The sequence below is a fragment of the Candidatus Kinetoplastibacterium oncopeltii TCC290E genome, from assembly GCF_000340865.1.
Taxonomy (GTDB): Bacteria; Pseudomonadota; Gammaproteobacteria; order Burkholderiales; family Burkholderiaceae_B; genus Kinetoplastidibacterium; species Kinetoplastidibacterium stringomonadis.
This window is the reverse complement of sequence record NC_020299.1, coordinates 115,344-230,686: the sequence shown is the minus strand read 5'-3', so window position 1 is coordinate 230,686 and position 115,343 is coordinate 115,344. Positions and strand designations below refer to the sequence as shown.

Below are 115,343 nucleotides of genomic sequence, written 5' to 3'. Positions count from 1 at the left end.
AAAAGGGGGAAGCTTTGGACTAAGATAATTAGAGAAATAACAGTTGCGGCAAGAAGTGGTGATACTGACATTAACTCTAACTTTCAACTACGAGCAGCTCTTGGCAAAGCATCAGCAGCAAATATACCTAAAGATAATATAAACAAAGCTCTACAAAGATCATCTAAAGAATCAGATGAATATGAAGAAATAAATTATGGAGGTTACGGAATTGAAGGATCAGCTTTTGTTGTGAAGTCCTTAACAGATAATAAAATAAAAACAGCCTCAGAAATCAGACACGCTTTTACAAAGAATAGTGGTAACCTTGAACAGTATGGATCAGTCTCTTTTCTATTTCGTAGCTGTGGAAAATTTATATTTTCAACCGTCTCTTCTAAAGAAGAAGAAAATATATTTAAGATAGCTTTAGAATATGGAGCAGAAGATTTTGCTAGCTTAGATAATAAAACAATAGAAGTCACATGTCTGCCTGAACAATATATTAAATTATGCAATGCCTTTGATCAGGCTAAAGTAATAATAAAAAGTAGCGATATTATTATTGAACCATTAATCAAAGTAAAACTCAATCATGAAAAATATATAAAAATAGAAAAACTAATATTAGATTTAGAAAATTTAGATGATGTACAATCTGTGTATACAAATGCTGTATTGACAGATAGTAATTAGCTTAGAATACTAAGCTCTTCATCAGTCAAGCAATAATGAAATTCTAAATCTTACAACATGTTCGAGTACAAAAAATGAAAATATTGATAGTTGGATCTGGAGGTCGTGAACATGCATTAGCATGGAAAATTGCTCAATCTCCACGTGTAAAACAAGTATATGTTGCTCCAGGCAATGGAGGAACTTCATCTAAAAAAATAAAAAATGTATCGATAAATGATATAAACCATCTTGTAGAATTTGCTGAAAATTTAAATATAAACATGACAATTGTTGGGCCAGAAGTACCACTATCTAATGGTATAGTTGATATATTTAGGTCTAAAAACTTAAAAATTTTTGGACCTACAAAAAATGCTGCAAAATTAGAAAGCTCAAAGGACTTTGCCAAAGAATTTATGATTCGTCATAATATACCTACAGCGAAGTATTCTACTTTTACAGATGTTTATGCTGCAAAGTTATATGTACAGAAAGAAAAATTACCTATAGTTATAAAAGCTGATGGTTTAGCTGCTGGCAAGGGTGTCGTTATAGCTAAAACAATAGAAGAAGCCTATAACGCTATAGAAGATATGATAGGAGATAATAACCATAATTTGAAAAAAGTAGTTATAGAAGAATATCTAGAAGGAGAAGAAGCATCTTTTATTGTAATGTCTGATGGAAAAAATATATTTCCTCTAGCCACAAGTCAGGATCATAAACGTCTCAAAGACGGAGACAATGGACCCAATACAGGAGGTATGGGAGCTTATTCCCCTGCTAATATTGTAACTCCTAAAATTTATTGCAAAATAATGGATGAGGTTATTATTCCGACAGTGAAAGGTATGTTCGAAGAAGGAAATACTTTTACTGGTTTTCTATATGCTGGGATAATGATAGGAAATGATGGCTCAGATGAATGGGTAAAAACCCTAGAATTTAATTGCAGAATGGGTGATCCGGAAACACAACCTATAATGATGCGAATAAAGAGTGATTTCATTGAAGTTTTAGAGCATGCAATAAATGGTACTTTGAATAAAGCAGAGATATTATGGGATGATAGAGTTGCCCTTGGCGTTGTTTTAGCAACTTATAACTATCCAGAAAAACCAAGGATAGGTGATGAAATCAAACAATTACCAGTAGAAACTGAAGATATGACGATTTTTCACGCTGGAACAACAATTTCTTCCAGTGGCACACTCAAAACAAGCAGCGGTAGAGTAATGTGTGTCACTGCTTTAGGAGATTCTGTAAAAAAATCAAGAGAAATAGCTTATGAAGCGGTATCAAAAATAAACTTTAATGGAATGCAATATCGAACAGATATAGGCTGGAGAGCTATTAAATAATATATTTTGATATATAAAATATATTATAATAAATTTTATATATTATTAATTAATAAGAAATATGAGGTTGTAGAAATCGCTTTCTACAACCTTTTTATTCAATGGATGAATTTATAATTTTGTATGAAAGTATATTTATAGTAGGAAATTGGTTATGAAGAAAAAAATAGGGGTTTTTGGAGGTAGTTTTGACCCTATACATATTTCACATATTAACTTAGCGATGATAGCTCTTGATTCTTTAAAACTAGATGAAGTACATCTAATACCAGTGTTTAGTCAATGTCATAAATATAAACTACAGGCAACACCTATAGACAGACTAAATATGTTAAAACTAGCAACAATCAATTATCCTCTTTTAAAAATAAATGATATTGAAATAAAAAATTGTAAGGTTAGTTATACTATTGATACTATCAAAATTCTTCAAAAAAAATATGAATGTACTCTTATACTAGGTTCTGATCAAATCAATAATTTCTGCACTTGGAAAAATTGGATAGAAATTATAGAAAATGCAAATATAGCTGTTGCACAAAGATCAAACATACCTATTGATTTGTCAAATGAGTTAATATCATCTATGTATAGTTTACATAAATGTATTAGTATAATACCTCTAAATCAAACAGATATATCTTCTTCTACTATAAGAAGATATATTTTAAATCAAAATAATGACTCTGTTGACGATATGTTAGATCCATTCGTAAGAGAATATATAAAAATAAATAATTTATACAAATAAAATGAGAAAAAATTAATGAGTCTTGATAAATTAAAGCAAAATATTATTGAAATTCTGGAAGATTTAAAATCAAAAGATATAGTTATATTGAATACTAAATTAAATACCTTTTTATTTGATGAAATGATAATAGTCACATCTAGTTCTGATCGTCATGGTAGAGCAATAGCTAGTAATCTATATAAAATAAAAGGTAAATTAGATAAGCATATAAAAATAGAAGGAATCGAAAATGGTGACTGGATTATTGTAGATCTTGAAGACATAGTAATACATATTATGCAGAGAGAATACCGTGATTTATATGATCTAGAATCATTATGGACTAAATAACTTTTAGAATGAGTATAAATTTGTCACAATGAAAGTTATTATTAGCGCTATTGGAACAAACATGCCTAACTGGGTTAATTCTGCATGGCAAGAATATTCTAAAAGAATATCAAACGAATATCATTTAGAACTAAGAGAACTTAAACCAGAGTCAAGAAAAAATGATAAAAATAATTCAAAAATAATATCAAGAGAAACTAAAAAACTCATATCATCTATCCCAGTAAATGGATACATATCATTGGTTCTTGATGAGAAAGGTAAAGATATAAATACAAAGGATTTGGCTGTATTTTTTAATAATTGTCATTTATCAGGTAGTAATGTAGCATTTATAATAGGTGGTCCTGATGGACTAGACCATAGTATGATAGAAAATTGTAACAATGCAATAAAGATATCATCTTTTACTATGCCTCATTATATGGTTCGTATTATTCTAATAGAGCAAATATATAGAGCGTTAAGCATTTTAAAAAAATCATCCTTATCATAGAGATTAATAAGAACTCATGATATTTGGAGTGAACTACATAGATTAGCAATAGAATTTGCTAAATTGAAATATTGAACATTGATACTCCTCTACATAATGTATTATGTAGAGGAATTCAACTTTCTAGAAGCCTGACAATAACCTACTTTCGCAGACGAGATGTCTACTATCATCGGCGCAAAGGCGTTTAACTATCCTGTTCGGGATGGGAAGGAGTGGAGCCACCTTGCTATAGTCGTCAGGCAAAACCTTAACATAGTGATGTTATCACAAAATAATCTAAGAAGAAGCTATTCCAACAAATAGATGATGGTTGTACTTTTTTTGCAAAATATTTATCATAATCATCCATAAATAAGTTCAATTTCAAACTTAATAACCTGTAGAGTTATAGGATCAAGCCTCACGGGCAATTAGTATCGGTTAGCTGAATACATTACTGTACTTACACACCCGACCTATCAACGTCCTGGTCTTGAACGACCCTTTAGGGGGATCTGAGTCCCCGGGATACCTAATCTTCAGACGAGTTTCCCGCTTAGATGCCTTCAGCGGTTATCTCTTCCGTACTTAGCTACCCGGCAATGCCATTGGCATGACAACCGGTACACCAGAGGTACGTCCACTCCGGTCCTCTCGTACTAGGAGCAGGTTCCGTCAAGTATCCAACGCCCACGGCAGATAGGGACCAAACTGTCTCACGACGTTTTAAACCCAGCTCACGTACCTCTTTAAATGGCGAACAGCCATACCCTTGGGACCTACTACAGCCCCAGGATGAGATGAGCCGACATCGAGGTGCCAAACACCGCCGTCGATATGAACTCTTGGGCGGTATCAGCCTGTTATCCCCAGAGTACCTTTTATCCGTTGAGCGATGGCCCTTCCATTCAGAACCACCGGATCACTATGTCCTGCTTTCGCATCTGTTCGACGTGTCAGTCTCACAGTTAAGCACGCTTATGCCATTGCACTAACAGCACGATTTCCGACCGTGCCTAGCGTACCTTAGAACTCCTCCGTTACTCTTTAGGAGGAGACCGCCCCAGTCAAACTGCCCACCATGCACTGTTCCAAATCCGGATAACGGATCAAGGTTAGAATCGCAAACAATCCAGGGTGGTATTTCAAGGATGGCTCCACATAACCTAACGGTCATGCTTCAAAGCCTCCCACCTATCCTACACAAGATTATTCACAATTCAATGCAAAGCTACAGTAAAGGTTCATGGGGTCTTTCCGTCTAGCCGCGGGTAGATTGCATCATCACAAACATTTCAACTTCGCTGAGTCTCAGGAGGAGACAGTGTGGCCATCGTTACGCCATTCGTGCAGGTCGGAACTTACCCGACAAGGAATTTCGCTACCTTAGGACCGTTATAGTTACGGCCGCCGTTTACCGGGGCTTCGATCAAGAGCTTGCACCCCATCAATTAACCTTCCGGCACCGGGCAGGCGTCACACCCTATACGTCGACTTTCGTCTTTGCAGAGTGCTATGTTTTTAATAAACAGTCGCAGCCACCGATTATCTGCGACCTCTTCATGCTTTGAACGCAAAGTTCATCACAATACTGAGGCATACCTTCTCCCGAAGTTACGGTATCAATTTGCCGAGTTCCTTCTCCTGAGTTCTCTCAAGCGCCTAAGAATATTCATCCCGTCCACCTGTGTCGGTTTGCGGTACGGTCTTGCACAGCTGAAGCTTAGAGGCTTTTCTTGGAACCACTTCCAATCACTTCACAAAACATGTTTGCTCGTGCCACACCCTTGAATTATGTAACCGGATTTTCCTAATTACCATCTACAATGTAGCAACAGGGATATCCAACACCCTGATGATTTTTCGCAATCCGTCCCCCCATCGCACTGTACAATGGTACTGGAATATTAACCAGTTTCCCATCAGTTACGCATCTCTGCCTCACCTTAGGGGCCGACTCACCCTGCGCCGATGAACGTTGCGCAGGAAACCTTGGACTTACGGCGAGGAGGCTTTTCACCTCCTTTATCGCTACTCATGTCAGCATTCGCACTTCTGATACCTCCAGCATCCTTTACAAGACACCTTCGCAGGCTTACAGAACGCTCTCCTACCGCGTATATTAAAATATACACCCGCAGCTTCGGTTTATCGCTTAGCCCCGTTACATCTTCCGCGCAGGACGACTCGATCAGTGAGCTATTACGCTTTCTTTAAAGGATGGCTGCTTCTAAGCCAACCTCCTGACTGTCTATGCCTTCCCACTTCGTTTCCCACTTAGCGATAATTCGGGACCTTAGCTGGCGGTCTGGGTTGTTTCCCTTTCGAGTCCGGACGTTAGCACCCGGTGCTCTGTCTCCCACGCTGTACTTGTACGTATTCGGAGTTTGCCATAGTTTGGTAAGTCTTCATGACCCCCTAGCTATAACAGTGCTCTACCCCATACAGTAATACGTGAGGCACTACCTAAATAGTTTTCGGAGAGAACCAGCTATTTCCAGATTTGTTTAGCCTTTCACTCCTATCCACAGCTCATCCCCTAATTTTTCAACATTAGTGGGTTCGGTCCTCCAGCACGTGTTACCGTGCCTTCAACCTGGCCATGGATAGATCATCTGGTTTCGGGTCTACACCCAGCGACTATATCGCCCTATTCGGACTCGCTTTCGCTACGCCTCCCTTATTTAGTTAAGCTTGCCACTGAATGTAAGTCGCTGACCCATTATACAAAAGGTACGCAGTCACGGAACAAGTCCGCTCCTACTGTTTGTATGCATACGGTTTCAGGATCTATTTCACTCCCCTTCCGGGGTTCTTTTCGCCTTTCCCTCACGGTACTGGTTCACTATCGGTCGATCACGAGTATTTAGCCTTGGAGGATGGTCCCCCCATGTTCAAACAGGATTTCACGTGTCCCGCCCTACTTTTCTTACGCTTAGTTCCACATCAAAGATTTCGTCTACAGGGCTATCACCTACTATGGCAGAGATTTCCATCTCTTTTGACTATCAATAATGCTATAACGTAAAGGCTGATCCGATTTCGCTCGCCACTACTTTCGGAATCTCGGTTGATTTCTTTTCCTCGAGTTACTGAGATGTTTCAGTTCACCCGGTTCGCTTCTACTGACCTATGTATTCAGTCAGTGATACTCTTTTTACAGAGTGGGTTTCCCCATTCGGACATCTGCGGATTACAGCTTGTTTTCTAGCTCCCCGCAGCTTTTCGCAAGATACTACGTCCTTCATCGCCTGTGATCGCCAAGGCATCCACCATATGCACTTAATAACTTGATCCTATAACACTAAAGGCTATATAAGATAAATTGATTATATTTGAATGTTTATGAATATTCCAATTAAACTTGGAACTTTTTTGCAATCACAACCCTATGTCTATTACTAATAATAGACATCTTTTCGTTGTTGCTTCTTCTAGATTTTTAAAGAACAAATAGCTTATTTGATAAAGCTTAAATTTTATGCATAAGCTTTTATGTATAAAATTTAAACTCTATATATGGTGGAGGTGAACGGGATCGAACCGATGACCTCCTGCTTGCAAAGCAGGCGCTCTCCCAACTGAGCTACACCCCCAAAATATCGAAAGGTTTTACTCAAACATTATGGTGGGTCTAGTTGGACTTGAACCAACGACCCCCGCCTTATCAAGACGGTGCTCTAACCAGCTGAGCTACAGACCCATATTTATATTAATTGCATTATACAATGCAATTAATAGGGAATCTGTCATAACCAGCGCTTACTGACAATTATAGCTATTTTAACAATCGATAATTGTGGATACTTAATACGCAGTTTTAATGCTCTTAAAGGAGGTGATCCAGCCGCACCTTCCGATACGGCTACCTTGTTACGACTTCACCCCAGTCATGAATCCTACCGTGGTAATCGCCCTCCTTTCGGTTAGGCTAACTACTTCTGGTAAAACCCACTCCCATGGTGTGACGGGCGGTGTGTACAAGACCCGAGAACGTATTCACCGCAGCATTCTGATCCGCGATTACTAGCGATTCCGACTTCACGTAGTCGAGTTGCAGACTACGATCCGGACTACGATCGGGTTTCTGGGATTGGCTCCCCCTCGCGGGTTGGCGACCCTCTGTCCCGACCATTGTATGACGTGTGAAGCCCTACCCATAAGGGCCATGAGGACTTGACATCATCCCCACCTTCCTCCGGTTTGTCACCGGCAGTCTCATTAGAGTGCCCTTTCGTAGCAACTAATGACAAGGGTTGCGCTCGTTGCGGGACTTAACCCAACATCTCACGACACGAGCTGACGACAGCCATGCAGCACCTGTGTTCCAGTTCTTTTTCAAGCACTCCTGAATCTCTTCAGGATTCTAGACATGTCAAGGGTAGGTAAGGTTTTTCGCGTTGCATCGAATTAATCCACATCATCCACCGCTTGTGCGGGTCCCCGTCAATTCCTTTGAGTTTTAATCTTGCGACCGTACTCCCCAGGCGGTCAACTTCACGCGTTAGCTGCGCCACTAAGACCCGAAGGTCCCAACAGCTAGTTGACATCGTTTAGGGCGTGGACTACCAGGGTATCTAATCCTGTTTGCTCCCCACGCTTTCGTGCATGAGCGTCAGTGTTATCCCAGGAGGCTGCCTTCGCCATCGGTGTTCCTCCGCATATCTACGCATTTCACTGCTACATGCGGAATTCCACCTCCCTCTGACACACTCTAGTTCGGTAGTTAAAAATGCAGTTCCAAGGTTAAGCCCTGGGATTTCACATCCTTCTTTCCGAACCGCCTGCGCACTCTTTACGCCCAGTAATTCCGATTAACGCTCGCACCCTACGTATTACCGCGGCTGCTGGCACGTAGTTAGCCGGTGCTTATTCTGCAGGTACCGTCATTCATGCTGTGTATTATCCAGCACTGTTTCTTCCCTGCCAAAAGTGCTTTACAACCCTAAGGCCTTCATCGCACACGCGGAATGGCTGGATCAGGGTTTCCCCCATTGTCCAAAATTCCCCACTGCTGCCTCCCGTAGGAGTCTGGGCCGTGTCTCAGTCCCAGTGTGGCTGGTCGTCCTCTCAGACCAGCTACGGATCGTTGCCTTGGTGAGCCATTACCTCACCAACTAGCTAATCCGATATCGGCCGATCCAATAGCGTGAGGTCCGAAGATCCCCCACTTTCCCCCTTAGGGAATATGCGGTATTAGCTACGCTTTCGCGTAGTTATCCCCCACTACTGGGCACGTTCCGATATATTACTCACCCGTCCGCCACTCGCCACCAGACCGAAGTCCGTGTTGCCGTTCGACTTGCATGTGTAAAGCATTCCGCTAGCGTTCAATCTGAGCCAGGATCAAACTCTTCAGTTTAATCTCTGTATTTTTTATACGTAATTTAAGTCTGATTTAGACTTAGAATACGTCGCTACCCAAAAAATGAACGGGGTCTTAGAGTATTCCTCTAAAACCATGTACATTATTGGATACTTTTATCTAATTAGCTAAATGTAAAATATTACATACTAAAACTAGTATCAAGTACCCACAATTATCGATTGTTTATTGTTAAAGAGCTTAGTTCTGACAATTGATTCTTCATCAGTTGCAGAAGAAGAATTCTCGCTCTTAACGAGAAAAATGTCAACATATTTTTTAATTAACTAAAATGCAAAAACAACATAATCCTTTAATTAATACATCCAATATGTCATCTTACAAAGATTAGTATAATAACACAATTAGGCACATGATTCATTTATCTACTATGAACGATGATATTTTTATTAACGTCACTTCTTTCGAAACTCGCATTGCAATAATAGAAACTGGAGTGATTCAAGAATTACATATAGAGCGAAACTCGCAAAAAGGAAAGGTTGGCAACATATATATAGGGAAAGTTATTAGAGTATTACCTGGATTACAAAGTGCTTTTGTAGACATTGGTCTAGAAAAATCTGCATTCATACATGTAATGGATTTGCAAGAAAATCGCAAAGAACGGTTAAATGCTATAAACACAACTCTAATAGAAAAATTAATTTTTCCTGGGCAGATGATAATAACACAAATTATAAAAGATCAAATTGGATCAAAGGGAGCACGTTTAACAACAAAAATTAGTCTGGCTGGGAGGATATTAGTATATACCCCTTATGAAGATAAACTAGGAGTTTCCCAGAAAATAAATTCAGAAGAAGACAGAATAAACTTGAGAGATAGGCTGAAATCACTAATAAGCACAGAAACTGGAGGTTACATAATAAGAACTAATGCAGAAGATGCATCTGATGAAGAAATTTTATTAGATATAAAATATCTAAATAAGCTATGGGGAAGTATTCTTTCGTATTCTAAAAATAAAACAGAACCATGTATTTTGCATGAAGATTTAGATATATCGCAAAGAGCTATAAGAGATATCGCAACACCTCTAACTAAAACAATACGAGTCGATTCCTTAGAATTAACAAATAAACTAATAGAATGGTCAAAAATATATGCTCCTTTTGTAATAAATAAAATTCAATATTATAAAGAAGAGCTACCACTGTTTGATCTTGTAAATATAGACCAAGAAATTACAAAAGCCTTATCTAGAAAAATAGATCTAAAATCAGGAGGATATATAATAATTGATCAAACAGAAGCAATGACAACGATTGATGTGAATACTGGTAAGTTTGTAGGAGGCAAAAATCTTAAAGAAACAATTTTTCGAACTAATTTAGAAGCAGTACAAGCGATATCTCGACAATTACGCTTACGCAATCTAGGAGGGATAATAATTTTAGATTTTATCGACATGGAGGAGACAGATCAACAAAATATAATTTTACAAGAAATACAAAAATGCCTATCTAGAGATAAAACAAAAACCACTATCAGTAGTTTCACTAAATTGGGTCTTGTAGAGATTACGAGAAAAAGAACTAAAGATTCATTAAAGAATCAACTATGTGAAAGTTGCCAAGTATGTAATTCTCAAGGTTATATAAAAACAGCAAAAACTATGTGTTATGAAATATTAAGGGAGATATTACAAGAATCCAGACAATTCAATCCAAAAGAATTTCGCATTCTGGCATCAAAAAAAATAATAGATCTACTTTTAGAGGAAGAAAATCAGCACTTAACAAAACTAGGAGATTTTATACAAAAACCTATATCATTATCAGTTGAAAATAGTTACTCGCAAGAAGAATATGATATCATATTATTGTAACACTACTTCTCGCAAAGTTACATATTATATAATGATTAGCATTACTATTAGCTAAAATTCTCTTTGAATACTAATTCAAAAATTTCAAAATTTATTAACAAAATATAAATTGTATTATTTATGGTTGATAAACTATAAAGGTATTACAACCATTGTTCAGGAATTTTTCTATATCATTCTGAATTTTTTGTCTCTAAGTTTCATGATCTAACGATTAAGTCACTTTACACTTTGTTTAGTAAAATAATATTTTAAAATAGCTCTGGTTATTGATAACCTCTGAAGCTAATATCTTACAAATATAACTGCTAAATCCACAATCTTGGTATATATGCTATATGGTAATTTTTTAACAAAAGCTAACAAATCAAAGACGTTTAGATCATTATAAATTTAATCAATATTGATATCAAATGAAGAAATATATCCTATGTAAATAATATTATTATTAAATAAAAAATATATAGAGATACAAAATAAATCATTTTGAAATATATTCATAACTATCATGGTACTTGACGCTATTCTACAAACAATTTTGCTTTTATCACTTAGAAAAAGCTTACCATTATTTATTTTTATATGTTTATGAAATAGAATACATTTTCTGAAAAAATAACAATCTTTGGTAATTTGACAATAACATGTATTAATCTACGCATAGTAATCATTTATATGCGATAAAGCCCTTCAATCAGTCGTTAATATGTCATATTGTGCTATTACAGATAAAATGTATTAGTGTTTAATTAAAATATCTTCTGAAACTGCAGTTCTTAGCAAAATTTTTTTATTTTGTCTTTGTCTGTTATTACTCTAAAATTCTGTATTTACATATCTTATATATAACAATTTTAACCTTGATAGAACTGACTATTAAGTAATATATATCAATATATAATTCATTTTTGCTTGTTCCTATTATCTTTCTTATAAAGATTTTTGCAATTGATGTTACACATGCAACATGAAGACTACACTAATTGTTAAAACCAGTGAAATTAATAGTAATACTGCTACAAACGCCATAATTTTATCCTTATTAGAATACTTTTTTATATTAGACCAATTTAGAAAATAGTACAAATTACCATTATAAATATAATAGTAACAGTATATAGATCTTTCAGACGATAGATATCGTCTGAAAGTATTTGCATTATAAAAAATAGAAGCATTTGTGTAACAAAAAAGCAAGCTATTAAAACAAAAACTTTTAGAAAAAAAGAATATTGACCTTAAGTGAATTCATTAATATTCTAGGTCAAAGAAAAGTTTGTCATTATCTAAGGCATATAATGTTAAAAATATCTTAATTTTATATCATTGATAGCATTATCAAATAAATAGTAAAATCCAAAAAAGACACGAATTCAAATAGATAATGAATTACAATGAACAAAGATAAATATAAGTAATATTATTAAAGATTCAATAATAAGTATTAAATATAATTAATGAATAAACATCTATTCTAATGTAATTTGTAAAAACAAAAAAACACTATAATGATTTGATTAACTTATTTAATAATAAAAATGTATTATTTTATATATAAATCACTATATTTGAAAATTAAATAACATCATTATTTTCAATAAAAATAATGTTTGATCTAGAATAAATTGATAAATAATTTATAATATAAGAATGATTGAGATATTAGTTTAATAAATCTTTGTGAATTAAAGTGAGAATTGTGTAAATTTATATTAGTAAAGGATCTCAACAGAACCTTTATCATCCAAAAAAGACGTTAATTTTAATAAAAATTCATTATTAACGACAACTTTCCATATATCACCTAGTTTGATAGTACATGAAAATTTGCTTTCTAAATTTGTATATAGCACGTAAATTGGCACACAATATTTATCTTGATCTTTTATCAAACAATATTCCTTTAATAAATCTCTTAATATCTCTAAATTAATATCGCTATCTATAGATATTTTTACAGCTTTGGACATATAAGTCCTAATATCATTGATGCTATATATTTGCTCTACTATAGCTCGCAAATTGTTTGAGTATGAATCATCACTCACAACCACTTTTGCTGCTATTAAATTGTCTTCTCGCAAGTCATTTTTATATTTATCATAAAAATCTGGGTATATTACTATTTCAGCCTGAGCCGTCTCATCATCAATTAAAGCTATAAACATCTTCCCACGACGTGTTGTTATATTCTTTATAGATAAAATTATGCCACATATCCATTGTGATTGTTTGTTCGGTCTTATTTTTGATAAAGTATTAGGTATTATTTGCCTTATCTCATCACGCCAATATTCAAATAAATGCCCACTGAAATGGTATCCTATAGCATTTTTTTCTTCCGTTAGCTTTTTTAGCAAGTCCCATTCTGGTACATTACATGTATTTAATCGAAATTTAGGCATTTCTTGTTCATAATCATCTCCAAATAAAGATGATTGATTAATATTTGTGTTTCTATGATCTGCTATTTCCAATGCCATATTCAACGAAGCTAAAACTTTAGCTCTGTTAGAATCAGTTGAATCAAAAGCTCCAGACTTAATTAAAGATTCTATCGCACGACGATTTAAAATCTTGAACATTCTATAACAAAAATCAAAAATATCAATAAATGGCCCTTTATAATTTCTAGATTTCACAATTTCATCAATAGCAGATTTACCTGTTCCCTTAATTGCGCCCAGGCCATAGCGAATAGCTATTTTTTGATCTTCATCGACAGGCTTAAATCTAAATTCAGAAAGATTTATATCCGGCGGAAAAATTTTTATATGATTTTTTTTAGCATCATTGAATATTGTTTGCATTTTATCTGTATCATCCATATCAGATGACATTGTTGCTGCAAAAAATTCAGCTGGATGATTAGTTTTTAACCAAGCTGTTTGATAAGCAATCAAAGCATAAGCAGCTGAATGAGATTTATTAAACCCATATCCAGCAAATTTTTCCATTAAATCAAAGAGTTTTACTGCTAGATCTGAACTATAACCATTATTAACAGCACCTTTTTCAAAAATAATTCGATGTTTAGCCATTTCCTCTGGGTCTTTTTTGCCCATTGCTCTACGCAGTAGATCAGCACTTCCAAGAGAATATCCACCTATTATTTGTGAAATAAGCATAACTTGTTCTTGATAAACTATAACCCCATAAGTACTTTTAAGAACGTTTTCCAAATCTTCATGGAAATAATTTATACTAGAAAGACCATGCTTGCGACTTACAAAATCATTTACCATGCCTGATTCTAATGGTCCTGGTCTATATAAAGCAAGAATAGCAATAATATCTTCGAAGTTACTAGGTTTCAATCTTTTCAATAACTCTCGCATTCCTTTTGACTCTAATTGAAAAACAGCAACTGTATTTCCCTTAGATAAAAGATCATAAGTTTTATGATCATCTAATGGTAGTGAAATAATAGAAAAGTTATCCATCCCTTTATTACATTGCCTAACATATTTAACTGACCAATCAAGTACTGTTAAATTCCTAAGGCCTAAAAAATCAAATTTAACTAAACCAGAAGACTCAACATCATCCTTATCAAACTGTGAAACGACACTATTTTCTTGGCCTGGTTGGCAATAAAGCGGGCAAAAATCAGTTAGCTTTCCAGGTGCAATTAAAACACCTCCTGCATGCATACCAACATTGCGTGATAAACCTTCTAAAGGCCTAGCAATATCTATCAATGTCCTGACCTCTTCCTCTTTTTCATATCTATCTCTAAATATAGCATCAGAATCTAAAACTCTAGATAATGTCCATTGCTCAGAAACACTAAAAGGAATTAATTTTGACAAGCCATCACACAATGAGTAAGGCATTCCTAAAACTCTTCCAACATCTCTAATAACAGCCTTAGCTCCAAAAGTTCCGAAAGTTGCTATTTGACTGACAGCATCATAACCATATTTTGATTTTACGTATTCTATAACACGATCACGATTGTCTTGACAAAAATCAATATCAAAATCAGGCATTGAAACACGTTCAGGGTTCAAGAAGCGTTCAAAAAGCAAGTCATAATCCATAGGATTTATATCAGTAATACCTAAAGAATATGCAACTAAAGAACCGGCGCCAGATCCACGACCAGGACCTACAGGAACGCCATTATTTTTACCCCAATTAATAAAATCTTGTACTATTAAGAAATATCCAGCAAAACCCATTTGATTTATAGTAATACACTCTTCATATAAACGATCGTAATATATCTTTTTATTAACTTCATTTATTTTATCAGTGCCTAAAAAATCAAGTCTTTTTTTTAATCCTATTTCAGCCATAGAAATTAAGTAATCACTTAAGGAATATTTAGGATCTATTTCAAATCTTGGCAAATTAGGAATTCCTAAACGCATAGTTAAACTGCAACGTTTAGCTATTTCAATAGTATTAAATATTGCTGAAGGTATATCAGAAAATAGATCAAACATCTTCTCTGAGTGAAAAAAATATTGTTCTTTTCTAAAACTACTAACTCTTTTTGCATCAGAAAGATGAGAGCCTTCAGCTATACAAACTCTAACTTCATGAGACTGAAACTCATTAGGCCTTAGAAATTGAATAGGATGAGTAGCAACCACAGGTAAATTCAATTTTGAAGCTATTACCAATGCCATATGGTTATAATTATCCTCTCCAGGAAAACCTGCTCTCTGTAATTCTATATAAAAAGAATTAGGGAACATTAGCTTCCACTGATTTGCCAAATCTAATGCTAAGTCATGGTTATTTATTTCTAAAGCATATGCAATATCCCCTAGAAGTCCACCTGAAAGAACTATCAAACCATTCTGACCGGATAACCATTCCTTACGTAATTCAGCTCTACCATTATATTGATTACATAAGAAAGATTTTGTAAGTAAGGAACATAGATTTAGATATCCTTCATGATTACAAACAAGCAATAAAATACGAAAAGGCCTATCTCTGTTTTTATCATTAGTTAGCCAAACATCACAACCAATTATAGGTTTTATACCTGAAGCGCGAGCAGCTTTGTAAAATTTTATAATACCGAAAACATTGGATAAGTCCGTTAAGGCTACAGCAGGCTGATTAGAATCTTTTACTAAATTAATCAGCTGTTCTATCCGAACTATACCATCTACAATGGAGAATTCTGAATGTACACGCAAGTGTACAAAAGATTTAAAATCGTAAGACATAAAAATACTAATTCCTTTTCAGATCGATACTTCTCATATATTCAATAAACTTTATAAAAGATTATTTTATTCATATTTAAATCAAAATTACATATAAGTGTAAATGTAAAAAATAAATTGTTTACACAACATAAAAATAACTATTATTATCGTATTTTATATTAATAATTTGTTATCACATGATATTAATTAGGTATTATATATATGGAAGTAGATAGATATAACACATCTGAGAATTCTCAAACACAGTTTGTTAGATGGTTTAGAGAAGTAGCACCGTACGTACATGCATTTAGAGGGAAAACTTTTGTTATCGCTTTCGATGGGGATTTGATTCAACATGGAGCTCTTAACGCACTTGTACAAGATTTATCTTTATTATAGGCTTTGGGAATTAAACTTGTACTCGTACATGGATCAAGGCCTCAGGTCAACGATCAATTGAAACTGAAGGGAATTTATAAAATATTTGACAGAGGCCTAATGGCTCCAACTGATGCAGCAGCTTTAGAATGTGCAAAAGAAGCAGCTGGTGAAATAAGATTAGATATTGAGGCATCTTTTAGTCAAGGATTACCGAATACTCCAATGTCTCACTCAAAGATTAAGGTCATATCCGGAAATTTCGTTACAGCAAGACCTGTCGGAGTATTAAATGGAGTTGACTTTCAACATACTGGTAAAGTAAGAAAGATAGATGTAGAAGCAATAAATTTTGCTATTGAGAAGGGATCTTCTGTTGTTTTGTTATCCCCATTAGGATTCTCACCTACAGGTGATGCGTTTCATTTAGCACTTGAGGAATTAGCAACAAGTACCGCTGTAGCTCTAATGGCTGAAAAACTTATATTTTTGTCAAACTCAAATGGAGTTCCTAATGATGATGGCTCTATAGATACAGAATTAGCAAGGGCGGATGCTGACATTCTTATAGATTCTAATAACTTAGATGAAGAAACATGTGAATTTTTAAAATATGCTTCGTTAGCTGTAAAAAAAGGAGTAGCAAGAGCTCACATACTTTCTTTCTCTTTAGACGGTAGTGTGTTGTTAGAAATATTCACACATGATGGCGTAGGAACAATGGTTGTGGAAGATAATCTAGATGATTTAAGACCTGCAACCATAGACGATGTTGGAGCAATAATTAGCCTCATAGAGCCACTAGAAACAGATGGAACACTGGTTCCTAGACCAAAAAGTTTAATAGAACGTGATTTAGAAAAATTTACCGTGATTGAGCATGATGGGGTAATATATGGATGCGCTGCTTTATATATGTTTCCTAATGAACATATGGCAGAATTAGCATGTTTAATAGTTCATCCAGAATGGCAAAGCACAGGAGAAGGAGAACTGTTACTAAGACATATTGAGTCTAGGGCAAAAAGTCTTGGAGCTAGGCGTATATTTGCACTAACTACCAAGACTTCCCATTGGTTTTTAAAGAGAGGTTTTGTCCAATGTGGGATACAAGATTTGCCTAAAGAAAAACAAACTAGCTATAACAGGTCACGCAATAGCTTGATATTTATAAAGAATATTAAACAAGACTGAAAAACTTTAATCTAAAACAAATTTTTATAACCTATAATAGGATATTAATATATGAGTAGAATTGTCAATTGTATCAAACTAAAAAAAGAGTCATTAGGACTGGATAACATTCCTTATCCAGGAAGTATCGGAGAGCGTATATTCAATAATATTTCAAAAGAAGCTTGGCAAGAATGGATAAATATTCAAACACGTCTTATAAACGAAAATCGATTAAATTTAGCTGATCAAAAATCTAGAGAATTCCTTAAGAACAAAATGGAAACATTTTTATTCGAAAATAAAGACATTGAGGTTGATGGATACACTCCATTATCATCCATTGGTTAACATGTATAAGGGATCAACTTCTACGGATGATTTTTACTCCACTATCTGTTGATAAAATCAATACATCTGCTCTATTTATTGCAAATAGACCATTTGTGACAACACCTGGAAAATTGTTGATCTCTTTTTCTAGACTTAATTGATCTTGTATGTATAAATGATGTACGTCAATTATTACATTTCCGTTATCAGTTATAAAACTATCTCTAAGTATAGCTTTTCCACCTAATGAAGCTATTTTTCTAGAAATAGAATTAACAGCCATAGGTATAACTTCTATAGGTAAAGGAAAACTACCTAAACAGCCAACCATTTTACTTTCATCAGCTATACAAATAAATTTATCTGAAACAGAAGAAACTATTTTCTCTCTAGTTAGAGCTCCACCACCACCTTTTATCATGCAAAATGATCTATCTATCTCATCTGCACCATCCACATAAAAAGGTAAATTATCAACCTTATTAAGATCCAAAACTCTTATTCCGTAAGATAATAATCTAGAGCTAGTCCTATCAGAACTAGCAACTGCACCATTAATACTTTTACTAAAAAATGCTAGTTCATCTATAAATAGATCAACAGTAGATCCGGTTCCAACACCAATAAAGAAATTATCATCTAAAATATAAGGTTTTATAAAATTCATGGCAGCTTTAGCTGCTTTTTTCTTTAAATCAAATTGTCTTTTATCATTATTCATTGTGATATTATTATCAAAAATTTATGTTAAAGGATTAATCTTTATTTATATCTTCAAACAATTGGACTGTTTCGTTATTATCAGGAAGAATTTCTAAAGATTTTAAGTTATTAAGCATTGCACGAGATCTTACTTCTGTTTGGCCTAACTTATTACTTGCTGTATCCAAAGTTTTTTTGACGCTAGCTAATGATTCACCGAATTTACTAAATTCAGTCTTAACTGCTCTTAGTATATTCCATACTTCTGAAGACCTTTTTTCAATAGCAAGAGTCTTAAAACCTATTTGTAAACTGTTTAGTAATGCTGCTAAATTGCTTGGACCAACTATACTTATTCTAAGATTAAACAATTTATCAAACAACCCAGGATAGCGCAAAACTTCCGCATAAAGGCCTTCTGTTGGAAGAAACATTATTGCAAAGTCTGTTGTATAAGGAGGTTCTATATATTTTGATGCAATGCTGCGTGCCTGTAATTCTAATGCCTTTGCCAAAGCATTAGATGCTAACTTAGCAATTTCCAGATTCGAATTATCATTAGCCTCTATTAATCTTTCATATTCTTCTTTTGGAAATTTGGAATCTATAGGAAGCCATACAGGAGATGATTCTTTGCTGGAGCCAGGTAATCTTATAGCAAATTCAACAAATGAATCTTTGTGTGGAATAATTTTAACATTACGACTATATTGATCTGTAGTCATAATATCTTCAATTAATCTTGAAAGCTGTATTTCACCCCATGTGCCACGAGTTTTTACATTATTTAAAACTCTCTTTAAGTCACCAACTCCTACGGCTAAATTTTGCATCTCGCCTAATCCCTGATGAACTGCTTCTAATCTATCAGAAACTTGTTTAAAAGACTCTCCTAATCTCCTCTCCAGAGTTGAATGAAGTTTTTCATCAACCGTATACCTTATTTCATCAAGTTTTTCTGAATTGCTATTTTGTAAAATTTGTAATCTATATTCTAAAGTATTTCTAATTTCTTTAGTGCGTCTATCATTTATTTCTATTAATCCCTGCAATTTATCTGTAAAATTATCAGAAAATTTCATAAAAGACGAAGTTATTTCAGAACGATTTGACCTTGCATCACTGTTCAACGTATCTCTCATCGAGTCCTGGAAAGACTTAAAATCCACTTGAAAAATTCTTGATAATTCGAATATATCTTTACTATATATTCTGTGAGACTCTATTACATCTTCGTGCAAACGACGCTCAAAATTTGACATCTCATTAGTAATATCTGTAATTTTCTCAAAACTTAAATGCTTTATTTTCATCAAAATAATTATAACCAAAAAACAGTTAAGCAATACGAAGAGAAATAACAAGTATAATGTGGCACTATTAATTATCATATGTTTTCAGTATAAATGTTATTAGGGATCACTATATATAACTATTTAATAATTAAAAAGAAAACGGTACTGATTATTATTTTCTTTATCCTATAAAACTACAAAAATATGATATTAGTTTAATGTAAAAATAAAAATATATTTACATCACTTCAACTCAATAATAAAAAGTCTTTCTTCTTGAAATATTTTCAAATGAATTTACATATAAGAATAAACTATGTTGGGTTTAATATTGAATTAAACTTAAATCTTAAGGCAATACGCTAACACAAATCATGCTTAGTTATTGTATAATCACTATGAATTCTAGTTTTTTCAATAACAAAGAAGCAAATAAATATACCTTAGATGACAAATAATTTATAATCAAGATTATTTTAATAGCGTATTTTTATATATTAAATGGTATAGTAATTGCTTTTGTTTAAATTGAAAACAACATAACAATTTAGATGAATATAGAATATTCTTTTAAGAATTAATATAAATGAAGGTTTTAAAAAAACAAGTGAAGTATGCTTATGGCTTTTATCCATATCTTATAGAGTGCTTTGGAACAATATGAGGACGTTCATTTTTTTAGAATATCTCTATTTGATTTTTTAAAAACTTCTTTTGATTTTTCAGGAGTAGATGAATGCGAAATATTTGGCTTAATTGGGTTGCATTAGCCGTACTAGCGGTGATAGCTGTTATGCCTGCATCTGCGGATGATACTAAGCTAAAACTAGCTCATGCTTTATCTAGCACTTCTCATTACGGTGCAGGAGCGAGTGCTTTTGCTAATTCTCTAGAAACTATAAGTAAAGGTAAATTTATAGTAGAAAAATTTCCGGATAATATATTAGGTTCTGAGCATGAAGTAATAGAAGGACTACAGTCCGGTAATATTGACTTAGCTGTAATATCAACCAGTGCTGTTATGGATTTAATACCAGAAATAGGCATGTTTGATATACCATTTCTCATGCATGATTTACAACATGCTAGAAATGTACTGGATGGACCTATAGGAAAAAATATTCTTTCTAAATTTCCAGAAAAAGGTATTGTTGCATTGGCATGGGGAGAACAAGGATTTAGACATCTAACAAACAATGTTAGACCAGTTTTGGTACCAGAGGATGCTAGAGGATTGAAAATACGTACTCCTCAAAATTCCATACATGTATCTGGGTTCAGTTATATAGGAATATTACCAGTACCAATGACTTTAACAGATGCTATTAAAGCTCTTAAAGATGGTAGTATTGATGGACAAGAAAATCCACTATCTGTGATAATCGCAACGCAAATGGATAATATGCAAAAATATTTATCTCTCACAGGACATGTTTATGCTCCAGCACTGATACTAGTGTCATCGAAATTATACAAACAATTATCATCTGCTGATAAGAAATTTTTCCAAAAATCGGGACGTGCTGCTTGTTTAAAAATGCGTGATTTTGTAGATGATATAGAAAAGAGAAGCCTCGATAGGTTGAGGAAGGAAGGGATGCAAGTAACAGAAGTTGAGAGAGCAAGTTTTGCAATGGCAATGGAACCAGTATATGCTGAATTTTACAAAAAATTTGATAAAAGAATAATAGATGCAATACCCTTTCAAAGGAAATTTCAATAATCAATTTTAAATAATCTGTCACTCTACTAACACCATAAAAAAACAAATATTTCTTGGTGTTAGTAGAGAACTTTATCAGTATATTGACTTTATGATATCAAAAGAATCCTCTAATCTATTAGAGGTTAATATCTCTAGTCCTTCTATTTTTTCTAGAGGTTTATTTGATGAAGGTATTAAGGCAATTTTGAATCCAAGCTTAACTGCCTCCTTTAACCGGTCTTGTCCCTTTGATGCTGGTCTAAGCTCACCTGCTAAACCAACTTCTCCGAATGAAACCATCTTAAAAGGTAAGGGTTTATTAACCAATGATGAATATATAGCTAGCAATAATGGCAAATCAGCAGCTGGTTCTACAATTCTTACGCCTCCTACAATATTTACAAAAATATCTTTATCACTAGTTGATATTTTTGCATGTCTATTCATCACAGCCAACAACATTGATAATCTATTAGAATCAAAACCAACAGCAAGCAATCTTTTGTTAGATATATTTGAAATATTTAATAATGCCTGTATCTCTATCAATAATGGCCTAGACCCCTCTTGTGTTGCCATAACACAGGAACCAGAGACTTTATCTCTATGCTTAGACAAAAATAAAGCTGATGGATTTGCAACACCTAACAGGCCTAGATCAGTCATCCTGAAAACGCCAATCTCATTAATTGAACCAAATCTATTCTTAAAAGACCTGATAATACGGAAATATGATTGATTATCTCCTTCAAAATATAATACTGTATCTACTATATGTTCCAATATTCTTGGTCCTGCTAATGATCCATCCTTAGTAACATGGCCTACTATTAATACTGTGATACCAAATTGTTTAGCCATCCTTGTTATCTGTATAGCACATTCCCTAACTTGAGAAACAGAGCCTGGAGCAGAATTAGATAAACTGGTAGAAACAGTCTGTATTGAATCAATTACAATGATTGTATATCCTATCTCGATAATATAAGAAATAATCTTATCTAGATTATTTTCCGATAGAATATTGACCTTTTTTTTTAGTAAACCTAATCTGTAAGCACGTAAAGCAACTTGCTCTATAGATTCTTCACCTGTCACATATAAAACATTATTATTTTCCGATAATAATGCTAGAGACTGTAATATTAAAGTTGACTTTCCTATACCAGGATCTCCTCCTATTAGGACTGTAGACCCTGCTACTAAACCACCACCTAAAACTCTATCAAATTCATTAATCCCTACAACTATACGATTTGATTTGCATAATTCTATCTCTGAAAGTATTTTTATTTCAGATATGTTAGTACCTGAATTCTTATATTTATTAAAAACATCATCAGAACGTGAAATAGAAAATGAGTTCCATGAATCACAATTTGGGCACTTGCCAAGCCATTTATAAGCGATATAGTCACACTTTAAACATATATAATTCGATTTGGTCATATTATGAATATATTAACTGATGTTAAACAACTAAAGTTTTTTGTAAATCAATCAATCTTTAATATAAAGATTTGTTTATAAATCATAATCGATTTAGAATAATTTATTCTTCTTAAAAACTACTTAATGATTAAAATGACACCAAATGAATATTGCGAAAAAGAATTTGCTCCTGCTGGATCAAATATATACTATGCAACTATTTTATTACCCAATAATAAAAAAAGAGCTCTGATTTCAATGTATGCTATACATAAAAAAATAGAAAATATATTGTCAGATTGCCACACAAAAACTGTTGCTTACTCAAAAATTTCATGGTGGAAAAATCAAATATATAGAATGCAAAAAGAAGTGTCAGATCATCCAATTACTAAAGAATTATCTCTATATACAAAAGAATATCCTTTTATTTATGATGAATTAATTAGTTTTATAAATAATATAGAAAATATTTTAGAGAAAGATTTTTTTCACAACTGGTCAGATTTATATAATAATTACTGGACAGTTAATAGAGTAATATGCAAACTATTCAACAAAGTATTTTATAATAATGACGATAAAGTTTCTATTTATAATGAAAAGATAGGACTAGCTATGCAACTTACAAGTTCTATACAAGATATATATATAAATGCGAAAAATGGAATTATATTTTTACCATATGAAGATTTAAATCATTTTAGCTTAAGAATAGAAAACATAACTGATGAAAAAAAATCAGAAAATTTTAAAAAATTTATACAGTTTCAAATAAATAGAGCAAAAAAACTATATAAAGAATCTATAACCAATATTCATTCTTGTCACTATAAAAATTACAAAGAAAGTTTTGCTATTGCCGCCATAAATTATGCTACTCTAGAAAAGATAGATTCATATAACAAGAGAGACTCAAACAAAATTATATCGATATCACCTATAAAAAAATTATGGGTATCTTGGCGCACATTAAATAGTAATGGCAATAACTTTATAAAAAAATTATTGCCATTAATCATATAAATTTACATATACTAAATATTAATTTTAAATGTAAATTCATTGTTAGAATAATCTACATTTATTATGTCATTTTCGCCAACTTTACCTTCTAATATTAATCGAGAAAGTGGATTTTCAATATAGTTTTGAATTGTACGTCTAAGAGGTCTAGCTCCGAATACAATATCAAATCCATTTTTTGCTAACATTGAAACAGCATCGTTTGATATTTCTATATGCATGTTTTTTTGTTTTAAACGATCTTTTAATTGATCTATTTGTATCTTTACTATAGAAGCCATTTGCTCTGACTTCAAACTATGGAAGAAAACAATCTCATCTATGCGATTCAGAAACTCCGGTCTTAATGTTAACTTTAGTTCTTCCATTAAAACCTTTCGGATCTCATCATAAGTACTATCAATCATACTTTGAATATGATTAGATCCTAGATTAGATGTCATTATAATTACGGTATTTCTAAAATCAACAGTCCTTCCATGACTATCAGTCAAGCGACCATCATCTAAAACTTGTAGCAAAACATTAAAAACATCTAGATGTGCCTTTTCCACTTCATCTAATAACACAACACTATAAGGTTTTCTCCTAACAGCTTCTGTTAAATAACCACCCTCTTCATAACCAACATAACCAGGAGGAGCTCCTATTAATCTTGCAACTGAGTGTTTTTCCATAAATTCACTCATATCTATTCTTATCATGTGATCCCTAGAATCAAACATAAAATCAGCAAGAGCTTTTGCTAACTCAGTTTTACCAACCCCTGTAGGACCCAAGAAAAGAAAAGAACCAGAAGGTCTTGATTGATCTGACAATCCAGCTCTAGCACGAAGAATGGCATCAGAAACAGCACGAACAGCCTCAGATTGCCCTATAATTCTAGAGTTCAAGAAATCATTCATGTGTAGTAATTTTTCTCTTTCTCCCTGCATCATTTTTGATACTGGAATACCGGTAGCTACAGAAACCACTTCTGCTATTTCTTCAGCACCAACCTGAGTACGAAGTAGTTTAAACTTCTTATCGCTAGATTGATTTATAGAATAATTTTCTGCTGATTTTAATTTTTCTTCTAATTCTGGTAACTTTGAATACTGCAATTCCGCTAATAGATCATACTGGCCATTTCTTTGCAATTCAGCCATCTTTGCTTTCAAGCCATCTATTTCTTCTTTTATATTCTTAGTCCCTTCGACAATATTTTTCTCTGATTTCCATATTTTTTCATAACTATTGTATTCTTCCTGTATCTTCTTTAACTCATCTTCTATGACATATAATCTTTTCTTAGATACTTCATCAGACTCTTTTTTTACAGCCTCTCGCTCTATTTTTAACTGAATCATTCTACGCTCTAACTTGTCCATAGCTTCTGGCTTAGAATCAATCTCCATTCTGATGCGTGCACCGGCTTCATCTATTAAGTCAATGGCCTTATCTGGCAAGAAACGGTCGGTAATATAACGATTAGATAGCTCAGCTGCTGCAACTATAGCTGGATCAGTAATTTCTACACCGTGGTGAATTTCATAACGTTCTTGCAAGCCACGAAGAATAGCTATAGTAGACTCAACATCTGGTTCATCTACAATAACTTTCTGAAACCTCCGTTCCAAAGCTGCATCCTTTTCTATATATTTACGATATTCATCTAGAGTAGTAGCACCTATACAATGTAATTCACCTCTTGCTAATGAGGGTTTAAGCATATTTCCGGCATCGATAGAGCCTTCTGCTTTTCCTGCACCCATTATTGTATGTAGCTCATCTATAAATAATATACTGTTGCTATCTACTGAAATATCTTTCAGTACTGTTTTTAAACGCTCCTCAAACTCACCCCTAAATTTTGCTCCCGCTATTAAAGATGCTAAATCTAGTGATAATACTCTTTTATCACGCAAACTATCAGGAACTTCTCTATTTATTATTCTCTGTGCTAGTCCTTCTACTATAGCTGTTTTACCAACACCTGGCTCACCAATCAATACTGGATTGTTTTTTGTTCGACGTTGCAAAATTTGAATGGTACGTCTTATTTCATCATCACGACCTATAACTGGGTCAAGTTTGCACTGACGAGCTAAAGAAGTTATATCAGTAGTATACTTAGACAATGCATTACGGTTAGATTCATCATTCATATCAGATATTTTATTAGATCCACGAATATTATTAATAGACTCTTTTATTAGATTATTTTTTAAACCAGACTGCCTTAACAATATAGAAACATCGCTTTTATCATCAGATAAAACTAATAATAATATTTCACTAGAAATATAATCATCTCCTCTTTTACTAGCTTCTTTCTCTGCTCTAATAAGCAATCCTTGTAGCTCTTTACCTATTTGAACATCATCTATATCATGCACTTGAGGTAATTTCTTTAAGGAAGAATCTAGCAATGTATTCAATTTATTAATAATAACTCCAGAACCTGCCAGTATGTTAGAAATAAATTTATCTTCATCATCCAGCATAGCCTTCAAAACATGTATAGATGTAATATACTGATTATCATTGATCACAGCTAAACTCTGGGCATCTAATAAATTTTTTTGAAGCTTTACAGTCAGTTTATCAGTTCTCATATCATTCACCAAAAGTAATCAAATAAAAAATCCTGCATATATATACAGGGGAAAAGTAGCTTTATTATTTATTTATATCATCCAAAGGCCAAGAAACACGTAAATAATCATCATGATTTTTAAAAAAATTAAATAATAAAGAAACCGCTAATGCATACTTTCTAGACTTATTATAACTCAGTATAGATTTAAAATTATCACTAACTAAAAATATAGGACCTGTAGATCCTGTTGGAGCAAATAAAACTGCTTCTATATTACCGATATCTTTATTACATATATCTTTGTTATATGTACTAACTACACCAGACTTAGACCATTCATACAAAGAACGTTTATCATTTTCACCTAAAAACTCTAATCCAACAGGTATATCTACCAAAAGATCTTTTGGTAGATATACTTCAATTGCAGCAGGTATGTTATACATCCAATGAAAATTCCTTTTCTTTAAATGATTAGCCGTAGATGCTAATGAATCAACTATAGATCCATATAAATCTATGATACCATCGCCATCACCATCAACAGCTAGCTCGTAAAAAGATGTTGGAATAAATTGAGTCATGCCGAAAGCACCACTCCAAGATCCAGTAAATTTTTCTTTATCTACTAATCCATCTCGCAACATCATAATAGCGGCATAAAAGTTTTTCTTCCATAATGGATTTGATTCAGTACAAGCTCTAGTAAACCATGCATCTAAAACATTAATGTTACCCAAATTTTTGCCATAATTAGTCTCTATTCCAAATACTGCTACTAATAACTCATAATCAATATTGTAAATATTGCATAACTTTTCAAGTTGATTTTTGAATTTTTTTATAACTAAGAGACCATCTTCTTTGCGCTTTACAGTTATCAAATTAGAGATATAAGTGCCCCAACTATATGTAATTTCTGGTTGTATTTTTTTTAATTTTATAGTTTGGTATAGTAGTTTCACATCTTTAGTAAAAAAATCAAAATCTACATAAGATATGTTATTGTCAGGAGCATTCTTCCTCAATTTATCTAAACAATTATCTCTATAGTCTAAATTAAAGGGAATTGGGCACTCAATGCTATAAGATGAAAAAGAAAAACTAGATAAGACCAATACAAACAAATGAAATAAACATCTAATAATCATGTCATAACACCCAATTATGCAACTCAAATAATTTATTAAAATTATTAACCAAACAAACACTGTGGCAATTTTTGCAAAAATATAGCTTTAGCTTATATCATATAACATAATTCCATTATAGTAATTAAGCATAAAAATATTCACAACCTATATATGATAGAAGATTCTAATTTTAGAAAAAATTTTTTAAAATATTATGCAAGAATTTTTTTATTAATCAAAAAAGATTCTAAGAAATATCCAATACATTATATTTTTTTACCTATTTTCTCAAATGCTCAATAAATATAGATCTTATAATTTGTAAATTTAGAGATAAAAGATTTAAAAATGCTTAACTTCTAGTAATTTAAGCTATTGATAATTATAAAGAGCATAGTTTCTAATTTTTGTTAACAAAGAAAAGAAAAACATACAACAAAATTATAAAATTAGTATATATTGGTGATTTTTTTAAATTCTAATTATCAATAAATAATCATGAAATAGTAATTTAAATATGAAATTGCAATTCAAATAAGAGTTATGATATTTTATTAATATTGAACTATTTGATCTTATCTTAATATTAAACTAAATTATAAAAAATATGAGCAATATAAATCCTTTAGGACATAGTATTAAATATTCATTTAATTATGATCCAAGCTATCTCTTTGCAATACCAAGACAAAATATTGCTGAAATACCAATTTATGGCTTAGACATATGGAACATATATGAATTATCCTGGTTAAATAATAATGGAAAACCGCAGATTGCTATCATAAGAATTGAAATACCAGCAAATAGCAGTAAGATAATAGAATCTAAATCACTGAAATTGTACTTAAATTCTTTCAATAATACTTTTTTTAAAAATGTTAAAGAAGTTGAAGATCTTATTAATAAAGATATATCAAATGCAATACAATCTTCTATACTTATAAAAATAATAACTCCTGAAAATTTTCACAAACTATACATAGAAAACTATAGTAATATTGGAATATGTATAGATGATATAGACACAGTAATAGATATATATAAAGAACCATCACCAGATTTATTAAATCTTTCTAGTACTAATGGGAATATAGTATCAGAGATACTTATATCTAGACTTTTTAGATCGAGATGCCCTGTTACAGGACAACCAGATTGGGCAACAATCAAAATAAAATATAAAGGAATAAAAATAGATCATTCTTCTATATTAAAATACATAGTGTCCTATAGAAATCATCTTGGATTTCATGAAAATTGTATAGATAAGATGTTTGTAGATATATCAAATACTTGCCAGCCAATTTATTTAAATATCTATGGAAATTTCACTAGACGGGGTGGTATAGACATAAATCCTTGGAGGGTAAGCAGTAGTAAAGAACTGCCACCACCAGATAATTGCAGAACAGAAAGGCAATAAAGGATACCTAATTATTTCTTTGACCTCTTATTTAACCATTCTGCTATGTATACAGAAACTAATAACATCAATCCTGCAATCATCCATGGTAATCTGTAAAATCCTGCATCCATCATAAATCCAAATATTATTGGGCCACAAGCAGAGCCAATATCCATTCCAGAATAAACGACACCATATATTAAACTAGTAGAATGTTTAGATGCTATTTTTCTAACTAGCATATCTCTAGAAGGAATAGCTATACCAAAACAAAAACCAGCTACAATAAAAGCTAAAGTTATATAGTTTTCAGATACCAAACCAATAGATATGATGAATAATGTAATTCCCGAAACAACGAGTGAGATTAAAATGTTACCTTCTTTAAATCTCATAGCAGATATCAATAATCCACCTACAAATATTCCTATTGCTGAAGATACCATATATGTCGATAACATAGATCCTGCAAATATCTCACTTAAACCATACAATCTAACTAAGATAGGTATCGTATATTGCTGTATTGAAGATGTAGCAAATGATGTAGCAATGAAAAATATAAAAGCTCCCCACATAGCAAAATGGGAGAACATCTTTACTATCGATCCTATATAGTCTTTATTTATTAAATCTTTATTTTCATCGTTATTTTTGCAAGACTTGGTATCAATATATAAATAATCCTTAGATCTGATAAGAAATAATAATGATATTAAAAATAACAATGCAACGCTGAACGCAGCTACACGCCAATTAGTTATAAATATAACCGTAGTAATAAAAATAGGGGCACATGCCCATCCAATACTACCTGACAAACCATGAAAACTAAATGCATAACCAAGCCTATCATTGCTTATCAATTTATTAATTATTAAATAACCGGCTGGATGAAATACGGAATTACCAATTCCTCCCAATACAGCAGAACACAATAATGAGAAATATCCAAAAGAATATGATATCGTCAGACTAGAAATAAAAAAAGCTATCATACCAAATAATAAAACTCTAAATGGTCCATATTTGTCTACTGCTACCCCAGATACAACCTGACCAACACCAGATATTACGTAAAAAACTGATGCCAAAAAACCAAGTTTAGCAAAATCCAAAGAGAACTCTAACCCAAGCGCTATATACAACGATGGCAAAACTAACTGGAAGAAATGAGACAAAGCATGTATAGAAGATATTAGAAGAATAATTTTCCAATCACGAGAACGGATATCTTTATTGTATAACTGGCTATTTTGTGGAGAAGAATTCATATATAAAAACCGAATTAATAAAAATTATAGCGTACTTCTGTCATATTCTATAACAAAAATACAGGTTGTGTTAGAACATCACAAAAATTAATTAGCAATGTCGTTAGGTCAAAATTTACTTTTTAGTGCAGGCCATGAGCATTTTATATAATAAAACATAGACAATAAAGTCAATATAGATGCTGCTGAAATTAATAAAGAGCCGATTTTTAAAAAAGAAATACATAAAATTGACTTTTCATAAAATAAACAAGGTATTGCTATCATTTGAAACACTGTTTTTAACTTTCCTATTTTATTGACAGAAACAACATCTTCTGCACCAATTCTTGCCATCCATTCACGCAAAGCTGATATAAATATCTCTCGAGTTATTATTATTAAAGTTACAAATGTACTAACCCTGCCAAGAGCCAATAAAACTATTAAAGAAGAGCATACTATAAGTTTATCAGCTACAGGATCTAGGAAAGAACCGAATAATGTGCTCTGATTCAAGCTACGTGCTAACCAACCATCAAGCCAATCTGTAAGAGCAGCTGTAATAAAAAGAAAAGCAGCAAGATTATTAATAGATGTAATACAAATATATTTATCAGGAATGTAAAATACTAATAATATTAAAGGAGCTATTGCAACACGGATAAAAGTTAAAATGATTGGAATATTTATAGACATAACCACGACCAGTATTCGACTTAGAATTTAATGTAGAGATTCATATATAGTACATGCTAAAGAACTAGAAATACCATTTATAGAGCTAATATCTTCTATTGTAGCTGAAGCAATACCAGACAGGCTACCAAAATGTTTTAATAAAATAGCACAACGTTTTTTACCAACTCCTTTTATATCCATAACTTTAGAATAAGCTCTAGATTTGGCTGAAACATTTCTCATTCCATTTATAGCAAATCTATGAGCCTCATCTCTTACGTGTGCGAGTAACATCAAAGCCTCAGACTCTAATCCAAGTATTAAATCATCTCTACCATCTGCAAAAACAAGGGTCTCCAAACCGGTTTTACGATTTTCCCCCTTGGAAATTCCAATCAATACACTAATATCTAATTTTAAGTGATTAAATACCTTTTTTGAGGCCTCTATTTGTCCTCTTCCTCCATCAATTAGAACTATTTGAGGTATTTTTATATTTTTTTGTGAAAACCTTTTGTACAAAACCTGTTCTATAGCAGCACAATCATCTCCAGGTTTTATTTTATCTATAATGAAACGACGATACAAAGCAGAATTCATTCCGCAATTCTCAAACACGACACAAGATGCTCTGGTGGCTTCACCTTGAAGGTGACTTATATCAAAACACTCTATTCTTAAAGAAGATACACTATCCAGTTTAATTTTTAATATATCAGTTAATTTATTTATACGATTAATATATAAATTAATATTATCGAATTTTTTTTGTAATGCCAACATAGCATTGTCAGTAGCTTGTTTTAACCATGAATATCTTATTCCTTTAATAGGACTTACTATTATTTTTATTTTTTTTCTTTCTTTGCAAGATTTTTTAATAATTTTAATAGTGTTTCGATCTGCAAAATTATGAGAACAAATCAAAACATTGGGCAATTGATTATTTAAATAAAACTGTGAAGCAAAAGCATCTAGAACAGTCTCAGCATTAATCAAATATTCATTTTCAGAAAAAAAAGATCTATCACCTAAATGTTTTCCATATCTAACCATAGATATATTGACACAATATTTATTTCCCTCAGAAACTATAGATATAATATCCGTATCCTCAGTATCAACACTTTCCATTGTTTGCTTATTTAATATCTTTGATAAAGCTACTACTTGATCACGAAATACAGAAGCCTGCTCAAAATTTAAATCTAATGAAGCCTGATTCATTTTTTCTTTTATTTTTTTTATTAAAGAATTAGATTTACCTTTCAAAAATAAAATCGCATCATCTACATCTTTAAGGTAATTATTTTTACTTATCAATCCAACACAAGGAGCGGAACATCTTCCTATCTGACCTAACAAACAAGGTCGAGAACGATTAGAAAACATAAAATCATTACAATTTCTTATATGAAAAATATTTTGTAAGATTCTAATAGTTTCACGTGCTGCCCATGAATCTGGAAAAGGACCGAAATACTGACCATCAATTTTTTCTTTATACACTCGGCAAAAAATTAACCTGGGCCACTCATGAGATGAGATCTTCAGATAAGGGTAAGATTTATCATCACGAAACAGTATATTATATCGAGGTTGTATAGATTTTATTAGATTATTTTCTAAAATTAGAGCATCAACCTCAGAATTTGTGATTGTAAACTCAACACTAGCTATCTTAGAAACCATAACGCTAATTCTAGGGCTATTGGAATTCTTTATAAAGTATGAAGATACCCTTTTTTTTAAATTTTTTGCCTTCCCAATATATATAACATTACCAGAACTGTCTATATATTTATATATTCCAGGCAAATCAGGAAGATTAGACAAAAAAACTCTTAAATTAGAATTATTTAGCATAATTTGTAGAATATTTCTAACATTTTCTCTTTATTATAACAATAGCTAAAGCTAAGTTAATATCATCACTAATTGAAATATAGGCATCTTTGTAAATAGATCTATACCAATCATTCAGTTGATAAGATAACAAAATTCTAGGACTGCCCTCGCTAGAATTAATGATTTGGATATTTTTCCAAGTAACAGGAAATCTTATACCAGTATAAATAGCTTTAGAAAAAGCTTCTTTAGAAGCTATCCTTGTAGCCAAAAATCTAATGCCACGATCGTAGTTAGCATCTAGCCTTTTTTGAAAAATTTGCAATTCTTCTTTACCAAGCATTTTTGCTAGAAAATGTTTTTCATATTTTTGATATAATTTTCTTACTCGATCAACAGACAATAAGTCTATACCAACTCCAGCAATACCAAATACATCTCTGATATTTTTGGAAATTTCAAGATAATTATTGAACATTTTTAATAGAAAATCCTATTTATTTCTAGCATTTAATATAATATTTTTCATTGTAACAACAGCATTATAAATACCGTCAAACAAAGCTCTACTAATTATAGAATGTCCAATATTTAATTCTTCGATCCCATCAATAGCAGCTATGTTAGCAACATTATCATAACTCAAACCATGACCTGCATTAACTTTTAATCCTTGCTTTTTTGCAAAGCTCACCGCTTCAGTAATTCTGAATAGCTCATCCTTAGTTTGTTTTTGTGTAGCATCAGAATATTTTCCTGTATGTATCTCTACAATATTGACTCCAATTTTTGCTGCAGCGTCTATCTGTTTTATATCTGGATCTATAAATATAGAAACATTTATTCCATTGCTATTTAATAAATCAACTATACCTTTAATATTAGACTTGTATTTAATAACATCTAACCCGCCTTCTGTAGTTAACTCAGAACGATTTTCCGGTACAAGACATACATCATTTGGTTTTACACTACAGGCTATATCAATAATTTCTCTTGATAAAGAACACTCCAGGTTCATTTTAGTTTTTAGAATCTTGCGTATAGCGAAGACATCACTATCTTGTATATGCCTTCTATCTTCTCTAAGATGCAATGTGATTAGGTCTGCACCAGCATCTTCAGCCTTCATTGCTGCTACTAGAGGATCAGGATAATTCGTATATCTTTGTTGCCTTATTGTAGCAACATGATCAATGTTAACACCTAATTTAATCATTACCTATCTCCATAACTAAAAGCATTTACGAGTTACTTAAAACTAAATTACAATATAAAATATATAATTTCAATAAAACGAATCAGTATATTATAATTGATGTAGATAGTTATAGATACATAAGAAACTTATGACATGCGAATTATAAATTAGCTGATACCAATGCATAATGTAACATATGAGTGTATATTTTACTGTTTAATAATATGTTAAATAGTCGATAATAAGAAACATGTGATTATGTTACAATTAACGCTGTAAATCGTTTATATTGCTTATGTATCTGTACAATATTCATATAAATAAGTATAATCAATGGTTCTAATATTTTTTATATAGTAATATAGTTACTACTATAGGAAAGACTTAAATATCTGCGCTAATAAATAGCTGCAGAATTTTTATTATTTATTATTAAGGTTACCTAAATAAGGTGTTTTTTATGGCCCGCATATGTCAAATAACAGGTAAAGCCCCTATGGTAGGCAACAATGTCTCTCATGCAAACAATAAAACAAAAAGACGTTTCCTACCTAACTTGCAATCAAGAAGATTTTGGATAGAGGAAGAAAACAGATGGATACGACTAAAAGTATCTGCTAAAGCAATTAGAACAATAGACAAAAATGGAATTAAATCAGTTTTAATTAACTCCTAATAAAAACCAAAATATTAATGAAAACAGGGAAACAAAAATGGCAAAAGGATCTAGGGAAAAAATTAAATTAGAATCAACAGCTGGTACTGGTCATTTTTATACAACTACCAAAAATAAAAAGAATAACCCAGAGAAAATTTTACTGAAAAAATTTGATCCAGTTGTAAGAAAGCATGTTGGATATAAAGAAATAAAACTTAAATAAATCTGACTATATAGATTATTAATACATAGTCCTATCTTAATTCAAACCATGATCGCTTATATTTTTTAGAACTAGCTATCACGGTTGTCGTTAAGAGTGAATACTATAAAATAGGATCTTAATTTTTTCCTCTTTAAATCAACAAAACTATCAATAATATCCAGCGCTATTATAAAGTAAAGCATTATTGCATATTATATATAATTCACAATGAAAGAATACTACGATCATAATTTAATAGAAAAAACAGCTCAAACACATTGGGAATCTACTAAAATATATAAAGTAGAAGAATATGCAAAAAATGCTGATGGAAGCTTGAAGACTAAGTTTTTTGCTTGTTCAATGCTTCCTTATCCAAGCGGTAAATTGCATATGGGTCATGTTCGTAATTACACAATCAACGACATGATGACTAGACATTTGCGAATGCAAGGTTTTAATGTATTAATGCCAATGGGATGGGATGCTTTCGGTATGCCAGCAGAAAATGCAGCGATAAAGTCCAAAATATCGCCATCTGAATGGACATATAAAAATATTTCTTATATGAAAAAACAGATGTTAGCTATGGGTCTAGCAATCGACTGGTCTAGGGAAATATGTGCTTGCGATCCAAGTTATTATATGTGGAATCAATGGTTATTTTTGAAGATGTTAGAATATGGAATTGTATATAGAGATACCCAAATAGTTAATTGGGATCCCGTAGACAAAACAGTATTAGCCAATGAACAAGTAATTAATGGATGTGGTTGGAGATCTGGCGCGATAGTAGAGAAAAGAGAAATTCCAGGTTACTATTTAAGAATAACTAATTATTCTGAAGAATTACTAGAAGACCTTAATAACAAACTCGAAGAGTGGCCTGAACAAGTTAGATTGATGCAAAAAAAATGGATGGGAAAATCAGAAGGATTAGATTTCGCATTTGAGCATCAAATATTAGATATAGATGGTAATATTTTTCAAAATGGCAAATTACAAGTATTTACAACAAGACCAGATACTTTAATGGGTGTAACGTTTTGCGCTATATCTTATGAGCATCCACTAGCAAAACTTGTTTCCGAGAGAAATATTGAGATAAAAGAATTCATAGATCAATGTAAAACTGGCGGAACAAAAGAATCAGAATTGGCAACAAAAGAAAAGTTGGGCATGGATACAGGATTGGTAGTCAGGCATCCAATAACAAAAGAAGATATATCTGTTTGGATCTGTAACTATGTATTAATGAATTATGGCAATGGTTCTATAATGGGAGTACCTGCTCATGATGAAAGAGACTTTTATTTTGCAAAAAAATATGACATTGCTATTAAGCAAGTAATAGCACAGAATGGAAAAATATTTGATAAAACACAATGGAATGATTGGTATAAAGATACAGATAATTCATACCTGATTAATTCTGGAATATACAATGGTTTAGATTGTATATCAGCTACCAATGAAATATTTTCTTATATTATAGAAAATAAACATGGTCAGAAAAAAACAATGTGGAGATTACGTGACTGGAGTGTATCTCGTCAAAGATACTGGGGAACTCCTATACCTATGGTAAATTGCAGCAAATGTGGAGCTGTACCATTATCAGAAAAAGATCTACCAGTATTGCTACCTGAAAATCTCATTCCAGATGGTAGTGGAAATCCATTAAAAAAAGATGAAGTTTTTATAAAATGTAAGTGTCCAAAATGTTTCGGAGATGCTCAACGTGAGACAGATACAATGGATACATTTGTGGATTCTTCATGGTACTTCATGAGATATACTTCTCCAAATAATAAATATTCTGCTATAGATCAAAGATTAAATTATTGGATGCCTATAGATCAATACATAGGTGGTATAGAACATGCTGTTTTACATCTTCTTTATGCAAGATTTTGGTGCAAGGTAATGCGCGATATGGGGTTATTACAACTCGATGAGCCAATAAAAAAACTAATTTGCCAAGGTATGGTGCTCAACAATACCTATTCAAGAAGAAATAATTTAGGAGGTTTAGAATATTTCAATTCTGATGAAATAGAAATAAGCCAAAATAAAAATTCAGATATTAAAGAATATAAATTAATAAAAGACGGTTCTCCTGTAGAGTATAATGGCATCAGCACAATGTCAAAATCTAAAAACAATGGTGTTGACCCACAAGTCATAATTGATAAATTCGGTGCCGACACAGCACGTTTATTCATAATATTCGCTAGCCCGCCAGAACAAAACTTAGAATGGTCAGAATCTGGAATTGAAGGAGCTAGTCGTTATCTAAAAAAACTATGGAAAATATGTTATTCAAATAGAGAAATATTATTAAATCAAAATAAAAAAAATAATAAAGAAGATATTTCTTTTCAACTTAATGATAATCAAAAACTTCTTAGATTTAAATTATATTCAAATCTTATAAAAGCTAATCATGATTATAAAAGAGTGCAATATAATACAGTTGTTTCAACATCGATGAAAATTTTGAATGATATTGAAAGTTTTATATTAAAAGAAAATTTCAATAATAATCAAAATTACGCTAATGTCTTAAAAGAATCTATAGGAATACTGTTGAGGATACTCTATCCAATAGTCCCTCACATAACATGGAATTTATGGCGAGAACTGGGATACCATTTGATAATGGGAGACATCATAGAAACAGAATGGCCGAAAATTGATCAAAATGCTATTTTAAGAGAAACAATCAAGATTGTGATACAAATAAATGGTAAATTAAAAGGATCATTCATTATTTCTTCTGATGCTAGTGAAGAATATATAAAAGAAGTAGCAATGAAACACGAAAGTGTTATAAAGTTTCTAGATAAGGGTATAAAAAGAATAATTGTAGTCCCTGGCAGATTAATTAATATAGTAATATAAATCAGCTTAATTTCCCTAATTGTACATATATTATCAAATACAATATTGATACTAATATGTACTTTTATTTATAAACAATGATAAGAATTTTAGATTATAAAAATATAAACAATTATATTGAAAATATAAATAATGATTTTCCTCCTGTTTATATAATAACTGGCACAGAGCAATTACTTATAAATGAAACTATAGATAAAATCTATGCTCATCTGCAAAAATATAATTTCCATAACTACGCAAGTTTAGTAATGGATTCAAAAAGCGATTGGTTGTCATTACTTAACTCAATAGCTACTTTAAATTTATTTAATCAAAATAGAATTTTTAACATAAATATTAGTTATGGCAATATCGGAAAATTAGGATCTGATACTATGACTAAAATAGCTATGTATATAAAAAAAATAAATCCTGTTAAGGATATATTAATTATTCAAACTCAGAAAAATAATAAAATTATATATAGCAGTTGGATGAAAACTTTAATGAATATAGGTACAACTATAAACATATCAAGCATAAAACAAAATAATCTTCCTATATGGATTAAAAATAGACTGAAAGAACAAGGACAATTTACTGATATAAAAACAATAGAATGGATGGCTAATAATCTAGAAAATAATTTATTAGGAGCATCTCAAGAAATAGAAAAACTCAGTCTTTTATTTCCTAAAGGAGAGCTTAGTTACATCGAAGTAAAAGATAGTATGCTGGAAGACATATCTATCTATAATCTATCTGATTTTCGCATATCAATACTGAGAGGTGATTTTTTAAGATTAACAAATATATTGCATTATTTTAAAACAAATAATATTTTTCCAATTCCTCTACTTATATGGGGAATGTATGAAGATATAAAAATAATAGGTAAGATGATCGAAAATAATCATTCAGCACAATTCATAGAGAAATTAAATATTTTTGGAAATCATAAAGAAGCTATTATAAAATATAGTATAAAAATAAAAGAAACGAAATTATTAGAAAATATTTTGACAAAAATTCACGATCTAGATCTGATTTCAAAAGGATTAATAAGAACTCATGATATTTGGAGTGAACTACATAGATTAGCAATAGAATTTGCTAAATTGAAATATTGAACATTGATACTCCTCTACATAATGTATTATGTAGAGGAATTCAACTTTCTAGAAGCCTGACAATAACCTACTTTCGCAGACGAGATGTCTACTATCATCGGCGCAAAGGCGTTTAACTATCCTGTTCGGGATGGGAAGGAGTGGAGCCACCTTGCTATAGTCGTCAGGCAAAACCTTAACATAGTGATGTTATCACAAAATAATCTAAGAAGAAGCTATTCCAACAAATAGATGATGGTTGTACTTTTTTTGCAAAATATTTATCATAATCATCCATAAATAAGTTCAATTTCAAACTTAATAACCTGTAGAGTTATAGGATCAAGCCTCACGGGCAATTAGTATCGGTTAGCTGAATACATTACTGTACTTACACACCCGACCTATCAACGTCCTGGTCTTGAACGACCCTTTAGGGGGATCTGAGTCCCCGGGATACCTAATCTTCAGACGAGTTTCCCGCTTAGATGCCTTCAGCGGTTATCTCTTCCGTACTTAGCTACCCGGCAATGCCATTGGCATGACAACCGGTACACCAGAGGTACGTCCACTCCGGTCCTCTCGTACTAGGAGCAGGTTCCGTCAAGTATCCAACGCCCACGGCAGATAGGGACCAAACTGTCTCACGACGTTTTAAACCCAGCTCACGTACCTCTTTAAATGGCGAACAGCCATACCCTTGGGACCTACTACAGCCCCAGGATGAGATGAGCCGACATCGAGGTGCCAAACACCGCCGTCGATATGAACTCTTGGGCGGTATCAGCCTGTTATCCCCAGAGTACCTTTTATCCGTTGAGCGATGGCCCTTCCATTCAGAACCACCGGATCACTATGTCCTGCTTTCGCATCTGTTCGACGTGTCAGTCTCACAGTTAAGCACGCTTATGCCATTGCACTAACAGCACGATTTCCGACCGTGCCTAGCGTACCTTAGAACTCCTCCGTTACTCTTTAGGAGGAGACCGCCCCAGTCAAACTGCCCACCATGCACTGTTCCAAATCCGGATAACGGATCAAGGTTAGAATCGCAAACAATCCAGGGTGGTATTTCAAGGATGGCTCCACATAACCTAACGGTCATGCTTCAAAGCCTCCCACCTATCCTACACAAGATTATTCACAATTCAATGCAAAGCTACAGTAAAGGTTCATGGGGTCTTTCCGTCTAGCCGCGGGTAGATTGCATCATCACAAACATTTCAACTTCGCTGAGTCTCAGGAGGAGACAGTGTGGCCATCGTTACGCCATTCGTGCAGGTCGGAACTTACCCGACAAGGAATTTCGCTACCTTAGGACCGTTATAGTTACGGCCGCCGTTTACCGGGGCTTCGATCAAGAGCTTGCACCCCATCAATTAACCTTCCGGCACCGGGCAGGCGTCACACCCTATACGTCGACTTTCGTCTTTGCAGAGTGCTATGTTTTTAATAAACAGTCGCAGCCACCGATTATCTGCGACCTCTTCATGCTTTGAACGCAAAGTTCATCACAATACTGAGGCATACCTTCTCCCGAAGTTACGGTATCAATTTGCCGAGTTCCTTCTCCTGAGTTCTCTCAAGCGCCTAAGAATATTCATCCCGTCCACCTGTGTCGGTTTGCGGTACGGTCTTGCACAGCTGAAGCTTAGAGGCTTTTCTTGGAACCACTTCCAATCACTTCACAAAACATGTTTGCTCGTGCCACACCCTTGAATTATGTAACCGGATTTTCCTAATTACCATCTACAATGTAGCAACAGGGATATCCAACACCCTGATGATTTTTCGCAATCCGTCCCCCCATCGCACTGTACAATGGTACTGGAATATTAACCAGTTTCCCATCAGTTACGCATCTCTGCCTCACCTTAGGGGCCGACTCACCCTGCGCCGATGAACGTTGCGCAGGAAACCTTGGACTTACGGCGAGGAGGCTTTTCACCTCCTTTATCGCTACTCATGTCAGCATTCGCACTTCTGATACCTCCAGCATCCTTTACAAGACACCTTCGCAGGCTTACAGAACGCTCTCCTACCGCGTATATTAAAATATACACCCGCAGCTTCGGTTTATCGCTTAGCCCCGTTACATCTTCCGCGCAGGACGACTCGATCAGTGAGCTATTACGCTTTCTTTAAAGGATGGCTGCTTCTAAGCCAACCTCCTGACTGTCTATGCCTTCCCACTTCGTTTCCCACTTAGCGATAATTCGGGACCTTAGCTGGCGGTCTGGGTTGTTTCCCTTTCGAGTCCGGACGTTAGCACCCGGTGCTCTGTCTCCCACGCTGTACTTGTACGTATTCGGAGTTTGCCATAGTTTGGTAAGTCTTCATGACCCCCTAGCTATAACAGTGCTCTACCCCATACAGTAATACGTGAGGCACTACCTAAATAGTTTTCGGAGAGAACCAGCTATTTCCAGATTTGTTTAGCCTTTCACTCCTATCCACAGCTCATCCCCTAATTTTTCAACATTAGTGGGTTCGGTCCTCCAGCACGTGTTACCGTGCCTTCAACCTGGCCATGGATAGATCATCTGGTTTCGGGTCTACACCCAGCGACTATATCGCCCTATTCGGACTCGCTTTCGCTACGCCTCCCTTATTTAGTTAAGCTTGCCACTGAATGTAAGTCGCTGACCCATTATACAAAAGGTACGCAGTCACGGAACAAGTCCGCTCCTACTGTTTGTATGCATACGGTTTCAGGATCTATTTCACTCCCCTTCCGGGGTTCTTTTCGCCTTTCCCTCACGGTACTGGTTCACTATCGGTCGATCACGAGTATTTAGCCTTGGAGGATGGTCCCCCCATGTTCAAACAGGATTTCACGTGTCCCGCCCTACTTTTCTTACGCTTAGTTCCACATCAAAGATTTCGTCTACAGGGCTATCACCTACTATGGCAGAGATTTCCATCTCTTTTGACTATCAATAATGCTATAACGTAAAGGCTGATCCGATTTCGCTCGCCACTACTTTCGGAATCTCGGTTGATTTCTTTTCCTCGAGTTACTGAGATGTTTCAGTTCACCCGGTTCGCTTCTACTGACCTATGTATTCAGTCAGTGATACTCTTTTTACAGAGTGGGTTTCCCCATTCGGACATCTGCGGATTACAGCTTGTTTTCTAGCTCCCCGCAGCTTTTCGCAAGATACTACGTCCTTCATCGCCTGTGATCGCCAAGGCATCCACCATATGCACTTAATAACTTGATCCTATAACACTAAAGGCTATATAAGATAAATTGATTATATTTGAATGTTTATGAATATTCCAATTAAACTTGGAACTTTTTTGCAATCACAACCCTATGTCTATTACTAATAATAGACATCTTTTCGTTGTTGCTTCTTCTAGATTTTTAAAGAACAAATAGCTTATTTGATAAAGCTTAAATTTTATGCATAAGCTTTTATGTATAAAATTTAAACTCTATATATGGTGGAGGTGAACGGGATCGAACCGATGACCTCCTGCTTGCAAAGCAGGCGCTCTCCCAACTGAGCTACACCCCCAAAATATCGAAAGGTTTTACTCAAACATTATGGTGGGTCTAGTTGGACTTGAACCAACGACCCCCGCCTTATCAAGACGGTGCTCTAACCAGCTGAGCTACAGACCCATATTTATATTAATTGCATTATACAATGCAATTAATAGGGAATCTGTCATAACCAGCGCTTACTGACAATTATAGCTATTTTAACAATCGATAATTGTGGATACTTAATACGCAGTTTTAATGCTCTTAAAGGAGGTGATCCAGCCGCACCTTCCGATACGGCTACCTTGTTACGACTTCACCCCAGTCATGAATCCTACCGTGGTAATCGCCCTCCTTTCGGTTAGGCTAACTACTTCTGGTAAAACCCACTCCCATGGTGTGACGGGCGGTGTGTACAAGACCCGAGAACGTATTCACCGCAGCATTCTGATCCGCGATTACTAGCGATTCCGACTTCACGTAGTCGAGTTGCAGACTACGATCCGGACTACGATCGGGTTTCTGGGATTGGCTCCCCCTCGCGGGTTGGCGACCCTCTGTCCCGACCATTGTATGACGTGTGAAGCCCTACCCATAAGGGCCATGAGGACTTGACATCATCCCCACCTTCCTCCGGTTTGTCACCGGCAGTCTCATTAGAGTGCCCTTTCGTAGCAACTAATGACAAGGGTTGCGCTCGTTGCGGGACTTAACCCAACATCTCACGACACGAGCTGACGACAGCCATGCAGCACCTGTGTTCCAGTTCTTTTTCAAGCACTCCTGAATCTCTTCAGGATTCTAGACATGTCAAGGGTAGGTAAGGTTTTTCGCGTTGCATCGAATTAATCCACATCATCCACCGCTTGTGCGGGTCCCCGTCAATTCCTTTGAGTTTTAATCTTGCGACCGTACTCCCCAGGCGGTCAACTTCACGCGTTAGCTGCGCCACTAAGACCCGAAGGTCCCAACAGCTAGTTGACATCGTTTAGGGCGTGGACTACCAGGGTATCTAATCCTGTTTGCTCCCCACGCTTTCGTGCATGAGCGTCAGTGTTATCCCAGGAGGCTGCCTTCGCCATCGGTGTTCCTCCGCATATCTACGCATTTCACTGCTACATGCGGAATTCCACCTCCCTCTGACACACTCTAGTTCGGTAGTTAAAAATGCAGTTCCAAGGTTAAGCCCTGGGATTTCACATCCTTCTTTCCGAACCGCCTGCGCACTCTTTACGCCCAGTAATTCCGATTAACGCTCGCACCCTACGTATTACCGCGGCTGCTGGCACGTAGTTAGCCGGTGCTTATTCTGCAGGTACCGTCATTCATGCTGTGTATTATCCAGCACTGTTTCTTCCCTGCCAAAAGTGCTTTACAACCCTAAGGCCTTCATCGCACACGCGGAATGGCTGGATCAGGGTTTCCCCCATTGTCCAAAATTCCCCACTGCTGCCTCCCGTAGGAGTCTGGGCCGTGTCTCAGTCCCAGTGTGGCTGGTCGTCCTCTCAGACCAGCTACGGATCGTTGCCTTGGTGAGCCATTACCTCACCAACTAGCTAATCCGATATCGGCCGATCCAATAGCGTGAGGTCCGAAGATCCCCCACTTTCCCCCTTAGGGAATATGCGGTATTAGCTACGCTTTCGCGTAGTTATCCCCCACTACTGGGCACGTTCCGATATATTACTCACCCGTCCGCCACTCGCCACCAGACCGAAGTCCGTGTTGCCGTTCGACTTGCATGTGTAAAGCATTCCGCTAGCGTTCAATCTGAGCCAGGATCAAACTCTTCAGTTTAATCTCTGTATTTTTTATACGTAATTTAAGTCTGATTTAGACTTAGAATACGTCGCTACCCAAAAAATGAACGGGGTCTTAGAGTATTCCTCTAAAACCATGTACATTATTGGATACTTTTATCTAATTAGCTAAATGTAAAATATTACATACTAAAACTAGTATCAAGTACCCACAATTATCGATTGTTTATTGTTAAAGAGCTTAGTTCTGACAATTGATTCTTCATCAGTTGCAGAAGAAGAATTCTCGCTCTTAACGAGAAAAATGTCAACATATTTTTTAATTAACTAAAATGCAAAAACAACATAATCCTTTAATTAATACATCCAATATGTCATCTTACAAAGATTAGTATACTAGTTTGGATTATATTAACATGAAAGCTGATATTTTTTGCAAAATTATAGATAATTATGGAGATATAGGTTTCTGCTGGAGATTAGCGAAAAATTTATCTTATGACTACAAATGGAGCATTAGATTAATAGTAGATAATCTTAATGTTTTTTCTTTTATACAAGAAAAAATAGATGTTAATGCAGATAGCCAAGTACTTTCTGGTATTCATATAATAAAATGGGACGTTATTTCAAAGCAGTTGATCCTTCCTAGAGGGATTATCATAGAAACATTCTCTTGTGATATCCCAGAAATCTTTAAAAAAATTATGATAAGAGATACAAAAAAATTTATTTGGCTAAATATAGACTACCTTAGTGCTGAACAATGGGTAGAAGATTGTCATCTACTTTCATCAAATTTGTCTAATGGCCTAAATAAAACTTTCTTTTTCCCGGGATTTACGAATAAAACAGGTGGATTGATTATTGAAAATAGTTTTTTAAAAAATAGATATCTTTTAAAAAATTCTACTTCTATGCAAGAAAATTTCTTACAAAAATTTGGCATAAATTATAAAAGATCAGAGTTTCTTTTTTGCTTGTTATTTTGTTACCCTAAAGCTCCTGTCAAAGAACTTATAGAAAGTATGAAACATCTTAATAAAAAAATAGTATTGATAACAAATGATGCTTCTATGTTTATGAATATCGACAATACTAATAACTTAAAGTTGGTTTCAATTCCATTTATAAATCAGGATAACTTTGATAAACTGATTTGCTGTATGGATATAAATTTTGTAAGAGGAGAAGACTCTTTTGTAAGAGCTGTTTTATCAGGAAATCCATTAGTATGGAATATATATGAACAAAAAAATAACGCTCATATATACAAACTTAAATCATGGTTAAACTTGAATAACTTTCCTGATACAATAAAACAATTAATGTATTCTTGGAATAATTTTGGAGAAGAGAGTTTAATAAATACTTTTGAAATAGCAATGTCTTATAAAAATTGGAATTTATGGAAATATTATTCTAAAATAATAGCCGAAAAACAAATATCCAATAAATCACTTGGTGGAAATATAGTAGAATTCTGTGTAAATAGGCGGTACATGGAATTATCTCCAAGTGTTAACTAGATATTTATTATTACACTTATTCTTTTATATAGTTCTCTAGAAAAATATATAAAAGTTATTTAAAAGATATGGAAAATTTTGGAGGTTCAATATAAATGAAAACAGCTCAAGAGTTAAGAGTCGGTAATGTTGTTATGGTTGCAGGTGAACCATTAGTAGTACAAAAAACAGAATATAACAAATCAGGAAGGAATTCTGCTGTTGTTAGAATGAAATTCAAAAATCTATTGATAGGATCAGTAAGTGAGTCTGTATATAAAGCTGATGAAAAATTTGCTCTGATACAACTTGATCGCAAAGAATGTACTTACTCATATTTTAATGATCCAATGTATGTTTTTATGGATGAAGATTTTAATCAGCATGATATAGAAAAAGAAAGTATGGGAGATTCTCTTAAATACTTGCAAGATGGCATGCAAGCAGAAGTTGTGTTTTACGATGGAAAAGCTATATCTATAGAACTACCTAACACAATAATAAGAAAAATTACTTATACTGAGCCTGCTGTTAGAGGAGATACTTCAGGGAAAGTGACAAAACCAGCTCAGATAAGTACAGGTCATGAAATCAACGTACCGTTGTTTTGTAAAATAGATGATAATATAGAAATTGATACAAGAACTAATGAGTATAAACGTTTAGTGAACTAAATATATAAAAATGAATGAATATGACAGTTAAAGTTTTTGATTTAAAATGCAATTACGGACATTTCTTCGAAGGATGGTTTTCATCACATGATGAATTTGAGCTTCAAAATTCTAAAAAAATTATAGAATGCCCATTCTGTTCTTCCAATGAGATTACCAAGCTGATTTCAGCGCCTTATGTTACTAAAAGCTCAAGGTTAGAAATATCAAATAAAGCAAAAATAGATAATTCGTCAGATAAGGTTAATATCGTCGATATACAATCAAATTTAATAAAAGAAATGATTAAAATTCTGAAGAAAGCAGAGAATGTAGGATCTAATTTCGCAGAAATAGCTAGAAAAATTCATTATGGCGAAGAAAAAAAACGATCTATAAAAGGAATTGTTACAAGTGAAGAACAAAAATCTTTACAAGAAGATGGAATAGAGATTTTAAGCATTCCAAAATCCTTAAAAGATCCGTCATCGATGCATTAAATGATTGAAAATTACTAATAATAAGTATAAGTGCAGTTTATAATTTTTAATTACTAGTAGCTATATTTTATTTATAAAAAAATGGTGCGCCCGGCAGGATTTGAACCCACGACCCCTTGGTTCGTAGCCAAGTACTCTATCCAACTGAGCTACGGGCGCAATTAACAATTTGAAATCCAACACATGCTAATTCTATATTGTTTTTAAGAAATCTGCAATAATACTATATTTTTTATAATAAAAAATGGCGGAGGCAGTGAGATTCGAACTCACGGTGCAGTTTTAGCCACACACTCCCTTAGCAGGGGAGCCCCTTCAGCCACTCGGGCATGCCTCCACTTACTTATAATCGATTATCTATTTATCAAGATCGAATGCTTTATGTAGTGCTCTTACAGCTAATTCCATATATTTATCATCTATAATTACAGATGTCTTTATCTCGCTAGTGCTGATCATTTTGATATTTATACCATCCTGAGCTAAGGTCTTAAACATCAAACTAGCCACACCAACATGAGATCGCATACCCACTCCAACTATTGATACCTTGGCTACTTTTTCGTCAACAGCTAAATCTTGTGCTTTAACCGCAGGTATTACTTGATTCCTCAAAACATCAATAGTATGCTTAAAATCGTTACGATTCACAGTAAATGAAAAATCAGTAGTACCGGAAACGGATTGATTTTGAAGAATCATATCAACTTCTATGTTAGCAGCTGCAACAGGACCAAGGATTGAATGAGCAATACCAGGTGTGTCAGGAACAGATAACACTGTAATCTTAGCCTCATCACGACTAAAAGCAATACCAGAAACTACAGCAGACTCCATTTTACCATCTTCCTCAAAATTAATTAATGTACCTGAACTCATTTCTATTTCAAGAGAAATAAGAGGATCAGTCAATGAAGACAACACCCTGGTAGGAACACTATACTTGCCAGCAAACTCTACAGATCTTATCTGTAACACTTTAGAACCAAGAGACGCCATTTCCAACATTTCCTCAAAAGAAATCTGAGAAAGTCTACGCGCTTCTGGAACTACTCTAGGATCTGTTGTGTAAACACCATCTACATCAGTATATATCAAACACTCTTGTGCTTTCAAGACTGCAGCTATAGCTACTGCAGAAGTGTCAGAACCTCCTCTACCTAAAGTTGTTATATTTCTTTCTGAATCAATCCCTTGAAATCCAGTAATAACAACAACTTTACCTTGAGCCAGGTCATTCTGAACCTTAGAACCATCTATCGATACAATTCTAGCCTTAGTATGAGAAGAATCAGTATTGACTGGAACTTGCCATCCAGCATAACTTCTTGAAGAAACCCCTTCTTTTTGTAGAGCTATAGCTAATAGTGCACTACTAACTTGCTCTCCTGTAGAAGCCAACATATCCATCTCTCTTACATCAGGGAAAGGAGAAATTTCTCTAGCAAGTCCAAGCAAACGATTTGTTTCGCCAGACATGGCTGAAGGTAAAACTACAACCTTGTGCCCAGCCATATGCCACTTTGCTATACGACGAGCTACATTCCTGATGCGCTCGACAGAACCCATTGATGTTCCACCGTATTTATGAACGAATAAAGCCATGTAACACTCTATATGAAAAAATATTATGAACTTGCATATTGTAAGATAATAAATCGATTTTGTCTCTAAATATTAGAAAATATATCTTTAATTGTTTAATTTGGGAAATTCTATCCATACGAGTCCTTTACGACATAATATATCACATTTACCATATTTCACCTTCATAAATCTGTCGTGTCCTAGCGAATGTAGATTTGCTAATTGTCTATATAAATTGTTAACAAAAGCCTCTGTAGGCATAATTAAATTATTTATTAAAAACCAATATCTTATAACTTGTATTTTTCTATAAGTTGAATCGATAGAACGCCATTTAGAGAGGGAAAAACAACTATCCTTATTAATTCTTAACTTATCAAAATCTAATTTAGCTAAATCTTCCAATATGTCTGAGGCAACAGACATTTGATGAGCATTTCTATATAAAGAATTTCTCCATTGGGGCCAATATTTATCTAGCTGAGGAGCTAAATGGTTTCTAATTAATGATCTAGCAGTAGTATCGTCTATATTAGTCGGATCATTAACTGGATACCAAGATGTAAAATTCGAAAATATCTTCATCTCTGAATCAATCATATTTTTAGATATATTTAACCAAGGTCTAATATAAGATTTGCCATTTTTTATTGAAATACTTCTCATAGCACCCATACCTTTTATACCTGATCCACGTAATAGCCTTAAAAGCACAGTCTCTGCTTGATCATCTTTATGATGGGCTAATAAAAGATGTTCGATTTCATAAAAATTCATCAAATCATCAAATGCTTTATATCTAGAGTTTCTAGCAGAAGCCTCTAAGCCATATTTACTTCCAAGATCTACATAAATTTTTTTTTCATAAAAAGGAATTTTCAGCATATTAGCCAAATCATGAGCTCGTTCAGACCAAGAATCAGAATTATCTTGTAAACAATGATTGATATGGAATAGACATAGAGAAATATTCAAATCACTGGTCACTTTAGTCGCTGTTACGGATAACATAGCAGAATCCATGCCACCACTAAGACCAACAGCAATTCTTTTCGGTATAGTATTCAGATTCATCAAAAAAGATCTAAGAGCATCATAAAGGTGTTTGGAAACAATATACATGTTTATAGTGCCAGTAATTATTAAAACTCTTGAAATGAACCAACTGATAAAATTTTACTTAATCTTTGCTTAACAAAATAATCAGGACTTGGATTCTGTAACTGTTTAATAGCATCTATCAAAGCATCACGTAACAATTGATACATAAGTGCATAATCTCTATGTGCCCCACCCATTGGTTCTTTTACAATCATATCTATCAATCCCAATTTTTTTAACCGTGAAGATATTATTGCTAAAGCATCAGCTGCTTCTGCAGCTTTCTCAGAATTGCGCCATAAAATAGAAGCACAACCCTCAGGTGAAATAACAGAATAAGTTGCATACTGCAACATTAAAACTATGTTTCCAATAGCAATAGCCAAAGCACCTCCAGATCCTCCCTCTCCTATAATAGTGGTAATTATAGGCACCTTTATCTCAGACATTGTGTACAAATTTCTACCAATTGCTTCAGATTGACCACGCTCTTCCGCACCTACTCCTGGATATGCACCAGGAGTATCAATAAAAGTAAATATAGGAATATTAAATTTCTCTGCAAGTTTCATCAGACGCAATGCTTTTCTGTAACCTTCGGGCTTAGGCATTCCAAAATTACGCATTGCCCTCTCTTTTGTCCCTCTGCCTTTCTGATGGCCAATCACCATACAAGATCTATCATTAAATCTTGCTAGTCCACCTATTATAGATTTATCGTCAGAGTACATTCTGTCACCATGTAACTCGTTAAAATCAGTAAATAATCCATTTATATAATCTAATGTATGAGGGCGCTGTGGATGCCTTGCAACCATAGATACTTGCCATGGAGTAAGATTAGCATAAATTTCTTTAGTAAGTTGCTGGCTTTTGTTTTTTAATTTTCTTACTTCATCCGATATATCAGTTGCAGAATCAGCACGAATATAACGTAGCTGCTCTATTTTTTCTTCCAATTCAGCTATAGGCTGCTCAAAATTCAGGAATGTGTTTCGCATATTAAAATTTCAGATAATAATTTTATTAAATATTACTACTCTATGCTACACCATAAATACCAAGAAGCAACGGTACGCCAAGGTCTCCATGCTACTGAAACTTCTCTAGCCTCAAAACGAGAAACTGGCTCACCACTAAAATAATGTAATGATATAGCTCTAATTAATCCTGTATCATCTAAAGGCATTACATCAGGACGTCGTAAATTAAAAATCAAAAACATCTCTGAGGTCCAGCGTCCTATACCTTTTATGGAAGATAGCTCAGAAATAACCGACTCATCATCCATATCGATCCATTTATCAGGATTAATTTTTTTTTCGTGGAAATGAATAGCAAGATCATATAAATAATCTACTTTTCTTTTTGGAAGACCAATACTCATTAATTCTTCTCTTTTATTATGTATAATATCCTTAGGAGATGGAGATTGGCCAAATATCTTGACAAATTTACCCCAAATAATACTAGCTGTTTTAGTAGATATTTGTTGGCTTATTATAGAGTTTGCAAGTGTAATAAAAGGAGATTCTGAAGACAAAAGTTTTTTTTCCGAATGCAATGGGATAATTCTCTTTAGGATTCTATCCTTTTTTTTTAGATCTGAAACTGCTTGTTCCCAATAATCAGGTTGAGTGGAATTCATGTATAGCATTTTTTATGTAATAATCCTTTACATTAATTGCATTAAACACGACGCCAATTAGTATTGCCATTAGACGTATCTTCTAGCTCAATACCGGAGTCGTTTAGCATCGATCTAATTTTATCAGCTTCTAGATAATCATTATTTCGTTTAAAATAACTCCTTTTGCATATTAAATTCTCTATATCTTCCTTAGAAAGGATATCTGCTGAATCATTGCGATTTACAGAAATCTTATATCTTGTAGGCTCAGAGAAATAAACCATAGGATCTTGAGACAATATACCTAGGATTCCTGCTAAAGATTTCAGTTGTGTTGCGCTATGAATACATTTATTTTTATTTGCTTTCGATGCCAAATCAAAAAGTATTGCTATAGCGTTGGGAGTGTTGAAATCATCATTCATAGCTAGTTTAAAAGCATCAGAAAATTTATCGCTCCAATCAACTCTGCAATCTTCTGATTTTACATTGATATTGAAAAGCACAAGATACAATTTATCTAGAGAATTTTGAGCATCTACAAGATTTTCAAATGTATAATTCTGCTTGCTGCGGTAATGACTTCTTATTATAAAAAATCTTAGCATTTCTGCTTCCCTAAGATTAACTTCATAACGAAAATCGACAGGTAAAATTTCTTTACCTATTGCTTGACGAATAGTGTAGTAATTACCTAACGATTTTGACATCTTGGCATCATCAACCATCAAAGGCCCACAGTGCATCCAAAAATTAGCAAGATTGGTACCAAAAGCACCTTCAGTCTGAGCTATCTCATTCTCATGATGCGGAAATATAAGATCAGGACCTCCTCCGTGTATATCTATAGGATTGCCTAATATAGAATGACTCATTGCAGAACACTCTATATGCCATCCAGGACGACCCACACCATAACAAGAATCCCACCTGCTGTCATATGGATCATTCTTTTTATAAGACTTCCATAAAACAAAATCCAGAGGATCAGCTTTAAAAGAAGATACAGATACACGATTTCCAGATCTTAACTCATTTAGATTTATCCCTGATAATTTGCCATAATCATTGAAATTCTTAATTGAGAAATTAACATCTCCATCTAATGCTTTATAAGCAAGACCCTTGCCTTCAAGCAGTTTTATAATGTCAACCATTTCATTTACATAGTCAGTCGCTTTGGGTTCTTTAAAAGGAGTTTCTATATTTAAAGCTTTTTCGTCCATATGCATAGCTGATATGTAGAATTCAGTAATTTCCTTTATGCTTTTATGTTCGCTCAAAGATTTATTGATAATTTTGTCATCTATATCTGTAATGTTTCTAACATACCTTACATCAAATCCAATATTCTTTAACCAGCGCTGTATAACATCAAAAACTACCATTATTCGAGCATGTCCTAAATGACAATAATCATAAACTGTCATGCCGCAGACATACATATTAACCACATTATCATTAATGGGCTTAAAATCACTCTTCGATCTAGTCAATGTATTATATATTTGCAACATATTAATTATTATATTAAAAACAATCCTGATGTTAGAATCACAAGATAAGTAGCTTTGCTTTGTAAATTACTTACCTTGTTATATATGCTTATGTGGTTAAAATCTATATGATAGAAACATTAGTAGTTATGGTAAATATTTTACACAATGTATAACCACAATTAATACCAAGTTAAAGGACAATTATTTGTGAAGCATAAAGTGAATAGCATCAACTTATCTATTAGAATTCTTATGGCTTGTTAACAACTCATATCAACTAAAACTACATTCGCTTAAGGCTACTATACAACACAACAAACGACTAAATCAAATATAAATAATAGAAAAGAGTCAAATCAGTCAATAATTAAGAATTATTGTTTGCTTACTCACAAAAACTCAATAAAGATAAATTCTAATCCTGAAAATTGGATCAAAAAATAAAACTGTGTATAAGTAAACAAGTTGATTCTTTAAAAAAATGAACAATTCGAATCTGAACTACAAATTTTAAAAAAATAAGTAACAATTAGATATATGTAAACTTAAATTTAGCTATTAGAGAAGTTATAATATTAAATTGCCTGGGCTATTTGTAAATGAAACTTTTGTTCATTGAGATTTTTATCAATTATTTGCAAAAAAACTTAAAGATAAAGTAATTTATAATATATATATCAACAAATATATACAATCGTGAATGATGATATAAACATAATAGTTAAATTATTGCTATGGTAATTAATTAATCATATTATGATAGAATAATAACTCTACATTTACTGTAGAAGAACTTATAAATAATAACTAATATTTTACAAATCATGTGTAAAGCTCAAATACAGACAAATCATGGCAGAATCATTATTCTTCTTGATAAAGAAAAATCTCCGAATACAGTTGAAAATTTTTTAAAATACATAGATAAAAATTTTTACAATGGAACAATATTTCATCGTGTAATAAAAGGATTCATGATACAGGGTGGCGGATTATTACCTAGCCTAACTAATAAAGAAAATTTGGAAAGTCCTATAGAAAATGAGGCAAATAATGGTCTCAAAAATAATATTTATACTATAGCTATGGCTAGGACAAATGATCCTCATTCTGCCACTTCACAATTTTTCATAAATACTTCTGATAATGGATTTCTTGATTATAAATCTCCTACTTTAAATGGTTGGGGATATACGGTATTTGGTAAGGTTATAGAAGGAACTGAAGTAGTTGATAAAATAAATAATGTAAAAACCTCAAACAAAGGATTTTATAGTGATGTTCCAATTGATGATGTCAAAATAGAAAATGTTGAAATCATTGAATGAAATAAAATTTTTTTGAAAATATATGACTAGCTTTTGATTTTTATATATCAAAGCATATGTCAGGAAATTCAAAAATCTTTATAAAATCTTAGAAAAATCTACCAATTCAAATACTTTATATGACTATAAGATTTTTTGATACTTAAATATAAGATGATTTAATTATAGTGGCTTATTACTATAATTAAATCAATAAAGTAGCATCTAGATATATAAACATATATAGCTTAACTGTAAATACAAATTTCTTACCAGTGAAAAACATTTTTCTGTTGTTTATGGCGTTTTTAAAACTTTACTATAAAGTTATTTTAGGAAATAACTATCAAGATATAATTATTCATGGCTATGAATTATGTACAAATGATAAAAAATATCAAACATTTAGAATGACAGTTAGCAATACTATCTGAAAAATATAATTCTTACAAAAAAGTTCATCAGAAAGAAGAGATATTGCAAAAAGTTTACGAGAATACAGCAAATCTTCTAAAATCAAAAAATAAAAAGAAGTAACAGATATACATGAACTAGAAGCAGAAAAAAAATCTTAAGAGTTTATGAAATATTGGCAATATCAGATAATGCTATAGATTAACATGGTTTCTAAATCAAATTCTTAGCAGAGGAACAAAATCGCAAAACCAACTACTATTCTATATAAAGCAAAAACAACATAAGTATTTGTTTCTACAAATCTCACTACGTATTTTACTATAAAGAAAGCAGAAATGAATGCTGAAACAGAACCAATAAGAATATTTGAGAAATCAATATAAGAAAGATCGTTTATATTAGACCAAAGATCAAATAAAGCTGCTCCTAGCATTGTAGGTATAGCTATTATAAATGAATATTTTGTAGCAATACTTCTATTCAATCCAGATATCATTCCTCCTATAACTGTCGCTCCGAATCTAGATACTCCTGGTATCATAGCGATACATTGGGCAAAACCAACACATAAAGATTGTTTAATAGAAATACTATACAAATCGGAATAATAAGATAATTTTTCACTAGAGCTGATATTTCTTCTGTACTCAACGATTATAATTACTAATCCTCCTATTATAAGAGAAAGGGCTATTACATTAGGACAAATAAATAACTTTTTTATATGTCGTATTAGCAAAGCTCCAATAATAATAGACGGCAAGATAGAACATAATACCTTTGTTGAAAATAACAAGTATTTATATTCTAGTCTGAAAACTCCAAATAATATATCAAAAATATAAGATCTAAACAAAAATAGCGCAGAAAATATAGCTCCTACCTGTATGAATACCTCAAAAACCATACCATTACAAGAATTAAAGTTAATTAATTTTCCAATAAATATTAAATGCGCTGTGCTTGACACAGGTATAAACTCTGTTAAACCTTCTATTATTCCTAGAAAACAAACTTTAATTAAAACTAAAAACTGATCCATATCTAAAAATTTCATTCACTATAAATCTATACTTCTTCCGAACAAGATAAATTATCAATTAATGACTTAGTAACTCTAACTAGAGATATTCTTCTATTATCACACTTTAGAACTTCAAATTTAAATTTACTGTTATATATCATATATTCCCAAGTATCACCTATATTTGGCAAGGCACCAAAATTAGCTAGCAAATATCCGGCCATAGTTGAATAATCATTCGAGTCATTTAGCAAACAATCAATTTCTAAAACTTGCTCAACATGATGTAAATCAGCAGAACCATCTATAATCCATCTATCACTACCATCCTCAACAATTGTAGGCAATTCATTTTCATCAGGAAATTCTCCAGCTATTGCTTCAAGTACATCTATTGGAGTTACCAATCCCTCTATTTCTCCAAATTCATCAGCAACAAGAGCTATCTGTACTCTTGACCTTTTAAACATCTCCATTAGTTTTAGAATTCTAGTAGATTCATGAATTATAACTGGTTCTCTCAATCTATCTAACTTCAATATTCCATCATCGGTTGCTAAATTTATAATCATCTCTTTAGCTCGTCCTATTCCTATAACCTCTTCGAGAGATCCCTTGCAAACAGGAAAAAAACTGTGAGGATCGTCTACTAACTGTTTTCTAATAGATTCTGATGTTTCATTAATATTTACCCAAGAGATATCAATCCTAGGAGTCATAATCGAAAGTATAGACCTCTCTGCTAATGTTAAGACACCACTAACCATGTTTCGCTCTTCTATTCCAAAATCATTAGTATTTAACGAAGGAGTATTAATTGATTCGTGATTTTCGTCAAAAACAGTTCTTTTACCAAGCATAAGCAGGACAGCTTCAGCTGTTCTTTCTCTCATTGGACGTCTAGTATCTATTTTTGATAGATTTCTACGATAAATATTATTCAATGCTTCTATAGATATTGAGAAGCCTATTGCTGCATATAAATAACCTTTCGGTACTATATAACCAAAACTCTCAGATATTAATGAAAATCCTATTATAAGTAAAAATCCTAAGCATAAAACTACAACACTTGGGTGAGTATTTACAAAAATAGTTAATGGTTTGGATGCTAAAATCATAATCCCAGTAGCAATAATTGCAGCTATCATCATAATAGCTAAATGATCAACCATGCTGATGGCTGTTATAACAGAATCTAATGAAAAAACAGCGTCGAGAACAACTATCTGGGCAACAATAACCCATAAACTAGCATATACTCGAGTTCCAACCACTTCAGACAAACTGCCATTGATACGATCATGTAATTCCACAGTGCTTTTGAATAAAAGTAAAATACCTCCCGTTAACATTATCAAATCGCGCCCAGAAAATACACTAAAGTGAAATAAAGGATCGGTTAAGGTTAGTAACCAAGACATGCATGATAAAAATATTATGCGAATTATTAAAGCAAAACCTAATCCAGTAATTCTAGCCTTATCTCTTTGACCAGGAGGCAGTTTATCTACCAAAATTGCAATAAAAACTAAATTATCTATTCCTAAGACAACCTCAAGAATGACCAAAGTGAATAATCCAACTAATGCAGTCGGGTCCTGTAGCCAGTCTAACAAAGATATCTCCATAAATTAAAAAAAACAATTATAAGTAATATTACAAATATCAATTCTCTTGCTATTTAACTAAAATCTTATTTATATAATTCTTAAAAAGAGTAAATATTTTCGGAGTAGCTGCTATTATTTGTCTAGATTGCAACCAATCTTGATCACCATTAAAATCTGTTACCAAACCACCTGCTTCAGAAACCATGAGACTTCCAGCTGCTAGATATTTTCTATCAAGACTGCTACATCCATAAAAGCCATCCAACCGACCGCAAGCTACATAAGCTAAACCAAGAGCAACTGATCCTATACGCCTTGTAGATAAACAACCTGTAATAATTTTATTATTAAAGGGGGCATCATTAATATCTATATGGTCAGAACCATCACCAATCAGAGAATTACTAAAACTAATTTGTCCAGATACCCTAATACGACGATCATTCAGAAAAGTGCCAGAGCCTCTTCGCGAGGTAAACAAATCATTACGAACAGGATCATACACTACTGACTGCAAAATATTACCATTTTGTATAAGGGATATGGAAATAGCATAAAATGGGAATCCATAAGCAAAATTAATTAGTCCATCTATAGGGCAAATAACCCATAAAAAACCTTTATGGTTCTTTAGATCTCCGAAATTTCCATCTAGAGAAATAGCATGATCAGGATATGCTGTTAAAATCACTCTTTTGGCAGTTTCTTCTGCTAATCTACAAGCTTCATCAGCGTATTCATTTATTAAATGCCGAGATATATTAACTCTTTCCAAATCTAAACTAAAACGGCTTAAAACTATACTGGATCGCCTAACGGCTTTAACAGCAATATTTAACATCGGATGCATAACAAAATACCATACAAAACTTATTATTCTATTCTAATTTAAACAATACGAAAAAATTAAAATTAAACCTATTGTTAAAAAATTCTTACAAAATCTCAGAATTTTTGATTAATATAAATATTATAGTGCCTAATTTATGGCACTATTTATTACAATAGGAGCTTCTAATCCAGCAACACCAAGTGCAACCCATATTTGATGATATAGATTCCATCTTAAATCCCAATAATTTGAAGAATCAGACCAGACTCTGACGTTAATTACTATGCTAAATTCTTTATAGTCTACTACCTTAACTAATGGAGCAGGATCAACAAGAATTAAAGGGTTAGATTTAACAACATCAATAATAGTTTCAAGGGCTAGATCTATATTAGATTTGTAATTAATTGATACTGGTATATCCACGCGTCTAACAGGGTTTCTACTAAAATTTACAATTGTAGAATTCCATAAAATGCTATTTGGTAATGTTAAACTAGTACCATCATTTTGAGTCATTCTAGTTAAAAAAAGACCAATTTCACTAACAGTACCTTCTTCTCCTGATTTAAGGCAGATGAATTCACCAGATCTTACTGGTCTGAGCAATAATAACATAATACCAGCTGCAATATTCTGTAAAGTTCCTTGTAAAGCTAGACCAATAGCTAAACCAGCAGCTCCAAGCAGTGCTATTATGCTTGTTGTTTCTAATCCAAATCTTGCCATAACTGTTATTACAGTAAAAAATCTTATGCTCCATATAGCTAAAGAACTTAATATTGGAACAACGGTAACATCAATATGAGGAGAAAACTTTATAACTTTTGAAAACCATTGCCCCACAATCGAAGAAATCCACCAACCAAATATTAGTATAAAGACAGAAACAGAAATATTAATCAAAAAATCTTTTACCAAAATCATATAATCTCCAATTATAGATATTTAATCCATATCAATTGTATCTTATGAAAGAAACAAAAAATTAAATACAAAATTATAAAAGTTAATTTTTAGTATCTAATAGAGAATTATATATTGATATACAAGTATAATAGTTAAAATAATTACTTTATTTTATGAAAAAGATAATGTTATGTGAATACATTAGCACTAATCTTTACAAGAATCTAATTAATATAGGTTTTGTTTTCTAAATAGTAAATAATAACTAAATCTGAAATTTTTATATGGAAATACCATTGCATTATAAAGCACCAATATCCACAGAAGGACTTACTCCTTTGATGCAGCAATATCTTTCATTAAAGAAAGAAGCTGGATCTATGATACTATTATTTAGATTAGGTGATTTTTACGAATTATTTTATGATGATGCTGAAAAAATTTCTCGTCTATTAAATTTAACCCTTACAAAACGAGGATGTGCGAATGGTATTCCAATACCAATGGCTGGTATACCTGCAAGTTCACTAGAGCAATACTTATCAAGATTGCTGGAACATGGTGAATCTGTAGCTATTTGCGAGCAAATAAATGAAAATTTTTCAAGCATTAAAAATAGTTTAGTTGAAAGAAAAATAGTTAGAATAATTACGCCAGGAACAATAGTAGAAGACGCTCTGTTACCCTTAAAATCAGACCGTGCTTTAGTTGCTATTAATACAACAAAAGATGGTAAAATCGGTATATCTTACTTAAATTTAGTTAATGGTGATTTCAAGATAGTTGCAGATTCTACAGAAGAAAATATAAATTCAGAATTGCACAGGCTATCACCAGCAGAAATAATATTTTCGGAAACTAGTGATATAAAAACAAAACATTATAATTTTGTTACAAAATATACTCCGGTCCCAGATTGGCACTTCGAATATGATAATGCTATTAGATATTTATTAGAACATTTTAAAATAGATTCTCTTTCTAGTTTTGGTCTAAACAGTAATAACTACCAAGACATAGGAGCTGCAGGAGCATTGATTAGATACGCTAGTAAATCCCAATCTAGAGAACTTTCACACATTCAAAATTTATATATAGAACGAACTGATCAATTAGTATTTTTAGACTCAACAACTAGAAAAAATCTAGAAATTAATAAGACTATTAATGGAGACGATAGTCCAACTCTTTTTTCTATCTTGGATAAATGTCATACACAGATGGGTAGCAGATTACTAAGAAAATGGTTAAATAATCCCACGCAAAATACTGACATAATCTTATTAAGACAAGGAGCAATATCAGCATTTATAAATTATTTTTTTTATGGTGATTGCTTAAAAAGAAATACATTAGATTCAATTAAATCTAAATTAAAACAACTTCCTGACATGGACAGGATGTTATCTAGGATAGCATTAAAATATATTAGACCACGCGAAATAGCAAATCTAAGAAATTCTATAAGATTATTGCCTGATTTGCACAGTTTTTTAGGATTAATAAAAGAATCAAAATTACTAGAAAATCTTAACGAAGCTATATTAATAGATCCATCAATATCTAAATTTCTTGATATAGCCATATCTGAAGACCCATCTATATCTGTAAAAGATGGGGGCGTAATATCTTATGGATTTGATAAAGAATTAGATGAGCTGAGAAGCATATCTAATAATAATAGCAACTTTATAAAAGAACTAGAAGAAAGAGAGAAAGAAAATACAGGGATCAATAATTTGAGGATATCTTTTAGCAAAATCTTTGGCTTCTACATTGAAATAACAAAAAGTCAACTCAACAAAGTTCCTAGTAATTATAGACGTCTACAAACTCTAAAAAACACTGAGCGCTTTTCAATATCAGAATTAAAACAATGGGAAGAACGAATTCTTTCTTCGAAAGAAAAAGCAATAGCTCGTGAAAAATTTTTATATGAAACAGTACTAAAGTTTCTTATGGATAATATAAAGGAAATATCTTTATGTGCTAAATCATTATCTGAAGTGGACACTTTGATAAATTTAGCAGAACACTCACATATAAATAATTGGATATTGCCAACAATTAGTGAAAAAACTGAAATCATAATTAATAGCGGTAGGCATCCTGTGGTTGAAATTAATACTAAAATATTCACACCTAACGATTGCATAGTAAATAATGAAAAAAGAATGATAATTATTACCGGACCGAACATGGGAGGTAAATCTACTTATATGAGGCAAACAGCATTAATAACATTATTAGCAAAAATAGGTTCTTTTGTGCCTGCTAAAAAAGCGATAATTGGAAATATTGACAGAATCTTTACAAGAATCGGGGCATCAGATGATATTTCTGGAGGTAAATCTACATTTATGGTAGAAATGATAGAAACAGCCGCCATACTATCAGCAAGCACCAACAAAAGTTTAGTATTAATCGATGAAATAGGAAGAGGGACATCAACGAATGATGGAATGTGTTTAGCGTGGTCTATCGCAGAAAGAATGATTAATTTTAATCAATCGCTAACTTTATTTGCTACTCATTACTTTGAATTAACAAGAATACCACATGATTTACAAAATGCTGTTAATGTACATTTATCTGCAATAGACTCTAGTGATGATATAATTTTCTTGCATGAAGTAAAATCAGGTCCAGCTAATCAAAGTTATGGAATACAAGTCGCTCGAAAAGCAGGAATACCTATAAAGGTAATAGAGAGTGCAAGAGAAAAACTAAATAATATAAAAAAGGTGAGTGCTGAATATAATATTACTGAAATATGTTCTTATAAAAATAAAAAGCAACCCTATGATGAATACATAGATGTCATATATAGATCAATTGAATCAATCGATCTCGACAATATAACACCTATTGAATCAATTAATAAATTATATGAAATAAAAAATATTTTAGAAAAACTGAGGAAATGAGGCAAAGACCATCCATTTCAGTTGGAAATGAAAGGTCTGATCTGCTTCTCACTAAATTAAACCGGCATCCCTCATTGACTGCATAACAATCTCTTTGTTATTTTCAGCAATCTCTACCAATGGTAATCTGTAACCTAATTTAGATCTATTTAGTTTACTAAGAGCCCATTTAACTGGTATAGGATTAGCTTCTATAAATAATGCTTTATTTAACGAAGACAATTTAAAATTTAACTCTCGAACTTTCGAAATATTACCTGATATTGCTGCATCACATAAATCGCGTACCAAACGAGGTGCTATATTAGCTGTAACAGAAATATTGCCACTTGCACCTAACATGATAAGAGCAGCTGCAGTTGGATCATCTCCACTAAAAACTTGAAAATCAGAAGGCAGATTTTTCATTAAAAGCACACCTCTTGCAATATCACCAGTAGCATCTTTAATTCCTATAATTCCCGGAACTTCAGACAGCCTTAGCACAGTATCATTGCTTATATCAGCAACAGTACGTCCAGGAACATTGTACAAAATGATGGGTAAATCGGTAGCTTCAGAAATAGCCTTAAAATGTCGATACATCCCCTCCTGAGAGGGCTTATTATAATAAGGAACTACAGATAAACCAGCATGTGCTCCAACAGACTTTGCATGTTTTGTTAGGTATACTGCTTCACTTGTGGAATTAGCTCCAACTCCGGCTATTACCGGAATACGTCCACAAGAATGTTCTACAGCAACGCGTATTAAATCAGCATGCTCTTCCAAAGAGACAGATGGAGATTCCCCAGTAGTACCAACTACTACCAAAGCATTTGTTCCTTCAGATATATGCCAGTCAATCAAGGAACGATAAGCCTGATAATCAAAACTGCCATCAGGAAACATTGGGGTAACTAGGGCAACTATACTACCCCCAAAAGAACAACTAACAGGAGATGCCATAGGTAGGGCTCCAAAACACTACTATTGAGAAATATAAAATATCTTAGTTATGATTAGCTATATAAATCCTATTAATACATGAAAATGTAACAATAGTAAAAATGGGGTGGCTGATGGGGCTCGAACCCACGACAACCGGAATCACAATCCGGGACTCTACCAACTGAGCTACAGCCACCATTAAATACACAATGGAGATGTTATCACATTTTAATTTTTATGGAAACATTAGAAAGGAATAATAATATATGGTGCGGCAGGAGGGATTCGAACCCCCGACCCCGAGCTTAGAAGGCTCGTGCTCTATCCTACTGAGCTACTGCCGCATTCAATAACTATCGTAAAGAATAGGTGAATAAATGATATTCAAAAAGTCAAAATAAACCTAAATTAATCTTCCAAATAATTAGTTTATCAAAAAATTAATACAAAATTAAAAATTGTTAAATCTATGAATCAAGAAAAATAATACTAAATTGATCCATCAGAAAAATGGCAAGATACAAAGAATGGTCGGGGCGGTGGGATTCGAACTCACGACCCTCTGCTCCCAAAGCAGATGCGCTACCAGACTGCGCTACACCCCGAAAAGTATAATTTTTTAACTTTATCATATTAATTATGATTGTTATATTATATACTAAAAATAGAAAATATAAAGTTGTTTTTATAAAAAAAATAATCTTATCAAATAAAATACATGTTTATCAATAATAAAATTCTGTACATTGAATATCTGATCTATAAGATAGGATCTAACTTTAACATTGTTATAAACTTTTTATTTCAAAAAATTAGCTATTAGTAAAAACAAGGTTATTTAGTACTTTAAAAATTCTTTAAATATGTGTCTGGTTAATATATTACTCTTATGTTATTTGACTTTAACTCAGGTGATAAAATATCGTAAAACATTACATACGCTATTTTTGAGATTGTTTCTAAATATGATTTTTGAAAACTTTTGAAATATAATTCAGTATAAAAATAATAGAAATATGATGCAGAATCTTAAAAAATTATAAATATTAAAATTAGGTATAAATACTTTAGTTCTTTTAATGAAAGATTCTATAATTTTTAGCAATAAACAGAACACTATCATTAAATTTTAAAAAAATAATTAACGATATACTTAAGTAGTATGGATACTGGAGATAAGTTCCTGACTATATTTTTTAGCAATATCAATACTTTTAGCTTCCACCATTATTCTTAGAACTGGCTCTGTTCCAGATTTTCTAATCAATACTCTTCCATTTCCAGATAATAAAACCTTAGTTTTATCAAAAGCAGTAACTAGACTACTACAATCTTGCCAATTCTTTCTTGTATCCCAATTAACATTAGTAATGATCTGTGGATACATATGAATATCTTTTAATAAATCTGACAACTGTTTTGTTCTATAATTGACCATAGCTGATAAAACTTGTAAAGACGCAATAATCCCATCACCTGTTGTATGACGGTCTAAACATAATAAATGACCCGAACTTTCTCCACCGTATAACCATCCTCTCTTTATCATTTGCTCATGTACATATCTATCTCCAATGTTTGTTCGATCAAATCCTATTCCTAGTCTGTTAATTGCCAATTCAAAACCATAGTTTGTCATATGAGTCCCAACCACTCCTTTAACAGCACCAAATCTTATCCTATCTTTAATGATTATATACAGCAATTCATCACCATTAAAAACATTACCATCATGATCTACCATTTGTACACGATCAGCATCTCCATCAAAAGCTATACCTAAATCTGATTTTGTCCTTTTTACTTCTTGTATTAACAAAGCAGGGAAAGAAGCTCCAATATTATCATTGATATTAATCCCGTCTGGTTTAGATCCTATAGTAAAAACTGAAGCCCCTAAATCAGCAAAAAGTCTGGGAGCTATCCTGTAAGCAGCACCATTAGCAGAATCTATTACTATCTTAAATTTACTAAGATCGATATTATTCAAAAAAGTTTTTTTACAAAAATCAAGATAAATATCATTTGCATTTCTAATGAAATATATTTTTCCAAACTTTTTTATATTTGTATAAAAAACTGGTTTTTCTATATATGACTCTATATTAGATTCATCTTCTTCTGATAATTTTGTTCCCAAAGAAGAGAAAAACTTTACACCATTATAATTATAAGGATTATGAGAAGCACTAACTACTATGCCAGCATCTGCATTAAAGTGTTTTACTAAATGTGCTACAGCTGGTGTAGGAATAGCATCTGAACAAACATCAAATATATTTACTCCTGATGCTAGTAAGCCAGTTTTAACAGCAGAAGATAACATTGGTCCAGAAGATCTAGTATCCATACCTATTACTACAAAACATTCTTTGTCTTTATTTAGTTTCCTTGAAAAAAAAATACCAGCAGCATACCCTACCCGAAAAAGAAAATCATGATTCATATTGCAACTGCCAATTACACCACGGATACCATCTGTACCAAAATATCTACTATCTTGCTTCATTTGAATTTATAGCATTAAGAATTTTTAGTGAGTCAACAGTTTCTGCTACATCATGAACTCTGACTATATTTGCCCCATACATAACTGAAATTAAGGCACAAGACACACTAGCACATAAACGCTCTGATACTGATCGATCAACTAATTTACCTATCATAGATTTTCTAGAAACCCCAACCATTAAAGGGCAAGACAAAACTCTTAATTTTTCAAGCTGGCTTATCAAATAGTAATTTTGTTCAATGGTTTTACCAAAACCTAAACCTGGGTCCAATACAATCCTATTCATAATACTAGAATTGTATTTTATAAAACTGCTTAGCTGTTTTGTAAAAAAAATATTAGCATCTTTCACAACATCCATGTTAGGAAAACAATCGTGCATGTTACTAATATTACCATTCATATACATTACACAGAGACCACAATTAGATGATGCTACTGCTTCCATTGCCCCTGGTTTAGTAAAACCACAAATATCATTTATCATATCTACATTCATACTTATCACTGATTTCATAATATCTGGTTTATAAGTATCTATGGACAATGGAACACCACAATTCTTTAATGATTCTATTACAGGTAGTAATCGTTTTAATTCTTCAGAAGAAGATACTCTATCAGAACCAGGACGACTTGATTCTCCTCCTATATCTAAAATATCAACACCATCATCAATCATCTTATATGCGCGATTTATAGCAGCATCAATTGAATAATAAACTCCTCCATCCGAGAATGAATCTGGTGTAACATTAATTATACCCATAACAATTGGACGGTTTAAGACAAACTCAAAGCGACCACATTGAAATTTTTTATCCATAAGTAATAATTCGCCATCTTTTCATAAATATTTAATCTTTTTTTAAGAATTTTCTTGAAACTATATCTTCTATCTGAGCAGAATCAATAGTCTCATGCTTCAATAAGATTTCAGCCATGTTCTCTATAATATCTTTGTTAGATTCTATAATATTACGGGCTACAGAATATTGCTCATCAATAATTCTCCTTATTTCAGAGTCAACTTTTTGCATAGTCGCTTCAGACATATGGACTGTCTTAGTAACACTTCTTCCTAAAAACACTTCATTTTCATTCTCAGCATAAACCATAGGACCAAGTTCTTTTGTCATGCCATATCTGGTCACTATATCTCTAGCAATATTAGTAGCCCGTTCAAAGTCATTGGAAGCACCAGTGGTCATTTGATTCATAAAGATCTCTTCTGCGATTCTTCCTCCAAAAAGAACTGCAATCATATTCAGTAAACTTTCTCTGTCCATACTATATCTATCTTTTTCAGGCAATTGCATAGTTACTCCAAGAGCCATTCCACGAGGAACTATTGTAACTTTATGAACTGGGTCTGTCTTAGGCAACATTTTTGCTACAACAGTATGGCCAGACTCATGATATGCAGTATTACGTCTTTCTTCCTCAGGCATAACTACTGATCGTCTCTCTGCTCCCATAACTAATTTATCTTTAGCTTTTTCAAAGTCAGACATATCAACAACACGTCCATTACGCCTAGCTGCAAATAAAGCAGCCTCATTTACTAAGTTAGCAAGATCAGCTCCAGAAAAACCAGGAGTTCCTCTAGCTAATATATTTGAGATAACATTATCTGATAATGGTACTTTGCGCATATGTACATTGAGTATTTGTTCACGACCTTTTATATCTGGTAAAGAAACCACAACCTGACGGTCAAAACGACCTGGGCGTAACAAAGCAGGATCTAGTATATCTGGTCTATTTGTAGCTGCTATTACTACAACTCCCTGTCCAGCTTCAAATCCATCCATTTCAACCAACATTTGATTTAATGTTTGTTCACGTTCATCATTTCCACCGCCAACACCTGCTCCACGCTGACGACCTACAGCATCAATCTCATCTATAAAAATAATACATGGTGAATTTTTCTTAGCATTCTCAAACATATCTCTTACACGAGAAGCTCCAACTCCAACAAACATTTCAACAAAATCTGAGCCAGAGATACTAAAAAAAGGCACATTAGCTTCACCTGCAACTGCTCTGGCAAGTAAAGTCTTCCCTGTACCTGGTGAGCCAACCATTAGCACGCCTCTAGGTATTCTACCTCCAAGTTTCTGAAATCTTGATGGTTCTTTTAAAAAATCGACTAACTCCTGAACATCTTCTTTAGCTTCATCACATCCAGCAACATCTGCAAATGTTGTTCTATTATCAGATTCCTCAAGCATCTTAGCTCTTGATTTACCAAAACTAAACGCTCCTCCACGTCCTCCACCCTGCATTTGTCTCATAAAAAAAACCCAAACTCCTATTAAGAGGAGCATAGGAAACCATGAAATGAAAACACTAGCTAGAAAAGAAGGCTCTTCACGTGGTTTTCCTATAACTTGAACACCATGTTTAAGTAAATCAGAAACCATCCATAAATCGCCTGGTGATGTTAATGAATAAAAACGATTGCTGTCAGATAAAACCCTTAAAATATCACCCTGAACCTCTACTCTCTTAATATGACCATCCCTAACATCATCCATAAATTGTGTGTATGTGTAATGATCTTGATGAAATCTATTACTTCCATCAAAATGTTTAAATACGCTAAAAAGCGCCAGGGCAATTCCTACCCAAACAGCAATTTTTGAAAAATAACTATCCAAAGCCGAGCTCCCGCCTTCAATTTTCATCAAGACCACATGAACTTGATATAGTTAAAAAAATTATTAATTTCAAATCTTAAATTCTAAAATAGAATCATCAATACTTTCAAAAGATAAAAATCAATAACATGTATATTTTATTACATAAAATTATAATTTAAACACAATTCATCAATCTTAAAAATAAGTTTACTTTAGATTACGCGCTATCAAGAATGTTTCTGATGATTTAAATCTTGAAGATTTAGGTTTAAATTCTAAAACTCTTTTAAAAAATTTCTTGTATAGATAAACGATCTGTGAAAATCCGCTACCATGAAAAGACTTGATTATGATAACGCCATTTTTCTTAAGATGATTAACAGCAAAGTTAAGAGCAAGCTCGCATATATTACATATGCGCATAGAATCAACGTCCCTTATACCTGATAGGTTGGGGGCCATATCAGAAATTACAATATCAACTAACTGATTTGATAATATTTTTTCTAATTTATCAATAATATCTTGATCAAGAAAATCACCTTGTATAAACTCTACACCTGGAAGTGGATCCATAGGCAAAAGATCTAGTGCTATTATACGACTGTCTAATGCCCCATTGGATTTGCTTAATTTCTCATGCATAACTTGAGACCAACTACCAGGAGCAGATCCCAAATCTATCACCCTTGCTCCATTATGGAATGATAAGTTTTCTGTCTCTAGTAACTCTATCAATTTAAATGCTGCTCTAGAGCGATAGCCTTTTTGTTGCGCTAACTTGACATATGGGTCATTTATATGTTGGTTAATCCATTTTCTTGAAGATTTATAATTAGCCATTATTTCTTAAAATTTAAAATATGTATAACACAGAATCAAAAAACCAAAAACACGATAAATTAAAAATTAATTCACATAAATTAAAACCTATTGTAACAATTAGCTATAAAGGTTTTACCTTGCCAGTTCATAAGGAGATTGATGTTGCATTAAACGCACATGAATTAATAAAAATCAAAATAAACATAAAAGAAAAAACTGAAAAGAATGAAATAGTAGATAAAATTTGCAATGATCTCAATTGCACTTTAATTAAAAGCATAGGTAGAGTAATAGTTATTTATAGGGAAAATATATAAAAAAAAATCATAAAATAAATCAATTTTTCTTAACCTCAAATATCATAATTTAGATCATATTTGAGGTTAAGAATTGCTATTTTATTAGCACATTATTAAATATAAGATATATTTATAATTTCATATTTATAATTTCCTGAAGGGGCTTTCACTTCAATAATGTCACCTTCTTCTTTGCCTATCATAGCTCTTGCCATTGGACTAGATATGGATATAAGTCCGGATTTTATATCTGCTTCCATATCACCGACGATCTGATAGGAAAAATAATTTCCTGAATTTAGTTCTTCCAACTTAACTGTAGCTCCGAATACTATATGACCACCATTATCTACAAATAATGGATCTATCACCTGAGCATTAAATAAAATATTTTCAATTCTAGCTATCCGATTTTCAATAAACCCTTGTTTCTCACGAGCAGCATCATATTCAGCATTTTCTGATAAATCACCATGAGAACGAGCTTCTGCAATAGCTTCAATTACATTAGGACGTTCTACAGTTTTCAAATGATGTAATTCATCACCTAAACGCTCTGCTCCTCTAACAGTTAGGGGAATAGAAGACATACTTTTTCTCCTAAACAATACAAACAGTAATTATAATAAAATAAATATTTACCAACATTTACATATTGATCGATAAAACAAAACCCCGACTTTATGAGTCGGGGTATAGTAGTTTACAATTATCTACAATCTAGAAAATAATTGCAAGCTTGAAAAAACTGTAACCAACATATAAATAAATTATAAATCTATTTACTTAGAGAAGTATGTATATCTTGTAGTGAATAAACTTTTAGTCCTTCTTTGTTACGCAAATACTGCATTCCGTCAACAGCAGCTCTAGCACCTGCTATAGTAGTGAAACATACTACACGATTGGCTAAAGCCTGTACTCTAATAGTTTTAGAATCTACTATTGCATTCCTTCTTTCTTCCACTGTATTAATAACTAAAGCTATTTCACCATTACGCATCATATCAACTATGTGAGGACGGCCCTCATTAACTTTATTTACTTTTCTAACCTTAACCCCTGCAGAAATAAGTTTGGCGGCAGTACCTCTAGTCGCAACCAAATGAAATCCTAGTGATTGTAATCCTTTTGCTACTTCTATTGCTGACAATTTATCTTGATCCTTTACGCTAATAAAAACCGTTCCAGTTTCAGGCAAATTGACACCAGCACCTAACTGAGCTTTAACAAATGCCTCAGCAAAAGTTTTACCAATACCCATAACTTCGCCAGTAGACTTCATTTCTGGACCAAGTATAGTATCTACTCCAGGAAATTTAATAAAAGGGAAAACAGCTTCTTTAACGAAAAAATAAGATGATTTAACATCTTCAGTAATATTTTGAGATGATAAATTCAAGCCAGACATAACTAATGCTGCTATTTTCGCTAACTGCAGTCCAGTAGCTTTTGAAACATAAGGTATTGTACGGGAAGCTCTAGGATTAACCTCTAATACGTAAATATCGCCATCTTGAACTGCAAATTGAGTGTTCATAAGACCTCTGACGTTTAAGGACTTAGCAATCAACCTAGTCTGACGTTTTATCTCATCGACTATATTTGCAGAAAGAGAGTAAGGTGGTATGCTACAGGCAGAATCTCCGGAATGGACACCAGCTTGCTCTATGTGTTCCATTACTCCACCAACAAAAACATCTTCTCCGTCAGATAAGCAGTCTACATCAATCTCAGTAGCATTATTTAAAAAACTGTCTAATAAAACTGGAGAGTCATTACTAACTTTTACAGCCTCTCTCATGTATCTTTCAAGATCTTTTTGCTCATGAACGATCTCCATAGCCCTACCACCAAGCACATAACTAGGACGGACTACTAAAGGATAACCAATCTCAGAAGCCAAGGATAAAGCTTCTAACTCTGTACGGGCTGTACGGTTAGATGGTTGGCGCAAACCAATTTTAGCTAACAATTTCTGAAAACGCTCACGATCTTCTGCTATATCTATACTTTCGGGACTAGTACCTATTATTGGAACTCCATTAGCTTCTAAAGCTCGTGCTAGTTTTAATGGTGTCTGTCCTCCATACTGCACAATCGTACCTACAGGATTCTCTTTATGGACTATCTCTAATACATCTTCTAATGTCAATGGTTCGAAGTATAGTCTATCTGATGTATCATAATCAGTAGAAACCGTTTCTGGATTACAATTGATCATTATAGTTTCATAACCATGCTCTCTAAGAGCTATGGAAGCATGAACACAACAATAATCAAACTCTATACCTTGACCTATCCTATTAGGGCCACCACCAAGTATGATAATTTTCTTTTTATTAGAAGGATTAGATTCACACTCTTCCTCATATGTTGAGTACATATAAGCTGTATTAGTAGGAAATTCTGCAGCACAAGTATCAACACGTTTATAAACAGGTCTAATATTAAGGCTATGACGCAATTTACGAACTTCGAGCTCTGAAGAGTCTAATAAAAATGCCAATCTAGCATCTGAGAAACCATGACGTTTTAGCTCTAATAAAGTATTATAATCAATATCAGAAAGAGTTTTTTTCTCAAGAGCTAATTCAATATCAACTATCTCTTTTATCTGAGATAAAAACCAAACATCTATTTTTGTTATTGCATGAACTTCATCAATAGTAAACTTTTTAGCAAAGGCATCTCCAACGTACCATATTCTTTCTGGACCTGGTGCACCTAATTCTACTTGTAAAGTCTCTCTATCTAATGTTTTTTGATTTAATCCGTCAACACCAACTTCTAATCCACGCAGTGCTTTCTGAAATGACTCTTGGAATGTCCTGCCTATTGCCATAACTTCACCAACAGATTTCATCTGAGTAGTTAAACGAGAATCAGCTGTTGGAAATTTTTCAAAAGCAAAACGAGGAACTTTAGTTACTACATAATCAATAGACGGTTCAAATGATGCTGGAGTTAATTTTCCAGTAATATCATTTTTCAATTCATCAAGTGTGAATCCTACGGCAAGCAGTGCAGCAACTTTAGCAATTGGGAAACCAGTCGCTTTAGATGCTAGAGCTGAAGATCTAGAAACGCGAGGATTCATCTCAATTACGACCATTCTTCCATTATCAGGGTTAACTGCAAATTGAACATTAGAGCCTCCAGTATCAACTCCTATCTCACGTAACACTGCAATAGAAGCATTACGCATTATTTGATACTCTTTATCTGTTAATGTTTGAGCAGGGGCTACAGTAATTGAATCTCCTGTATGTACACCCATTGGATCTAGATTTTCTATGGAACAAACGATTATGCAATTATCAGCTTTATCGCGAATAACTTCCATTTCAAACTCTTTCCACCCTAATAATGATTCCTCAATTAATAATTCACTAGTAGGAGATGCTTCTAAGCCACGTTTACATATATCTTCAAACTCATCAGAGTTATAAGCTATACCACCACCAGATCCACCCATAGTAAAACTAGGACGAATAACAACAGGAAATCCAAAAGATTCATTGTAAGAAGCAATATCTTTTTGAACACTCCAAGCTTCTTCCATACTATGAGCTAGTCCAGATTTAGCAGAATCAAGACCTATATCAGTCATTGCTTGTTTGAATTTCTGACGATCTTCTGCTTTTTCAATAGCATGGGCATTTGCACCAATAAGCTCAATATTATGCTTATCTAATACACCATGTTGAACTAAATCTAAAGCACAATTTAAAGCTGTTTGACCACCCATGGTAGGTAACAAAGCATCTGGCTTTTCTTTTTCAATGATCTTTTCAACTGCTTGCCAAATTATTGGCTCTATATAAGTAACATCAGCAGTCTCTGGGTCTGTCATTATAGTAGCAGGATTACTATTCACTAAAATAGTACGATATCCTTCAGACTTAAGAGCTTTACAAGCTTGTGCTCCAGAATAATCAAACTCGCATGCTTGTCCTATAATAATAGGACCTGCTCCAATAATTAGAATACTTTTTATATCTGTACGCTTTGGCATTATGCAACCCTTATTTTCCTGAGCCCATAAGGCTAATAAACTTATCAAACAAAATTGCGATATCTACTGGTCCAGGACTAGCTTCAGGATGACCCTGAAAGCAAAAAGCAGGACGATCTGACATAGCAAAGCCCTGTAATGAGCCATCGAATAGAGATACATGAGTAACGTAGGCATTATCAGGTAATGTCATTGGATCAACTGCAAAACCATGATTTTGACTAGTAATAAAAACTCTCTTATTTTGCAAATCTTGAACAGGGTGATTAGCACCATGGTGACCTGTTTTCATCTTCATAGTCTTAGCTCCAATAGCTAATCCCATTATTTGATGACCTAAACATATTCCAAATAAAGGAATCTTTTTTTGCAGGAAAAACCTAGCAGTTTCAATAGCATAAGTACAAGGCTCAGGATCTCCTGGTCCATTAGATAGGAAAATACCACTAGGTTTTAACTTCATCACATCAACAGCAGGAGTTTCTGCTGGAACTACTGTGACACGGCATCCTCTATCTACTAATAAGCGCAATATATTAGTTTTTATTCCAAAATCATATGCAACTACATGAAACCTCAATTCATTGCCCTTAGAGAACCCTTCACCTAATGACCATGATCCTTCATCCCAATTTACAGATTTATCTATAGTGACATCTTTTGCCAAGTCTTTACCTGACATCCCAGAAAAATCCCTAGCTAATTTCAACGCATGATTTTCATCTTCACCAACCATTATACAAGCGCCTTGAGAACCACTTTCCCTAATAATTCTGGTAAGCATTCTTGTATCTATATCGGAAATCGCTACCACTCCATTTTTAATCAAATAATCAGGAAGAGACTGAGTAGCCCTAAAATTAGACATTCTATTAGTGCAATTACGAATAACCAGCCCTGAAATATTTATACGACTGGATTCCACATCTTCGTCATTAACGCCTGTATTTCCTATATGAGGATATGTGAGAGTAACTATTTGACCGCTATAACTAGCGTCAGTCATAATCTCCTGATATCCAGTCATAGATGTGTTAAACACTATTTCGGCAACAGCATAACCTGGAGCTCCTATGGATCTGCCTTTGAATACCTTTCCACAAGATAAAGCTAATACTGCCGGAGATAATTTTTTTGTATTTTGAAAAATTTGAGACAGCACGATAAGTCCTGTTATTTTTAGTGTCGACAATCAACCATTACTGCTGTACATTGAAATCATATGTACAGTGCTTTAAAATACTTTCATACCAATATATTATTATATTTTTTATATAAACACCATTATTTATCAATAAAATTATGAGCTCTTATCTTAATTCAATAAAAAAACACACCATTATAGTTGCTGATTCTGGAGACTTTACCAATATAAAATCATTAAGACCTAAAGAAGCAACAACAAACCCTTCTTTGATACTGAAAGCAGCTCAAAAAGAAGAATATCATCATATTTTGCAAAATATATTAAAAAATAACAAAAACGAAAACATATCAACAATATCTGATCTAGTAACTGTTGCCTTTGGAAAAGAAATACTAAAAATCGTACCTGGTAGAGTTTCTACCGAAGTAGACGCTAGACTATCTTTTAATACAATAGCAACAATAGAGAAAGCAAGATTTTTAATCAAATTATACGAATCATCAGGCATATCAAGGGAAAGGATTTTAATAAAGATAGCCTCAACTTGGGAGGGAATTCAAGCAGCAAAGATACTAGAATTAGAAGGAATTCGCTGCAATCTAACTTTATTATTTTCAATGGCACAGGCAATAGCTTGTGCTCAGGCTAATGTAACACTAATTTCCCCATTTGTTGGTCGAATTTATGATTGGCATAAAAAAAATGATGCTAATTGGAAAGAATCAGAAAAGTCTAATAAAAATGACCCAGGTGTACAGTCAGTAACTAAAATTTTTAATTACTATAAATCATTTGGCATAAAAACAGAGATTATGGGAGCAAGTTTTAGAAACATAGGACAAATAATATCTTTATCTGGATGTGATTTGCTTACAATCAGTCCGGATCTTCTAAAATTGCTCAATGAAAAAGAAGGAGAAGCTCCAGTTAATTTAGTAATTAATAATAATTATATAGAAGAACATGATTATGCAAAAAATTTATCAGAGCACGAATTCAGGTACATGTTAAATGACGATGCTATGGCTAGTGAGAAACTATCTGAGGGCATACGCCTATTTATTTTAGATTCAATAAAGTTAGATAAGATAATAACAAAGATGATTTAGTAAAATTAAGAAACAAAACAAGTGTTATAGTGATAGCATGTACCGATAAATACTTGTTTTGTTATTAATTATTTCAACTAACTTGCCTTCTGTCCACAAGAGCCCAAGCTATTGTACCCGCATCTATATATTCCAACTCACTACCAGCTGGAACACCTCTAGCCAATCTCGTAGTTTTTATACCATGCTCAGAAAGCATGGTTATTAAGAACTGAGCTGTTGTTTCACCTTCAGCCGTAAAACTTGTTGCTATAATAACCTCTTCAACAACTCCGTCTTTTGCTCGGTCCAAAACTAGATGAAAATTTAACTCTTTTGGGCCTATGCCTTCTAATGGAGAAACCCTGCCCATTAAGATATAGTATAATCCCTTGTATCCATGACTTGATTCTAAAGAATTCTGATCAGTGGGAGTTTCGACAATACATAGCAATTTTTTATCACGAAGTTGATTTGAGCATATGTAACACAAATCGTATTCAGTGAATCCATTACAGCCTTTACAATTACGTAAACTCTCCACAGCCTTAATTAAAGAATTGCTTAAAAGACTAGCCCCTTTTAAATCATGTTGTAACAAATGATATGCAATCCTACGAGCGGATCTAACTCCTATACCTGGTAAACGTTTTAATGAATTTATCAAATCAACTAATAGCTCTGGCTCAAAACGATAGTTTTTGTCCATATTTAAATAAATTTAAAAAGGAAATTTCATTCCATCAGGAAGAGGAAATCCCGATGTTGCATTTGATACCTTTTCTTTAGAAACAGCATCTATTTTTCTTAAAGCATCATTGAAAGCGGCGACAACCAAATCTTCCAACATATCTTTATCATCAGACAATAAACTGTCGTCTATCTTAATACTCTTGACATCATGTCGACAGGTCACAGTAACAATTACTAATCCACCACCAGAAGATCCTTCAACTTGAATATCAGCTAATGTTTCTTGGATTTTTTTCATATTTTCTTGCACTTGCTGCGCTTGACGCATTAAACCAGCAATTTGATTTTTCATAAAAATAAAACACCTTATTAAATTAAAGAAACTAATGATTTATAGAGCATATAGTGTCTTCCATAACCACGCCATCCAAAAGATTATTTATATTCTTAATAAATTTATTATCATTAATAGCTTCCTTTAATTTGGATTTTTTAGACTCTTCTTCCATCTGAGAAATAGCATGTGCTGTTTTGTCACCAGTAACATCTAGTGTTACTACCAAATCAACAACCGTACCTAAATACTCACATAGTATAGTTTTAAGACGCATTTTTGTGGAATAACCAAACAAAGCTTTTGATGACACTTTAATAAAAATCGAACTTCCATCAAAATCAATCCATTCACTGTGACGAGCTAATTCTCCAGCAAGACCAGATACTGGCAACTTGTTAACAAAATCACCCCAAGTATGAATAGACATGCATTCTAAAAGCTTGATAGAATCCATGTCATTATTCTTAACTTGCTCTAACACTAATTTTTTACTAATATTCGATATGCTACCTTCTTTAACAATGCTAGTGGCATTTAAGGCAGAATTATTATGTAGCTTATTGTCATTATATACATCTGAACAATTTTTAACATCTAAGCAAGTTTCGTACACATTATTGCCAAAATTTTCTAATATGTTATCACCTACTATATTGATATCAGAGCTTTTAATTAGTGATATAAGTCTAAATAAAACAACTATAAATCCATAATAGCTATCAGGGGTTTTGTCTAATTCAGAAATACTATTTAAAGTTACTGAATACAACAAAGATATTAAATCAAAAGGAACCTTTTTAACTATTTCCTTAATTTGAGGCATATAAAAAAAGAGGTTATCATCATTTAATGAAGGAGCCTCTTTTATTATCATTAATTGAGATAGCATAAGAGCAAATTCAGACAAAACATTCTCATAAGACAAACCAGATACTTGTAACTCATTAGATATTTTTATAATATCTAATGAGTTACAAGTTATCAAAGCGTCAAATATCCTGACCAAGTGATTTTTTCCAACTATCCCTAATATAGACATTAAAGAACGATCTGTAATGTATCCGTCACTATAAGATATAGCCTGATCTGTTAAAGATAGTGCATCGCGCATTGATCCTTTAGCAAACCTAGAGATTATTGATAATGCAGAAATATCGTAACTTACTGATTCCTTAGTCAATATTTTTTCAAGCAAATCAGATATTACTTTTGTAGACATTGGTCTTAAATTGAAATGCATACAACGAGAAATTATTGTGATAGGTATCTTTTGAGGATCAGTAGTAGCTAAAATAAATTTAACATGATTAGGTGGGTCTTCCAGAGTCTTTAACATTGAATTGAAGGCATGTCCAGTAAGCATATGGACCTCGTCTATTAGATAAACTTTATATCTTCCTAAAACTGGAGAATAGGTAACCTTATCTAATAAAATTGCCATATCCTCTACCCCTCTATTAGATGCGGCGTCCATCTCAAGATAGTCTACTGAATTACCCTCGTCAATTCCTATGCAAGAAACACAAATACCACATGGCTTAGAAGTGATGCCTTTTTCACAATTTAATGATTTTGCCAATATTCTGGCTAAAGTAGTTTTACCTACACCCCTTGTACCAGAGAATAACCATGCATGATGTAACCGCTTTGTGTCTAAAGAATTAACTAAGGTATTAACAACGTGCTCTTGTCCCAAAACATCATGAAAATTCGTAGGACGCCATTTTCTAGCTAAGGCCAAACAATTCATATAATAGAACAACTAAAAAAAATAACTTATGTTAACTATTAATTTAATAGTTTCTTATAAATATAAAAAAATAACACATGGCGGGCAAATCCTAAACACTGAATCAAATGAATATGGCTGCTTTGTTCCCAACCTGACCAGATTTATCACATCATCATGTAAAGGCCTACCCGCCTTAAATGATTCTATCAGAGTATAGGCATTATATGCTAGTAATTAATCACAGCGCTTACAATATATTTATCAAATATTTATTAGTAATTTATAAATGGGAAAGCAAAGTGCAGCATTTAAAGGTTTTTTATCAATTAAATTATTGTTACAATATTTACTTAATTTATAACCAAAATCAGTTTTCATTCTATTTAAAAAATCTTCGATGCTCTCCCCTTTATTAATCGTAGATAAATTGTAGTCTATTAGCAACCATTTATTGTTCAAATCCAAAATAACATCTGCTTTAAAAAAGTTACCTTCCTTATCAATAAAAGTTGCATCTCTATAAGATTTTTTATAAGATAGTATCCATAGTCCTATATCATCTTTTAAGAAATTTTCTATAACATTTGCTATAAAAATAGCTGCACTCTCGATGCTATCACAAAAAAAACTTTTTCTAAGTAATTGCTTTTTTATAACAGGAATGTACCTATAAAATTCTTTTGAGTAATTATCAATGCCTGTTTTTCCTATTTGAGTAAGCCAATCAATTATTAATATATCTATAACAGACTTATGATTATAATCGAGCTCCCAGAAACAATTCCATTTAGGCTTATCAACTATTAACTCTTCGATGTTTAAAACATCATCGCAAACAATTCTACTAATTAGACTATGATTAACATCATGTTCTTTATGTTTAGATTCAAAATTATCTATAACATCTGATGTAAATGAAGGAAAATAATCTAAATGATACCATAATCTAATTAATAAACTATCTGAAGGCGGGGTAATAACTTTTTCTTCTTTCAAAAACACAGGTGAAATTATATGTATCCTTTTTTTAGCTCTAGTAACGGCAACGTATATTAACCTATCTAGCTCATAATCATCCCTTAATTTATCCTTATACTGAATATATTTTGTTATAGGATCAAAATCATCATCTACTTTAGATTTTATTGGAGCAAACAAAGCATTTCCTAAACTATTTTCGAATCTCATAATAGATTCATGATTCCTACTAGATGAGTGATGTGTTCCATATAAAATGACATTATCAAACTGTAATCCCTTGGCCTTATGTATAGTCATTATCTCTATAAAAGGTTTATCTAAATTAACATGGTCTGATGTGATAAATAATTTAGATATCTCATACTCAAGAATATCAACATCAATATTCCCATTAGCATAAATTCTATCTATTAAACAAAAAACATTCTCTATATCATTTTCAACATCTGGATCATTATAAACACTAGATCCTTCAAGAAGATCCCATAAGTATCTAATCCAAGATGAAAAAGGGAATAAACCAGAATACTCGCTATGTAATAAAACATGAGCTACACGTAACAAACGATTGTATTCTGATATGGGCAATATTTCTTGAGCATTTTTTTCTATCATAAATCTTACAAAGCCATCAGAAGACTCTATGCGAGAATAGTAAGAATCTAGCATTTTCCTCAAAATAACTGGAACAGGTGTTTTATGATCAGATCCAAATATTTTGTGTAAAGTATCCAATTTTAATCCACAAAAAGGTGATCGCAACACCGAAAACCAGGCTAATCTATCTCCTGGATGAATTAGAGCTCTTAATATTTGGATCAAATCAGATATCATTGGTTTTTCTGATAATGATGTTATTTCAATAGCACGAAAGGGTATATTATTTTTAGATAAGACTTTTATAATATTGCCTAAATTATTACGTGAATTTACCAATATTGCTGTAGATTCTGGATGATTATCTGGAGAGTTTTCTAGAATTTTCCTAATTACCTGTAAAGAAAATTTCTCTAACGTATCATCCTCAAGAACATTTTTGCTAAATAAAGGGTGGAAGGAGACCGCTTTACCATCTAATTTTTGATTAATAGGAACAGAGTGATTATAAGACACGGCTCCAATATTCTTATCATTATTAGCCGGAAACAAACTCTCAAAAACACTGTTAATCCAATTGACTAAATTTAATTGTGAACGAAAATTACTAACTAATCTTAAAAAAAATAATTTTATTTTACCAATACCATTCTCAACAACATTTAGAAATAACCCTACATCAGCGCCTCTAAATCTATATATGGATTGCATAGGATCACCTACTATAAAAATAGATTTACCGCAATTTTGCAACCAACCTGATGTTATAGTCTCTAGTAACTTAAAATGTACATTATTAGTATCTTGAAATTCATCTACTAAAATATGAGATATTTTTGAAGCTATTTCCAAAAGAAAATCTTTGTTGCCTAAAATAGAAACCGATCTTTGAGAAATCTCTATGAAATCCAGTTCTTCCTGTTGATCAAACTGTAATAAAAGATTATTAACAGATAACGAAAGTACTTTTAATTGATCAGATAAAAGAATCCACTGGTTCTCAGTAATAAAATATGGAGCATAGCGCAACATTGCTAAATAAGGTATCCAAAGATTGTTATCCTTAACAGCCATTAACCATTCAGAAAAAATCTTTCTATGAGCACTTCCGGCTGGAAAACCTATTTTTTTATTTAATCCCTTTGGATTTCTTAATTCATTTTTAGAAGTAAGGAATATTGAAGCTAATGCTTTTATTTTTTTTAGATTACTTATATTTGGTTCAAAACAACAATCCAAGTCTAAAAGATTGACTAGTATACTACTGTCGTTATCTTCGCATATAATTCTAGAAGCTATTCTTATAGTCTGTTGTAAATCCTCAATCCAATTTGCAGGCATTAATGACAACAACTTTTTTATATCTCTCTCAATAATAGAATGTAACTCTTTCTGTAATAAATCCCTACTAGAACAATATTTTAATATAGGCAACCATTGATCACGTCTAGCCAGCATATCAGCTATGCACGTCTCTACATATTGTATATTAATATCTAAATGAGAAATTAAAGAACGAACATATGGATAATCATCTGCCGAATTTATTGTAGAAAATGCTGCAGCTTTAAAATGTTTTCTATCATCCTTAGCTATACTCGGCACGCGACCAATCCCTGATAACCAATGAAAATTAGATATCAAGTTAAAACATAATGAATCAAAAGTTTTAATATTTATTCTATCTGGATTTTTTATAAGATCCCAACCCATCAAAGAATCTCTTTCTAGTACTAACTTCGATAATTTCCAAGATGTTATATCGGACAAATCACTTGGTATATTACCTAACCCAAGCTTTAATTTCTCTATAACTCGGTTACGCATCTCTGAAACAGCTTTTTTTGTAAAAGTAATAGCCAAGATTTCTTCAGGATTCGACACAGTAATAAGTAAAGATAAAATTCTATTAGTTAAAAGTTCAGTCTTTCCAGAACCTGCTGGAGCTTGAATTATAAATGATTCTTTTGGATCTAACGCTCTCTCTCTCAGATCACCATCATCTAAATAACAGCAGCTTTGCATAAAAATGACACTTCTATTTATTAAAATTTATTCTTAAGAAAGACATTATGTCACAAAACTTTAAGTCATCTTTTTTAACTATAAAATTATTAGATACACCTTCAATATATTCATCTGCCAACATTAATACTTTATTAGAAAGATCATTAAGACTACTGTTCAAATCATTACAAATTTTAACTCCTGACAAACCAATATCTTCGCTAGAAATTCCATTTATTACGATACCCTTAGGTTTCAGTAAAACTACTATCAATGATATGACATCAAAATTATTTTTCTGTAAAAAGGCCATATAGTATAGTAACATTTGTAAATTTATAGGTCTTTGTCTATGCCAATCTAAATCAATATTAAATATTCTGCTTCCAGTCTTATAATCTATAATTATTGCTTTATTTTCTATTAAATCTATTCTGTCTGAGCGAAGATTAAATAATAAGGATCTATATTTCCAAGAAAATCTAGACTCTAAGTCATGAGATAAAAATGGCAACCGATTCTTCTCCATACTAATCCAATTAGTCAATAACTTCAAAGCTCTTTCTGATTCTAGCTGTTTTATAAAATTCTGATCAAAGTAAAAATCAACAGACAGAGCATTTTCAATATATTGAAGCAATAAAGACTCTATTTCAATATCAGATAAATTTATCAATTCACTGTAACATTGAACATCAAGCCAAAATAATTCTAGCACCCTATGAATAAATTTACCTCTTCTATATGACATACTTTTATCTTTATAGTATGGCTCTAAACCAATTACTCCTAATCTATATTTAGCGAAAGCCCATAGTGGATTACGAGACTGTAGTTCTAAAACATTAGCACCCTTAATAACAGACTCAGTTGGAAGTAATTTAGGTCCTCTTGAATCATCAATATGCTCCATAGTAATTTTTTTATCTAATGAATAATAATTATTAACATTAATAAAAATTCGGTAACTATCGTCAATAAATGTAGAAGGTTTTACAAACTCTCCATTATTGTTATTAGAATAACTAACAACTAATTCCTTAGCACATTGGTTTAAGGATTTATATAAATAACGAAACCAATCTGATTCATGTTTATATTTAGAATAGGTTATTGAAAATTTATGCAAAATATTTTTTGGTAAAAATGGGTTTGAGTAAATTGGATTTTGCAAAATTCCATCATTAAAATCTATTATCCACACAGCATCCCAATTTCTTAAAATTACATCTTGTAAATTCAATACCTCTATGTTTTTATGTTTATTTTCATCTTGATAAAACTCATGAGATTCTACAAAATGCTCAAATAAATTTATAGCTCTGTCTGCTGAAATATTACCAAAAAATGAAGAAAGAATATTAAATTCATTCAGTATCTTATTAAAAAATTCTATCATCTTGCAAACAATAATATCTGAAAATTTATATCTAGAAAAACATATAAAAAAAAGTGATTTTCTTATTATCGGTATCCATTTTTTGATTGTTAATATATTATTTCCTTTTGGCCAAACAGATAAAGCATTAAAAAAATCCATTCCTAAGTCATAATCTATTAACAATTCTGATATCTCTATAATATCAATATAAATTCCTATTTTATCTCTTAATTTCAGGTCTAAGACAGAATAAGGCTCAAAAAATCTATTTCCCATAAAAGATCTGCTAGATAGAATAGCTTTTCCAAAATTTTTAATATCGCATTTCCTATTGACTGACAAGCTAATTAAAATTCTTAACCAATAAAATGCAGAACGAATTATAGGGATATGACCCATAGATTTTTCACATGAAATACTAAAAGTTATAGAAAACTCATCTCTATAACAGCGCAATACTTGATCAAGAATACGATAAGCTATATCTGCTTGTTTATCTAAGTTATATACAGCTATGGCATAATTTCCTGAAGGATTTTTTATAAATGAATTAGCAATCCAATTTGCTGCTGATTTCCATTCTTCTATTAAATTATTGCAATTTAAATATTTATTAAATGATAATTTGCAAACCTTATTAGATAATATATAAAGTTTTATGTTTTTAGATATTATTAGTTTAAAAAGATTATTGAGCTTCGGATAATTTTCTACGAATCCAGACAAAACTATATTTTCTGGCAAAGTGATTTTATTTTTATCTATATTTTTTATAATAACCGAATAAATACCATTAATATCTATAGCATTTATTTTTCTAATCTCTTTTTCATAATATTTTTTCCAATAAGCAAATCCGTTATTTTCTATATCATCAAAGTCTTCAGGAATTTTAATTTCCCAATTATTTATTAACTTATAGGCATCTAATGCTAAAATTGACGTCTTTTTATTATTTAGTATGCAACTATCTTTTTTTCTATCTTTTTTTAAAATGTTATGCCATAAAACTTGTACGCAAGGTTCACTTAAGAAAAAACTAGGAAATTTTATATGATTTGAAAATGATAAATTCTCAAAAAGATTGATCATCCAGTCATCTATAGAAATAATTTGTATAAACTCTTTTGTTTCTTTAGTGGAACATAAATAGTCAGATGCATGTTTCATTAACTGATTTGCTTGACGTTTATTTGCAGTTAATAATAAACTCTTGCTAGGTGTCATAGAACAAACTGATTCTAAATTTATTTCACAAAGATTTAACGCTTCTATGTACATTTTTGATTATAATTATCAACTTATTTTAAACCAGTAATCTCGCTGTAGTTAAACGGATATAATAGACCCCTCCTAAGGGTCAGTTGGTGGTTCAATTCCACCCAGCGAGGCCATCATTAAGCTAATAGTAATATCATCATCCAAAATTAATTGCGAGGGTGATGTGTATAGTGCAATTTCCTTAGCCTTTCGTTGGCAATATGTGTATAAATTTGAGTAGTAGATATATTAGAATGGCCCAACAACATCTGAACAACTCTTAGGTCGGCACCATGGTTTAATAGATGAGTAGCGAATGCATGTCTTAAAACATGTGGTGATAAGTGTACATCTATCTTAGCTATAATCGCATATTTTTTCACTATCTGCCAAAAAGCTTGTCTTGTCATAGCTTCTAGTCTATTTGTAATAAATAAGGCTTTTTTGTTCAAAGGGGTTAAAGTCTCTCTAATATTTGATATGTAACGTTCTATCCAGTATATAGATTCTTCTCCCAATGGAACAAGTCTATCTTTCCCACCTTTACCCATTACAATATGAATAAATCCATCAGACAAGTTGACATCATTTGTTTTCAAATGTACTAATTCTGATACTCGCAAACCAGTGGAATACATTGTTTCTAACATAGCGCGGTCACGTAACCCAATCTCAGTATCAGTATTTGGAGCTTTAAGTAGCTCTTCAACCTGAATTTCAGATAATGTTTTCGGCACATTTTTATCTTGCTTAGAAGTTTTTATTAATAAGCAAGGATTATATTTTATTAATTTTTCACGTAATGCCCATGCATAGAATTTTTTTAATGATGCCAAACGTCTGTTAGATGTTGTCGATTTTATAGCAAAAAAATTCTCTGAAAACCATTTGTATATATCTTCATTAATAATATTTTTTAGAATATCTTTCTTGTACAAACCTTCTATCCATAAAGCAAAACACTCTAAATCACCTCTATATGAGGATAATGTATTTTTAGAAAGTCCTTCTTCCATCCAAATACTATCTATAAAAGAATCTATTATTAACTTAGAAATCAAAGACATAGAAAACCATTATTAAATAAAAGCTGCCGCAGCTCTATAAAGCCTATCCTTTATTGCATCCCACTCTGAACTATCTGGTAGGTTATATACGAAAATTCTATCAAAGTTAGATGTGTCTATCTCTCTCAACTTAGAGTATAGTTTGCTAGCATATAAAACATGGTCGTCAGACATATTAAACCAAATAAAATTGCTAGGCAAAGTTATAGGTGGGGAATCACAAGATAATATTGCAATTTTTTTATTCAAGAGATTTAAATCAATAAGATCTATATCTTTCTTAATTATTTCTAATGGAGTATTAGTAGAATAGTGTGCTTTCAATGAACCAGGAACAACTGGAGAATGATCTGTAGGAAAAGAAACCTTGCGTCCTAATATTTCTTCTATCTGTGATGCTTTAATGAATCCTGGCCTTAATAAAGCTGGTTGACTTCCTTTATTAACTATACAAGAAAGATCTATAATGGTCGATTCAATACCTATCATAGATTTTCCACCATCTAAAATCATAATATCAGAACAAACATCACTTGAAAATTCATCAGAAACATGGCTAGCATTTGTAGGTGACACTTTTCCAAATTTATTAGCAGAGGGAGCTATTAATCCACCACACTTAAATGGTTTTAAACTAACAAATTCCCTCAGAAGCTCTTGAGCAACCGAATGTGATGGACACCTTAATCCAATTGTATTTTGACCACCGCTAACTAAATCAATAATATTTTTAGATTTTTTAAGCAATATTGTCAAAGGACCAGGCCAGAAATTTTCAATCAACAAGTAAGCCTCTATAGGTATAGACTCAGCCCAGTATAAAATATCAGCTCCATCTAATAAATGAACAATAACTGGATGATTTAATGGGCGATTCTTAATAGAATATACTTTACTAATAGCTTGATAATTATCAGCATCAGCCCCAAGGCCATAAACCGTTTCAGTAGGAAAAGCAACTACTCCACCTTTAACTAAACTGTCAGCCGCTTCCACGATATTACAATATCTCAATCAAAAACCCTCTGATTTTAAATAATTACTAAAAAGACAAGTTCAATTTTTCAGCAACAATCTTTGCCTTATCTTTTAAAACTCTCATATTATCACCCAAAATTGTCAAGTGACCCATTTTGCGTAAAGGACGAGCTTCTTTTTTCCCATAAAGGTGTAGTTTTAACCCTGATAAAGACAAAACATCATACCAATCTGGATCTCTAAGAATCCCAGAATTTGAATCAAACCAACTATCTCCTAGTATGTTTAGCATAAGAGCAGACGTTAGCAATTCTGTGCTTCCTAGAGGAAGTCCAGCCATAACTCTAACCTGTTGATCGAATTGACTCTCAACACAAGCATCGATGGTATAATGACCACTGTTATGAGGTCTAGGAGCAATTTCATTGACAACAATAGTATTATTGTTTAATACAAAAAACTCTACACATAGTACACCATGGTAATTCAAAGATTCAGCAATTTTCTTTGCTTTAATAATCATTTGCTCTTTTTCGTGACTCTCACTAAAAGAATCAATATTTTTTTCCACAAATGTGCTTGATAGTATGCCTTTATTATGAATATTAGTACTTATAGGAAAAAAAACTGAATTGCCGCTAAAATCACGAGCCAAAACCACTGATGCTTCATAATTTATTGAAAGACATTTCTCTAAAACACATGGGACTTCACCAAATTTATAATAAGCTTCTCTTAACTCTTCCAAGGAAGAAACACTCGCTTGACCTTTGCCATCGTATCCCATTTCCGATACTTTAACTATACCAGGTAATAGATACTCACTATTTTCTGTTATGTCTTTTTCGCTATATATTGACTTATAAGGTGCTACGTCTACACCATGAGATTGAATGAACTTTTTTTCTTTGATTCTGTTTTGCGCTATAGAAACAGCATATGGTGATGGATTAACTATACAACCTTCTGCTGATAAAATTTCCAAACTACTACATGGTACGTTCTCAAACTCTATAGTAACCGATTTACAAAATTTAGATAATTTCTCTAAAGCATTGCAGTCATTATAAGAAGCTACTATATGACAATCAGCAACCATTCCAGAAGGACACTCTGGATCTGGATCAAGCACCATGACTTTATAACCTAAACTTTGTGCAGAATGGCAAAACATTCTCCCTAATTGCCCACCACCTAATAACCCAAGGTAATTACCAGGAGAAACATAAAAATTAGATTTAAATGAATTCATTATGTATTCCTAAGAAATTATAATTTCATATTACGTGCTTTGTCTGATTGAGATTCTCTAAAAGATAATAGCTTATTCCGTAATTCATTATCAAATAATGCCATATTAGCTAATACATGTAATGCTGCATTTGCAGCTCCAGCCTCCCCTATTGCAAATGTCGCTACAGGAACACCTTTAGGCATTTGAACTATAGATAATAAAGAATCTTCACCGGATAAATATTTTGAAGGTACAGGCACTCCAAAAACTGGTATTTCTGTTAATGCTGCAATCATTCCCGGTAAATGAGCAGCCCCACCAGCACCAGCAATTATAGCTTTAAGACCTTTTTTATGGGCCTCTTTAGCATAATTAAACATTTCTTCCGGCATCCTATGTGCTGAAATAACTTTCGATTCAAAAGGAACTTCAAAACTTTCTAAAATTGAAGCAGCATGACTCATTACACTCCAATCACTTGATGATCCCATAATAACTCCAACCACAGGTTGTGAACTATAGTTCATAATTAAACCTCAATACAAAAAATCACTATAAAAAACGTTTTAAAACTTCATGATATTTATCAGAAGTTTTTCTTATTACATCAATTGGCAAATTAGGAGCAGGAGACTTTTTGTTCCAATCTTGAGATTCTAACCAATCCCTTATAAACTGTTTATCGAAAGAAGGAGGACTGATACCAACTCGATAATCACTAACTGGCCAAAAACGAGAAGAGTCTGGAGTTAATACTTCGTCCATCAAATTAAGGTCACCATGACTATCAAGGCCAAATTCAAACTTAGTATCAGCTATTATTATACCTTTATCTAATGCAAACTTCGAAGCCTTGCTATATAGCTCAACCGTAATATCCCTAACACGTTTAGCTAACTGAGAACCAACTAGTTGTACTACGTAATCAAATTCAACGTTTTCATCATGCATACCGACTTCAGCTTTAGCAGCAGGAGTAAATATTGCAGAATCCAATTTGCTTGCTTTCGATAAATTCTTAGGTAATTTAACTCCGCATATAGAACCACTTTTTTGATATTCAAGCCACCCTGATCCAATTAAATAACCTCTTGCTACTGCTTCTACCATAATCGGTCTAAGTCGTTTAACTACTACAGCCCTATCTTTTACCTGATCTATTTCATCATCTAATACTATATCTTCTGGTTTTATCCCAGTTGAATGGTTAGGCAAAACACTAGAAAATTTATCTAACCAAAATTCTGTCATTTTATTTAGCACTATACCTTTGCCAGGAATAGGATCTTTAAGAATTACGTCGAAAGCTGATACTCTATCAGTTGTAACTATTAAAAGCTTGCTTTCATCTACAGAATATATATCTCTAACTTTACCTCTAGATATTAACGGCAGTGATCTTATATTAGATTCATATAAAACGTTCATAAATGTTACCTCTATAAAAATATTACTTAATTTGTTGAGTAAGTCTTCCTGAACTATATAATTCTGACATATTGTTTAGACTAATCGGCTTAATTTTACCAGCATTACCAGAAGAACCAAACTCTATGTATCTATCCACACAAATACTTTTCGCTGCTGCTCTTGCATTTATTAAATATTCTCTAGGATCAAATCTATCTGGATTTTCGTAAAAAAACTTACGTATAGCTGATGTCATGGCCAAACGAATATCTGTGTCTATGTTTATTTTTCTTACACCATGTTTTATAGCCTCCTTAATTTCCTCTACAGGAACTCCGTATGTTTCCTTCATGCTTCCACCAAATTTACGGATTTCCGATAAAAGTTCTTGAGGCACACTTGAACTACCATGCATAACTAAATGTGTATTAGGCAATCTAGAATGAATCTCTTTAATACGATCGATAGATAAAATATCTCCAGTAGGCTTACGTGTGAATTTATAGGCCCCATGGCTCGTTCCTATAGCTATAGCAAGAGCATCAATTTGAGTGTATTTAACAAAATCAGCAGCTTGTTCTGAATTTGTTAGTAGTTGTTCCAAAGTAAGCTTGCCGTCTGCACCATGTCCGTCTTCTTTATCTCCTTCAAGAGTTTCTAGTGATCCTAAGCAGCCAAGTTCTCCTTCAACAGTAACTCCAAACTTATGAGCCATATCTACTACTTTTTTAGTTACGCATCGATTATATTCATAGTCAGATACTGTTTTCCCATCCTCCTTGAGAGATCCATCCATCATTACGCTGGAAAAACCTAAATTTATAGCACTTTTACAAATTGATGGTGATTGCCCATGATCTTGATGCATAACTACTGGTATATGTGGATAAGCATCAACTGCTGCTTGTATAAGATTTTTTAAAAAAGTTTCCCCTGCATATTTACGAGCGCCTGCTGAAGCTTGCATAATAACTGGACTGTTGGTTTCATCAGCAGCTTCCATTATAGCTTGGACCTGCTCAAGATTATTAACGTTAAAAGCTGGAATTCCATAATCATTTTCAGCTGCATGATCAAGCAATTGACGCATAGATACTAAAGACATGAGATAATTCTCCTGAAACTGAGTTAATATCAAAATTGGAAATGGATTTACAACATTATTATAATAATATATAAGTCATCATATATAGATTGTAATTGTTAAATCATTAGCAAAAATAAATAGATACGTTATGTATGATTCTTCCATTATTTGATAATTTTATTCTAAATTAATTATTTACTACTTTAAAAAATAAATATTTTGATCCATACTTACACCCATATTGATCCAAGAACTTTTAATTAAGCATTTTTACATTCTTTTAAAATCTGATCTATAGCATTTTGCCTTATTTATATAAATAACAAAATTACTATTTTGATTTAAAATTGACTTTTATGATAAGTATATTTTCTGGTTTAAGCGTGTGGGTTTGTTTTGGCCTAATTATGGCTCTGGCTTTTGTCCTTGTCTATGAATTTATAAATGGATTTCATGACACAGCTAATGCAGTTGCTACTGTAATATACACTAAAGCAATGCCTCCACATATAGCGGTTATCTTTTCCGGCATATTTAATTTCTTAGGTGTGCTTATGGGTGGAGTTGGAATAGCATATGCTATAGTGCACCTTTTGCCTATAGAATTAATTATAAATGTGAATAGTTCTCGCGGGCTTATAATGATATTTTCCATGATATCAGCTGCCATAATATGGAATCTAGGAACTTGGTTCTTTGGAATACCTGCATCCAGTTCACATACCTTAATTGGATCAATTTTAGGTGTAGGGCTAACTAATTCTTGGTTAACAAATACACCAATGGCAGAAAGTATAAATTGGAGTAAAGCTATAGATATTGGCTTATCAATGATAATTTCTCCAGTAATAGGATTCGCTCTGGCTGGATGGCTATTTATAATATTGAAAAACATATGGCCAAAATCAAACATGCATTACACACCAAAACAACGCAGATTTTTAGAGGCAAAAAAACATCCTCCTTTCTGGAATAGACTTGTTCTTGTAATTTCAGCAATGGGTGTTAGCTTTGTTCATGGTTCAAATGATGGACAAAAAGGCATTGGATTAGTAATGCTTATATTAATAGGAATATCACCAGCTCAGTACGTGTTAAATCTACAAAGCACATCGTACCAAATAGATTGTACTAGAAATGCTGTCCTGCATCTAAAAGACTTTTATAATAGGAATCAAGAAAATATAATTGAATACTTGAACATGGGTGATCAGATTATATCTAAAGATCTAAGTTGTAGCCCAAAAATGACACTATCCACTATTAATACAATAGAATCTACATTAAAAAATGTATCAAAATACGAAGACTTGTCTATAAAACAAAGGATAAATACTAGAAAAAATTTACTTTGTTTAGATGATATAGCTAAGAACGTTGTAAAAACACAAAACTTAACTACCCCAAACATATATGATCTAGAAAGACTTAGAGCAGATATCACCTCTACTGTGGAATATGCGCCATTATGGGTAATAGTTGCTGTAGCTACAGCTCTAGGATTTGGGACTATGATAGGCTGGAAACGAGTTGTTACAACTGTAGGTGAAAAAATAGGCACACAGGGAATGACTTATGCTCAAGGAACTGCAGCTCAAGTCACAGCTGTGTTTTCTATAGGTATTGCAAATTTATTCAATCTACCAGTATCTACAACACATGTACTATCTTCTGGAGTTGCCGGAACAGTAGTTGCTAATAAAGTAAGCCTACAGAGAAACACTATTCGCCATATATTACTAGCATGGATATTAACTCTTCCGGCAGCAATATCATTATCTGCATCCCTATTTGCTATAGGTATATTTATCTTAGAATAATCTAATACTAAGCTCGAGATTCCAAAGCTTGAACAGCAGGCAAAGTTTTGCCTTCTAAAAACTCAAGAAAAGCTCCGCCACCAGTAGATATATACCCTATTTTATCTTCTATCCCATATTTAGCAATGGCTGCAATAGTATCACCACCACCAGCAACAGAAAAACCTTTCGATTTAGCTATATTTTCTGCAATAAATGATGTTCCACTGGCGAATTGATCAAATTCAAAAACACCAACTGGACCATTCCAAACAATTGTCCCAGCTAAATCTAAGATTTTACCAAATATTTTTGAAGTTTCAGGACCAACATCCATTATAATATCTTCCGCTAATATTTCTTTAGAGGACTTTAAAACAGCTTCTGCACTGAAAATAAAAGATTTAGCACAAACAACATCTATCGGAATAGGAACAGCAGCTCCACGGTTCTTCATATTATTAATAATGAAGAGAGCATTTTCCAATTGATCATGCTCTACCAAAGATTTACCGATAGAAAGTCCTGAGGCTAGCATAAAAGTGTTAGCAATGCCTCCACCTACTATCAAGTAATCAACCTTATCAGATAAAAATTTTAATACTGATAATTTTGAAGAAACCTTGGATCCTCCAACAATAGCAACCAAAGGTCTCTTTGGAGAAGAGAATACGCGGTTAAGAGCTGTTAACTCAGCTTCTAATAAAGGACCAGCACATGCTATAGCAGCATATTTGGTTATGCCGGAAGTAGTAGCCTCCGCGCGATGTGCTGTACCGAATGCATCATTAACATAAACATCACATAAAGAAGCCATCTTGCGAGATAAAGAATCATCATTATTCTTTTCTCCGATATTTACTCTACAATTCTCTAATAATACAACCTGACCTGGGTCTATACTAACACCATTAACCCAATCCTTAATAAGCTCAACTTGCATACCCAAAATTTCTGATAATCTTTGTGCAACTTTTGCTAAAGAATCTGATTCCTTTAACACACCTTCTTCAGGACGTCCTAGATGAGATGTTACCATTACTGCAGCACCTCCATCCAAAGCCAGCCTGATTCCAGGCACAGAAGATCTAATACGAGTGTCTTCTGCAATGTTACCTAAATTATCAAACGGAACATTCAAATCTGCTCTTATAAAAACTCTCTTACCAAACAATTTACCCGATATGGATAAATCGCTCAAAGTTTTAACACTCATTGAAACCTCTACATATATCAATACAATAAACAAATTGACATCCAAAATGTTTATTGCATATACAGTATTAACTACTTAGCCGACATAAGAGCAACAGTAGTATCTAACATGCGATTAGAAAACCCCCACTCATTATCATACCAAGAAAACACTTTCACAAGTCTTCCAGATACCTTAGTTAGAGTAGAGTCGAATGTGCTGGATGCAGTACTATGATTATAATCAACAGAAACAAGATAGTCAGAACTGAAATCTAAAATCCCTTTTAAAGTCCCTTCAGATGCATCTTTTAAGATTTCATTTATTTCTTTAACAGAGGTTTCTTTTTTGGAAATAAAAGATAAATCTACTAATGATACATTAATAGTAGGAACTCTTATAGAACAACCATCTAGCTTACCTTTTAACTCGGGCAGAACCAAACCAACAGCGGCAGCAGCTCCAGTTTTTGTTGGAATCATGCTCATGGTAGCAGACCTCGCTCTTCTTAAATCTTTGTGAGAGACATCTGTAAGAACTTGATCATTTGTATAAGAATGAATAGTGGTCATAAGACCGCTTTCTATTCCAACAATATCATTTAAAGGTTTAACAATAGGGACTAAACAATTGGTTGTGCAAGAAGCATTGGAGATAACAGTATGTGATGATTTGAGTATGCTATCATTTACTCCAAATACCACTGTTGCATCAACATCTTCTCCACCAGGAGCTGATATTATAACTTTCTTAGCTCCACTCCTAATATGAGAAAGAGACTTTTCTTTAGATGTAAAGACTCCAGTACATTCCAAAACAACATCAACATTAAGTGATTTCCAAGGCAGTTCTTCAGGATTGCGATTAGCTAGCATTTTTATTCTATCGCCATTAACAATCATACAATCTTTTTCTACTAATATTGAACCATTGAATTTGCCATGAACAGTATCAAAACGAGTTAAATGAGCATTTGTTTCTGAACCACCCATATCATTTATAGCAACTATTTCTATATTATTTTTTTTGCCATATTCATAATGAGCTCGCAGAATATTACGCCCTATACGACCATATCCATTAATTGCAACTCTTATTGCCATAATTACATCCCTTTATTTAGTAAAATCTTTCTTACAGCATCTGCAGCTATATCAACGGTTAAACCAAAAAACTTGAATAAACAACCAGCAGGAGCTGACTCACCGTAACGGTCTATGCCTAACACTATTCCATCTATACCAACATACTTATACCAACCAGATGTAACACCTGCTTCTATAGCTATACGAGGCAAATTGATAGGTAAAACTTTATTTTTCCAATTAATATCTTGTTTATCAAAAACATCAGTGCTTGGCATGGAAACTACTCTAACCATTATGCCTTCTTCACTCAACTTGTTTTGAGCATCTAAAGCAATAGAAACTTCAGATCCAGTAGCAATAATCACTGCTACTGGATTACTTTTTTCTTTTAAGATATATCCACCTTTACTTATTGAATCAATAGTATCTTTGTCACGTTTAACAAAAGGCAAATTTTGCCTAGAAAGTAATAAAGCGGTTGGGCCATCATCATTAATTTTCATTTCAACATTAGATTCTCTACCAACTGCATATAACCAAGCTACAACAGTCTCTAAAGTATCACAAGGTCTCCATACAGATAAATTAGGAATAAGACGCAAGCTAGCAGCATGTTCTATTGACTGATGTGTTGGCCCATCTTCGCCCAACCCTATTGAGTCATGAGTAAATATATGTACAACCTTTTTTTTCATTAAGGCTGCCATTCTAATGGCATTGCGTGAATAATCAGAAAAAGTTAGAAAAGTACCTCCGAATGGCAAATAACCACCATGTAATGATATTCCATTCATTATTGCGGCCATACCGAATTCCCGCACACCATAGTTTATATATCTACCAAAATCAATTCCTTTTTTAGCAGCTCTAACAGAAACAGAGTTTTTCCAGTCAGTAAAATTTGATCCAGTTAAATCAGCTGATCCACCTAGTAATTCAGGCATTTCTGAAACAAGCTCAGTAATAACTAACTGAGAAGCTTTTCTTGTAGCTAAGGTCTCAGCTTTATCAACTGTCAAATTAATGATTTTATTAGAGAACTCATCAAATTGGTTTGGTAGTTCTCCATTCATTCTGCGGACAAGATCAGAAGATAATTCAGGATATTTTTCACTATAAGCACTAAATTTAGATTGCCATAAGGATTGAAGTTTAGCACCTGTTTCTTTAGCACTCCATTCTCTATATATCTCTTCTGGAATAAAAAACTTATCATATTTCCAACCAAGATTTTCACGCGTAGACGCTACTTCATCCTTGCCTAAAGGAGAACCATGAACACTATGAGTCCCAGCCATGTTTGGAGACCCTTTTCCTATTATAGTTCGACAAATTATCAAAGTTGGTTTCTCATCTTGAGATCTAGCTAGTTTTATGGCTGCATCAACAGCAGTTACATTATGACCATCTACTCCTTCAATTACATTCCAATTATAACCACGAAAACGCATTGCCGTATCATCACCAAACCAGTTTTTTACATGGCCATCTATAGAAATACCATTGTCATCATACAATACTACCAACTTAGATAATTTTAACGTTCCAGCCAGAGAACATACTTCATGAGATATTCCTTCCATCAAACAACCATCACCAACTATAGCGTAAGTTCCATGATCTATAATATCAAACCCTGGTCTATTAAACTCCAAAGATAATAGAGACTCTGCCAACGCCATACCTACTGCATTAGCTAACCCTTGTCCAAGAGGGCCAGTTGTAGTCTCAACTCCTGGAGTGATGCCAACTTCAGGATGACCAGGAGTTTTTGAATGTAATTGTCGGAAATTCTTCAGGTCATCTATAGAGAGATCATAACCAGTCAAATGTAACAACGAGTATAAAAGCATAGAACCGTGTCCATTGGATAAAACAAAACGATCTCTATTTATCCAATTAGGATCAGAAGGATTATGTCGCAAGTTATTTTTCCACAATGCTTGTGCAATTTCTGCCATTCCCATCGGGGCTCCAGGATGACCTGAATTTGCTTGCTGCACAGAATCCATAGATAAAACACGTATAGAATCTGCTAAAAAATATTTAGGTGTGTCTGTCATATTACTCATGTGATAACTCTTTAACTCCAACGCTTAAAAATAAATAATCTGGTTATTTTAATTTTACCATCTGTATAAAATATAGTAACCTAGACTAAACAAATTTGTGATTATGTTTATAATTAATGTATCTATGTAAACACAGTATGTCCAATTGAAGATAATACCAGGATTAATTTATCAATAATATGCATTTATCACGTTTTTTTTGCGATATCAGCCTAAATATAGGTGGAATTATCCAGCTTCCTTGTGATGTAGCACGTCATATAAAAGTGCTTAGACTCAAACATGATGAAGATATTTTACTTTTTAACGGTCTTGGAGGAGAGTATCTATCAAAATTAATTATAAAGAACAAAAACTTCTTTGCTGATATACGAAAATATATTGAAAATGATGTCGAGCTATCAGGTAATATAACTTTGGTTCAAGCCATCACATCAAAAAATAAGATGGATGTTATAATAGAAAAAGCTATAGAGCTTGGAGTAAAACGTATTATTCCTATACAAACACAAAGGGGCAACAACCACATAACTAACGATAACGTAGAAAAAAGCTTGTCACATTGGAGACGTGTTATAATCTCAGCTAGTGAACAGTGTGGTAGGAGCTTGTTAGCTAAAATTGATGAGTGTGTTCATTTGAATAATTATTTAATGCAACCTAAAGAAGAACCACATATAATGTGTGACCCATTATCAAATGATAATATTTTTGATGTATTAGGGAAAATTAAAAACGAAAAATCATTAACTATAATGATAGGACCTGAAGGCGGATGGTCTGAAAAAGAATTGAATATGGCAGCTAATTCAAATAGCATATACCCTATGAAATTTGGTGCAAGAATTCTTAGAACAGAAACTGCCGCAATTGCAATTATTTCTGCCATTGCCAGCATGAAATGCTGGAATCTCTGATTAAATAAAATTATCTAACTGGAAGTTTGATGTGAAGTATCGTGATTTAAGGGAATTTATTACTTATTTAGAGAAAAAAAATTTATTAAAGAGGATTAATGCTCAAGTTTGCTCTAATTTAGAAATAACAGAAATATCATCAAGAGTAATAGCTAAGCAAGGACCAGCTTTATTATTTGAAAATGTACTACATAACAACAAAATATCTTCTATACCTGTATTAACCAATCTATTCGGAACAGTTGATAGAATATCACTTGGAATAGATTCCAATTCTATAAAATCATTAGCTGACGTCGGCGAAATTTTAGCATCGTTACGCGAGCCTGAAGCTCCAAACAGTATTCGTGATGCTTTTTCAAAAATTTCCATTTTAAAATCAGCATTGTGGGACATGAACCCAAAAATAGTAAGTAATGCTCCTTGCCAAGAAATTGTTATAGAAGGTAAAAATGTTGATTTATTCGATATACCAATTCAAAAATGTTGGCCAGATGATATAGCTCCTTTGTTAACATGGGGTTTAGTTATAACAAAAAAACCATTCGCTAAACGCCAAAATATAGGCATATATCGCCAACAGTTATTAGGACAAAATAAATTAATAATGCGCTGGCTTCCTCACAGAGGTGGTGCATTGGATTTTCAGGAACATGCAAGACTTAACAAAAATATACCTTTTCAAGTTGCCGTTGCTATCGGCACTGATCCCGCAACTATGCTAGGAGCAGTTACTCCAATACCTGATAGTCTATCTGAGTATCAATTCGCAGGTTTGCTTAGAGGATCACGAACAGAGATAACAAAATCTATTGGATCGGAGTTATACGTTCCTGCAAGGGCAGAAATAATTATAGAAGGTTGCATAATGCCATCATCAGAATCATCATCAGGATATGAAATGGCTTTAGAAGGTCCTTATGGTGACCATACAGGTTATTACAACGAGCAAGAATGGTTTCCTGTTTTGACTGTTAACAGAATCACAATGAGAAGATCTCCTATATACCATTCTACTTATACTGGAAAACCTGTAGATGAACCAGCTGTGCTTGGTTTAGCTATGAACGAGATATTCATACCAATACTGAAAAGACAATTTACAGAAATTGTAGATTTTTATTTACCAGCTGAAGGATGCAGCTACAGATTAGCTATAATATCTATTAGGAAACAATATGTAGGCCATGCAAGAAGAATAATGTTCGGATTATGGGGTATGCTTCGTCAATTTATGTATACAAAATTTATAATAATAGTAGACGAAGATATAAATGTTAGGGATTGGAAAGAAGTTATCTGGGCTATAAGTACACGTACAGATCCATATAGAGATACTTTGTTAGTAGAAAATACTCCTATAGACTACTTGGATTTCGCTTCTCCCAAATCAGGATTAGGTAGTAAAATGGGTATAGATGCTACTAACAAACTACCTGGTGAATCTGATAGACAGTGGGGAAAATCAATAAGAATGCTTGATTCAGTCAAAGATAATGTTGACAGTATATGGGGCAGTCTTGGAATATAAAAAGCTTTATATTTTTGAACTTATTGTTCATAATTTTTCTGTCTATTTAAATTTAAAAAATCGTAAATCAAAAAAAACATTAATAATATCGTGTCAAAATTAATAGATATATCCAACTTTGATTATTTTTTGCCAAAGAATCTGATAGCACAAAACCCAGAGGTTGAGCGCAGTAATAGTAGATTACTACATATAGATTCAAGAAAAAATACTCATGATCTTCATTTTTATGACTTGACAAAAACATTAGAACCAGGAGATCTTCTGGTTTTTAACGATACAAAAGTAATAAAAGCACGTTTGAAAGCTCAAAAAAACAGTGGAGGGAAAGTAGAGATTCTTATAGAACGAATTTTAGATCCAAATACGGCAATTGCTCAAATCAAATCTAACAGTACTATAAAAATAGGTACAAAAATAATAATTTCAAATATTGTTGAGGTATATATTTCCTCAAGAAATAGTGATTTTTTTATATTAAAATTTTCCGAAAACATTGATAATGTTCTTGAAAAATATGGCAATATCCCATTGCCACCATACATAAATAAGCATAATGATGCTTTTGATGAATTAAGATATCAAACAATATTTGCAAAAAATCCAGGAGCAATTGCAGCACCAACAGCTGGTCTTCATTTTGATCAGAGGATTTTAAAAGAGCTTAAGTCACGTGGTATAAACATGGCATTTTTAACTTTACATGTAGGCGCTGGAACATTTAAACCAATTAGAACTCAAGACATAAACGAACATATAATGCATACTGAAAAGTATGAGATTCCATTATCAACAATAAAATCAATACAAGATGCAAGAACTAATGGTAAAAGGGTAATTGCAGTAGGAACGACTAGCGCTAGGGCATTAGAATCGGCAGCATTAGATCAAAATAATTATTCTTTGTTAAATAGATGCATAATAAATCCAGTATGCAGTGATACAAATTTGTTTATAAAACCTGGATATGAATTCAAAATTATAGATGCCTTAGTAACAAATTTCCACTTACCAAAATCCACTCTGTTAATTCTAGTTTCTGCATTAGCTAGCAAAGATATAATTTTGAAAGCTTATGATCATGCTGTGAAATGCAATTATAGATTTTTTAGTTACGGAGATGCAATGTTAATTGAGCGCCAAAATGATAAATAATCTGAATTTCGAAATCATAAGTAAGGATGGAATTGCTAGAAATGGATTGCTACACCTAAATCATGGGACTATAAAAACACCAGCCTTTATGCCAGTTGGAACTGGTGGATGTGTAAAAGCAATTTTAAAACGAGATTTGGAAGAAAATGGAGCTCAGATAATCTTAGGAAACACCTTGCACTTATGGATGAGGCCTGGTATGGATATTATACAATCCCACAAAGGATTACATAATTTTATACAATGGCAGAAACCAATATTAACTGATTCAGGCGGTTTTCAAGTATTTAGCTTAAAAGAGTTATGCAAAATAACAGAGGAAGGAGTTAAATTTGCATCCCCTATAAATGGATCAAAACTATTTTTGACACCAGAAAAATCTATACAAATACAAAGCATATTAAACTCCGATATTGTAATGATTTTTGATGAATGCACTCCATATCAAATAGGATCTCATATTATAACTATGGAAGAAGCATGTGATTCTATGAAATTATCGCTTAGGTGGTCTAAACGATCTATGGATGAATTTAAACGTCAAGAGAATAAAAATTTTATATTTGGAATCGTGCAAGGAGGTTTTTATGAGAATTTACGCGAAGAATCTATAAATGGATTATTGGATATTGGATTTAACGGATATGCTATTGGAGGACTTTCAGTTGGCGAGCCAAAAGAATATTTACATCAAATTCTTGAGTTTATAAGTCCTAAAATACCAGATAATTTTCCAAAATACTTAATGGGAGTCGGTACTCCAGAAGACATAGTAAATGCAGTATATAATGGTGTTGACATGTTTGATTGTGTTATGCCAACTAGAAATGCTAGGAATGGTTGGCTATTTACTAGATACGGAAATATTAAAATAAAAAATTCAAAATATAAAAATGATCTTAATAATCTTGATCCAACATGTGATTGTTATACTTGTATAAATTTTACAAGATCATACTTGCATCATTTGCAAATAACTAAAGAAATAAATGCATCAATGCTAAATACTATACATAATTTGCACTTTTATCTAAATATGATGAATGAAATTAGAGAATCAATACATGAAAGAAAATTTGATATATGGAAAAAAAATTTTTTGGAAGATAGATCTAGTAATATCTAGTAATATATTAAAAATTGATAAAGAATAAAAAACAATTATAATAACTAATTGATATTAATAAACAGGAATGTAAAAATGCATATAAACAGCATCTCAAATTTGATAATAACCCAGGCAAATGCCACAGTGGCGGAAAGTAGTCCCATATTGAACATGCTGCCTATATTAGTAATGTTCCTTGTTTTATATTTTTTAATGATAAGACCTCAAGTAAAGCGTCAAAAAGAGCATAAAAATCTTATTTCTAATTTATCTAATAATGATGAGATTATTACTTCTGGTGGAATATTAGGAAAAATAAGAAAAATAAATGAAAATTATATTGTTATTGATATTTCATATTCTGCAGATAAAAATCCTGTAGATATAGCAATTCAAAAAAATTCAATTATCGGAATAATGCCCAAAGGAACTATAAAATCATTATAGTGTATTTAAAAATCTTAATCTCACTTTCTCATAGCAATTATCTAAATTTATGAACCGCTATCCTGCTTGGAAAAACCTGTTGATTACATTTGCGGTTCTTGTTGGTGTCATTTATATGGCTCCAAATTTCTATGAATTAGTACCTTTTATACAAATATCTGAGACAAGGACACAGAAAAAAATTGATAGTATATTTCTTGAAAAAATCAAAAATATAATCTCTGATTCCAATTTAAAAAAATATTCCTTGTCTATCGAAACAGATAATAGCGTAAAAATCAATCTATTTTCGGCAGAAGATCAGTCCTTTCTTCTAGAGAAACTTGATAAGAACTTAAACAAAGACTCAAATAAAATTAATATATATAACATAACAGTTGGCATGAATAGTATAACGCCAGGTTTTATGAGAATATTTGATTTTATCGGAGCTAAACCCATGTCGCTGGGTTTAGATCTGCGTGGAGGCGTACATTTTTTAATAGAAGTTGATACCGAAGCAGCAGTAGAATCAAAATATGATGAAACTGCTATGGAAGTAAGATCTATTCTTAATAGAAAAAAAATAATATCAAAAGTAGAGCGTAACAGAGGTGAAATACTAGTCAAATTTAATAAATTAACTGATAAAAATGAAACGATAAAAAACATAAAAAAACAGTGGCAAGACGATGATCTTTTTATCGAAGAAAGTAGACAAAATCAATCATCAATAAAAATTTCTTTTAGCAAGAAATTTTTAGAAAAAATAAAAACTAATGCAGTTTCCCAAAATATATCTACTCTAAATAAACGTATAAGTGGGATAAGCGACTCTGAACCGATAATACAACAACAAGGCAGCAAACGTATAATTGTCCAGCTTCCTGGAAAACAGGATATCTCAAAAGCTAAAGATTTGATAGGAAGAACAGCAAAACTAGAGGTAAGAATGGTTGATGATACTCACTCAACTAAAAACCTCTTTAAAAAAGGGGGATTACCTTTTGGTATAGAGAATATTAAAGATCATAACGGTAATAATACATTTATCTACAAACATCCAATATTAACTAGCTCTAACATAAAAGATGCGCATTATGGCCGTGATCCTCAAACAAGACAACCTTCTGTAAATCTAACACTAGATTCCAAAGGCGCTCGTATATTTAAAGATGTTACCAGAGATAACATAAATAAACGAATGGCAATAATATTATTTGAAAATGGCATAGGGGAAATAATAACAGCGCCATTTATAAGAAGCGAAATATCTGGAGGACAAGTGCAAATATCAGGAGCTATGAGTCCTGAAGAAGCAGCAGAAATTTCAGTATTGTTACGATCTGGATTACTAGCAGCACCAATGAAAATTATAGAAGAAAAAACTATAGGCCCAAGTTTAGGCCTAAATAATATAGAAAAAGGTTTAAAATCTACAATATATGGATTTATCTCAGTAGTTTTTTTTATAACAATTTACTATGGTGTATTTGGACTGTTTTCTAGCATTGGTTTAATTATAAATCTAATACTTTTAGTTGCTTTATTATCTGTACTGCAAGTATCAATAAATCTACCAGGTATAGCTGCTATTGCTCTTACCGTTGGTATGGCAATAGACTCTAATGTTTTGATTAATGAAAGAATAAGAGAAGAATTAAGGAACGGTAACAATCCACAAGAGTCAATATACTATGGTTTCAAAAGAGCTTGGTCCACTATTTTAGATTCTAACTTTACAGCTTTAATAGTCGGGTTATCATTACTAACATTAGGATCAGGGACAGTCCGTGGATTTGCAATAGTACATTGTCTTGGAATAATAACATCAATGTTTTCATCTGTTTTATGTGTCAGAATGATGGTGAACTTTTGGTATGGAAAAAGAGCAAATCTTTCAAAAATATCAATAGGTGAAGTTTGGAAACCCAAAAAAAATAATTAAGGAATACTATGGAATTTTTTCACATCGATAAAACTATTCCTTTTATGAAATACTCATTAGTTCTTAATTTAATAAGTTTAATGACATTTATAGTATCAATATTTTTTATAACTAATAATGGGTTAAATTTATCCACAGAATTTACTGGAGGTACAATTATAGAAATGAATTTTTCGGCAGAAAACAAGATATCCACCGATGAAATTCGTGAAACTATATTTAAGATGGGATATACAGATTATCAGGTGCAAATATTTGATTCTTTACATGAAATAATGGTTCGACTACCTGTTTTATCAAAAAATAATACTTTAGATAATACAGCTAATAAAATTCTATTGGAGCTGAAAGGCTATGATGAATCATTGCAAATCATCAAAGTAGAAACAGTAGGACCTCAGGTGGGTAATGAATTAATATTGGATGGAATATTAGCTCTAATAACTGTAGTTATAGGTATAATTATTTACTTAACTATAAGGTTTGAATATAAATTAGCACTATCTGGTATAATTGCAAATTTACATGATATAGTAATCATTCTTGGTTTCTTCGCGTTTTTCCAATGGGAATTTTCACTTTGTGTCCTCGCAGGATTGTTAGCTGTATTAGGGTATTCTGTTAATGAATCTGTAATAGTAATGGATAGAATACGTGAAAATATAAATCATTCTAATGGAAGTGACATAACAGAAATAATAAATATGTCAATTACGCAAACAATTTCTAGGACTATAATAACCCACGGTTGTACGCAAATGATGGTACTTTCTTTACTAATATTTGGTGGCCAAACATTACATTACTTTTCTCTTGCTTTGACAATAGGAATATGGTTTGGAATATATTCATCGGTATTTGTTGCTACATCTCTTGCTATTTTGATGAAATTTGGAGACAAAAGACTATATGTCATGAAGTAAAAACTTAATTACTTAAATAGTTCAAGAACACTTATCAATAATACATCGAATTCCTTATCCAAACATATAGTATATATATTTCTTATATAGCTATAATTTTTATTCTAATTATTTTTAAACATGAAAGAGAAAAATATTAAAATATTTGTTGATAATAAATCTATAGTGAAATACAAAAAGATTTATATTAAGACCTTTGGTTGCCAAATGAATACATATGATTCAGATAAGATGGTTGATATATTATACAAGCATGGATATACTTCAGTCACAGATAATCCTGAAGAAGCTGATTTAATAATATTCAATACATGTTCAGTAAGAGAAAAAGCGCAAGAAAAAGTATTCTCAGATCTTGGAAGAGCAAAAACCATAAAACAAAGAAATCCTAATATAATTATTGGGGTTGGTGGATGCGTAGCTAGCCAAGAAGGTCCTGAGATTCTAAATAGGGCTCCATTTGTAGATATAATTTTCGGCCCTCAAACCTTACACAGATTGCCAGAGCTTATAGAAAAAAGAATAAATGAAGGAAAATCTCAAGTTGATATAAGTTTTCCAGAAATAGAAAAATTTGACTCAATGATACCAGCAAAATCTAAAAGTCCAACAGCTTTTGTATCTATAATGGAAGGATGTAGTAAATACTGCAGCTTCTGTGTTGTCCCTTACACAAGAGGAACAGAGTTTTCTAGACAATTCGAAGATGTTTTGATAGAAATTGCTGATTTAGCATCAAATCAAGGGATAAAGGAAGTAACTTTATTGGGACAGAATGTAAATGCTTATCTAGGTAAGACTAGTGATGGAGACATAGCTGATTTTGCTAAATTATTAGAATATGTTCATGAAATACCAGGAATTGACCGTATAAGGTATACGACATCACATCCTAGAGAAATGACTAAACGCATTACCTATGCTTACGCCAATTTGCCAAAATTAGTATCATTTGTACATTTACCAGTTCAGTCTGGAAGTGATCGTATACTCTCTTCAATGAAAAGAGGCTATACCGCTATCGAGTATAAATCAATAATTAAAAAATTAAGAGAATCAAGACCTGGTTTATCTGTTTCATCTGATTTTATAGTTGGATTTCCAGGGGAAACTGAAGATGATTTTAAAAAAACTTTACATCTAATAGAAGAAATAGGGTTTGATACATCTTTCTCATTTATATATTCAAGACGTCCAGGAACACCAGCATCAAACTTAAGTGATGATGTACCATATGAAGTAAAATTAGAAAGACTGCAAGAATTACAAAGACTGATTGATAAACAAGCACAAGAAATAGCTATAGCAATGATAGGAACGAAGCAACGTATTCTAGTAGAAAAAACTTCTAAAAAGAATCCTGCAGAATTTATGGGTCGTACTGAAAATAATCGAATAGTAAATTTTCAATCTAATAAAAATCTTGTTGGAAAAATGATAGATGTATTAATAGTTAAAGCAAATAGAAATACATTGCGGGGGCAAATATAATCTCAATTTAATAATTATACATTTAATGAAAACAAAATCGGAAGTTATCCCAGAAAATACTTTTATCATTTTAGATGATGCTAGTAATTTATCTTTGTCAAAATTGTGTGGACCATTGGATACTAATATTCATACAATATCTAACATCACAGATACAAAAATTATAAGATCTAGCAATAAATTTACAATTACAGGATCAAATATTTTTTTAGCAAAAAAAGCAATTTATTTTTTCCACGAACAGTCAAAATACAAAGAAGTAAGTAAAAAGGATATTATTTTAGGAATGTCAGAACTTGATATTAATTATTTAGATTACGACCTTAAACCTTCTAATCTAAAAAAGCTGAAAATAAGACCAAGAACAAAAAATCAATATAGTTATGTGCATAATATTCTACATAAAGATATTACATTTGGAGTAGGTCCTGCTGGCACTGGTAAAACCATACTAGCTGTAGCATGTGCTGTTAACGCATTAGATAACCATAATGTTGAACGTTTAGTAATAACTCGTCCAGCAATAGAAGCAGGAGAAAAACTTGGATTTTTGCCTGGAAATTTAGAGCAGAAAATTGATCCATATCTTAGGCCATTGTATGATTCATTATATAATTTCATTGGAATTGATAAAGTACAAAAACTATTTGAAAAACAAATAATAGAAATAGCACCTTTAGCATATATGAGAGGAAGAACAATAAACAATGCTTTTATCATACTGGATGAGGCTCAAAATACTACTTCTGAACAAATGAAAATGTTTTTAACTAGGATCGGATTAGGCAGTAAAGCTGTCATAACAGGAGATCCATCGCAAATTGATTTACCTACAGGTCATAAAAGTGGATTAAATGATGCTATAGCAATATTAAATGAAATAGATGATGTATCTATAAATTTATTCACTTCACAAGATATATTCAGACATCCATTAGTAGCAAAAATTGTAACTGCTTATGAACTCAAATCAAAAAAATAATAAAACTTCTATAAAATTAAATTTTCAATATGAAGATAAAAATATATTCATTACTGAAAAACTTTTAAGAACCTGGGTAAAAAAATCTATTAATATATCTTTTTTACATTGTCCTTATATATGCAATAAAATAAGTTTAAATATTAGAATAGTTGATGAAAGAGAAATTAGGGAACTGAATAGAACTTTCAGAAAAAAAGATAATGGAACAAATGTAATAACCTTTGAATATGGCATAGAAAATGGATGTTTATCTGGAGATATTATTATTTGTTTTTCCATAGTAAAAATAGAAGCTATTCAGCAAAAGAAAACTTTTCAAGATCATGCTGCGCATATAACAATACATGGAGTACTACATGCCCTAGGATTTGACCATTTAAACAGTGAAGATGCTGTGAAAATGGAATCGATGGAAATAGAAATACTAAATAAATTTAACATCAAAAATCCGTATTTATAATGCTATTAAAACAATATAATAAATATACATATAAAAGTATCTTGATATTTAAGATATAATCATCTAACAATTAATCCAGTTTTACAGAGTAATGTCTGACAATCCATATAATAATTATACATTAGCTAAATTTATCAACCGTATAAGATCTTTATCTAAGAATTTCTTTACATTTTTGAAACAAAAAAATTCTCCAAAAGAAATACAGGAAATAAAAATTTTGCTTGAAGAAGCACATATAAAAGGTCTAATAGATTTAGATGCGCTATCAGCAATACTTGGAACTATAAATATCTCAAAAAGAACAGTAAGCGATATCATGATTCCACGTTCTAAAATGAACATGCTAGAAATATCCATGTCAATAAATGATATGACCAGTATAATCTTAGAAACAACACACTCAAGATTTCCTGTTTTTGAAAATGAACGTGATAATGTTATAGGAGTTTTGCTGGCAAAAGATCTACTTAAATGTATATCTAATAAAGATATAGAGATTAGATCACTAATAAGGCCTGCTTTCTTTATACCAGAATCAAAAAAATTAAATATATTATTAAGAGAATTTCGTATTAGTCACAATCATCAAGCTATTATAATAGATGAACATGGAGGAATTTCAGGGCTTGTTACTATGGAAGATATTCTTGAGCAATTAGTAGGTAATATAGAAGATGAATTTGATCATGTTGAAGAAAACTCCATATTTCAAGATGGTCCTAATCAGTGGATAGTAATGGCTGCAACTGACATAGATCATCTTAATAATTATTTGAATATAAAATTGCCAAATCATGAATATGATAGTGTTGGAGGATGGTTGGGAGGTCAGATAAACAGAATTCCAAAATGTGGCGATAGTGCTACTTGTGAAGATGTTCAAATAGAAGTGATCAGAGCAGACAGCAGGAGAGCTTTATGGTTAAAAGTAAGAAGAGTATAGTTTGAAACTAAAACAGTCTTATTTTTTAGAAAAAAATAGCAAGAAAAACATTTCATTATGATATTTATCATAATGAAATGTTTTAAGTATCAACGAAGTGTGTTCAAAACGCAAAAAAACAAATAAGAAATAATTTCACATAAAAATATGCTTGCACATAAAATAAAATTATAGCATAATTACAAGCTAGACAATGAACAGAAATGGAGGGGGGTATAGCTCAGCTGGGAGAGCGCTTGCATGGCATGCAAGAGGTCAGCGGTTCGATCCCGCTTATCTCCACCAAGTTTTTAGTCCCCTTCGTCTAGAGGCCTAGGACATCACCCTTTCACGGTGAGTACAGGGGTTCGAATCCCCTAGGGGACGCCATTTTGTTTTAAAGATTTTAAAGAGCTGGAGCGGTAGTTCAGTTGGTTAGAATACCGGCCTGTCACGCCGGGGGTCGCGGGTTCGAGTCCCGTCCGCTCCGCCAATATCATTCACTTAGTATATTGGATATTTTCCTAGAGGATTTAAAACCATGATTGTTGGTTTTTTGTACCTTTCCGTTAGCATTACTTGCAGTATACTAGTATCAATAATTTTAAGAAAAAACATATACAAAAAAATAAATCTTAGCGACGTCGTTTTTATAAACTATGCGACAGCTACAATAATTAGTTTATTTTTTTTTAAAACAAATACAAAACACCTTATATCAGTTATAAATAATAATCTATATATCATATTAATGATAGGGTTCTTATTACCGATAGGTTTTATATCAATGGCACAATCAATAAGATATTTTGGAGTGACCAAAAGCGAAATATTTCAACGTATGTCTATAGTAATTCCTATAATTGCTTCCTTTACTATATTTAATGATGATCTATCTACTATAAAAATAATTTACATAATTATTGCTATATTTTCAATATTTTGTTTACTAGATAAACAACAAGAATATAAAATTATAGATGAAAAAAAATTCTATCAATTCAAGTGGCCTATGTTAGTATGCTTCACATATGGACTAGCTGATATTTTATTTAAAAAAATAAGTAGCAATAACGTATTCACAAGTTGTTTATGTCTATCTTTTTTAATAGCTAGCTTTGTAATGGCAATATATATTACATTTACAAAACAGTTTTTTTTTAGCAAAAATAATATTATCAACGGAATATTATTCGGAACTCTTAATTGGGTTAATATATCTTCGTATATAAAAGCTCATAAATACTTATACGATATGCCATCTACTGTATTTGTAGTAATGAATTTAGGAGTAATTATATCAGGAACTATTGTTGGAACTGTATTTTTCAAAGAAAAGCTGAATAAAAATAATATACTTGGCATATTTATAGCAATATTGTCAATTATTATAGCCATAATTATAAGATAATAGTGGTGGGGTGTGCGGGAATCGAACCCACGACCAATTGATTAAAAGTCAACTGCTCTACCGGCTGAGCTAACACCCCAATAGCAATTTCCAAATTATACTACATTATTGTTATATATATCAATTAAATTATTAGTGTGATAATTTAATTGATATATATGTAGAGTATAAGATAATCTTAAATAATTACTGTTACGCTGATATAATAAACTAATTTTCTAATTCATAATCATAAATAACAAAATATATAACTGATAAATGTCGAACGATATTAACTCAAAATCCTTACGTCTAAGCAATATACAATTATCTAATATAATGGATATAGCATCTGATGCTGCAAAATCTGGAGCGAAAATACTACAGTATTATTTCCATCATCTCAAAAAGCTTATAGTACACAGTAAAAACGATAATGATTTATTTTCTCAAGCTGATAAAGAATCAGAACGTGCAATCATAGATAAATTAACTATTAATAAAAATAAATACGGCATCATAACAGAAGAATCTGGAGGAAATATAGGAGAAACAGCAACATGGTATATAGACCCTCTTGATGGATCCACAAATTTTATACATGGAATACCACATTATTCGATATCTATTGCTTTAGTTGCTCACGCTGGAGCATTTATTAACGAAATAAAACTAGAAAAGGATACTCCAATATTAGGTGTAATATACGATCCATGCAGAGATGAAATATTTACAGCTATATTAGGTCACGGAGCATTATTAAATGGAAAAACAATAAAATGCTCAAACACTAAAGAGATAGGTGAATCCATAGTATCTACTGGTTTACCATATAATAATTGTTTGCATCATGAAAAACAGATGAGTATATTAAAAGATATTTTAAAAAATACTAGAAGTATTAGAAGAATGGGATCAGCTGCCTTAGATCTAGCATGGATTGCTTGTGGTAGGTATGATGGATATTGGGAATTTGGTTTATCAGCATGGGATGTTGCTGCTGGAACGATAATACTAAGAGAAGCTGATGGAATATGCGAAGATATAACAAAAATAAATCCATGGCCTTCTAATAATGGCTGGATTTTAGCTGGTAATAAATCAGTTTATATTGATTTGCTGAACATGATTAAACCTACAATAAGTAAAATCAATTAATTATTTTAATTTTTTATTGCAAAAAACTATTGATATGTTTATAGAAGGACAAATTTCAAAATAATTACATTATAAAGTTAATAAAATTATGCAAATACTTACAAAATCTACACAAGAAATTAAGGAACATGATCTGGTACTAAAATTAATGCCAATGCCATCAGACTCAAACATTAATGGGCATGTATTTGGTGGATGGACGATGTCACAAATTGACATAGCAGGCTCAATACTAGCAGCTAAAATAGCTGATGGTAAGGTAGCTACTATTGCAGTTAACTATATTCAGTTTAAAACTCCTATATTAGTTGGCGATCTAATAAGTTTATATGCATCAATAGTAAAAACTGGAAACACGTCTATCACAGTATCTGTGGAAATTTATACTCAAAAAAGACCTTTCAATCATGAATCTGTGAAAGCCGTTGAGGCCAAATTAACTTATGTCGCAATAGATAAACAAGGAAATAGCCGCCCTCTTACATCCATCTAATAAAAAAATGAAAAAAATTACTAGTGACTCACAAAAAAAATCCGTGGTAATAAGAAGATTAGATCACGATGATGTTAAAAGTGCTCTATTAGAGATACAAGAATATTTTAAAAAACATCAATATGAAAATGATGTAGAAATAAATATCTCAAATGATTTAAACAAAATCAATATAGTCCATGAACTAGGATCATTGATCAATTCACTTCATAATGCTGATATAGCATTCATTTTAGAGTCGTTGCCAAAAGATAGAAGACTTATCATATGGTCTCTGGTTGATAAAAATCACAAACCTAATGTTCTTATAGAAGTAGAGAACTGGGTAAGAGAATCTCTCATCGAAGTAATGAGCTGGCATGATTTGGTTACTGTAACAAGTACAATGGATGCTGATGAACTAGCATATATATCTACAGATCTTCCGCCAGAAGTCATAGTAGAAGTTGAAAAAAGACTAAACGATGAGGAACGTACTAGACTATTAGAAGCAATGGCTTATCCTGAAGAAAGCGTTGGCGCTCTTATGGATTTCGAAATGGTTAAAGTAAGAGAAGATGTAACACTTGAAGTTGTCCTCAGATACCTTAGACGATTACAAGAACTTCCTGATCACACGGATCAAATATTCGTAGTCGATAGACAAGATAAACTACAAGGAGTGTTACCACTAGTAAAAATATTAGTTAGCGATCCCAGTAATGATGTTGACGATGTAATGATTAGAGATTTTTTGACTATAAATCCTTTAGATTCAGATACCGATGCCGCTGCTGCTTTCGAAAGATACGACCTAGTTTCAGCTCCAGTAATAGATGATTATGGTAGATTAGTTGGTCGTGTAACAATAGCGGATGTTGTTGATGTTATTCAGGAGGACTCAAATGCCCAAGCTTTATCAAGAGCTGGATTACAAGAAGAAGATATATTTGCACCTATAACAACTGCTATATTAAACAGAGCTCCATGGCTTTTAGTAAATTTATTCACAGCTTCTATTTCTTCATTCATAGCATCAAGGTTTGAACATACAGTAAGCAAACTAGTTGTTCTTGCTTTTCTTATGTCTATAGTAGCTGGAATAGGAGGAAATTCTGGCAATCAAACTATGACGATGGTTATCAGAGCACTTGCTACAAACCACATTACAGAGAGAGATCTATTCCCATTACTTAAAAGAGAAATGATCCTTGCATCCTTCATAGGTACTAGTGGAGGAATAGTTGCAGCTATATTTGCTTGGTCTATGTCAAATTCAGTTTTAATAGCACTGGTAATAATGGGAGCAATTATATGCAACGTTCTTATAGGCACTTTGGTAGGAGTAATTGTTCCTATGCTTAGAACCCACTTTAATAAAGATCCTGCTATTGGGTCATCAGTTCTTCTAACTTTCGCTACTGATTCTTTAGGATTTATAATTTTCCTAGGATTATCTACAATATTTTTACTGTAATCTATACTATCAGATCATTTTCTAAATGATCTGATAAACGAATAAATTGATCAACTGAAATATCCTCAGCTCTATCTTCGGAAGATATCATTATTTTAGACCAATTAATATTACTCGACAATTCCTTTAAGGAGTTCCTTAACGTTTTTCTTCTTTTTGAAAAAGCTGCTGAAACTACTTTTTTAAAAAATGAGTAATTATTTGGTCTATTACGATTACCTGATAATGGAATTAACCTAACTATGGAAGAAAATACTTTAGGTTTGGGATTAAATGACTCTGGAGAAACATCAAATAATTTTTCTATTTTATATCGCTCTTGTAACATTACAGAAAGACGTCCGTAATTTCGACTAGAAGGTGTAGCTACCATTCTATCTACAACTTCCTTTTGAAGCATAAAATGTTGATCTATTACAATATCTGCAACAGACATCAAATGAAAAAGTAAAGGAGTAGATATATTATAAGGCAAATTGCCTACTATTCTAATATTACTTCCAAACAAACTAAAATCTTGAACTATTGCATCATTTTCAATGAGTATTAATTTTTCAGAAGAATGTCTGTTCCTCAAAATTTGAGCTAGATCTTTATCTATTTCGATAGCAATTAAACGATCCAATTTATTCAAAAGAGGTGATGTCAAAGCAGACAAGCCAGGACCTATCTCTATAATAGAATCATTACTTTTAGGATTTATAGCAATCATGATTTTTTCTATAATGCTAGCATCCACTAGAAAATTCTGTCCAAAACGCTTACGCGACTTAAAAATCATCATGACTTTTTTGCTTTAATTTATTTTATAACCTATTCTCTATAAAAGAGCATGTTTTTAGATTTTTAAGCCAATTATCAAATATGTACTGTGCATTCAACTCAATAAGGTATTCTCTTGCCCTAATACGCTTATTTTCATCAAATAGGTCTTTTTTTCTAACATCATTAACCTTTATCAAATGGTAACCACATGATGATTTGACAACACTACTAATTTGGCCAGGATCTAAATTATTAATAACATGATCTAACTCCTTAATGATAGAACCAGGAGTTATCCATCCTATATTACCTCCCTGAGAAGCGGTAACATCTTCAGAGTATTTGTAGGCCATATCATTAAAATTTTCTTTACCTGAAATTATATCATAACGAATATTCTCTAATTTATTAATTGTTTCTTTTTCATTAAATATTTTATGAAATTTGATCAATATATGCTGAACTTCTTTTTGAATTATTGAATCACTTTCTTTCCTATCTAAAATCTGATTAAACTTTTTAAAAAGAATATCATCTCCTTCTATATTACAAGGATTTATATCATTTATTTTTATGATATGAAAACCACTAGGACTTCTAAAAATCTCACTAACCTGCCCTATATCTAGATCTTCTATAGCTTTAACAAATAATTCTGGCCAACAATCTAAAGGTTTAGTCCCTAAAAAATTTATAAAAGATAAATAAGAATTATTAGAAAATTCAACAGAAAGATCATTAAAATTTTCTCCAGATATTAATCTATCCCTAATCTCTTTCAATATTTCATATGAATCATCAACAATCTTATCTGAAAAATTTTGTGATGGCTTAAATAGTATCTGTGACAAAGAGTATAGATTTTTATAACTTTTTCTATTTTTTAAAAAATTATCAGAACTTTTATTTCCGTTATTCAAATCAGACAGAAAACTATCTATGTCTAGATCTATGATTTGCAGTTTTTCCTCAACAAGATGCTGCTTTAAGCTATTAAAATAAATTGCATTTCTAACGTTGTATAAATATATATCCCAAGGTGTAGAATCATCTATTTCAACTTTTGACTTAAACAAATCTAAAGTCAGTTTATAATCATCTGCCATGCCTGCTATAACAGTATTTAATTTATTATCATCAACAAGAATTCCTATCTTATTAGATTCTTGTTTTATCAATTCACAATCAATCATTTGATCTAGTAACTGAGTACGCAATACAAACTTATCCGGTACATTAATCTTGTTTTTAATGAAATTATTAATAAAATAATTCTCAATCTTAACCAAATCGCTTAATTTTATTATGTTTTGATTTACTATAGCTACTATCTTATCCTCATATAGCAAATCATTTGCAAATGCTACAAACGAAAACATTATTACTAATATAGCGTAACCAAGCATTAATATAATTTTAATTGATTTAATCATTCTTAAGTATCAAAAATTGAGTTCTAGAAATTATCATTGTACTGTTTGATAATCAAAAATATTATTTTCTAAAAGATTTTTCATGTCTGTGCCTATGGCACCAATACCTCTGAGCTCTAGCTGAAAAAATAACGTGTTATTAATATTACCATTAAATAAACTATAACGATGAAATACTAACCTATTAGTCCAAGATTCATCTTTTTTATATTCAAAACCTATTAAAAATTTTGGAGCACTAATTTGTTTATCACCTTCTTTATTGCAACTGTGTAAAATATCTAATCTACCTATGCCATAAAATTTTTCCGAAAGAGGCCATTGGAAAGATAATACAACAGTCTTCAGACTATATTGCATATCATTTTGAGATTTATATAATATATTAACATTTGCTGACTTTTTAGGATTCCATCTAATACTTGTTAAATAATTACATAAATTATTCTTATATAAATCATAATCAAAACATGCTTCAATTACTGTGTTATTTGATGGAGATGTTTTAAACGACATTAATAAATTAGAATTAATATTATTAGATAAAGTCTCCCCTGGAATAAATACTTTCTTATTGTCTAAAAATATTCTATTTGCTGCAGAAATAGACATCCTTTCAAATTCTGAATAAGTATCATCGTAGCTAGCCTTCAAGAG

At 32.4% G+C, this 115,343-nt stretch carries 82 protein-coding genes, 14 tRNA genes, 6 rRNA genes, 1 other RNA gene and 1 pseudogene (2 of these 104 cut by a window edge); 42 read left to right on the top strand and 62 right to left on the bottom strand.

The genetic code is table 11. The annotated features are described in order from the left end of the window. The 5 genes from CONE_RS01050 to rlmH form a co-directional block, all read left to right on the top strand. Positions 1-675, top strand: partial view of a YebC/PmpR family DNA-binding transcriptional regulator gene (locus CONE_RS01050; protein ID WP_015396899.1) — the 3' portion only. It extends 57 nt beyond the left edge of the window; the window shows 675 of its 732 coding nt (coding positions 58-732); its start codon lies off the left edge, out of view; it ends in the stop codon at positions 673-675. A 74-nt stretch (positions 676-749) separates the two neighbouring features. Beyond that, on the top strand, positions 750-2,018 hold the full coding sequence (gene purD / locus CONE_RS01045) for a phosphoribosylamine--glycine ligase (protein ID WP_015396898.1): 1,269 nt from the start codon (positions 750-752) through the stop codon (positions 2,016-2,018). A gap of 154 nt (positions 2,019-2,172) precedes the next feature. Continuing rightward, positions 2,173-2,769, top strand: a complete 597-nt coding sequence (gene nadD / locus CONE_RS01040) for a nicotinate (nicotinamide) nucleotide adenylyltransferase (RefSeq protein WP_015396897.1) — start codon at positions 2,173-2,175, stop codon at positions 2,767-2,769. A gap of 15 nt (positions 2,770-2,784) precedes the next feature. Beyond that, positions 2,785-3,102, top strand: coding sequence for a ribosome silencing factor (gene rsfS, locus CONE_RS01035; protein ID WP_015396896.1), 318 nt, complete (start codon positions 2,785-2,787; stop codon positions 3,100-3,102). Between the two features lie 28 nt (positions 3,103-3,130). Next, complete coding sequence (gene rlmH / locus CONE_RS01030) at positions 3,131-3,598, top strand: 23S rRNA (pseudouridine(1915)-N(3))-methyltransferase RlmH (protein WP_015396895.1); 468 nt, start codon at positions 3,131-3,133, stop codon at positions 3,596-3,598. A gap of 129 nt (positions 3,599-3,727) precedes the next feature. Here rlmH and rrf (CONE_RS01025) read toward each other — a convergent pair. The 5 genes from rrf (CONE_RS01025) to CONE_RS01005 form a co-directional block, all read right to left on the bottom strand. Then, positions 3,728-3,841 (bottom strand): 5S ribosomal RNA (gene rrf / locus CONE_RS01025). A gap of 149 nt (positions 3,842-3,990) precedes the next feature. Then, a 23S ribosomal RNA gene (locus CONE_RS01020) occupies positions 3,991-6,876 on the bottom strand. 224 nt (positions 6,877-7,100) lie between these two features. Then, positions 7,101-7,176: transfer RNA gene (locus CONE_RS01015), tRNA-Ala, on the bottom strand. Positions 7,177-7,206: 30 nt separating this feature from the next. Then, positions 7,207-7,283 (bottom strand) — tRNA-Ile (locus CONE_RS01010). Between the two features lie 128 nt (positions 7,284-7,411). After that, a 16S ribosomal RNA gene (locus tag CONE_RS01005) occupies positions 7,412-8,942 on the bottom strand. The 16S, 23S and 5S rRNA genes sit together here with 2 tRNA genes alongside, the layout of an rRNA operon. Before the next feature lie 394 nt (positions 8,943-9,336). On the opposite strand from CONE_RS01005, the gene CONE_RS01000 reads away from it, so the two are divergent. After that, positions 9,337-10,797 carry an Rne/Rng family ribonuclease gene (locus CONE_RS01000; RefSeq protein ID WP_041862234.1) on the top strand — a complete coding sequence of 487 codons (1,461 nt, stop codon included), beginning with the start codon at positions 9,337-9,339 and terminating at the stop codon, positions 10,795-10,797. A 1,712-nt stretch (positions 10,798-12,509) separates the two neighbouring features. Here CONE_RS01000 and dnaE read toward each other — a convergent pair. Further along, the gene (dnaE, locus tag CONE_RS00995; protein WP_015396893.1) at positions 12,510-15,986 is read right to left on the bottom strand and encodes a DNA polymerase III subunit alpha; all 3,477 of its coding nucleotides are present in this window, start codon (positions 15,984-15,986) and stop codon (positions 12,510-12,512) included. A 204-nt stretch (positions 15,987-16,190) separates the two neighbouring features. Between dnaE and argA the strand changes: the two are divergent. Further along, positions 16,191-17,543 (top strand): annotated as a pseudogene (gene argA / locus CONE_RS00990) (amino-acid N-acetyltransferase). Positions 17,544-17,594: 51 nt separating this feature from the next. Continuing rightward, on the top strand, positions 17,595-17,873 hold the full coding sequence (locus CONE_RS00985) for an oxidative damage protection protein (RefSeq protein WP_015396892.1): 279 nt from the start codon (positions 17,595-17,597) through the stop codon (positions 17,871-17,873). Between the two features lie 13 nt (positions 17,874-17,886). Here the strand turns inward: CONE_RS00985 and rpiA are convergent, their stop codons facing one another. Beyond that, a complete protein-coding gene (rpiA, locus tag CONE_RS00980) occupies positions 17,887-18,576 on the bottom strand; it encodes a ribose-5-phosphate isomerase RpiA (RefSeq protein ID WP_015396891.1) in 690 nt (229 codons plus the stop codon). Positions 18,577-18,610: 34 nt separating this feature from the next. Beyond that, entirely contained in the window at positions 18,611-19,870 is a 1,260-nt protein-coding gene (locus CONE_RS00975) for a DNA recombination protein RmuC (protein ID WP_015396890.1), read from the bottom strand. A gap of 718 nt (positions 19,871-20,588) precedes the next feature. On the opposite strand from CONE_RS00975, the gene dctP reads away from it, so the two are divergent. Next, positions 20,589-21,575, top strand: coding sequence for a TRAP transporter substrate-binding protein DctP (dctP, locus tag CONE_RS00970; protein ID WP_015396889.1), 987 nt, complete (start codon positions 20,589-20,591; stop codon positions 21,573-21,575). Between the two features lie 75 nt (positions 21,576-21,650). On the opposite strand, the gene radA is transcribed toward dctP, so the two are convergent. Further along, positions 21,651-23,006, bottom strand: coding sequence for a DNA repair protein RadA (radA, locus tag CONE_RS00965; protein ID WP_015396888.1), 1,356 nt, complete (start codon positions 23,004-23,006; stop codon positions 21,651-21,653). A gap of 126 nt (positions 23,007-23,132) precedes the next feature. Here radA and CONE_RS00960 point away from each other — a divergent pair, with 126 nt between their 5' ends. Beyond that, positions 23,133-24,014 (top strand): squalene/phytoene synthase family protein, encoded by an 882-nt coding sequence (locus CONE_RS00960; protein WP_015396887.1) that lies wholly within the window; start codon positions 23,133-23,135, stop codon positions 24,012-24,014. An 11-nt stretch (positions 24,015-24,025) separates the two neighbouring features. Here the strand turns inward: CONE_RS00960 and clpB are convergent, their stop codons facing one another. Together clpB and CONE_RS00950 are read right to left on the bottom strand one after the other, a co-directional pair. Further along, the gene (gene clpB, locus CONE_RS00955) at positions 24,026-26,611 is read right to left on the bottom strand and encodes an ATP-dependent chaperone ClpB (RefSeq protein WP_015396886.1); all 2,586 of its coding nucleotides are present in this window, start codon (positions 26,609-26,611) and stop codon (positions 24,026-24,028) included. 64 nt (positions 26,612-26,675) lie between these two features. Continuing rightward, on the bottom strand, positions 26,676-27,746 hold the full coding sequence (locus tag CONE_RS00950) for a lytic murein transglycosylase (protein ID WP_015396885.1): 1,071 nt from the start codon (positions 27,744-27,746) through the stop codon (positions 26,676-26,678). Between the two features lie 589 nt (positions 27,747-28,335). On the opposite strand from CONE_RS00950, the gene queF reads away from it, so the two are divergent. Beyond that, positions 28,336-29,154 carry an NADPH-dependent 7-cyano-7-deazaguanine reductase QueF gene (gene queF / locus CONE_RS00945; RefSeq protein ID WP_015396884.1) on the top strand — a complete coding sequence of 273 codons (819 nt, stop codon included), beginning with the start codon at positions 28,336-28,338 and terminating at the stop codon, positions 29,152-29,154. Between the two features lie 11 nt (positions 29,155-29,165). Here the strand turns inward: queF and CONE_RS00940 are convergent, their stop codons facing one another. The 5 genes from CONE_RS00940 to CONE_RS00920 form a co-directional block, all read right to left on the bottom strand. Beyond that, positions 29,166-30,410, bottom strand: coding sequence for an MFS transporter (locus tag CONE_RS00940; protein ID WP_015396883.1), 1,245 nt, complete (start codon positions 30,408-30,410; stop codon positions 29,166-29,168). Positions 30,411-30,518: 108 nt separating this feature from the next. Then, entirely contained in the window at positions 30,519-31,088 is a 570-nt protein-coding gene (pgsA, locus tag CONE_RS00935; protein ID WP_015396882.1) for a CDP-diacylglycerol--glycerol-3-phosphate 3-phosphatidyltransferase, read from the bottom strand. 27 nt (positions 31,089-31,115) lie between these two features. Continuing rightward, positions 31,116-32,936 carry an excinuclease ABC subunit UvrC gene (gene uvrC, locus CONE_RS00930; protein WP_015396881.1) on the bottom strand — a complete coding sequence of 607 codons (1,821 nt, stop codon included), beginning with the start codon at positions 32,934-32,936 and terminating at the stop codon, positions 31,116-31,118. Between the two features lie 16 nt (positions 32,937-32,952). After that, a complete protein-coding gene (gene acpS / locus CONE_RS00925) occupies positions 32,953-33,396 on the bottom strand; it encodes a holo-ACP synthase (RefSeq protein WP_015396880.1) in 444 nt (147 codons plus the stop codon). A gap of 15 nt (positions 33,397-33,411) precedes the next feature. Then, complete coding sequence (locus CONE_RS00920) at positions 33,412-34,137, bottom strand: pyridoxine 5'-phosphate synthase (protein WP_015396879.1); 726 nt, start codon at positions 34,135-34,137, stop codon at positions 33,412-33,414. 442 nt (positions 34,138-34,579) lie between these two features. Here CONE_RS00920 and rpmB point away from each other — a divergent pair, with 442 nt between their 5' ends. The 4 genes from rpmB (at position 34,580) to holA (ending at position 38,998) form a co-directional block, all read left to right on the top strand. Beyond that, positions 34,580-34,795 (top strand): 50S ribosomal protein L28, encoded by a 216-nt coding sequence (gene rpmB, locus CONE_RS00915; protein ID WP_015396878.1) that lies wholly within the window; start codon positions 34,580-34,582, stop codon positions 34,793-34,795. A gap of 37 nt (positions 34,796-34,832) precedes the next feature. Then, entirely contained in the window at positions 34,833-35,000 is a 168-nt protein-coding gene (gene rpmG / locus CONE_RS00910) for a 50S ribosomal protein L33 (RefSeq protein WP_015389980.1), read from the top strand. A 210-nt stretch (positions 35,001-35,210) separates the two neighbouring features. Continuing rightward, on the top strand, positions 35,211-37,886 hold the full coding sequence (leuS, locus tag CONE_RS00905; protein ID WP_015396877.1) for a leucine--tRNA ligase: 2,676 nt from the start codon (positions 35,211-35,213) through the stop codon (positions 37,884-37,886). Positions 37,887-37,963: 77 nt separating this feature from the next. Beyond that, entirely contained in the window at positions 37,964-38,998 is a 1,035-nt protein-coding gene (gene holA, locus CONE_RS00900; RefSeq protein WP_015396876.1) for a DNA polymerase III subunit delta, read from the top strand. Positions 38,999-39,052: 54 nt separating this feature from the next. On the opposite strand, the gene rrf (CONE_RS00895) is transcribed toward holA, so the two are convergent. The 5 genes from rrf (CONE_RS00895) to CONE_RS00875 form a co-directional block, all read right to left on the bottom strand. Continuing rightward, a 5S ribosomal RNA gene (gene rrf, locus CONE_RS00895) occupies positions 39,053-39,166 on the bottom strand. A 149-nt stretch (positions 39,167-39,315) separates the two neighbouring features. Next, positions 39,316-42,201, bottom strand: a 23S ribosomal RNA gene (locus CONE_RS00890). Between the two features lie 224 nt (positions 42,202-42,425). Next, positions 42,426-42,501, bottom strand: a tRNA-Ala gene (locus CONE_RS00885). Positions 42,502-42,531: 30 nt separating this feature from the next. Next, positions 42,532-42,608 (bottom strand) — tRNA-Ile (locus CONE_RS00880). A 128-nt stretch (positions 42,609-42,736) separates the two neighbouring features. Next, positions 42,737-44,267 (bottom strand): 16S ribosomal RNA (locus CONE_RS00875). A gap of 379 nt (positions 44,268-44,646) precedes the next feature. Here CONE_RS00875 and earP point away from each other — a divergent pair. The 3 genes from earP (at position 44,647) to CONE_RS00860 (ending at position 46,891) form a co-directional block, all read left to right on the top strand. Then, the gene (gene earP, locus CONE_RS00870) at positions 44,647-45,759 is read left to right on the top strand and encodes an elongation factor P maturation arginine rhamnosyltransferase EarP (RefSeq protein WP_015396875.1); all 1,113 of its coding nucleotides are present in this window, start codon (positions 44,647-44,649) and stop codon (positions 45,757-45,759) included. A gap of 95 nt (positions 45,760-45,854) precedes the next feature. After that, positions 45,855-46,412, top strand: coding sequence for an elongation factor P (gene efp, locus CONE_RS00865; protein WP_015396874.1), 558 nt, complete (start codon positions 45,855-45,857; stop codon positions 46,410-46,412). Between the two features lie 14 nt (positions 46,413-46,426). Continuing rightward, positions 46,427-46,891 carry a DUF1178 family protein gene (locus CONE_RS00860; RefSeq protein ID WP_015396873.1) on the top strand — a complete coding sequence of 155 codons (465 nt, stop codon included), beginning with the start codon at positions 46,427-46,429 and terminating at the stop codon, positions 46,889-46,891. A gap of 82 nt (positions 46,892-46,973) precedes the next feature. Here CONE_RS00860 and CONE_RS00855 read toward each other — a convergent pair. The 7 genes from CONE_RS00855 to cysS all read right to left on the bottom strand — a co-directional run bounded on the left by CONE_RS00855 (position 46,974) and on the right by cysS (position 52,726). After that, positions 46,974-47,050, bottom strand: a tRNA-Arg gene (locus CONE_RS00855). Positions 47,051-47,136: 86 nt separating this feature from the next. Beyond that, a tRNA-Ser gene (locus CONE_RS00850) sits at positions 47,137-47,228 on the bottom strand. Positions 47,229-47,248: 20 nt separating this feature from the next. Then, positions 47,249-48,496 carry an aspartate kinase gene (locus tag CONE_RS00845; RefSeq protein ID WP_015396872.1) on the bottom strand — a complete coding sequence of 416 codons (1,248 nt, stop codon included), beginning with the start codon at positions 48,494-48,496 and terminating at the stop codon, positions 47,249-47,251. 87 nt (positions 48,497-48,583) lie between these two features. After that, on the bottom strand, positions 48,584-49,600 hold the full coding sequence (tilS, locus tag CONE_RS00840; RefSeq protein ID WP_015396871.1) for a tRNA lysidine(34) synthetase TilS: 1,017 nt from the start codon (positions 49,598-49,600) through the stop codon (positions 48,584-48,586). Between the two features lie 20 nt (positions 49,601-49,620). After that, entirely contained in the window at positions 49,621-50,580 is a 960-nt protein-coding gene (locus tag CONE_RS00835) for an acetyl-CoA carboxylase carboxyltransferase subunit alpha (protein ID WP_015396870.1), read from the bottom strand. Between the two features lie 35 nt (positions 50,581-50,615). Then, positions 50,616-51,236 (bottom strand): DNA-3-methyladenine glycosylase family protein, encoded by a 621-nt coding sequence (locus CONE_RS00830; RefSeq protein WP_200858691.1) that lies wholly within the window; start codon positions 51,234-51,236, stop codon positions 50,616-50,618. Positions 51,237-51,268: 32 nt separating this feature from the next. Next, positions 51,269-52,726, bottom strand: coding sequence for a cysteine--tRNA ligase (cysS, locus tag CONE_RS00825; protein ID WP_015396868.1), 1,458 nt, complete (start codon positions 52,724-52,726; stop codon positions 51,269-51,271). Between the two features lie 806 nt (positions 52,727-53,532). Here cysS and CONE_RS00820 point away from each other — a divergent pair. Continuing rightward, on the top strand, positions 53,533-54,036 hold the full coding sequence (locus CONE_RS00820) for a peptidylprolyl isomerase (protein ID WP_015396867.1): 504 nt from the start codon (positions 53,533-53,535) through the stop codon (positions 54,034-54,036). A gap of 619 nt (positions 54,037-54,655) precedes the next feature. On the opposite strand, the gene CONE_RS00815 is transcribed toward CONE_RS00820, so the two are convergent. The 4 genes from CONE_RS00815 to CONE_RS00800 form a co-directional block, all read right to left on the bottom strand. Further along, positions 54,656-55,489: an undecaprenyl-diphosphate phosphatase gene (locus CONE_RS00815; protein ID WP_015396866.1), complete on the bottom strand. Its 834-nt coding sequence runs from the start codon at positions 55,487-55,489 to the stop codon at positions 54,656-54,658. Positions 55,490-55,500: 11 nt separating this feature from the next. After that, complete coding sequence (locus CONE_RS00810) at positions 55,501-57,087, bottom strand: TerC family protein (protein WP_015396865.1); 1,587 nt, start codon at positions 57,085-57,087, stop codon at positions 55,501-55,503. Between the two features lie 49 nt (positions 57,088-57,136). Next, positions 57,137-57,910, bottom strand: a complete 774-nt coding sequence (locus CONE_RS00805) for an inositol monophosphatase family protein (protein ID WP_015396864.1) — start codon at positions 57,908-57,910, stop codon at positions 57,137-57,139. Positions 57,911-58,048: 138 nt separating this feature from the next. Beyond that, on the bottom strand, positions 58,049-58,828 hold the full coding sequence (locus tag CONE_RS00800; protein WP_015396863.1) for a mechanosensitive ion channel family protein: 780 nt from the start codon (positions 58,826-58,828) through the stop codon (positions 58,049-58,051). Positions 58,829-59,094: 266 nt separating this feature from the next. Here CONE_RS00800 and mutS point away from each other — a divergent pair, with 266 nt between their 5' ends. Next, positions 59,095-61,737, top strand: coding sequence for a DNA mismatch repair protein MutS (gene mutS / locus CONE_RS00795; RefSeq protein ID WP_015396862.1), 2,643 nt, complete (start codon positions 59,095-59,097; stop codon positions 61,735-61,737). 51 nt (positions 61,738-61,788) lie between these two features. Here the strand turns inward: mutS and dapA are convergent, their stop codons facing one another. The 8 genes from dapA to CONE_RS00755 all read right to left on the bottom strand — a co-directional run bounded on the left by dapA (position 61,789) and on the right by CONE_RS00755 (position 68,670). Further along, positions 61,789-62,685 (bottom strand): 4-hydroxy-tetrahydrodipicolinate synthase, encoded by an 897-nt coding sequence (dapA, locus tag CONE_RS00790; RefSeq protein ID WP_015396861.1) that lies wholly within the window; start codon positions 62,683-62,685, stop codon positions 61,789-61,791. A gap of 102 nt (positions 62,686-62,787) precedes the next feature. Next, a tRNA-His gene (locus CONE_RS00785) sits at positions 62,788-62,863 on the bottom strand. 71 nt (positions 62,864-62,934) lie between these two features. After that, positions 62,935-63,011, bottom strand: a tRNA-Arg gene (locus CONE_RS00780). Positions 63,012-63,195: 184 nt separating this feature from the next. After that, a tRNA-Pro gene (locus tag CONE_RS00775) sits at positions 63,196-63,272 on the bottom strand. A 548-nt stretch (positions 63,273-63,820) separates the two neighbouring features. Further along, positions 63,821-65,176, bottom strand: a complete 1,356-nt coding sequence (gene glmM / locus CONE_RS00770; RefSeq protein ID WP_015396860.1) for a phosphoglucosamine mutase — start codon at positions 65,174-65,176, stop codon at positions 63,821-63,823. Beyond that, entirely contained in the window at positions 65,163-66,005 is an 843-nt protein-coding gene (gene folP / locus CONE_RS00765; protein WP_015396859.1) for a dihydropteroate synthase, read from the bottom strand. Before folP ends, glmM begins: the two co-directional genes overlap by 14 nt. A gap of 31 nt (positions 66,006-66,036) precedes the next feature. Then, positions 66,037-67,845 carry an ATP-dependent zinc metalloprotease FtsH gene (ftsH, locus tag CONE_RS00760; protein WP_235043372.1) on the bottom strand — a complete coding sequence of 603 codons (1,809 nt, stop codon included), beginning with the start codon at positions 67,843-67,845 and terminating at the stop codon, positions 66,037-66,039. 189 nt (positions 67,846-68,034) lie between these two features. Next, a complete protein-coding gene (locus CONE_RS00755) occupies positions 68,035-68,670 on the bottom strand; it encodes an RlmE family RNA methyltransferase (RefSeq protein WP_015396857.1) in 636 nt (211 codons plus the stop codon). A gap of 20 nt (positions 68,671-68,690) precedes the next feature. On the opposite strand from CONE_RS00755, the gene CONE_RS00750 reads away from it, so the two are divergent. After that, entirely contained in the window at positions 68,691-68,969 is a 279-nt protein-coding gene (locus tag CONE_RS00750; RefSeq protein WP_015396856.1) for a YhbY family RNA-binding protein, read from the top strand. Positions 68,970-69,064: 95 nt separating this feature from the next. Here the strand turns inward: CONE_RS00750 and greA are convergent, their stop codons facing one another. The 3 genes from greA to carA all read right to left on the bottom strand — a co-directional run bounded on the left by greA (position 69,065) and on the right by carA (position 74,131). Beyond that, entirely contained in the window at positions 69,065-69,541 is a 477-nt protein-coding gene (greA, locus tag CONE_RS00745) for a transcription elongation factor GreA (RefSeq protein WP_015396855.1), read from the bottom strand. Between the two features lie 188 nt (positions 69,542-69,729). Beyond that, the gene (gene carB, locus CONE_RS00740) at positions 69,730-72,969 is read right to left on the bottom strand and encodes a carbamoyl-phosphate synthase large subunit (RefSeq protein WP_015396854.1); all 3,240 of its coding nucleotides are present in this window, start codon (positions 72,967-72,969) and stop codon (positions 69,730-69,732) included. A 10-nt stretch (positions 72,970-72,979) separates the two neighbouring features. Beyond that, complete coding sequence (gene carA / locus CONE_RS00735) at positions 72,980-74,131, bottom strand: glutamine-hydrolyzing carbamoyl-phosphate synthase small subunit (protein WP_015396853.1); 1,152 nt, start codon at positions 74,129-74,131, stop codon at positions 72,980-72,982. 140 nt (positions 74,132-74,271) lie between these two features. Between carA and tal the strand changes: the two genes are divergently transcribed. After that, entirely contained in the window at positions 74,272-75,225 is a 954-nt protein-coding gene (gene tal, locus CONE_RS00730; RefSeq protein ID WP_015396852.1) for a transaldolase, read from the top strand. Positions 75,226-75,298: 73 nt separating this feature from the next. Here tal and recR read toward each other — a convergent pair whose 3' ends face one another. From recR to CONE_RS00705, 6 genes are all read right to left on the bottom strand, one after another. Further along, on the bottom strand, positions 75,299-75,913 hold the full coding sequence (gene recR, locus CONE_RS00725; protein WP_015396851.1) for a recombination mediator RecR: 615 nt from the start codon (positions 75,911-75,913) through the stop codon (positions 75,299-75,301). Positions 75,914-75,925: 12 nt separating this feature from the next. Beyond that, positions 75,926-76,249 carry a YbaB/EbfC family nucleoid-associated protein gene (locus tag CONE_RS00720; RefSeq protein ID WP_015396850.1) on the bottom strand — a complete coding sequence of 108 codons (324 nt, stop codon included), beginning with the start codon at positions 76,247-76,249 and terminating at the stop codon, positions 75,926-75,928. A 31-nt stretch (positions 76,250-76,280) separates the two neighbouring features. Further along, a complete protein-coding gene (gene dnaX / locus CONE_RS00715) occupies positions 76,281-77,984 on the bottom strand; it encodes a DNA polymerase III subunit gamma/tau (protein WP_015396849.1) in 1,704 nt (567 codons plus the stop codon). Between the two features lie 76 nt (positions 77,985-78,060). Further along, an RNA gene (gene ffs, locus CONE_RS03770) (signal recognition particle sRNA small type) lies at positions 78,061-78,159 on the bottom strand. Between the two features lie 68 nt (positions 78,160-78,227). Further along, positions 78,228-81,569: a UvrD-helicase domain-containing protein gene (locus CONE_RS00710; RefSeq protein ID WP_015396848.1), complete on the bottom strand. Its 3,342-nt coding sequence runs from the start codon at positions 81,567-81,569 to the stop codon at positions 78,228-78,230. A gap of 13 nt (positions 81,570-81,582) precedes the next feature. Continuing rightward, entirely contained in the window at positions 81,583-84,213 is a 2,631-nt protein-coding gene (locus CONE_RS00705) for a PD-(D/E)XK nuclease family protein (protein WP_015396847.1), read from the bottom strand. A gap of 38 nt (positions 84,214-84,251) precedes the next feature. Here CONE_RS00705 and CONE_RS00700 point away from each other — a divergent pair. Next, positions 84,252-84,326 (top strand) — tRNA-Arg (locus tag CONE_RS00700). 33 nt (positions 84,327-84,359) lie between these two features. Here the strand turns inward: CONE_RS00700 and xerD are convergent. From xerD to fba, 6 genes are read right to left on the bottom strand one after another with little or no spacing between them, the layout of a single operon-like run. Beyond that, positions 84,360-85,259, bottom strand: a complete 900-nt coding sequence (xerD, locus tag CONE_RS00695) for a site-specific tyrosine recombinase XerD (protein WP_015396846.1) — start codon at positions 85,257-85,259, stop codon at positions 84,360-84,362. 12 nt (positions 85,260-85,271) lie between these two features. Next, on the bottom strand, positions 85,272-86,273 hold the full coding sequence (locus CONE_RS00690) for an L-threonylcarbamoyladenylate synthase (protein WP_015396845.1): 1,002 nt from the start codon (positions 86,271-86,273) through the stop codon (positions 85,272-85,274). Positions 86,274-86,301: 28 nt separating this feature from the next. Further along, positions 86,302-87,489 carry a 5-(carboxyamino)imidazole ribonucleotide synthase gene (locus CONE_RS00685; RefSeq protein WP_015396844.1) on the bottom strand — a complete coding sequence of 396 codons (1,188 nt, stop codon included), beginning with the start codon at positions 87,487-87,489 and terminating at the stop codon, positions 86,302-86,304. 17 nt (positions 87,490-87,506) lie between these two features. Next, positions 87,507-87,998, bottom strand: coding sequence for a 5-(carboxyamino)imidazole ribonucleotide mutase (gene purE, locus CONE_RS00680; RefSeq protein ID WP_015396843.1), 492 nt, complete (start codon positions 87,996-87,998; stop codon positions 87,507-87,509). Between the two features lie 25 nt (positions 87,999-88,023). After that, positions 88,024-88,899 (bottom strand): phosphoribosylaminoimidazolesuccinocarboxamide synthase, encoded by an 876-nt coding sequence (locus tag CONE_RS00675; RefSeq protein WP_015396842.1) that lies wholly within the window; start codon positions 88,897-88,899, stop codon positions 88,024-88,026. 22 nt (positions 88,900-88,921) lie between these two features. Beyond that, entirely contained in the window at positions 88,922-89,986 is a 1,065-nt protein-coding gene (gene fba, locus CONE_RS00670; protein ID WP_015396841.1) for a class II fructose-bisphosphate aldolase, read from the bottom strand. Between the two features lie 338 nt (positions 89,987-90,324). Between fba and CONE_RS00665 the strand changes: the two genes are divergently transcribed. After that, a complete protein-coding gene (locus CONE_RS00665) occupies positions 90,325-91,788 on the top strand; it encodes an inorganic phosphate transporter (protein ID WP_015396840.1) in 1,464 nt (487 codons plus the stop codon). A gap of 7 nt (positions 91,789-91,795) precedes the next feature. Here CONE_RS00665 and CONE_RS00660 read toward each other — a convergent pair whose 3' ends face one another. From CONE_RS00660 to tkt, 3 genes are all read right to left on the bottom strand, one after another. Continuing rightward, entirely contained in the window at positions 91,796-92,983 is a 1,188-nt protein-coding gene (locus CONE_RS00660; protein WP_015396839.1) for a phosphoglycerate kinase, read from the bottom strand. 71 nt (positions 92,984-93,054) lie between these two features. Next, positions 93,055-94,065: a type I glyceraldehyde-3-phosphate dehydrogenase gene (gene gap / locus CONE_RS00655; RefSeq protein WP_015396838.1), complete on the bottom strand. Its 1,011-nt coding sequence runs from the start codon at positions 94,063-94,065 to the stop codon at positions 93,055-93,057. A 2-nt stretch (positions 94,066-94,067) separates the two neighbouring features. Then, positions 94,068-96,122 carry a transketolase gene (gene tkt / locus CONE_RS00650; protein ID WP_015396837.1) on the bottom strand — a complete coding sequence of 685 codons (2,055 nt, stop codon included), beginning with the start codon at positions 96,120-96,122 and terminating at the stop codon, positions 94,068-94,070. 179 nt (positions 96,123-96,301) lie between these two features. Between tkt and CONE_RS00645 the strand changes: the two genes are divergently transcribed. From CONE_RS00645 to CONE_RS00575, 15 genes are all read left to right on the top strand, one after another. Next, complete coding sequence (locus CONE_RS00645; protein WP_015396836.1) at positions 96,302-97,039, top strand: 16S rRNA (uracil(1498)-N(3))-methyltransferase; 738 nt, start codon at positions 96,302-96,304, stop codon at positions 97,037-97,039. Between the two features lie 31 nt (positions 97,040-97,070). Then, positions 97,071-98,570 (top strand): UbiD family decarboxylase, encoded by a 1,500-nt coding sequence (locus CONE_RS00640; protein WP_015396835.1) that lies wholly within the window; start codon positions 97,071-97,073, stop codon positions 98,568-98,570. Between the two features lie 90 nt (positions 98,571-98,660). Beyond that, on the top strand, positions 98,661-99,725 hold the full coding sequence (gene queA / locus CONE_RS00635; protein WP_015396834.1) for a tRNA preQ1(34) S-adenosylmethionine ribosyltransferase-isomerase QueA: 1,065 nt from the start codon (positions 98,661-98,663) through the stop codon (positions 99,723-99,725). Beyond that, positions 99,715-100,851: a tRNA guanosine(34) transglycosylase Tgt gene (gene tgt / locus CONE_RS00630; RefSeq protein WP_015396833.1), complete on the top strand. Its 1,137-nt coding sequence runs from the start codon at positions 99,715-99,717 to the stop codon at positions 100,849-100,851. Before queA ends, tgt begins: the two co-directional genes overlap by 11 nt. Before the next feature lie 75 nt (positions 100,852-100,926). Further along, positions 100,927-101,280, top strand: coding sequence for a preprotein translocase subunit YajC (gene yajC, locus CONE_RS00625; protein WP_015396832.1), 354 nt, complete (start codon positions 100,927-100,929; stop codon positions 101,278-101,280). 49 nt (positions 101,281-101,329) lie between these two features. Continuing rightward, a complete protein-coding gene (gene secD / locus CONE_RS00620) occupies positions 101,330-103,207 on the top strand; it encodes a protein translocase subunit SecD (RefSeq protein ID WP_015396831.1) in 1,878 nt (625 codons plus the stop codon). Between the two features lie 8 nt (positions 103,208-103,215). Beyond that, entirely contained in the window at positions 103,216-104,130 is a 915-nt protein-coding gene (gene secF, locus CONE_RS00615; RefSeq protein ID WP_015396830.1) for a protein translocase subunit SecF, read from the top strand. A gap of 120 nt (positions 104,131-104,250) precedes the next feature. Continuing rightward, a complete protein-coding gene (gene miaB / locus CONE_RS00610; protein WP_015396829.1) occupies positions 104,251-105,621 on the top strand; it encodes a tRNA (N6-isopentenyl adenosine(37)-C2)-methylthiotransferase MiaB in 1,371 nt (456 codons plus the stop codon). A gap of 25 nt (positions 105,622-105,646) precedes the next feature. Further along, positions 105,647-106,603, top strand: a complete 957-nt coding sequence (locus CONE_RS00605; RefSeq protein WP_015396828.1) for a PhoH family protein — start codon at positions 105,647-105,649, stop codon at positions 106,601-106,603. Next, positions 106,581-107,066 (top strand): rRNA maturation RNase YbeY, encoded by a 486-nt coding sequence (gene ybeY, locus CONE_RS00600; protein ID WP_015396827.1) that lies wholly within the window; start codon positions 106,581-106,583, stop codon positions 107,064-107,066. The genes CONE_RS00605 and ybeY overlap by 23 nt, the downstream gene beginning before the upstream one ends. 91 nt (positions 107,067-107,157) lie before the next feature. After that, a complete protein-coding gene (locus CONE_RS00595; RefSeq protein ID WP_015396826.1) occupies positions 107,158-108,012 on the top strand; it encodes a CorC family transporter in 855 nt (284 codons plus the stop codon). Between the two features lie 209 nt (positions 108,013-108,221). Further along, positions 108,222-108,297: transfer RNA gene (locus CONE_RS00590), tRNA-Ala, on the top strand. An 8-nt stretch (positions 108,298-108,305) separates the two neighbouring features. After that, positions 108,306-108,381, top strand: a tRNA-Glu gene (locus CONE_RS00585). A 26-nt stretch (positions 108,382-108,407) separates the two neighbouring features. Further along, positions 108,408-108,484: transfer RNA gene (locus tag CONE_RS00580), tRNA-Asp, on the top strand. A gap of 48 nt (positions 108,485-108,532) precedes the next feature. After that, on the top strand, positions 108,533-109,402 hold the full coding sequence (locus tag CONE_RS00575) for an EamA family transporter (protein WP_015396825.1): 870 nt from the start codon (positions 108,533-108,535) through the stop codon (positions 109,400-109,402). 3 nt (positions 109,403-109,405) lie between these two features. Here the strand turns inward: CONE_RS00575 and CONE_RS00570 are convergent. Further along, positions 109,406-109,481: transfer RNA gene (locus CONE_RS00570), tRNA-Lys, on the bottom strand. A 179-nt stretch (positions 109,482-109,660) separates the two neighbouring features. Between CONE_RS00570 and CONE_RS00565 the strand changes: the two genes are divergently transcribed. From CONE_RS00565 to mgtE, 3 genes are all read left to right on the top strand, one after another. Beyond that, complete coding sequence (locus CONE_RS00565; RefSeq protein ID WP_015396824.1) at positions 109,661-110,539, top strand: inositol monophosphatase family protein; 879 nt, start codon at positions 109,661-109,663, stop codon at positions 110,537-110,539. Positions 110,540-110,627: 88 nt separating this feature from the next. Beyond that, positions 110,628-111,032 carry an acyl-CoA thioesterase gene (locus CONE_RS00560; RefSeq protein WP_015396823.1) on the top strand — a complete coding sequence of 135 codons (405 nt, stop codon included), beginning with the start codon at positions 110,628-110,630 and terminating at the stop codon, positions 111,030-111,032. Positions 111,033-111,039: 7 nt separating this feature from the next. Continuing rightward, positions 111,040-112,488, top strand: coding sequence for a magnesium transporter (gene mgtE, locus CONE_RS00555; RefSeq protein ID WP_015396822.1), 1,449 nt, complete (start codon positions 111,040-111,042; stop codon positions 112,486-112,488). 1 nt (position 112,489) lies between these two features. Here the strand turns inward: mgtE and rsmA are convergent, their stop codons facing one another. The 3 genes in view from rsmA to CONE_RS00540 are tightly spaced (at most 33 nt apart) and all read right to left on the bottom strand, a layout consistent with a single transcriptional unit that may run on beyond the window. Beyond that, a complete protein-coding gene (rsmA, locus tag CONE_RS00550) occupies positions 112,490-113,272 on the bottom strand; it encodes a 16S rRNA (adenine(1518)-N(6)/adenine(1519)-N(6))-dimethyltransferase RsmA (protein ID WP_015396821.1) in 783 nt (260 codons plus the stop codon). 22 nt (positions 113,273-113,294) lie between these two features. After that, positions 113,295-114,686 carry a peptidylprolyl isomerase gene (locus CONE_RS00545; RefSeq protein ID WP_015396820.1) on the bottom strand — a complete coding sequence of 464 codons (1,392 nt, stop codon included), beginning with the start codon at positions 114,684-114,686 and terminating at the stop codon, positions 113,295-113,297. Positions 114,687-114,719: 33 nt separating this feature from the next. Next, positions 114,720-115,343, bottom strand: partial view of an LPS-assembly protein LptD gene (locus CONE_RS00540; RefSeq protein ID WP_015396819.1) — the end only. 1,644 nt of this gene lie beyond the right edge of the window; the window shows 624 of its 2,268 coding nt (coding positions 1,645-2,268); its start codon lies beyond the right edge, outside the window — the gene reads right to left on this strand; the stop codon is at positions 114,720-114,722.

Coding starts and splice junctions, on each gene's coding strand:
- purD (WP_015396898.1), top strand. CDS start 750: ATGAAAATATTGATAGTTGGATCTGGAGGTCGTGAACATGCATTAGCA.
- nadD (WP_015396897.1), top strand. CDS start 2,173: ATGAAGAAAAAAATAGGGGTTTTTGGAGGTAGTTTTGACCCTATACAT.
- rsfS (WP_015396896.1), top strand. CDS start 2,785: ATGAGTCTTGATAAATTAAAGCAAAATATTATTGAAATTCTGGAAGAT.
- rlmH (WP_015396895.1), top strand. CDS start 3,131: ATGAAAGTTATTATTAGCGCTATTGGAACAAACATGCCTAACTGGGTT.
- CONE_RS01000 (WP_041862234.1), top strand. CDS start 9,337: ATGAACGATGATATTTTTATTAACGTCACTTCTTTCGAAACTCGCATT.
- dnaE (WP_015396893.1), bottom strand. CDS start 15,986: ATGTCTTACGATTTTAAATCTTTTGTACACTTGCGTGTACATTCAGAA.
- CONE_RS00985 (WP_015396892.1), top strand. CDS start 17,595: ATGAGTAGAATTGTCAATTGTATCAAACTAAAAAAAGAGTCATTAGGA.
- rpiA (WP_015396891.1), bottom strand. CDS start 18,576: ATGAATAATGATAAAAGACAATTTGATTTAAAGAAAAAAGCAGCTAAA.
- CONE_RS00975 (WP_015396890.1), bottom strand. CDS start 19,870: ATGAAAATAAAGCATTTAAGTTTTGAGAAAATTACAGATATTACTAAT.
- dctP (WP_015396889.1), top strand. CDS start 20,589: ATGCGAAATATTTGGCTTAATTGGGTTGCATTAGCCGTACTAGCGGTG.
- radA (WP_015396888.1), bottom strand. CDS start 23,006: ATGACCAAATCGAATTATATATGTTTAAAGTGTGACTATATCGCTTAT.
- CONE_RS00960 (WP_015396887.1), top strand. CDS start 23,133: ATGATTAAAATGACACCAAATGAATATTGCGAAAAAGAATTTGCTCCT.
- clpB (WP_015396886.1), bottom strand. CDS start 26,611: ATGAGAACTGATAAACTGACTGTAAAGCTTCAAAAAAATTTATTAGAT.
- CONE_RS00950 (WP_015396885.1), bottom strand. CDS start 27,746: ATGATTATTAGATGTTTATTTCATTTGTTTGTATTGGTCTTATCTAGT.
- queF (WP_015396884.1), top strand. CDS start 28,336: ATGAGCAATATAAATCCTTTAGGACATAGTATTAAATATTCATTTAAT.
- CONE_RS00940 (WP_015396883.1), bottom strand. CDS start 30,410: ATGAATTCTTCTCCACAAAATAGCCAGTTATACAATAAAGATATCCGT.
- pgsA (WP_015396882.1), bottom strand. CDS start 31,088: ATGTCTATAAATATTCCAATCATTTTAACTTTTATCCGTGTTGCAATA.
- uvrC (WP_015396881.1), bottom strand. CDS start 32,936: ATGCTAAATAATTCTAATTTAAGAGTTTTTTTGTCTAATCTTCCTGAT.
- acpS (WP_015396880.1), bottom strand. CDS start 33,396: ATGTTCAATAATTATCTTGAAATTTCCAAAAATATCAGAGATGTATTT.
- CONE_RS00920 (WP_015396879.1), bottom strand. CDS start 34,137: ATGATTAAATTAGGTGTTAACATTGATCATGTTGCTACAATAAGGCAA.
- rpmB (WP_015396878.1), top strand. CDS start 34,580: ATGGCCCGCATATGTCAAATAACAGGTAAAGCCCCTATGGTAGGCAAC.
- rpmG (WP_015389980.1), top strand. CDS start 34,833: ATGGCAAAAGGATCTAGGGAAAAAATTAAATTAGAATCAACAGCTGGT.
- leuS (WP_015396877.1), top strand. CDS start 35,211: ATGAAAGAATACTACGATCATAATTTAATAGAAAAAACAGCTCAAACA.
- holA (WP_015396876.1), top strand. CDS start 37,964: ATGATAAGAATTTTAGATTATAAAAATATAAACAATTATATTGAAAAT.
- earP (WP_015396875.1), top strand. CDS start 44,647: ATGAAAGCTGATATTTTTTGCAAAATTATAGATAATTATGGAGATATA.
- efp (WP_015396874.1), top strand. CDS start 45,855: ATGAAAACAGCTCAAGAGTTAAGAGTCGGTAATGTTGTTATGGTTGCA.
- CONE_RS00860 (WP_015396873.1), top strand. CDS start 46,427: ATGAATATGACAGTTAAAGTTTTTGATTTAAAATGCAATTACGGACAT.
- CONE_RS00845 (WP_015396872.1), bottom strand. CDS start 48,496: ATGGCTTTATTCGTTCATAAATACGGTGGAACATCAATGGGTTCTGTC.
- tilS (WP_015396871.1), bottom strand. CDS start 49,600: ATGTATATTGTTTCCAAACACCTTTATGATGCTCTTAGATCTTTTTTG.
- CONE_RS00835 (WP_015396870.1), bottom strand. CDS start 50,580: ATGCGAAACACATTCCTGAATTTTGAGCAGCCTATAGCTGAATTGGAA.
- CONE_RS00830 (WP_200858691.1), bottom strand. CDS start 51,236: ATGCTATACATGAATTCCACTCAACCTGATTATTGGGAACAAGCAGTT.
- cysS (WP_015396868.1), bottom strand. CDS start 52,726: ATGTTGCAAATATATAATACATTGACTAGATCGAAGAGTGATTTTAAG.
- CONE_RS00820 (WP_015396867.1), top strand. CDS start 53,533: ATGTGTAAAGCTCAAATACAGACAAATCATGGCAGAATCATTATTCTT.
- CONE_RS00815 (WP_015396866.1), bottom strand. CDS start 55,489: ATGAAATTTTTAGATATGGATCAGTTTTTAGTTTTAATTAAAGTTTGT.
- CONE_RS00810 (WP_015396865.1), bottom strand. CDS start 57,087: ATGGAGATATCTTTGTTAGACTGGCTACAGGACCCGACTGCATTAGTT.
- CONE_RS00805 (WP_015396864.1), bottom strand. CDS start 57,910: ATGTTAAATATTGCTGTTAAAGCCGTTAGGCGATCCAGTATAGTTTTA.
- CONE_RS00800 (WP_015396863.1), bottom strand. CDS start 58,828: ATGATTTTGGTAAAAGATTTTTTGATTAATATTTCTGTTTCTGTCTTT.
- mutS (WP_015396862.1), top strand. CDS start 59,095: ATGGAAATACCATTGCATTATAAAGCACCAATATCCACAGAAGGACTT.
- dapA (WP_015396861.1), bottom strand. CDS start 62,685: ATGGCATCTCCTGTTAGTTGTTCTTTTGGGGGTAGTATAGTTGCCCTA.
- glmM (WP_015396860.1), bottom strand. CDS start 65,176: ATGAAGCAAGATAGTAGATATTTTGGTACAGATGGTATCCGTGGTGTA.
- folP (WP_015396859.1), bottom strand. CDS start 66,005: ATGGATAAAAAATTTCAATGTGGTCGCTTTGAGTTTGTCTTAAACCGT.
- CONE_RS00755 (WP_015396857.1), bottom strand. CDS start 68,670: ATGGCTAATTATAAATCTTCAAGAAAATGGATTAACCAACATATAAAT.
- CONE_RS00750 (WP_015396856.1), top strand. CDS start 68,691: ATGTATAACACAGAATCAAAAAACCAAAAACACGATAAATTAAAAATT.
- greA (WP_015396855.1), bottom strand. CDS start 69,541: ATGTCTTCTATTCCCCTAACTGTTAGAGGAGCAGAGCGTTTAGGTGAT.
- carB (WP_015396854.1), bottom strand. CDS start 72,969: ATGCCAAAGCGTACAGATATAAAAAGTATTCTAATTATTGGAGCAGGT.
- tal (WP_015396852.1), top strand. CDS start 74,272: ATGAGCTCTTATCTTAATTCAATAAAAAAACACACCATTATAGTTGCT.
- recR (WP_015396851.1), bottom strand. CDS start 75,913: ATGGACAAAAACTATCGTTTTGAGCCAGAGCTATTAGTTGATTTGATA.
- CONE_RS00720 (WP_015396850.1), bottom strand. CDS start 76,249: ATGAAAAATCAAATTGCTGGTTTAATGCGTCAAGCGCAGCAAGTGCAA.
- dnaX (WP_015396849.1), bottom strand. CDS start 77,984: ATGAATTGTTTGGCCTTAGCTAGAAAATGGCGTCCTACGAATTTTCAT.
- CONE_RS00710 (WP_015396848.1), bottom strand. CDS start 81,569: ATGCAAAGCTGCTGTTATTTAGATGATGGTGATCTGAGAGAGAGAGCG.
- CONE_RS00705 (WP_015396847.1), bottom strand. CDS start 84,213: ATGTACATAGAAGCGTTAAATCTTTGTGAAATAAATTTAGAATCAGTT.
- xerD (WP_015396846.1), bottom strand. CDS start 85,259: ATGTCTTTGATTTCTAAGTTAATAATAGATTCTTTTATAGATAGTATT.
- CONE_RS00685 (WP_015396844.1), bottom strand. CDS start 87,489: ATGAATTCATTTAAATCTAATTTTTATGTTTCTCCTGGTAATTACCTT.
- purE (WP_015396843.1), bottom strand. CDS start 87,998: ATGAACTATAGTTCACAACCTGTGGTTGGAGTTATTATGGGATCATCA.
- CONE_RS00675 (WP_015396842.1), bottom strand. CDS start 88,899: ATGAACGTTTTATATGAATCTAATATAAGATCACTGCCGTTAATATCT.
- fba (WP_015396841.1), bottom strand. CDS start 89,986: ATGTCTTTAGTATCTATGCGTCAATTGCTTGATCATGCAGCTGAAAAT.
- CONE_RS00665 (WP_015396840.1), top strand. CDS start 90,325: ATGATAAGTATATTTTCTGGTTTAAGCGTGTGGGTTTGTTTTGGCCTA.
- CONE_RS00660 (WP_015396839.1), bottom strand. CDS start 92,983: ATGAGTGTTAAAACTTTGAGCGATTTATCCATATCGGGTAAATTGTTT.
- gap (WP_015396838.1), bottom strand. CDS start 94,065: ATGGCAATAAGAGTTGCAATTAATGGATATGGTCGTATAGGGCGTAAT.
- tkt (WP_015396837.1), bottom strand. CDS start 96,122: ATGAGTAATATGACAGACACACCTAAATATTTTTTAGCAGATTCTATA.
- CONE_RS00645 (WP_015396836.1), top strand. CDS start 96,302: ATGCATTTATCACGTTTTTTTTGCGATATCAGCCTAAATATAGGTGGA.
- tgt (WP_015396833.1), top strand. CDS start 99,715: ATGATAAATAATCTGAATTTCGAAATCATAAGTAAGGATGGAATTGCT.
- yajC (WP_015396832.1), top strand. CDS start 100,927: ATGCATATAAACAGCATCTCAAATTTGATAATAACCCAGGCAAATGCC.
- secD (WP_015396831.1), top strand. CDS start 101,330: ATGAACCGCTATCCTGCTTGGAAAAACCTGTTGATTACATTTGCGGTT.
- secF (WP_015396830.1), top strand. CDS start 103,216: ATGGAATTTTTTCACATCGATAAAACTATTCCTTTTATGAAATACTCA.
- miaB (WP_015396829.1), top strand. CDS start 104,251: ATGAAAGAGAAAAATATTAAAATATTTGTTGATAATAAATCTATAGTG.
- CONE_RS00605 (WP_015396828.1), top strand. CDS start 105,647: ATGAAAACAAAATCGGAAGTTATCCCAGAAAATACTTTTATCATTTTA.
- ybeY (WP_015396827.1), top strand. CDS start 106,581: ATGAACTCAAATCAAAAAAATAATAAAACTTCTATAAAATTAAATTTT.
- CONE_RS00595 (WP_015396826.1), top strand. CDS start 107,158: ATGTCTGACAATCCATATAATAATTATACATTAGCTAAATTTATCAAC.
- CONE_RS00575 (WP_015396825.1), top strand. CDS start 108,533: ATGATTGTTGGTTTTTTGTACCTTTCCGTTAGCATTACTTGCAGTATA.
- CONE_RS00565 (WP_015396824.1), top strand. CDS start 109,661: ATGTCGAACGATATTAACTCAAAATCCTTACGTCTAAGCAATATACAA.
- CONE_RS00560 (WP_015396823.1), top strand. CDS start 110,628: ATGCAAATACTTACAAAATCTACACAAGAAATTAAGGAACATGATCTG.
- mgtE (WP_015396822.1), top strand. CDS start 111,040: ATGAAAAAAATTACTAGTGACTCACAAAAAAAATCCGTGGTAATAAGA.
- rsmA (WP_015396821.1), bottom strand. CDS start 113,272: ATGATGATTTTTAAGTCGCGTAAGCGTTTTGGACAGAATTTTCTAGTG.
- CONE_RS00545 (WP_015396820.1), bottom strand. CDS start 114,686: ATGATTAAATCAATTAAAATTATATTAATGCTTGGTTACGCTATATTA.